The sequence below is a fragment of the Niveispirillum sp. BGYR6 genome (assembly GCF_027568365.1).
Taxonomy (GTDB): Bacteria; Pseudomonadota; Alphaproteobacteria; order Azospirillales; family Azospirillaceae; genus Niveispirillum.
In genome coordinates this window covers 54861-152554 of the sequence record NZ_JANLNL010000014.1, presented here as the reverse complement: position 1 = coordinate 152554, position 97694 = coordinate 54861, and the positions used below count along the sequence as shown (strand labels likewise).

The following is a 97694-nucleotide window of genomic DNA, read 5'->3' as shown; positions in this document are numbered from 1 at the left end:
TTTTTTTCACCGTCCTGAACTTTTTTCTCCGCAGCGCCGAAGCGCTACAAAAAGCACAGAACCAATCCGGTCAACGGACCATCAAGCAAAACGCCCACCAGAACCAAGTCCAGCAGACATAATACCCAACAGCACGATAGATCATTCCACTTGTCCGAAGGCCGAAGCCTTCAAAGAACCAGGAGCGATACTGGCCAAAACCACCATCACCCCGCCCCACAACTTGACAAACCGTCCGGCCCGTCGTCGTGGGAGGCGCTGTATAGGCGCACAGCAAAACCGATGCAACAGGTTTTTTTGGCCGGTGGTGATTTTCTCAACCACCCAATATCGGCAGGGTCAATGGTGAATATTGATAACGCGTGCGCTCGCGCGTGAGCGGCTCCCTAAGGCCCCATAATCCCTGCGGCTTCCCCGATCATGGCGAGATTATGAAAGCCAGCATTTTTTTTGCTGTAAACGCGTTCTTTTTGCTCGCATTCAAGGCGTTGGATGGGGATTATCGAGCCCGCACCCAGAAGCCGGAAGCACGGGACCAATGCAGTTACCACAAAAGTGGTGCGCAACGTTCCCGTTGACAGTGATTATCCGGCCACGTGCAGGAGGTTAGCGAGGCACGGCTGCACCGGCTCGTGCGACATGAATTGAACCCGGAACCGGGTGACACCAGGAAGGGGCATAAGGATGGAGGTTCATCCGTGCTGAGGCGTCTGGCAGTCGCGGCCATTGCATTGGTCGCCGTGGGTGGTGGGGGCATCGCCACTTACCTCAACACTTCCTCCGATCCGCATCCTGTTGCCGCCGATACGGCTGGGGCACCGGCGGCACCGCTGGTGGATACGGCCGCATTGAGTATTGATTCAAGCCAGGGTCTGGCCGTTCTGGATGATGGCTGGGGGGATAGTGAGCAGGCTGCCGATCCGGTGGAACGCCGCATGGTCAATCTGGGCCGGGGCGAGACGCTGATGCAGGTGCTGCTGGATGCCGATGTGCCCCAGCCCAATGCCCATGAAGCCATCACCGCCCTGCGGGCCGTTTATGATCCGCGCCGGATGAAGACGGGTCAGCCGATCGAGGTGCTGTTCGACCGGACCGAAGGGGACGGCAAGTTCATCGGTTTCGCCTTCCAGCCGGCTGTTGAACGCTCTGTCGCGGTGAATTTCGACGGGGTTCGGTATCAGGCCGCAGAAACCGCCAAGAAGCTGCAGCGCCGCGCCATCGCGGTGCGCGCCAAGATCGATTCATCGCTGTTCGAGTCCGGCCGCAAGGCCGGTGTGCCGATGAATGTGCTGACCAATCTGATTCGCAATTACTCTTACGATGTCGACTTCCAGCGCGACATCCAGCCCGGCGATGGGTTTGAGGTTCTGTACGAACAGTTGGTGACGGAAGATGGTGACGTGGCCAACGGGGCCGGCGAGATCATCTATGCCGCCCTGACCCTGTCGGGGAAGAAGCGCGCCATCTATCGCTATGAGGATGGCGAAGGAATCGTCGAATATTTCAATGGCAAGGGCGAATCGGTCCGCAAGGCGCTGTTGCGCACCCCGATCGACGGGGCCCGGCTGTCTTCCGGCTTTGGAATGCGCAAGCATCCGGTGCTGGGCTTCACCAAGATGCATAAGGGCATCGATTTCGCTGCCCCGACCGGTACCCCGATCTATGCCGCCGGTGGCGGCACGGTGGAGGAAGTGGGGCCCAAGGGCAGCTATGGCAATTACATCCGCATCCGCCATAACAAGGAAATCGCCACGGCCTATGCCCATATGTCCCGATTCGGCAATGGGATGCGCCGGGGTGCGCGGGTAGCCCAGGGTGAGGTGATCGGTTATGTCGGCACCACCGGCCGTTCCACCGGTGCGCACCTGCATTATGAGCTGGTGAAGAATGGCCAGCAGGTGAACCCGCTGTCGGTGGATATGCCCACCGGCCGCAACCTGGACGGCAAGGAGCTGAACCGCTTCAAGGGTCTGGTCGCCAGCATCGACACCCAGTTCGAGCAGGGGCTGACCCAGCCTGACGGCATCGCCATGGTTTCCGCCCCCGCCTCGGCAGCGGTGAAGCCCAAGGCCAAGGGGTGTGACAAGAAACACGGCTGCTGATTTAGAGCGGTTGCAACGAAAGGCCCTGGCTGGAGCGATCCGGCCAGGGCCTTTTGCTTTTCCGGAGATAAGAGACCGGGGGGAGGGTTGCCCCCTCCCCCATCACAGGATCAATGCAGCACGGGACGGCTGGCCCCCCAGGCGGAGTCTTCCGGCGGCGGCACGGCGCCATGGACCGCCTGACCATTGATGGTCAGCCCATCGGCCACCGCATCAATGGCGATGTTCTCGCCATCCAGAATACTGCCTTCCAGCAGCTTGGTGGCCAGCGGGTTCTGCAATTCCCGCTGGATCACCCGCTTCAGCGGCCGCGCGCCATAGACCGGATCATAGCCCTTGTCGGCCAGCCATTGCAGGGCAGCCGGTGTCAGTTCCAGATGCAGGTCGCGGTCGGCCAGCATCTTCTTCAACCGGCCCAACTGGATATCGACAATGCCGGTCATATTGTGACGCGACAGCCGGTGGAACATCAGCACCTCATCCAGCCGGTTGAGGAATTCCGGCCGGAAGGAGGCGCGCACCACCTCCATCACCTGGGTGCGGGCCTGGTTGCTATCCTCCCCATCGGGCAGGTTGGCCAGGAATTCCGATCCCAGATTGGAGGTCATGATGATCAGCGTATTGCGGAAATCCACGGTGCGGCCCTGGCCGTCGGTCAGGCGGCCATCATCCAGCACCTGCAGCAGCACGTTGAACACGTCCGGATGGGCCTTTTCCACCTCATCGAACAGAACCACCTGATAGGGCCGGCGGCGAACGGCTTCCGTCAGCGCCCCACCCTCGTCATAACCGACATAGCCCGGCGGCGCCCCGATCATGCGGGAAACGGCGTGTTTTTCCATATATTCGGACATGTCGAGCCGGACCATCGCCGTCTCATCATCGAACAGGAATTCCGCCAAAGCCTTGGTCAGTTCCGTCTTGCCCACGCCGGTGGGGCCGAGGAAGAGGAAACTGCCGATGGGGCGGTTGGGATCCTGCAAGCCGGCGCGGGCCCGGCGGACGGCGTTGGAGACGGCGATCACCGCCTCCTCCTGACCGATCACCCGGCTGCGCAGCTTTTCTTCCATCTTCAACAGCTTTTCCCGTTCCCCCGTCAGCATCTTGTCGACGGGGATGCCGGTCCAGCGACTGACCACGGCGGCGATATCCTGGTCGCGCACGGCCTCGTTCAGCATCCGGTGCTGGCTGGCCTCCTGCGCGGTCACCAGTTTCTTTTCCAGTTCCGGAATGATGCCATAGGTGATCTGGCCGGCCTTGGCCCAGTCACCAGCCCGCTGCGCCTGTTCCAGTTCCGCCCGCGCCCGGTCCAGATCCTCCTTCAGCTTCTGGGCAGAGGTGAGCGTTTCCTTCTCCGCCTGCCACTGCGCCGTCAGTTCGCCGGAACGCTGCTCCAGATCGGCCAGTTCCACCTCCAGCTTTTCCAGCCGGTCACGGGAGGCCTGATCGGTTTCGCGCTTCAACGCTTCCCGTTCGATCTTCAACTGGATGATGCGGCGGTCCAGCTCGTCAATGGCCTCCGGCTTGCTGTCCACGATCATGCGCAGGCGCGAGGCCGCCTCATCAATCAGGTCGATGGCCTTGTCGGGCAGGAAACGGTCGGTGATATAGCGGTTGGACAAGGTGGCGGCCGAGACGATGGCGCTGTCGGTGATGCGCACGCCATGGTGCAGCTCATACTTCTCCTTCAGGCCGCGCAGGATGGAGATGGTGTCTTCCACCGTCGGTTCCGGCACGAAAACGGGCTGGAAACGGCGGGCCAGGGCGGCATCCTTCTCAATATATTTACGATATTCATCCAGCGTGGTGGCACCGACGCAATGCAACTCACCCCGCGCCAGGGCGGGCTTCAGCATGTTCGACGCGTCCATCGCGCCATCGGCCTTGCCGGCACCGACCAGCGTGTGCAGCTCATCGATGAAAACGATGATCTCCCCCGCCGCCGCCTGGATTTCCGACAGCACGGCCTTCAACCGTTCCTCAAACTCACCGCGGAACTTGGCGCCGGCCACCAAGCTGCCTAGGTCAAGCGAGAGCAGCTTCTTGGATTTCAGCCCCTCCGGCACATCGCCATTGACGATGCGCAGCGCCAGCCCCTCAACAATGGCGGTCTTGCCGACGCCGGGTTCACCGATCAGCACGGGATTGTTCTTGGTGCGCCGGGCCAGCACCTGGATGGTGCGGCGGATTTCCTCATCCCGGCCGATCACCGGGTCCAGCTTGCCATCACGGGCGGCCTGGGTCAGGTCACGGGCATATTTCTTCAGCGCGTCATAGCCCTGTTCGGCGGACGCGGTATCGGCCGTGCGACCCTTGCGCAGGGCGTTGATGGCCTCGTTCAGCTTCTGCGGCGGGGCGCCGGCATCGGCCAGGATCTTGGCCGACGGCGTGCCCGTGGTCAGGGCGAGCGCCAGCAACACCCGCTCAGCGGTGACGAAACTGTCGCCGGCCTTCTTCGCCGCCTCATTGGCGGTTTCGAACACGCGCGCCAATTCGCGGGTCAGATAGACCTGGGCGCCACCGCCACCCTCCACCTTGGGCAGCTTGCGCAACTCCGCTTCCACGGCGGACAGCGCCTTGGCCGGGTCGCCGCCGCTATTGCGGATCAGGTTGGCGGCCAGCCCTTCACTGTCATCCAGCAGCACCTTCAACAGATGCTCCGGTGTCAGTTGCTGGTTACCGTCGCGCAGCGCCATATTCTGGGCTGCCTGGATGAAGCCCTGGGCGCGTTCAGTATAATTCTTGAAGTCCATGATAGGCACTCATGCTCCCCATTGCTGCCGCATCGTCCCCGCTGGGCCCGATGCTGGCGATGATCCACGTCAATGTGCGATCCGGGAGGGATCGCCTTGAATGTGGGCAGATCGGGTGGCCACCGCAAGACCCACCCGACGCCAGGGCGCGCAGAAATGCATGGTTTTTCACTTTCGGTAAAGAAGGTACGGCTTTTGCAGTGCTTTGCGGGATGGCCGGACCAGGATAGGCTTGGGATGGACGGCCAGGGCCACGGCAAAAGAGGGCGGACCCATGGGTTTCAGCGCAACATTGGGCCAGACGCTTTATCGTTTTGATGATCTGGGCAGCCTGCTGGCCCGCGCCAGCCCGGCCCGGTCGGGCGACCGGCTGGCGGGGGTGGCCGCTGGCAGCGATGCGGAACGGGTGGCCGCCCGGCTGGCGCTGGCCGACCTGCCGCTGCGCACCTTCCTCACCACCGATCTGGTGCCCTATGAGGCGGATGAGGTGACACGGCTGATCATGGACAGCCATGATGGCGCCGCCTTCGCGCCTGTCGCCCATATGACGGTGGGGCAGTTCCGCGACTGGCTGTTATCCGATGCGGCGGATGGGGCTGCACTGGCCGCACTCGCCCCCGGCCTGACGCCGGAGATGGTGGCCGCCACCTCCAAACTGATGCGCAATCAGGATCTGATCGCGGTGGCGCGCAAATGCCGGGTGGTCACGCGCTTTCGCACCAGCATCGGCCTGCCGGGTCGGCTGTCAGTGCGTTTGCAGCCCAACCACCCGACCGACGATCCCGCCGCCATTGCCGCGTCCATATTGGATGGGTTGATGTATGGCTGCGGCGATGCGGTGATCGGCATCAACCCCGCCACCGACAGCGTGGGCCGCACCACCGACCTGCTGTCGATGATCGACGATCTGCGCCGTCGCTGGGATGTGCCGCTGCAATCCTGCGTGCTGGCGCATGTGACGACGCTGATCCAGGTGATGGAACGCGGCGGCCCCGCCGATCTGGTGTTTCAATCCATCGCCGGGTCGGAGGCGGCGAACCGTTCCTTCGGCGTCAATCTGGCCATCCTGAAGGAAGCGCATGAGGCGGCCCTGGCCCTGAAGCGCGGCACCATCGGCGATAACGTCATGTATTTCGAAACCGGCCAGGGCAGCGCGCTTTCCGCCGAGGCGCATCACGGGCTGGACCAGCAGACGATGGAGGTGCGGGCCTATGCGGTGGCCCGCGCCTTCCGCCCGCTGCTGGTCAATACGGTGGTGGGCTTCATCGGGCCGGAATATCTGTATGACGGCAAACAGATCATCCGCGCCGGGCTGGAGGATCATTGTACGGCCAAGCTGCTGGGCCTGCCGATGGGGGTGGATGTCTGTTACACCAACCATGCCGAGGCCGATCAGGATGATATGGACAACCTGCTGACCCTGCTGGGGGTGGCCGGCTGTTCCTTTGTCATGGGCGTGCCGGGGGCGGATGACATCATGCTGTCTTACCAGAGCACCTCTTTCCATGATGCGCTCTATGTCCGCTCTACCCTGGGCCTGAAGCCGGCACCGGAATTTGAGGCGTGGCTGGCGACAATGGGCGTGATGGACAGCCGGGGCCGGATGCGCCCGGCGCTGGAAGGAACCGGGGCCGGGCGGCTGCTGGCCAGCAGCACGCCTAAGACGGGGGAAGCAGCATGAGCAACGGCACCTTCGACAGCGCCTTCGACCCCTGGGCCAATCTGCGCCGCTTCACCCCCGCCCGCATCGCGCTGGGGCGCACCGGCGATGGGCTGCCCACCGACAGGCTGCTGGAATTCCAGGCCGCCCATGCGCTGGCCCGCGATGCCGTGCATCAACCCTTTGATGCCGAGGGGCTGGCCGACCAGCTGTGCAGTCTGGCCAATGTGATTGTGCGCAGCCAGGCGCGCGACCGCGCCACCTATCTCCAGCGGCCCGATTTGGGGCGGAAATTGGATGAGGTGGACAAGGCGTCCTTACGCGCGATGAACTGCCCCTCCAAGGGCAGCCATGATGGCTATGATGCGGTAATCGTGCTGGCCGATGGCCTGTCCGCCCGCGCCCTGCATGATCATGGCGCCGCCCTGCTGCGGCTGGTGATGGAGCGGCTGGCGGGCTGGAATCTGGCGCCCATTGTCATTGCCCGACAGGCCCGCGTGGCGCTGGGGGATGATGTGGCCGCCTCCCTGAACGCCCGAATGGTGCTGATGCTGATCGGGGAGCGGCCGGGGCTGACGGCGGCCGACAGTATCGGCGCCTATCTGACCTTTCAGCCCAAACCGGGGGTGACGCGCGATGCGGAACGCAACTGCGTCTCCAACATCCGGCCCGACGGGCTGCCGCTGCCGGTTGGCGCCGACACGATCGGCTTTCTGATGAATGAGGCGCGGCGGCTGAAACTGACCGGCATCGGCTTGAAGGAGAATCGGCCGCCGGAACTGACACATGGTTGAGACTAGATTCAATAGATGTGACGCGAGAAGCCCTCTCTGGAGTCGCCAAACCCCTGTTAATCTTGAATCAAGCCTCAACCCGGCGGGGCACCCTTGACGGCGGCGGCACGGACGCGGTGGCTGGATTCCGCCCCTTTCGGCAACCGGCGTTCCAAGGCCCAGATCAGGGGCGGGGCCAGGAAATTGACGGCGAGCGCCAGCAACGCCACCTGATCCATATGCAGCAGGCGCCCATCCGGGGCGGTCTGCAACAGGGCCGACGCGATCAGCGCCGCCGCCCCGCCGGCCACCTGTGTGACTGATTGCACCAGGGCCATGAAACCGGCCCGGTCGGCCGGGGCCGGCACCTTGGAAACAGCCGTGCTCTGCGCCACCATCCGCGCCGTGTTGAACAGCATGAAGGCAGGCACCAGCAGCAGCAGCGGCAAGGACAGCAAAGACCAGTCATAATAAATCAGGAAGATCAGCCCGCCCAGCGCCAGCGCCGTCACCAGCATGATGGGGGCGGAACCTTTGCGATCCACCAGCGCGCCGGTGGCGCGCATCCCGAAGAAGCTGACCACCCCGCCCACCATATAGAGCAGGCCCAGATGTTCGCGCGGGAAGCCCAGATTATACTGGGCAAAGATCGCCAGATTGGTGATCAGCATGAAGCCCGGCACGATGGAAACAAGGGCCAGCGCAAAGGCCAGCCAAGGCAGCGTGCCGGTACCGATGCGCAGCAGGCGCAGCGGCGCATCGGCCAGCCGCATTGGCGCCCCCGTCAAGTGGGACCGCTGTGGCGGCATGATGAACAGCACAGCGGTGATGATCGCCAGCCCCATCCCCGCCACCACCAGGAAGGGCACCCGCCAGCCGAACAGATGCGACAGTTCCAGTGCTGCCGGGATGCCCAGCACGCTGGAGATGGAAAGCGCCCCCATCACCATACCCACGGCCTTGCCGCGCCGTTCCGGCGGCACATTATCGGCGACGATGGCCACCGACAGGGCACCGGCCGGCCCGCCAAACAGCCCCGCCAGGGCGCGGGCCGCCAGCAATGACCAGAGATCGACGGAAAAGGCCGCTGCCAGATTGCAGAGCAGCAACCCCACCATGGCAATGCCGATGGCCGGCCGCCGGTCGAACCGGTCCAGCACCATGGCCGCCAGCAGACCGGAAAGGGCCGAGGCCCCGGTATAGGCGGCCAGCACCCAGCCGACCCGCGCCGGATCGATCCCCAGGGCGGGCGCGAAATCCGGCCCCAGCGGCATCACCACCATGAAGGAAATGACGCTGACGAATTGCACCGCCGTCATCAGCCCGGCGATGCGCCTTTCATGCGCTAGCAGTTTCAGGGGGAAGCTCCCGTGTCCGACAGGGTGGTTGATTAGCCCGCACCCGATTTTTCCGGTCCTTGTATAAGTAGTTTATGCGCGCGTCCATCCCACAGCGACCTTTGTGCCAGACTTTCAATCATGCACCCGTTTATCCGCCCAATGAAGCAGCGAAACGCTCAATTACTGGGCAATGGGATAGACTTGGCGATCTCCATAGCCAGCCTGCACCTCATTTCCCGTACTGGCCCGGATATTGCTGCACTGCAATCCATTGCGCCGCCGCCAGGGGGCCCAGTTCACCGGGAATAGGGGCGGCAGCGGAACATGCAAAGGGCCTGGGCAGACGGATCGGTCAGCCCAAGCCCGCCGGTCATCACATAATGGACAGGGGTTAGCATGGGCAGCGCAACGGGGTTGAAAAAGGAACTGGGGGCACTGCATCTCTGGGGGATTGCGGTGGGTCTGGTGATTTCCGGCGAATATTTCGGCTGGAATTACGGGTGGAAGGAGGCCGGCACCATCGGCTTCCTCTGGGCGACATTGCTGGTCACGCTGATGTACGCCACCTTCATCTTCTCCTTCACCGAATTGACGACGGCCATCCCGCAGGCGGGTGGGCCGTTCGCCTATAGCCGGCGGGCCTTCGGGCCGTTCGGCGGGCTGGTGGCGGGCTATGCCACGCTGGTGGAATTCGTCTTCGCCCCACCGGCCATTGCCGCGGCCCTGGGGGCCTATGTACATTTCATGTTCCCCGACATTTCGGTACTGGCGGTGGGGATCGCCGCCTATGTGGTCTTTGTCGGGCTGAATATCGTCGGCGTGAAACAGGCGGCCCTGTTCGAACTGATCGTCACCGTGCTGGCGGTGGTGGAACTGATGGTCTTCATGGGCGTGGTGGCACCGGGATTCAGTGTCAGCAACTTTGTCGCCAATAATGAGGAATTCGGCATTGCCGGCATCCTGGCCGCCATCCCCTTCGCCATCTGGTTCTATCTGGCCATCGAAGGGGTGGCCATGGCGGCGGAAGAGGCCAAGGAGCCGAAGAAGAGCATCCCCATCGCTTATATTACCGGCATCCTGACCCTGGTGGTGCTGGCCATCGGCGTGATGGTGCTGACGGGTGGTGTGGGCGACTGGCGCAATTTCTCCGGCGTGGATTACCCGCTGCCGGAAGCCATGGCCACCGTGGTGGGCAAGGATAGCGGCTGGACCCATATGCTGGTCTCCATCGGCCTGTTCGGCATCATTGCCAGCTTTCACGGCATCATCCTGGGCTATTCACGGCAGATTTTCGCCCTGGCGCGGGCGGGCTATCTGCCCCCGGTGCTGGCCACCATCCATCCCAAGTTCGGCACGCCGCATTGGGCGCTGGTGGCCGGGGCCGTGGTCGGTGTCATCGCCCTGATCTCCGGCAAAACGGCGGAGCTGATCACCCTGGCGGCCTTCGGGGCGCTGGTGCTCTACATCATTTCCATGGCCGCCTTGTTCAAGCTGCGCGCCACGGAACCGGCGATGGAACGGCCGTTCAAGGCGCCGCTCTATCCCGTTTTCCCGGCCATCGCCCTGGTGCTGTCGGTGTTTTTCCTGGTGGTGATGACCTGGTTCAACCCCGGCACGGCCCTGATCTTCGCCATCATGTTCGCGCCCGCCTATGGCTATTTCCTGCTGACGGCCAAGAACCGGGCGGAGCTGGACATCGCCATTCCGCCCGGCCTGGATGTGGCCCCGGCGGAAGGGCTGCTGGCGCGCGGGGATACGGATATCTGAGAAAGCCCTCCATTGCGCGCCATTCTGCTGCCGGCCTTGGGGTTACGATCCCCAGGGCCGGCCAGGGTGGGGCCCAGATCGGAACCGGGCAGGCGGGATAGCGGTTGAGGGAATGAGGACGGTTACAGATATGTGCCTGCCAGCGTCACCAACTCGCCGCCCAGGCCCAGCTTGAAGCGGGCCACCCCCTTCATGCCATCGCTGTTCAGCCCGCCCGTATCCAGCCAGCGCACCCCATCGGCCGCCAGCCGTCCCATGGCCTCGCGCAGCAGCAAGTGCTGGGCACAGGCGGCACGCCCCTCCTCCGTCCCCGCCCCCAGATAATAGGTGGCGGCATGGCCATGGCGGATGAACAGGGCACCGGCCAGAATGCCGGAATCCCGCTTGGCCACACAGGCCAGCACATCGCGCGGCCGCACCTGCGCCGCCACCAGGGCTGCGGCCTGCCGCGCCGATGGGGCCATCAGCCCGCGCTGGCGGCGATGGGCATCATGGTGGCGGATGATCCAGTCCAGATCGGCCCCGCCATGGCTGATGGCGATGGAGAGTTTCTCCCCCCGCGCCTTCTTCAGGCTTTTGCGGAAGCTGCCGCCCAGGCCGGAGTCGATATCGCTGATCCCCAGATCCACCCAACTGGTGCTGTAGCCGGTGACCACCCGGCCCATGCCCGCCGCCCGGCACAGCGCATCGGCCGCCGGCCCCGCCGGCAATTCTGGGGTGAACAGGGGAATATGCCCGGTCAGCGGGCGATAACGACGGCGCAACAGCGCCAGCGCCCGGCCCAGCGCCGCCGGGTCACCCTCGTACAATGGTAGCGGCCCCCGCAGCAGGTGACAAAGCCGCAGCGGCCCCAGCCTTTGTTCGATCACCTGGGCCAGCGCCACCGGCTCCCCCTTCCGCCGCAGCAGGAAACGGCGCGGCACCCGCCCGAAGGTTGCCATCGACGCCCCGAAGGCGAAGCTCTGTTCCAGCGGCGGGCGGGATGTGCGGGCCAGCAGGGCGGACCATTCCCGCTCCCCCGTCCCCTCTTCCAACACAAAATCCGCCTGATCTTCCGGGTCTGTCACGGGGGCTGTCGACCTGCCATTGCTGGGAGAGGACTTCAGGCTTATCCTGTGCCGCCATGACAGACAAGCCATCATCGGACAGCGACCTGCCCCCCCTGCCGCGCCGCCGGTTGACGGCGCGGGGCTGGGCCTATCTGCTGGGCTTTATCGCCCTGCCCTTCCTGGCGCTCTGCCTGGGGCTGGATTATGTGCTGTACCTTTCCGCACGCGCCGGGTTCGGGCCTTGCCTGTCGCTGTTCTGCCTGGTGCTGGAATAGGCGGGTTCCCCCTCCCGCTTGGACAGAAAGCGCATCAGGGCCAGCGCGTCCGGCGGCGGCTGGCGTTCCAGGCGGCGATAATCCCGGCAATCCAGCGTGCGGGACATCAGATCCTGCTCCACCATCTCCCGCCGCAACAGCGCCGGATCGCCGAAATGATGTTCAGCACGCAGCAAATCACTGATCTGCCGCTCGGTGAAGCTCTGCCGTGCCGGGATGCGGGACCACAGCACCCACAGCACCACCTGCTGTTCATTGAATTTGGGCGGCCAGCGGACCAGCAGCCCCTTTGCATCGAAATGCCGGGCGATGCGGCGAACACGGGCATAATCCACCTCCACCACCGGGGCCGGCGGTGCGGGGTTCTCCAGCTTTTCATGCGCCGCCATCTGGGCGCGGAAATGCTGGAAATTGCGATAGCCCGCCCCGCGCGCCAGCATGTTCAGCAGGCTGACATGGCCAAAGGGGCCGGGCTGATCGGACAATTGTTGTTTGAGTGAGCGGGCCAGGGTGGAGATATCCGCCACCTGGAACGGAACAGCGTTCTTCGACATGACAACATCCTCAACAGATATCACCCGTGCCGCATGATTTCCGCCCAAGGGGGCTGAAAGCCGGTGGTCGCCACCTTGCCGACGCGCGTACACGGGCGATCCATCAGGATCGGTGTCGGGAGTCGTGGAGGAGGAATCGGTTGAAACACGCCGATGGCAGGTTTAGCGCCCCTGTTAGCAACAGGGTTGGCGACGCCTGGGTGAACTGCTGACCTGAGTTGACTGTATCAAGCAGCAGCGGGGAGGACAAGGGAGAGATACAGAGGCTTGAAACCGTAATCCGGTTACGCCGGATTATGACTCGATGGAGGGAACATCTCATGCAGATTGGCGATAGAACTGCTCAGCAGCGGGTCCGGCGCTACCGCCTCGCCCAGCGGCAGGAACGCGGGATGGCACGGGTTGAAGTGCAGGTGCCGGCTGGTGCGCGTGCCGATATACAGGCCATTGGACGGCGCTATCGTGAGGCGCGAAACCGGCTGACCGCCACCGCCCCACACCTGGATTTCGCCCTGGCCACCATCAATGCGCCCCGCCCCAAGCCCATTGATGGCGAAACCTTGCTGCAATGCCTGCTGGGACCGTCGGTGACGGCGGAATGGCGTCCCCACATCGAAGCCTTTTTCGATGAACTTTCGGTGGAGACCATTCACGATCTTGTTCTGGCCCGACTGTTCGATTTCGAGGAACTATACCGGGCTGCCCGCACCTGGAGAGTCACGGATGGAAAAGCCGTTCCCTGGATCAGAGAAATGGCAGATCTCTCATTGGCAGTGGCGGTAGACGTTAGAAAAGAGACCCCAGTAAAATGAACATGCGTTCACTCACACTTGAAGAGAAGACGCTGATAATGAGCTTCGCTTACAGGCTCAAAGAAGGTGAGCGGCAGCAGTTGCTTGCGGATTTGGAGCAGGCCACAGCAGCCCCGATGACCCATGACGGGGCTATAATCATGTTTGAAATCGCCGGCTACCAACGCCCACCGTACCGTGGACAGCACCCGTTTGGCGTCGAAGGCAAAATGTTTGACAGGGACGGTGCAGATTTGACCGTATTACTCCATGCCGACGAAAATGGGCGATTGCTCGAATTAGAATTCATACGCTGGAATGAAGGCGATCTTCTTGGCCCAAAATGGGAAACACTCACATTGTATTAATTCGACACCAACAACGAGGCCCCCTTACCCGATCCGTACCCCATGATCGCGCGCATAGGCCCGCAGCCGCGCGCGGACGGAGCGGTCGGGCAGGTTGTAGAGCGATTCCATATAGCCCTGCAAAGCCCCCACCTGCAGCGACCGCACCATGGCCTTTACATCGAAGAATGAAGGGGCCGACATGGACAGGCGGCGCAGACCGACGCCCAGCAGCGCCATGGCATCCAGCGGGCGGCTGGCCATTTCGCCGCACAGCGACAGCGACACATTGGCCGCATGGCACTTCACCACCAACATGCGCAGCACCCGCAGCAGGGCCGGCGATAGCAGGTCATAGCGGTTATTCATCATCGGGTTGCCCCGGTCCGACGCATAGAGATACTGCAACAGGTCGTTGGAACCGATGGACATGAAATCGATCAGCGGCAGCAGCGCATCCAGTTGGAACAGCAGGGCCGGCACCTCCATCATCACGCCCACTTTCAGCAGGCTGGGGGCCGGTTCGCCATTGTCCGTCAGGCGGCGGATTTCCATATCCAGCATGTGGCGGGCCTGCACGAATTCGGCCACCTGCGCCACCATGGGGAACATCACCCGCAATTCCCGCCCGCCCGCCGCGCGCAGCATGGCGCGCAACTGCTTGCGCAGCATCGACGGCCGGTCCAGCCCGATACGGATGGCGCGCCAGCCCAAGGCCGGGTTTTCTTCTCCCAGCTCCGGGAAATAGGGCAGCGTCTTGTCGCCGCCGACATCCAGGGTGCGGAAGACGACCGGCTTGCCCTTCGCCTCATCCATTACCCGGCTGTAGGTTTCCTGCTGGGTGAGAACGTCGGGATATGAGGGGCGGACCATGAAGGGAATTTCGGTGCGGTAGAGCCCCACCCCTTCCGCCCCCGTCGCTTCCAGATGCGGCAGATCGATCAGCAGCCCGCAATTCAGCATCAGCTGCACCGGCACCCCATCCTTGGTGACCGACGGCACATCGCGCAGGCGGACGGATTCGGCAGCGCGCTGCTTGCGCACGGCCAGGCTGGTCAGGAAGGCTTCCTGGATATCATCGGCCGGGCGGACGAAGACCTGCCCATGGTCGCCATCGACGATCAGGAAATCCAGCGGTTCCACCCGGCGCAGCACATCGGCCGCCTGTCCCACCACCGGGATATCCAGGGCGCGGGCGACGATGGCGACATGGGAATAGGCGGACCCTTCCTCCATCACCAGCCCGCGCAGACGGGTGCGGTCATAATCCAGCAATTCCGCCGGGCCCAGATTGCGGGCCACCAGGATGAACTCATCGGGCAAGGTGCCGCCAACGGCATCCACCGGCTTGCCGGCCAGATGCTGCAACAGCCGGTTGGTGATGTCGTTCAGGTCCAGCAGCCGGTCGCGGATATAGGGGTCGGCCACCTGGGCCATGCGGGCAGAATTGTCATTCTGCACCCGCTGCACGGCCGCTTCCGCCGTCAGGCCCGACCGGATGGCCTCCCGGATGCGGTTCAGCCAGCCGCGATCGGCGGCCACCATGCGGTAGGTCTGCATGATTTCCGCATGTTCGCTGTCCGATTCGCCGACGGCGATCAGCATCTGGTCGATGGCGGAATGCATGTTTTCCACCGCCCCCTTTAGCCGAACCAGTTCGGCCTCCGGGTCATCGGCCACCATCTGGCGGATGGTCAGTTGCGGGCGGTGCAGCACCGCCAGCCCCATGGCCACGCCGCGATTCAGGCTGATCCCTTCCAGGCGGGACGGCAGCAGCACCAGATCATTGGCCAGCGATAATTCGCGGCTGTCCACCAGCTCGCCACCGGCCACCAGTTCGGCCACGATCATGGCGATGGTCTGCAGCGTCTCCACATCCTGTTCGTCGTAATCGCGCCGGTCCTTGTGCTGGATAGCCAGCACGCCGCGCACCCGACCGCCGCGCAGGATGGGCACGGCCAGGAAGCCGTTAAACGGGTCTTCGCCGGTTTCCGGGCGATAGGCAAAATTCGGGTGGCTCTGCGCATTGGCCAGCGCCACGGGCCGGGCATGGGCGGCGACATCGCCGATCAGGCCTTCACCCACCCGCATCCGCGTCTGATGCACGGCATCGGGGTTCAGACCGATGGTGGCGAACAGTTCCAGCACCTCGCCAGCGCGCATGATGTAGCAGGAGCAGACATCGGCGGCCATTTCATGGGCGATGGTCTTGACGATCTTGTCCAGCCGGTCCTGGGCGGAGCCGCTGCCGGCCATGATATCGCGCAACCGGGCCAGCAGCCGGCGGGCACCGGCACCGGGGTTGTGGCCCAGCACCTGAGCACCCGACGATATCGTCATCTCAACCATCTTCCTCAGACCCACCCTGCGGGGCGGCGGCGTCACCGCCGCCTGATGGATGGATAGCAGGTTGGAACAGATTCGTCAGGCTTCTTAAGGGGGTTCCGTAACCGTTACCCCAGCAGCAGATAGCCATTACCCTCCACCAATCCGGTGGTGCTGTTGACCTGTCCCACCGCCACCCCGGTCAGGGTCACGCTGGCATCAATCCGGCCATCGCCGGTCAGGTCGATATGCCAGGTGGCCCCTTCGAAACCGGCGGTGCCGGTGCGAACCGTCTCCACCACCCGGCTGACACCGGCCCGCCAGCCCCAGATGGTCACATTCTCCCCAGCGGTGAAATCGGTGACGGTGCTCCACACGGTCGTGCCGTTGGCACCATTCACACCGCGGCCATCAACGAAAAACTTGTCGGACCCGGCACCGCCGGTCAGAAAATTGGACCCGCGCCCGCCATCAATAACATCGTCACCCAAACCGGAATCCACCGCATCATTGCCTTCCAGGGCGTTGATCAAGTCATTGCCAGTGGTGCCTTTGATGACATCGTTGCCGGTTGATCCAGCGAAGCTCCATTGCAGACCAAAACTGCCATCGGTTGGATAGGGGGTGGCAACCTTGTTATTGACCATCATCTGGCGGGATGAATCGAAGCTATTGGGGTCCAGCGAGTTGGCGGCGGCGCGGTAATGTTGCTCAATCTCCTTGCGCAGCTGCACGGCGACATCCACCCCCAGGATTTCGCCCTGCACATTGCCGACAAAGCCCGGATGATTGAAGACCTGTTGTTTAAACTGTTCGAACGTCAACCATTCATAGCCGGTGGATGCACTGCCGACCCGCCAATTCTCAATGACATTTTCCGGACGTTGCCAATCCAGAAATGCAACCGCCTGACCCGTGGTGAGATCAAGGATCAACAGGTGACGGCCATCCACGATGGCCCCCCCGTCGGCATAATAAAGGAACCCGTCATCCATCCAGCGATCCCCCGGATCGCCGCCATTTTCCAGCACCAGCACGGTTTCCACATGTCCGCGCACCAGACTGTATGTGTCAGAGCCGCGGCCACCGATCAAAACCGTGCCCATCAAATAATTGCCGGCTTCCAACGTATCGGCCCCATCCCCGCCCAACAGGCGTTGGGTCTTTGAGGTCGCACGTAACGTGTCGTTGCCCGAAGTGCCGTAGATATCCATGCTGCCTCGTCGTTGTATCCCATGATTTTAAGCACGAGTTTACAACAAGACACAGCTTACGACACCTCAATTAACGAGAATTAATTCCAGGATACATTCCGGTTTATCGGGAAAATCGCCCCCTCACCCCCGCCGCGCCAGCGCCGTCTCCGCCTGTTCCACCAGCTCGGCCAGAATCTCCGCCACCGGCTGTTCCTTCGTCACCATGCCGACGGATTGGCCCGCCATCAGGGAACCGTTTTCCACATCGCCTTCAATCACCGCGCGGCGCAGGGCACCGGCCCAGTAATGTTCGATCTCCAGCTGGGCTTCCTTCTGGTCCAGCTCCCCGGCGTCAAAGCGGGCGATCACTTCCCGCTGCTTTTCCATGAAGCGCTTGGTGCCTTCATTTTGCAGCGCGCGCACAGGAATGACGGGGAAACGGGCATCCAGCGCCACCGAGGCCAGGGCGTCGCGCGCGCTGCCCCGGATGAAAGCCTGCTTGAACTTGGGATGCGCCCGGCATTCGCTGGCGCAGACGAAACGGGTGCCCAGCTGCACCCCGGCGGCCCCCATTTCCAGATAAGAGACAATGGCGTCACCGCGCCCGATGCCGCCGGCCACGAAGACCGGCACATCGCTGATTTCCGGCAAAATCTCCTGCGCCAGCACAGAGGTGGAGACGGGGCCGATATGGCCGCCAGCCTCCGACCCTTCGATAACGATGGCATCGGCGCCGCTGCGGATCAGCTTCTTGGCGATCACCAGGGCGGGGGCGAAGCACATCACCCGCGCCCCACCATCGCGCGCCGCCTTGATGGCGGTGGCGGGCGGCAGGCCGCCGGCCAGCACAATATGGCCCACCTTCTCTTCCAGGCAGACCTGAATCAGCTGGTCCAGCTGCGGATGCAGGGTGATCAGGTTGACGCCGAAGGGCTTGGTGGTCAGCGCCTGGGTGGCCTGGATTTCCGCCCGCAGCAGATCGGGCGGCATGGAACCCGATGCGATGACGCCAAAGCCGCCGGCATTGGAAATGGCGGCCACCAGATTGCGGTCGGACACCCAGGTCATGGCCCCGCCCATGATGGCCAGTTCCGTGCCCAGATAGTCGCGGCCGCGTACCCAAAGTTGATCCAGCCGTTCCCGTGCCGCCGTGACGCCCATAACCATTGGTCCTTCCACAAAACAATACCGCCAATTCCCGATGTTTAGCGGGAACTGGCGGCGGTAACTAGCAAGCGATGGCGACTATTGCCATCGTCCAAAGGTAAAGCAGCCGCCCCCTCCGGTCATAGCCGGCGGGGGCGGCTGAAAAACTCAGGCCTTGTCCAGCCCATAGGCGGTGTGCAGGGAGCGCAGCGCCAGTTCGGTATATTCCTCAGCGATCAGCACGGAGACCTTGATCTCGCTGGTGCTGATGACCTGGATATTGATGCCGCGATCGGCCAGGGCCTTGAACATACGCTGGGCAACACCGGCATGGGAACGCATCCCGACGCCAATCACCGACACTTTCACCACATTGGCGTCGGAATTCAGACGGCGGTACTTCAACTGGTCCTTGGACTTTTCCAGCACCTGCACGGCGCGATCCAGATCGGCCTTGCCCACGGTGAAGGTCATGTCGGTGGTACGGCCATCTTCCGACACGTTCTGCACGATCATGTCGACATTGATGGCGGCATCCGTCAGCGGGCCGAAGATCGCGGCGGCGACGCCGGGTTGGTCTTCCACGCCCACCAGGGTGATCTTTGCTTCGTCCCGGCTATAGGCGATGCCGCTGACCAGTTCCTGTTCCACGATTTCATCCTCGTCCACGACCAGGGTGCCGGGAAGATCAGAGCCCGGCGCCTGTTCAAAGGTTGACAATACCTGCACCCGAACATGGTGCTTCATGGCCATTTCGACCGAGCGGGTCTGCAGAACCTTGGCGCCCAGCGACGCCATTTCCAGCATTTCTTCATACGTGACGCGGTGCAGCTTGCGCGCCGTCTTCACGATGCGCGGATCGGTCGTATAGACGCCATCCACGTCGGTATAAATGTCGCAGCGATCCGCCTTCAAGGCAGCGGCCAGCGCCACGGCGGAGGTGTCGGAACCGCCACGGCCCAGCGTGGCAATGCGCCCCGCTTCCGTCACGCCCTGGAAACCGGCGACGACGCCGACCACGCCGTTGGACATGGCTGCCGACAGCGGCGTGGTATCGATGCGTTCGATGCGGGCCTTGCCATGCACCTCATCGGCAATCAGCGGGATCTGCCAGCCCTGCCACGAGCGGGCGGGGATGCCGATTTCCTGCAGGGCAATCGCCAGCAGGCCCGATGTCACCTGTTCGCCCGAGGCGACCACGGCATCATATTCCGCCTGATCGTGCACCTTGGCGATCTGGCGGCAATAATCCACCAGTTGATTGGTCACACCGGACATGGCGGAGACGACCACCGCCACCTCATGGCCGGCATCGACCTCCTGTTTGACCTTCTTGGCGACATTCTTGATGCGTTCGATATCGCCAACCGAAGTGCCACCGAATTTCAGGACAAGCCGCGCCATAACGCCATTCCATAGGGGATAGGGTCGAATAGGGTCGCCCATGACGGTCGCCATCGGCTATATCCGACAGGCAAGCCGCTAGGGGCGGCTATCCATACTCTGGCAGAAAATTGCGCGCAAGCGACCAGTTACCGCAACAAAGGCAAGGCAGGCATGGCGCCGCCCCTTGCCATCGAGCCAACGGACCCTTGTTGTGACCGCACCGAAGAAATCCCTTGTCACCCTGACCGAATGGGCCACGGGCAAGCAATTCAGCCCCGGCACCCGCGTGCCGGTGATCATTCTGGAACTGCTGTTGTTTGCCGGGGTTGCCATCGGCGTGATGCTGGGCAGCCGCGCCCTGATCCCCGATATTGCCGAGCGGCCGGTGCTGCAGGGCACCATCAACCTGATCACCATCTTCATCTGGTCCCTGCTCTATGCCAAGGCCCAGCGCCGCACCAAGCCGGGGGAATGACGATTGAAGGGGATGCGGGCGTGCGCTAAGTCATCCCCCATCACCCCCGCCCTTGCCAGGGAGCCAGCCCATGAACGCCGCCACCGCCCGCACCACCATCGATCAAGGGGAGATCGAGCGGTTCAGCCGTATCGCCGCCGAATGGTGGGATCCGGCCGGCAAGTTCAAGCCGCTGCACAAGTTCAACCCTGTCCGGCTGGCCTATATCCGTGATGCCATCTGTGCCGCGCATGGGCGCGACCCCAAGGCCGCCCGCCCGCTGGACGGCATCCGCATAGTTGATGTCGGCTGCGGCGGCGGGCTGCTGTCCGAACCGCTGGCCCGGCTGGGGGCCAGCGTCACCGGGGTGGATGCGGCGGAAAAGAATGTGAAGACGGCCGCCGCCCACGCCGCCGAGACTGGCGTTACGGTGGATTACCGCGCCACCACGGCCGAAGCCCTGGTGGAGGCCGGGGAGCAGTTCGACGTGGTGCTGGCCATGGAGATTGTGGAGCATGTCGCCGATGTCGACCTGTTTCTGGAGGCGGTGGGCAAGCTGGTCAAACCCGGCGGTCTGGTCTTCATGGCCACGCTGAACCGCACAGCCAAGGGCTGGCTGCTGGGCGTGGTGGCGGCGGAATATGTGCTGGGCTGGCTGCCGCGTGGCACGCATGATTGGAAGAAGTTCCTGCGCCCATCGGAACTGGTGGGCGGCCTGCGCCGCGCCGGCGTGGCCGTGCGTGATATCAGCGGTGTCGCCTATAACCCGATCAGCGATAAATTCAGCCTCTCGCCCAAGGACCTGGAGGTGAATTACCTGCTCTGGGGTGTGCGGGAATAGGCAGGCACGACCCGGCAGGAACTGCCGCCTGACGGGAACTGCCGGGACAGACCCCACGACAGTTCATTGAAATAACACGATTTTTTCTTGGCAAGCCGCTTGCTTCGTCTCTCCCGGATCATCGACCCGGAGAGACAAGATGGATGGCGGCACGCAGTTCCGGTTCAGCCCGGCCAGCGACAATGCGGTGGAAGCAGAGGGCAGCTTTGCCCAGCTCTATCGTCAGGCCCATGGCAAGGCGGGTCTGTCCCGGCTGCCGGTGGCGGCGCTGCTGGATTGGCTGACCGGGCGCGGCGGGGACGCCAGCGGCATCGATCCTCTGATCACCAACGGCCAGCCCGTCACCAGCGACAATCTGGACCGGGTGAAGGGCAATGTCTTCCTGGCCTTCCTGTTCCATGATCTGCGGAGCAAGCTGGACGCCCACATGCAGGCGGCCAAGCGCGCCGGTACTGGCCCCTTTGCCCCCCTGCCGCCGGGCCTGACCCAGGCGCAGAAGTTGAACCGGCTGCGGGCGCAAAGCTGCGTCAGCCTGAACCAGGTGCTGGATGTCTGGGCGGCCGAACTGGGCAACCGCCCCGCCACGGGCTGCCCCTTTGCCCGCATGGCCCGCTTCGCCAAGGGCTTCTTCAAGGGTTCCGCGCTGTATGCGCGCGCCGACCATGACATGGTCAGCATCTCCAAGACCGGCAGCAACACCGCCCTGCATATGTGCTTCAGCCTGGTGGAAGGCGCGCTGCATCTGGGGCTGGACCTGCCGGCCAATGAATGGCGCGCCGCCCTGTGGCGCAGCCGCAAGGAATTGAAGACCCTGGCCGCCGGCAGCCTGGGCATGATCGTCACCTTCCTGCACGCCTCCCATCTGGAGCCGGAGGGGGAAAGTGCCGTGAACCCGACCGATGGCGGCGCCTTCCGCCTGGAACAGGGGGCCGACGGGGTGCGGCTGCGGCTGGACAGCCGGCCGATCAAGCCCTTCAGTACCGGCCATGACCAGCTCTATACCGGCTGCCCGGCCTTCCACGTCTCCGGCATGATTGAGATGTATCTGGATTGGGTGCTGGATATCGCAGCCTATCACGGGCTGCACCGCCCCGAATGGCTGGTGCCAGCCGTGGCCGCCCGCAATGCCTATCAGCAGGGGCTGCGAGGATAACATTCATTTGCGTTGATCAGACCCTATCGGCTCTGATCAACGCCCTCAATCGCCGGCGCCAGCATCCGCTGGCTTGGCTACGCCGCACGTGCGGCGCGGCGGCGGTCGCCGCCGTACCCCGTTGCGATGCGTTCACCTCATCGCAACGGGGTATAAGGGAAAAAGCAAAAGGCCGGGACAAAGCCCGGCCTGTTTTGCTGTCAGCGTCTGTGACCCGATCTATTGGAACCAACTGGAGCGGGCGAAGGGATTCGAACCCTCGACCCCAACCTTGGCAAGGTTGTGCTCTACCCCTGAGCTACGCCCGCATCGCCAGTCGTACCCGTCATCACCCGATCACGGGCAACAACAATAAAAAAGGACGCCCAAAAGCGCCCGACCCTATTTTTATCCGCTAACTGGAGCGGGCGAAGGGATTCGAACCCTCGACCCCAACCTTGGCAAGGTTGTGCTCTACCCCTGAGCTACGCCCGCATCGCCAGTTACGGCCGCCGCTTTCGCGGCTATCGGAAGATGGAGCGGGCGAAGGGATTCGAACCCTCGACCCCAACCTTGGCAAGGTTGTGCTCTACCCCTGAGCTACGCCCGCCCATTTTCCGTATCGCCGCCAAGTCGTCCCCGGCGGTGAGCGCGGAATATAGACAGGAGTTTTCGCGATGCAAGCATTTTCTTGCAGCGTTCAGCGATTTTCTGCGCGCACCCTGTCCATCCGGTTCTGCACCCTTGGCGAGGCTTGGGCGCGCACTTTATATAACGGTGAGTTCCAGGCCCGGCACAGCCGTTCCGGGCCGATCCATCATCCTCGTTCATTTTCGGGAAACGTGCCCCATGCTGTCCAACGTGCCGAATAATGCCGGGCCCAAGCCCGCCAGCGCCCTGATCAAGGATGGCAGCGACGCCGAATTCATGGCCGATGTCATCGAAGCCTCGCGCGAGGTGCCGGTCATCGTCGATTTCTGGGCGCCCTGGTGCGGCCCCTGCAAGACGCTGGGCCCCCTGCTGGAAAAGGCCGTCACCGCCGCCAAGGGCGCGGTGAAGATGGTGAAGATCGATACCGACAAGCATCCGGCCGTCGCCGGCCAGCTGCGCGTGCAATCCATCCCCACCGTCTATGCCTTTTTCCAGGGCCGCCCGGTGGACGGGTTCCAGGGCGCCCTGCCGGAAAGCCAGATAAAGCAGTTCGTCGAACGGCTGGCCAAGCTGGGTGGCGGGGATGGCGGGATCGACATTGCCGCCATCCTGGAAGAGGCCAAGGCCCTGCTGGATGCCGGCAATGCCCAGGAAGCCGCCGCCGTCTATAATGAGGTGCTGGGCGAGGAGCCGGAGAATGCCGCCGCCTATGCCGGGCTGATCCGCTGCCTGCTGGCCGTGGAACAGGCCGAGGGCGCGCAGGAGATGCTGGACAATGCGCCGGCCGCCATCGCCAAATCGCCGGAGCTGGCCGCCATCCGCACCCAGCTGGAACTGGCCCGTCAGGCCGCCGAGGCCGGGCCGCTGGGCGACCTGAAGGCCGCCGTTGACCGCGACCCGGCCGACCATCAGGCCCGCTATGATTATGCGCTGGCGCTTTATGCCGCCGGCCGCAACGAGGAAGCGGTGGAAGCCCTGCTGGAGATCGTGCGCCGCGACCGGGAATGGAACGAACGCGCCGCCCGGACCCAGCTGCTGAAACTTTTTGAGGCTTTTGGGCCGACAGATAAGCTGACGGTCATGGCCAGACGCAAATTGTCCTCTATCTTATTTGCATGAGCCGCAATCCCTTCGACCCCACCCCCGAAACGCTGCCCAGCAGCATCCCCGTCTTTCCGTTGACGGGGGTGTTGCTGCTGCCGCGTGGAAAATTACCGCTGAACATCTTCGAGCCGCGCTACCTGAACATGGTGCAGGATGCGCTGGCGGCCGACCGGATGATCGGCATGATCCAGCCCCAGCCGGGCGGGGGCGCCGTGCCGGCGCTCTACCGCACCGGCTGCGCCGGACGCATCACCAGTTTCAGCGAAACCGATGATGGTCGTATCCTGATCACCCTGACCGGGATCAGCCGTTTCCTGATCACGCAAGAAGTGGCGACGATGCGGGGCTATCGCCGCGTCATCCCCGACTGGTCCCCCTTCACCGCCGATCTGGCTGGCGGGCCGGAAACGGCCGCACTGGACCGGGGAAGACTGGACCGCGCCCTGCGCAGCTATTTCCAGCTGCAGGGGATCGATGTGGACTGGAACAGCATCGCCCGCACCGCCGATGAACGGCTGGTCTCCACCCTGGCCATGATCTGCCCCTTCACCCCGCCGGAAAAGCAGGCCCTGCTGGAATCGCCGGGACCGGTGGAACGGGCGGAAATGCTGTTGACGCTGCTGGAAATGGCGGTCCACGATCCCGGCGCCGACAGCGACCATCGACAGCACTGATTCTCCCGCATCTGAAAGCCAATAGCCATGTCCGACAGCACCACCGAAACCACCGCCAGCAAGGTGGACCCGCGCCTGCTGGAAATCCTGGTCTGCCCGCTGACCAAAAGCACCTTGCGCTATGACGCCGCCGCCCAGGAACTGCTCTCCGATCAGGCCGGTCTCGCCTATCCGATCCGCGACGGCATCCCCATCATGCTGGTGGATGAGGCGCGGCGTTACGAGCCGACGGTCGGCTGACCATGGCAGCGGAAGAACATTTCGTCAGCGAAACGGACGGCACCAGCCATTGGCCGGAGGAATTACGGCTGAAGCGGGAGGAGGCCTGCCTGGAAATCCGTTTCGATGACGGAACATTCTTCCGCCTGCCGGCGGAATATCTGCGGGTGGAAAGCCCCTCGGCCGAAGTGCAGGGCCACGGGCCGGGACAGAAGAAGCTGGTGGCCGGCAAGCGCCAGGTCGCCATCACCAGCGTGGTGCCGGTGGGCCATTATGCCGTGCGCCTGGGCTTTGATGACGGGCATGATACCGGCATCTTCACCTGGCGTTATCTGCATGAACTGGGGCGGGAACATGACGTGCGCTGGGCGCGCTATCTGGATGCCCTGGCAGCGGCAGGCCTGAGCCGGGAAAGCCCCAGTCCCCGCCATCATGGTTGCGGCGCCTGAACGGCTGGCCGATTCCGATCCTCTTAAAATCTTTGCCATTTCCCATGACCATCCCCGCCGGGGGATGGTATCTTATACCAACGGTCATCATTCATGACCGTTGGTACGGCGACGACCGCCGCCGCGCGGCACGTGCCGCGTGAAGCCAAGCCAGCGGAGGCTGGCGCCGGCGATTGAGGGGCATGAAATCTTGACCATCGGTCATGATTTCATGCCGATGGTATTAGTCTAATGCATGGGTTGCAAAGAATTTGAATAAAATGCAACCTACGGCAGAGGGGGCGGCACGGCGCCGAAGGCCCGGTTGGTAACGGATCGCGGAAGCGCCATGGCAAACGGCGGGACGATGGGCGAAGATTCCGGGGCACCAGGGCCGGCGGCAGACGGCCCTTCGTCATTGTCGGCGTCGACACATCCGCTGGCCGTCGTTCCGGTTGATTATCGCCCCCTGGTCGGGCATCTGGATCTGCATGGGCTGGCCGAACAGGTGCTGGTGACGGAAAACCAGCTGGCTGACAGCCATGACCCGCTGGAACGGCTGGTGCTGCTGACGACACTGGCCTGGTACCAACGCCAGCGTGATACCGGGGCAGCCATGGCCATGGTGGATGAGGCCATGGGCCTGCTGCACCATGCCAGCTGCGCCCAGGAACGGGAATTGCGGCGCCTGACGGCGCGCCTGCTGCTGACCAAGGCGGAATGCCGGCTGCTGCTGGGCGATCTGGCGGGGGCAGAAGCGATGCTGGCCGGCGCCCAGGAAAGCTTTCGGGAGAGTGGCGATCCGCTGGGGGAAGGCGATGCCTGCATGGTGGAGGCGTTGCTGGCCTTCGACCAGGGCCAGTCCCGCCGCCGCATCAGCGCGCACCGGCGCGCCCATACGCATTACCAGCATAGCCCCGACACGATACGTCAGCGCATCGCCCGCATCTGGATGGCCAGGGACGCCCTGTCGGAGGATGCGGAGGCGGCGGCCGCCCAATGGCTGGCGGAACTGCCGGTGGCGCCGGGACTGGAACATCCGGGCCTGGACGCGGTGGTCGCCTATTGCCATGGCGGGCTGGAATTTGCCCGCGGCAATTTCCTGACCGCCCAGCGCCACTATCAGCGCGGCTGTGATCTGGCTTTGCTGGCGGGGCGGATTCGGCTGGCGGTGCTGCTGGCTGCCAATGCCGCCGGCGCCTTCTCCAACCTCAATGATTATGTGGCGGAGTTTGTCTGGCGGGAACGGGCGCATCAGCTGGCGCGCGGCACCGGCTGGCCGGCGGCCATGGGCCAATGCCTGCGCGGGCTGGGGGACACGCTGCGCCGTCTGGGACAGACCGGCCGGGCCCGCCAGCTGCTGACCGAAGCGCTGGAATGGCTGACCCCGCTGGGCCGGTCGCGCAACCATGCCATCTGCTGCCAGCATCTGGGCGATCTGGATATGGAGGTGGGGGAACCGGCGACGGCATTGGGCTGGTTTGAAAGCATGGCGGAGATTGCCGCCGAGCTGGAACAGGCAGACCTGCGGACCGAGGCAGCGGCAGGGCAGGCCCGCGCCCTTTCCGCCATGGGCCGGCGGGATGAGGCCGCTGCCGCCATGGCTGATGCCATGGCCCTGCTGACGGAAAGCCCCAGCCGCTGGCGGGAGATCGACCTGCTGATGGCGCAGGCGGACCTGCATCGCCGTTTCCCCGATCTGCCGTCCCCCGTGCCGGACCTTCCACCCCATCGCACCCCTGTCATCCATCTGCTGTGCCGCGCGCTGGCGCTGGCCGAATCGATCCAGGGCTATACGGTGCCGGCCAACCTGTTGTCGGCCCTGGCGGCGGCCTATGAGGCGACGGGCGATCTGGGACGGGCGCTCGCCTTTGAACGCCAGGCCTGCCAGGCGCGCAGCTTGCTGCGCAGCCGGGAGGTGAGCGACCGGCTGCTGGCCATGCAGGCCGGGTTTGAGACGGAGCGGCTGAAGGCGGAAGGTGAATATCACCGCCATCTGGCCGCGGCGGAGGCAGCGCGCGCCGCCGCCCTGCATGAGGCAACCCAGACGCTGGAACTGCTGGGCCGGATCGGCCAGCAGATCACCGCCAATCTGGATGCCGATGCGGTGTTTCACGCCCTGCACCGCCATGCCGGCACCCTGCTGGCCTTCGATTCCTTCGCGCTTTATCTGATGGATGACGGGGGCGATCATCTGGAACTGCGCTATGGGCTGGAACAGGGCCGCCCGCTGCCCACCATCTGGCGCAGCCTGTCCGATCCCGTCTCCGTCGTGGCCCGCTGCGCGCGGGACCGGCAGGAACTGCTGATCCAGCGCGGCGCCCATGAGATTGAGGCACCCTCCCATATTCCCGGCACCCGCTTCATGCGCACCCTGCTGCTGGCCCCGCTGCTGGCGGGCAGCCGGCTGATGGGGGTGATGACGGTACAATCGACGCAGGAAAACGCCTATGGGGAGCGGGAGCGGCTGATCTTCCGCAGCCTGTCCGCCTATGGCGCCATCGCGCTCTCCAATGCCGCCGCCTATGCCAGGGTGGACAGCACCCTGTCGGAACTGCGCCTGACGCAGAACCGGCTGGTGCAGCAGGAAAAGCACGCCTCCCTGGGCCAGCTGGTGGCCGGGGTGGCGCATGAGATCAACACGCCCCTGGGCGTCGCCTTCACCCTGGCCACCCATCTGGAGGAGGAACGCGATCAGGTCGCCAGCGCCTTCCAGGCCGGAGCGCTGACCCGGCTTTCCATGAACCAGTTCCTGGAAAAGCTGCAGGAAGGCTTGCGCATCATGACTGGCAACCTGCAACGGGCGGCCGAACTGGTGCGCAGTTTCAAGCAGGTCTCCGCCGATCGCAGCAGCGAGGCGACGCGCACCCTGGATCTGGCCGCCTATCTGGCCGATGTGGTGCGCAGCCTGGACCCGATGCTGCGGGAAAGCCGGGTGAAGGTGGCCATTGATGCCCAGCCGGGGCTGGTGCTGACCACCATGCCGGGGCTGCTGTCGCAGGTGGTGACCAATCTGGTGCAGAATGCCGTGGTGCATGGTTTTGCTGGCGTGGAAGCGCCACAGATTCTGATCGCTGCCGGGCGGGCCGGCGGTGACCGACTGGCCATCGCCATCACCGACAATGGCATCGGGATGCCGGGGGAAGTGCAGGCCAAGGCCTTCGATCCCTTCTTCACCACTAAGCGGGATAGTGGCGGCACCGGGCTCGGCCTGCATATCGTGCATAATCTGGTCACCGGGGCGCTGGGGGGAGACATCGATCTGGCCAGCATCCCCGGCCACGGCACCCGCTTCCTGATCCATCTGCCCGTCAAAGCGCCGCAGCCGGCGGGGGAAATGCCCTGATCGCATGTCGGCCCACCGGGGCGGGCGCAGCCCTTGCCCTGGTGGGCCCTCCCGTGCCAAGGACTGGCGGAAATTCTCCTTGAATCATCCAGTCAGGTCATCATGCGTGGTTATTTCGCCCTGGGCGCGGAGGGCATCAGCAAATCCGGCAATGTCGGCACCATCATGCGCACGGCCCATGCCTTTGGCGCCAGCTTCGTCTTCACCGTCAATGGCGTGGTGGATGTGGAGGAGCTGCGGCGCACCGACACATCCGGCGGGGTGGACCATGTGCCCTATTATGGCTGGGGTTCGCTTGACGAGATGGCGCTGCCGGCCGGCTGCCAGCTGGTGGGCTGTGAGTTGACCGATGATGCGGCCGAACTGCCCAGCTTCCGCCACCCGCTGCGGGCCGCCTATGTGTTCGGGCCGGAGCGGGGCAACCTCTCCCCTGCCATGCTGGCCCGCTGTGACCATGTGGTGAAGATCCCCACCAAATTCTGCGTCAATGTCGCCGTGGCCGCCGCCATCGTCACCTATGACCGCATGATCTCCCTGGGCCGTTTCGCCGAGCGGCCGGTGCGCGTGGGCGGCCCGCGCGATGCCAAGCCCGACCATGTGCATGGCAAGGTACGGGTGCGCAACAAGGAAAGCCTGCGGATGCGCCCCCTGCTGGGGGGCTGGCACGAGTGACACCAATCTCCCTCAGGTGCCGGGCGCTGCCTCCGGCAGCTTGGCTTACGCGGGCACGAGCCCGCGGGCCGGCGGTCGCCGGCCTCCAAGGGGCATGTCCCATGCCCCTTGGTGTAATTGATTGCGGCGGGATTTAGAGCCTGATGCGTTTAATCGTAAACGCATCAGGCTCTAAGCTCTTGTTCAGCGAGCAGATTCACGCTGCAAAGCGATTCCGCTTTTCCGCGATCTGCTCTAGGACGTCGGGCGTGAAAGAAGGAGGGGGATGGCAATTCCCCGCCGCCGCCCCCATCTCTGATCAAGGGATGCCGCAGAAGGAAAGGACCAGGATATGGGAAAGCTTCCGTTCCAGCCGGCCGGGCTCCGGTTCGCGGCCCTGGCCCTGTCCGGGTTGCTGCTGGGCATCGCCCTGCCGGTTCTGGCAGCCGACGAACCGCCGCCACCGCCACCCGGCACACCCGCCGAACAGGTGGATGAAGTGATTGTCACGGCCCCCCGCAATGGGGAACCCGGGTTCCAGGAATCCGACGATTACCATCGGCAGGAATATGCCCGGCTGCACGCCAAGTTCGGTAAACCACCGAAAGCGGAGCCACGTGGCGACGCGGTGCTGTCACGCGCCGACATGGCCTCCAGCCCCAACAACCGGGAATTTGCGAGCAACCAGCAGCTCGTCCGCAATGCGCCGAAACTGCGCGACACATTGGGGAATAATTAAAATCGGCCCCTATGTTGGGGTATAAAAAAGGCCTGAAGAGTGGAAACGCCACCCTTCAGGCCTTTTTCATGAAAGCACTGGATCAGCGCTCGATCTGCAGATAGCTGACCGGCAGCAGATCCCAGGGGAAATAAATCCAGGTATCCTGGCTGACCTCGGTGATGAACGTATCCACCAGCGGGCGGCCGGCCGGCTTGGCATAGAGGGTGGCGAAGTGCGCATGGGGCAGCAGCTTGCGCACATAGGCCGCCGTCTTGCCGGTATCGACCAGATCGTCGATCAGCATCCAGTCCTTGCCGCCATCGGTCACGGCGTCCGGGGCCTTCAGCACCTGGATATCGCCCTGGGTCTTGTCGTCATAGCTTTTGACCGAGATGGTCTCCACCACGCGGATATTCAGTTCGCGGGCGATGATGGCCGCCGGCACCAGACCGCCACGGGTGATGGCGATGATGCCCTTCCACGGGCGTTGCTCCGACAGGCGCCAGGCCAGAGCCTTGGCGTTGCGGTGCAACTCTTCCCAGGTGACGGGAAAATTCTTCTGCGGATCGCTGATCTTGTTGCTCAAGGGGGTCTTCTCCTGCGGATTTGCCTGACTGATAGCTGATGCCGGGGCGGTCGGCAACGCGCGCTGAACAAAATCGCGTGTGCCATGCAATTTTCCTATTGCCTTCCCCGGAAGCATCCATTACAAGCGGCGACCTCACCGGACGACGCCTCAACGGGGCGGCGGCGGTGAAGAAAATGGAAGTACAGCGCGCCCGTAGCTCAGCTGGATAGAGCACCAGACTACGAATCTGGGGGTCAGAGGTTCGAATCCTTTCGGGCGCGCCATTTCCGGTTTTCTTCATCAGAAGGTGATGTTTTGGCGTTGCGCCCGTAGCTCAGCTGGATAGAGCACCAGACTACGAATCTGGGGGTCAGAGGTTCGAATCCTTTCGGGCGCGCCATTTTCTCCTTCGCAAAATATACACGTTTCAGAACCTGCTGCGGCTTGATCCGCTTGCGGGTTTTTTGTGTTTGCGTTCTGCAGGTACTGTTTCGTTCCATCGCGGATGTCCCGTCTGGCTGATGGCTGCCCGGGTCGTGCAGCCCGGATCAGCCATCGCAGCGCCCCCCCCTTACGGCGTCGCTGAATTCCCCAGCACCACATCAAAGAAATCCAGTGTCGCCTGCAGGGCCTTCAGATGGGTGTCGCGGGTGGCTTCCGGGGTGGCGGACATCCAGCCATGGTTGGCGCCGGGATATTCCACCAGCCGGGCCGTCACCCCAGCGGCACGCAGCTTTTCCAGCATCACCCGGGCCTGGATCACCGGCACGGCGGCATCCACCTGCCCGTGCAGCAGCAGCATCGGCGGGTCTTGCGCGTCGACATAATTGATCGGGCCGACCGCCTTGATCTGTTCGGTGCAGCTGGCAGCATCCTTGCAGCCCAGGAAATCATAGATCGGTTTGAAATCCTCGGGCGGGCGGGGCCGGTCGGTGACGGTGAAATCATAGATGCCGTACCAGGGCACGGAAGCCTGCACGCAATCACCCTTTTCCAGCGGCACCGACCGGTCACAATCCACCGCCGCCATCGCCGCCAGATGCCCGCCCGCCGAATCGCCGAACACGCCGACGCGGGCGGGGTCAATGCCGTAATCGGCTGCATGGGTGCGCAGCCAGCGGATGGCGCTGTCGACATCCTGCGCCTGGGCCGGATAGGTCGCTTCCGCCTTCAGCCGGTAATTCACCGCCGCCACGGCATAGCCGCGCGCCGCCATATCGGCCAGCACCGCCGGAAAATCGGCAAAGGCCGCCAGCTGACGCGACGTGCCCATGGCCCAGCCGCCGCCATGGATATAGACCAGCAACGGCCGCTTGCTGGCCCCTGCCTTCATGTAGATATCCAGCGTCAGCGGGCGATAACCGGGCAGCACAGCATAGGTGAGGTCCGGTATCGCCACCACCCCACCGGGATAGGAGACGCGCACCTTGGGCAGCGTGTCGGCCATGCCCCAGCCAGCACTCACCGCCGCCGTGACGGGCGGACCGGCCAGGGCAGCATTGGGCAGGGCCAGACCAAGCGCGAGAGCCAGGGGCAGAAAATATTTCCGCATGGGGCAGACCTTTAACGGAGGGTTGGGGGAACGAAAAGGCGGCCGGTCAGGCGAGCGGGCTTTGCACCGGTTCGCAACATCATTCCCCAACCAACCCGTTGTGCCCTGCCGGTGCCGCCACCATGCCCGTCAGGTGGACGATATGCCCCTGTGACCTGACCCGATGGCCGGTTGGTTTTGGCCCCCCTTTGGTTTACCCTCTGGCGGGTTTTCTTCGGGATGCCATCCCTCTACTACCGGGGCACTGTATGTTCGCCATTATCGGTCTGGTCGGCGTGTTCTTCTGCGTCTTTGGCGGCTACGTCATCTTCGGCGGCAAGATGGGCATCATCATTGAGGCCATGCCGAAGGAGGTGATGATCATCGGTGGCTCCGGCGTTTCCTCCTTCCTGATCACCAACAATGCCCATACGGTCAAAGCCTCGGGCAAGGATATCAAGAAGATCTTCGGCGGATCGCGTTTTCATAAGAAAGAATATATCGAGCTTCTTTCCCTGCTCTATCAAATCCTGAAGACGATGAAGAGCAAGGGTGTGCTGGCCATTGAACAGCATATCGAAAAGCCGATGGAGAGTAATATCTTCAACGCCTATCCCGCCGTGATGAAGAGTGAGACGACCGTTAAATTCATTGCCGATTACCTGCGCATGTTTTCCATCGGGGTGGATAACCCCATCGAAATGGAAACCTTGATGGAGCAGGAAATCGACAAGATGAAGCATGAGGATCAGCATTCCTCCCACGCCATCCAGGGTCTGGCCGACGCGCTGCCGGCGCTGGGTATCGTGGCCGCCGTGCTGGGCATCATCAAGACCATGGGCTCGATCACCGAGCCGCCGGAAGTGCTGGGCAAGCTGATCGGCGGCGCGCTGGTCGGCACCTTCATGGGCATCTTCCTGGCCTATTGTCTGGCCGCCCCCATCGCCGGCCGGCTGAAGGGTATCGCCGACGAGGAAAGCCAGTTCTACGGCGTCATCAAAACCGCCATCGTCGCCCATCTGGGCGGTTACGCCCCCCAGGTTTCCATTGAGGCGGCGCGCAAGAAAGTACCCACCGAATATATGCCGGACTTCAACGAGCTTGAGGAAATCCTCTCGCAGATCACCTGAGGCTGATATCAGCCTGCCATTGCGGCAGGAGAAATAGAACAAGCGTTTAAATTTACTCTGGAAAAAGCGCCCCCACGGCCCCACTCTATCCTGCAGCAAAGCCAAGAATAACGGCACTGGGAGGATAGCGTATGTTGCAGGGTTTGATGATGGACCGGCCGCTGCTGACGACCGGTCTGCTGCGCCATGCGGCGCAGAATTATGGCGACCAGATCATCACCGCCCGTTTCGCCACGGAGGCACCGCACAGCTATTGCTGGCGTGATGCCTGGGTCCGCACGCAGAAACTGGCAAATGCGCTGACATCCCTGGGCGTGGCGGCCGGGGACCGGGTGGGCACCCTGGCCTGGAACGATCACCGGCATCTGGAGCTGTATTACGCCCTGCCCGGCATCGCCGCCATCTGCCACACCATCAACCCGCGCCTGTTCCCCGACCAGATCGTCTATATCATCAACCATGCCGAGGATCGCTGGCTGTTCATCGATCCGATGTTCCTGCCGCTGCTGGAACAGCTCTGGCCCCGCCTGACGGGGGTGGAGGGGGTGGTGTTGCTGGCCCCGGCCGCCGCCATGCCGGCCAGCAGCCCGATCCCCCGCCTGCTCTGTTATGAAACGCTGCTGGCAGACCAGCCGGACAGTTTTGACTGGCCGGAATTCGATGAGAATACGGCCTGCGGACTTTGCTACACCTCCGGCACCACCGGTAACCCCAAGGGCGTGCTCTACAGCCATCGCTCATCGGTGCTGCACGCTTTCGGCGTCGTTGCCGGCCTGGGCGTGCGGGCACGTGACAATGTGCTGGTGGTGGTGCCGCTCTTCCATGCCAATGCCTGGGGCTATCCCTATGCCGCCGCCATCATCGGGGCCAAGCTGGTGCTGCCCGGCCCCCGGCTGGATGGCAAAAGCATCTATGAATTGATGGAGACGGAGAAGGTCACCGTCTCCTCCGGTGTGCCCACCGTCTGGCTGGGGCTGCTGGCGCATCTGCGCAACAGCGGTGCCCGCTTCAGCAGCCTGAAGGCGGTGACGGTGGGCGGATCGGCCATGCCGCGCGCCATGCTGGAGGAGTTTGAAAGCCACGGCATCGACTGTTTCCAGGGCTGGGGCATGACCGAACTGTCACCCGTTGGCAGCATCGGCACCCTGTCCCCGGCCGAGGCGACCCTGCCGCTGGAACAGCAGCATGATGCCAAGATGCGGGCGGGCCGCCCGATCTATGGCGTGGAAATGCGCATCATCGGGCCGGATGGCACCGACCAGCCGCGCGACGGCAGCGCTTACGGGGAACTGGTGGTGCGCGGCCCCTGGATCACCAAGGCCTATTACAAGGATGAGAAGGCCAATAACGGCGCCTTCACCCCCGATGGCTGGTTCCGCACCGGCGATGTGGCGGTGATCGGCCCGGACGGGGCGATGAGCATCGTTGACCGGGCCAAGGATGTCATCAAATCCGGTGGCGAATGGATCAGTTCCATCGATCTGGAAAATGCCGCCATGGGCCATCCGGCGGTGCAGGAAGCCGCCGTGGTTGGGGTGCCGCACCCGAAATGGGTGGAACGCCCCCTGCTGGTGGTGGTGCGCAAGCCGGGGCAGAGCGTGGAACGCGCCGAGCTGATGCGTTTCCTGGAAGGGGAAGTTGCCAAATGGTGGCTGCCCGACGACATTGTTTTTGTCGAGTCGTTGCCGCATACCGCCACCGGCAAATTGCTGAAAACCGATCTGCGCCAGCGCTTCCGCGACCATCCGTTGCCCGCTGTCGGCTGATCCCGCCCCCCGACACCGACGGGAAAGGGTTTCCCCGACCTGTGAAGCAGTTCACAGGTCGGGACGGGACGGACGCGCTATGCGTGTAGCCTGATATGGTCCTTCCCTATTCGGTGTCAGATGCTGGACGCGCTTGACGAAGATCTCGCGGCCTTGCTGGCCGCCCGGTTTGAACGGTTGTCGGTGCAGATCGCCCTGCCCAGCGACCGGCCCGCGCTGCGCCGCATCATCCACGCCGACGCGGAGGAGATGCTGGCCAGCACGCCGCCGGCCGCGCGCGGCATGATGATCACGGTCCAGGTCGAAGGAAGGCTGAATCTTTACCGGCGCGGCCACCCGGAAGCGGTCACCCTGCTGCTGTTCAATAAGGGGGAGCCGGTGGGCCTGGTGGTGCTGGACCGCCATGCCAGGGGGCGGATGACCCTGCTGGAACTGGTGATCCTGCCGGCGCGACGCGGCCAGGGGCTGGGGGCGGAGGCGCTGCGCGCCATCTGTGCCCTGGCCGATATGGCGGGGGACAGCATCAGCACCGCCATCTTCTATGATAACCCCGCCACCGGCATGTTGCAGCGTGCCGGTTTCATGGCGGAGCGGGAGGATGGTCTGGATCTGGTCATGGTGCGGCGCCCCCAGCGGTAAACGGCCGCAAACCAGCCGAAAAAATCGCCCAACCAGTGCGGGACCGGCCTTCATTTCCCGCACAGCTGCCTTCGGGATGGCTGCCCTACCTGAATTGCGGATTGACGTTGCGCCGCCAAAAGGCCAATTAGCGCGTCATGCAGAAAAAGACGTAAACCGCCCCCGTTCCCAGGCTGGAGCCGGGGGGTGCCATGGCCGCCCTACCCCGTGATCGCCGGGTGGGAACAGATCGGCCGTTCGGCCCATATCCCCAATGGCCACCGGCCGCGCGGGCATCGGCGCTAATTTCGGCATGACGCGCAATTTGTGCCACGGCCCGGCCGTGGCATCGCCGTCCCGTCTTCCCTGTCCACCCCAAGGGGGTATGGCAGCCGAAGACCCGGACGGCCCAACTGAAGGAGACGAGACCTTGACCGATCAACTGCTTGCCGGAAAGAACATTGCCATCCTCGTGGCCAACGGCTTCGAAGAGCTGGAAATGACCGAGCCGCAGCGCGCCCTGCTGAAGGCTGGCGCCAAGCCGAAGATCATCTCCCCCGAACAGGGCCTGGTGAATGGCTGGCATGGTTCCGCCTGGGGCCATTATTTCCCGACCGACCGTCATGTCGGTGACGTGCTGGCCGCCGATTTCGACCTGCTGGTCCTGCCGGGCGGTGACCGTTCGGTGGCCAAGCTGGCCAGCAACCCGCACACCCGCCGCATCATCGGCAGCTTCATGGATGCCGGCAAGGGCGTCGCCGCCTTTGGCCGTGGCGTGGAGCTGCTGGCCGTGGCCGACCGCGTGAAGACCCGCGTTGTCACCGGCCCGGAAAGCGTGAAGCCCGCCCTGGAAGCCGCTGGCGCCACCTGGTCGGAAGACGCCATCGTCGTTGACCGTTTCCTGGTCACCGCCCAGTCCAACGAGGAAATGGGCGAGATCATCGAGACGATGATCCGCACCTTCGTTGCTGCTGGTGAACAGCGCAAGCAGGCTGCCTGATCGGTCTGGTCACCATCGCCCGTCCTGAACGGGCGATGGCTGCTTCAAAGGCGTCCGGCTCCGGCCCGGACGCCTTTTTTATGCGCAGCCGCGGCGCGACATGCCATGGAATGGCGTTATGATGCTGTTTACCCAGCACCGGAAACGCCGCATGACCCAGCCGCCCAGCCCCCGCCGCATCGCCCCTGCCATCGCTTTGCTGAACCGGCTGCGCGGCCGCCGGGGGCTGGACCAGCCGGGGCGGAAGCCGATTCCCGATGAACGGCACCAGACCCTGCCGGACGGCCATCTGCCCCTGCATATCGCGTCCTGGAACATCCATTCCAGTGTCGGCATCGATGCCCGTTTCGCCCCCGACCGCATCGCCCAGGTGATCCGGGGGCTGGGGGTGGATGCCATCGGCCTGCAGGAGGTGGGCTGGCACCATCGCGGGGAAATGGGGCTGGACCAGTTCGCCTATCTGGCCGAACAGACGGGGATGCGGGCACTGGCAGCCCCCACCAAGCACCATCGCAGCGCCCATTATGGCAATGCCCTGCTGACCCGGCTGCCGGTCAAGGGGGTGGAGCCGATCGACCTGTCGCAGCCGATGCGGGAACCCCGCGGCGCCCTGGCCGCAAGGCTGGAACTGGCGCCGGGGGTGGAGGTGCGGGTGATGGTGGCGCATTTCGGGCTGGACCCTTGGGAGCGCAATGCCCAGGTGGGCCGCATCCTGGCCTATCTGGATCGGGTGCCGCCGCTGCCCACCTTGTTCATGGGCGATCTGAATGAATGGCTGCCGTCCGCCCGCTGTCTGCGCCGGCTTTCCGCCCGCCTGCCGGATTGCGCCGCCCCGCGCAGCTTTCACGCCAAGTTGCCGACGCTGCGATTGGATCGTATCTTTGTTTCATCCGATCTGCGTCTGGCCGGGTACGGTGTCGTCCGCACTCGCCAGACGCGGCTGGCATCCGACCATCTGCCGGTGCGCGCCCTGATCGGCGTGCCGGCGGCACAGGCAACAGCAAAGGGGCATCATGGCCTGGAATCCAGCACAATATGAGCTTTTCCGGGCGGCCCGCGAACGGCCGGGCCTGGACCTGCTGGCCGCCATCCCGCCGCTGGAACCTGACCAGATTGTCGATCTGGGCTGCGGCACCGGTTATCTGACCCGGCTGCTGGGGCAGAATTATCCCCGCGCCCGTGTCACCGGCGTGGATAATGACCGGGCCATGCTGGCCAAGGCGGCGGCCGAACCGTCGGGTATCATCTGGGAACTGGGCGATGCCGCGCAATGGCGGCCGGGCCGGCCGGTTGACCTGATCTTTTCCAACGCCGCCCTGCACTGGCTGCCCGATCATCACGCCCTGTTCCCGCAACTGGCCCGCGCCCTGGCGGCCGATGGCGTGCTGGCGGTGCAGATGCCGCGCAATTTCAACGCCCCCTCACACCGGATTTTGCAGGAACTGGCGGCCGACGGCCCCTGGGCAGCGGCGTTGAAAGGGGCGCTGCACCATGAAGCGGTGCAGGCGGCCGATGCCTATTACCGGCTGCTGCGCCCGCATTGCCGGCAGATTGATATTTGGGAGACGGAATATCTGCACATTCTGCCGGGCACAGACCCGGTGCTGGAATGGGTGAAGGGCACCACCTTGCTGCCGGTAATGGCGCGGCTGGATGAGGATATGGCCGCCACCTTCCGCGACCTCTATGCCGAAAGGCTAAGGGCTGCCTATCCGACAGAGAGGGATGGCAATACCTTGTTCCCGTTCCGCCGACTTTTTATCGTGGCGGGGAAGTGAGGGGCAACAGCACCGCTGCTGAACAATAACGGGAAGGGGATGGCGAATGGCTCTCAACGTGTTCGAAGTGGCGCTGTACGCCATGATCCTTTCCGGCGGGCAGGCCCCGCTGACCTGTGAACGGCACGCGGCCGCCACCCCGGTGGTGAAATGCAGCAATGGTGCCGTGGCAACGGAGGATGAGGAAGGGCGCATCCGCTATATGGACGGCACCACCGTCTATAAGGGCCAGAACGGTGCGCTTTCCTTTTCCAACGGCATCAGTTCGCACTGGGGCAGTGCCGGCTGGGTGCAGTTCACCAACAATGTTTCTGTCCGCCGCACCGGCAACAATAATTTCAAAAGCAATGGCGGCCTGACCTGCCGCCCGCTGTCCGATGACCGTGCAACCTGCGACAAGGCGGGGTGATGGGACACACAACGCCCGGCGCGAAACTTTACAAATCCTGAAGCGCCATTGTGATATCCGACCGATAGCGGGAGATTGCAGCCATCCGCTGGCGGCATTTGACTTCCCCTTGGGTTCCGGGCGATCTGGGCCAACTTTGGCTGTGCCCGGCGTTTTGCACCCATGTCCCGTAAATCCTGGCTGATCCTTCCCCTTTGCCTGCCCCTGGTGGTGGGGCTGGCCGCTCTGGCACGTGCGCCGGCCGATCCCGATCTGGTGGTGCGCTATCTGCGCATTGGCGTGGTGGAAACCGGCGAGCGGGGCTTTGACATGGGCGCCTCCCTGGCCGCCATGCTGTCACGCCCGCCCGGAATGCCGGCCTGCGCCGATGATCGGGCCTGCGGCGTGCCCGGCATGGTGGCGCTGGCCCAGGCCCAGGCGCGCAGTGCCGATATCGTCGCCGACGTGGCAATGGGTCGCTTGGAAACCGGGCTGGTGCCGGCCGACCGTGTCTATGCCGCCCGCTGCCAGTCTGCCAACCCCGACAACATCACCATTCTGGGGGAAATGTATGACGAGGCGCTGCATGTGCTGGTGCGCGCCGATGCCGGGGCCGACAGCATTGCCGGGCTGAAGGGCAAGCGGGTGGCCATCGGCCCCGCCGGCAGCCCCGCCCGGCTGCTGGCCGACCGCACCCTGTCCGCCCACGGGCTGCGCCGTCAGGATATCCGTGCCGTGGAACTGGCGGGGGAAGAGGCGCTGGCAGCGCTGGCCGGCGGTCAAGTGGATGCGCTGTTCCGCATCGCCCCCGTCCCCGATGCCGCCCTGGCCGACCTGACCGCCCACGGTGACGCTCCGCAACTGCGCCTGTTGCCGGTGGCGGGGGAGGCGGCGGGCCGCCTGTCCGGCCTGCATCCGTTCGGTTCCGTCGGCCGCATCGGTGATGGGGTCTATCCCGGCATCCAGGGCGTGGATACATTGATGCAGCCGGTGGTCTGGATCGCCGGCCCGGCGGTGGACAAGGATCTGGCCCGCGCCCTGGGCCGCGCGCTGACCAGCACCCCCAACCGTGCCGCCCTGCAGAAGGGTGGCCGGGATGTGCCGTTGCTGCGGCCGGTGGCGCTGCGCATGTCGGCGCCGCTGCATCCGGGGCTGGACGGGTTCTACCGCGTGGACCCCATCACCATGGCCTGTCCGCGCGGTGGCCCGCGCTAGGGGGCCTGCCCGCACGGGTGGCCCGCGCTGAACTTGAAAAGGGTTAGGCATTGAGCGTTTTTCTGCCGCAGGAGATCATCCGCACCAAGCGTGATGGCGGTGCCTTGACAGCGGCCGAAATCGCCGCCTTCGTCACCGGCATCGCCGATGGCAGCGTGTCGGAGGGGCAGGCCGCCGCTTTCGCCATGGCCGTCTATCTGCGCGGCATGGAATTGCCCGAACGCATCGCCCTGCTGCGCGCCATGACGGCATCGGGAACCGTGCTGGACTGGCGGCCCGATGCCCTGCCCGGCCCGGTGCTGGACAAACATTCCACCGGCGGTGTCGGCGACAAGGTCAGCCTGATCCTGGCCCCCATCATCGCCGCCTGCGGTGGCTTTGTGCCGATGATTTCCGGGCGCGGGCTGGGCCATACCGGTGGCACGCTGGACAAGATGGACGCCATCCCCGGCTATGTCGGCCAGCCTGACACGCCCTTGCTGCGCCGGGTGGTGGCGTCGGTCGGCTGTGCCATTGTCGGCGCCACGGCGGACATCGCCCCGGCGGACCGGCGGCTTTATGCCATCCGCGATGTCACGGCGACGGTGGAAAGCATCGATCTGATCACCGCCTCCATCCTGTCCAAGAAGCTGGCCGCCGGCCTGCAGGGGCTGGTGCTGGATGTGAAATTCGGCTCCGGCGCCTTCATGCCCGAATATCCCCGCGCCGAAGGCCTAGCCCAGGCCCTGGTGCAGGCCGCCAGGGGGGCGGGCCTGCCCACCGTGGCGCTGCTGACCGATATGGATCAGGTGCTGGGCGACAGCGCCGGCAATGCGGTGGAGGTGCGGGAATGCCTGACCCTGCTGACCGGCGGGGCCCGCGATGAACGGCTGTGGCAGGTGACGCGGGCGCAGGCCGCCGAACTGCTGTTGCTGGGCGGGCTGGTCGCCGATCTGGCCGATGCCGAAACCAAGGTTACCCAAGCACTGGACAGCGGGGCCGCCGCGGAGCGTTTCGCCCGCATGGTGGCGGCTCTGGGTGGCCCGGCCGACCTGCTGGAACGGCCCGATGCCTATCTGGCCCAGGCCCCGGTGACCCTGCCGGTCTGGCCCTTGGAAGATGGTTTCCTGGCGGCCCAGGATGTGCGCGCCATCGGGCTGGCCCTGGTGGGGCTGGGTGGCGGGCGGGTGCGACCCAGCGATGGTATTGATGCGGCCGTCGGCCTGACCAACATGGCCCCGTTGGGGTCTGTTGTGGGGCGGCAGGCAGGTCGCCCGCTCGCCCTGATCCACGCGCGCAGCGCCGATGCAGCGGCGGAGGCCGCCAGCGCCATTGCCAAAGCCTGCCGGATTTCCCATACCATCGTCACCAACCGGGCACCGGTCGCCGGCCGCATCGGCTGAGCACCGAAAAGCCCCGCAGAACATTCCAGGGAAATGACCGCCACCATGATCAAGATCGTCCGCGCCAAGTTCCACGGTATCCGCGTCACCGGCGCCGATCTGAACTATCACGGCTCCATCACGCTGGACCCGGAACAATGCGCGCTGGCCGGCATCTATCCGCTGGAATTCGTGGAGATCTGGAACAAGAGCAGCGGCGCCCGCATCTCCACATATGTGATTTTCGGGGAGCCGGGCTCCAAGGCCTGTGTGCTGAACGGTGCGGCTGCCCGCACCTGCCAGAAGGGGGACGAGGTGATCATCGCTGCTTCTGCCAGCATCACCCCGGACCAGCTTTACAGCATCAAGCCCAAGGTGCTGACCTTCCATGCCGATAACAGCGTGGACCGGGTGCTGGAATATGATGTGTTCAAGGGCCCGGAGCGCGATTTCGATTTCCGCACCCTGGACATCACCGATGGCCGCGACGCGGCGGTGGAACTCCAGGTGCCGATCAAGAATTGACGGGGGTTGGGGGCGCTCTGAAACGATCCGGCTTTTCCCGCGACTGAGCGTTTATCGGCATCAGATTGAGGCATCCCCCACCGTCACCCCGGCGCAGGCCGGGGTCCAGAATCAAGGGCACCATGCTCTACGAAACTGGACCCCGGCCTGCGCCGGGGTGACGGGAGTGAGCCCCATTCCGGCTCTATTTAAACCAGACACCCCTCACCGCATAATCCCGCTCTCAATAATCCCATCGATGACGAACTGACAGGCCAGTGCCGTCAGCAGGATGCCCAGCACCCGGTTGATCACATTGATCCCGGTCACACCCAGCAGCTTGGACACCTCGCCCGCGAACAGCAGGCAGACCAGGGTAGACAGCAGCACCAGCGCCAGCACCCCCAGCACCGCCACCTGCATCAGCGGGTCACCCTGGGCGCGGCCCATCAGCAGCACGGTGGAGGTCATGGCCCCCGGCCCGGCGATCAGCGGAATGGCCAGCGGGAAGACCGAGATATCGGCGCGGTGCCGCGCCTCCTGCTTTTCATCTTCCGTGGCGGTGCGCAGGCCACTTTCGCGGGCGAACACCATTTCAATGGCCACCAGCAACAGCAGAATACCGCCAGCAATGCGGAAGGCCGCCGTGCTGATGCCCAGCGATTTCAGCAACAGGTCGCCGACAAAGGCGAAACCGAACAGCAGGATGGTGCCGATGGTCACGCCCTTGATGGCCGTGCGGCGGCGCAGCCGGGCATCCATGCCCGCCGACAGGCCGGCAAACATCGGCCCCAACCCGATCGGATCGATGGTGACAAAGAAGGCGATAAAGGTGGAAAGCAGGAAGTCGGACGACATTTTCAGGGGCACCAAGGCTTAAAACGCTGCTGTAACGCCAAGCCCCCCACCCTGTCCACCCACCGGACAAGCAGCCGTCCCATGCCCCGGCACCACCGCCATATCAGGCAGCAATCTATCGCATGACAAGTTATCCACAGCAAATTCATCAATGGATGAATTGTTGGCACTGTGTCAGATTGACAGGGTGCGGACCTGAGCATATCCCCATCCATGGCAGGTGGGTGGTAGAATGCCCGCGCAGCCGCAACCCGATGAATTGACCGGGCCAACGATAGGGAGGCCGACAGGAGATCCGATGAGCAAGAAGGTCTATCCTGATGCCGTCGCCGCCTTGGCGGGCGTATTGCGCGACGACATGACCATCATGGCCGGGGGCTTCGGCCTGTGCGGCATTCCCGAAAACCTGATCGCCGCCATCAAACTGTCGAGCGTGAAGGGCTTGACGGTGATTTCCAACAATGCCGGCGTCGATGGCTTCGGCCTGGGCCAGTTGCTGGAAACCAAGCAGGTGCGCAAAATGGTCTCCTCCTATGTGGGGGAGAACAAGCTGTTCGCGCAGCAATATCTGTCGGGTGAGCTGGAGCTGGAATTCAATCCGCAGGGCACGCTGGCCGAACGCATCCGCGCCGGCGGGGCTGGCATCCCCGCCTTCTTCACCAAGACGGGTGTGGGCACCCTGGTGGCGGAAGGCAAGGAACTGCGCCAGTTTGATGGCGAAACCTATGTGATGGAAAGCTGGCTGCGCGCCGATCTGGCCATCGTGAAGGCCTGGAAGGGCGACACGGAAGGCAACCTGATCTATCGGAAAACGGCGCGCAACTTCAACCCGATGATGGCCATGGCCGGCAAGATCACCGTGGCGGAGGTGGAGCAACTGGTCAATGTCGGCACCATCGACCCGGACCATGTGCATACGCCGGGCATTTTCGTGCAGCGCATCATCGAGGGCAGCCACGAGAAGCGCATCGAACAGCGCACAACGCGCAAGCGCGATTAACCCGATGCCCGCCCTGGCGGGCGTCGGGTAGGCCGGCGACTGCCGGCCCGCGCCACGTGGCGCGCAAGCCAAGGGCGCGGATGCGCCCGCCCGGCGCCTGAGGGAACAAGGACCAAGGAGACAGTAAGATGGCTTGGACCCGCGATGAAATGGCCGCCCGCGCTGCGAAGGAACTGCGCGACGGTTTTTATGTCAATCTGGGCATCGGTATCCCGACCCTGGTGGCGAACTATATCCCGGCCGGGATGCATGTCACCCTGCAGTCGGAAAATGGCATGTTGGGCATGGGCCCCTTCCCGTTTGAGGGGGAAGAGGATGCCGACCTGATCAATGCCGGCAAGCAGACCATCACCGAGCTGCCCTATAGCAGCTATTTCAGCAGCGCCGACAGCTTCGCCATGATCCGTGGCGGCCATATCGACCTGTCGGTGCTGGGTGCCATGCAGGTGGCCGCCAATGGCGATCTGGCTAACTGGATGATCCCCGGCAAGATGGTCAAGGGCATGGGCGGCGCCATGGATCTGGTGGCCGGCGTGAAGAAGGTGGTGGTGGTGATGGAACATTGCGCCGTCGACAAAAAGACGGGCGCCTTGGAACCCAAGCTGCTGAAAGCCTGCAACCTGCCGCTGACCGGTACCCGCGTGGTTGATCTGGTGGTGACCGACCTGGGCGTGTTCAGCATCGACAAGCATGGCCATGGCAAGCCGACCCTGATCGAACTGGCCCCCGGCGTGACGCTGGAGGAAATCAAGAGCAAGACGGAAGCCGAATTCGACGTGGCGGAAAGCCTGTTCGCGGCCTGACGGCAACAACCCCCGGCGCCGGATCGTCCCCGCCGGGGGTCACTTTCCCTGTCTCTTTGGCGTTACACCACAGCCCTGCACATGAACAGGGTGGCCCCCCGCCGATAGCTGTGTTAAGCAGCCGACTTCGTCAAAGGGCAGAATCCATCACCCCGATGCACTTCCTTGAATTTGAAAAGCCGATCGCGGAACTGGAATCCAAGATCGAGGAACTGCGCCATCTGGCCGATGGCGGCGACCTGAACATCGCCGACGAGGTCAAGAAGCTGCAGGACAAGGTGGACAAGCTGCTGCGCTCCACCTACGCCAAGCTGACCCCGGCGCAGAAGGTGCAGGTGGCCCGCCACCCGAACCGGCCGCATTGCCTGGATTACATCAACGCGCTGATCAGCGATTTCACGCCCCTGGCCGGTGACCGGCTGTTCGGCGAAGATCGCGCCATTGTCGGCGGGCTGGGCCGTTTCCGGGGCCGTTCCGTGGTCGTGATCGGCCAGGAAAAGGGCAACGACACCGAAAGCCGCGTGCGGCACAATTTCGGCATGGCCAAGCCCGAAGGCTATCGCAAGGCCCAGCGCCTGATGCAGATGGCCGACCGCTTCCATCTGCCGGTGATCTCCCTGGTTGATACGGCCGGTGCCTTCCCCGGCGTTTCGGCGGAGGAGCGTGGCCAGGCGGAAGCCATCGCCAAATCGATTGAAACCTGTCTGCGCCTGAAGGTGCCGATGGTGTCCACCATCATTGGTGAGGGCGGGTCCGGCGGGGCCATCGCCATTGCCGCCGCCGACCGCGTGCTGATGCTGGAACATTCGATCTATTCGGTGATCTCGCCCGAGGGCTGTGCCGGTATCCTGTGGCGGTCCGCCGCCAATGCCGCCGATGCCGCCCAGGCCCTGCGCCTGACCGCGCAGGATCTGAAGGATCTGGCCGTCATTGACCGTGTGGTGCAGGAACCCATCGGCGGTGCCCATCGCCGCCGGGAAGAAACCATTCACGCGCTGGGCAATGCCATTGAAGACGCGTTGGAAGGGCTGCGCGGGGTGGACGGCGGCACGTTGCGCCATAACCGCCGCCAGAAATTCCTGGATATGGGTCAGAAGGGCCTGAGCTGATCCGGTAACGGGCCGGCTGTGGACTCAAGCGGCCGATTCGGTTATAGTTGGAAGCAGGTGGAACGGTATTGCGAGTACCGTTCCACCCACTCCTAGGCCCGACCCACGCTGATGACGACGTGCAACACACGCCGCCGCCAGACGGGGATCCGGAGCACCAGGAGCCACGACATTTTACCCATGTCGTCACCTCCGAGTACGGCGGACCGGCCTATTCCGGTCCGCCGTTTTCATTTCTGCATGACATAAAAGAGAAAGCCAACTGGGTTTCCCGTTGAAGGGGGGTGCTGGCTGGAACGGGCTGGCTGTGGACTCAAACAGCCGATTCGGCTATTGTCCGAGGCAGGCGGGACGGTACTTGTATATCGTCCCGCCCGCTCTTAGGTCCGACCCGCGCTGATGAAGACGTGCAACACACGCCGCCGCCAGACGGGGATACGGAGCACCAGGAACCATGGCATTTTCGTCATATTTTTATCCTTTATTTGGATGAGTACAGCTAGCGGTCCATTCCGGTCCGCCGTTTTCATTTGTGCCCAAGAGCGTTAGACACTTCTATCGAGAACGAATTATTGACAACTCACTAACTGTGATGGCCCTACCCCGGAAAGCGCAGGCTGACGCGCAGGCCGGGCTGCTCCATGCCGGGGCGGTGATCGTCCAGCAGCAGGTCGGCATCATGCAGCCGGGCGACAGCCGCCACCAGTGACAGGCCCAGCCCATGGCCTGGCGTGCCGCGATGCGCCTCCAGCCGGACAAAGCGTTCCAGCACCTTGTCCCGCTGGTCGGCGGGGATGCCGGGGCCGTCATCAGCCACGCTCAACAGCGGTCGCCCGCTGGCCAGATCATGGCCGGCCGCCACCTGCACATGCCCGCCGGGGCTGGCGTACTTCACGGCATTTTCCACCAGATTGCTGGCCAGTTGGGCCAGCAATTGCCGGCTGCCGCTGACACTGACCGGATCGGCATTGGCCAGTTCCAGGGTCAGGCCCTTTTCCTCCGCCAGCGGCTCGTACAGTTCCGCCACTTCCGCCACCAGGGCGGACAGGTCCACCGGCTCGAAATCCGCCCGCGCCCGGCCGGTTTCCGCCGCCGCGATGGTCAGGATGGCGTTGAACACGCCCAGCAGCCGGTCGATCTCGCCAATCGCCTGCTCCAGCGTGGCCGCCTGGGCATCCGGCAGGTCGGGTTCCAGTTGCGCCAGTTCCAGCCGGGCGCGCAGGCGGGACAAGGGGGTGCGCAGATCATGCGCCACATTGTCGGTCACCTGCCGCATCCCCAGCATCAGCCGCGCAATCTCATCCAACATGCGGTTCAGCTTGGTGACCAGCCGGTCGATCTCATCGCCTGATCCGGTCACCTCCAGCCGGTCGGCGAAGGAACCGGCGGTGATGCGGTCGATGGTGCGGTTGATCTTCTCCACCCGCTCCGCCACCCGCCGGCTCATATAGACCGCACCAATGACGCCGATGACCAGCGCCAGCGAGACGGCCCAGATCATGCCCAGCAGAATCTGGCCGCGCAGCAGGTAACGGTCGGTCATGTCATGCCCGACCAGCAGCCAGCCCAGATCATGCACCGGCAGGATGATGGCAACGGCAGAGCGTTTGCGCCCCGGCTCCCCCCGATTCTTGATGTCGAATTCGATCCAGCCGGCGGCCGTATTGGGCAACGGCCAATTGGCCAGATTGCCGGCGATGATCTCCCCCGTCGGGCTGGCGACGGCATAGATCATGTCGGTGCGGTGGTCCCCTGCCCGCTCCGAAATCAGCCGCAGCAGGCCGATCCGCCCGCGATCATTCATCGCGTTGGACAGTTCCTGCACTTCCCGCAGCACGGTTTCTTCCGTGTGGCGGTTGATGAAGCCGGCCGTGAACCAATAGACCACGGCCAGCACCACCACCACCGACAGGATGAACAGCCCCATATGGAAGGCTGCCAGCCGGAAGGTGGTGGTGCGCAGAAAGCTAAACCGGCTCACGCAGCGAATATCCCGCACCACGGACGGTATGGATCAGCGGCACTTCATGATCCTTGTCGATCTTCTGGCGCAGCCGGGCGATATGCACATCGATCACATTGGTCTGCGGGTCAAAATGATAATCCCAGACATTTTCCAGCAGCATGGTGCGTGTGACCACATTGCCGGCATTGCGCAACAGATATTCCAGCAACTGGAATTCGCGCGGCAGCAGGTCCACCGGCTTGCCAGCGCGCTTCACCGTGCGGGCCAGCAAATCCATCTCCAGATCGGCGATCTGCAATTTGGTGACGGGGCCGCCGCTGCCGGTTCCCTTGGTGCGGCGCTGCATCACCTCCAGCCTGGCCAGCAGTTCGGCAAAGGCGAAGGGCTTGGTCAGGTAATCATCGGCCCCGGCTCGCAGACCCTTGACCCGGTCATCGACGGAGCCCAGCGCCGACAGCACCAGGGCCGGGGTGTCATTACCGGTGGCGCGCAGCACCTCCAGCAGCGACAGCCCGTCGCGGCCGGGCAGCATCCGGTCCACCACCAGCGCGTCATAGGGTTCTGAGGCGGCCAGGAACAGCCCGTCGCGGCCATTATCGGCATGATCGACCACATGCCCGGCCTCTTTCAGGCCCTTGGTCAGGTAATCGGCGGTAGCGCGGTCGTCTTCGATGACAAGGATCTTCATGATCGGACCAGTCTAGCCTCTCTGTCGTATGACGCCAACGTGATCTACTCACGGGCCAGATTCCCTGGCATACGGCGGCGACCGCCGCCGCGCGGCACGTGCCGCGTGAGCCAAGCCGCCGGAGGCGGCGCCCGGCGCCTGAGGGAACTTATATAAAGAAAAGGGCCGGGCGGTTGGGGAACCGCCCGGCCGCCAGGCAGGGGTAATGGGAATAGAGAGACAGGGATGGGCCGCCGGAAACGTTCGGGGTGGGGTGTGTTTCCGGCGGCGCCAGGATCGGGGGGCGAGGGGAAGTGGGGGACTGTGGGGTTGCCCGCCGATCCATGAGACCAACCTAACCCCGGCCCCGTGACAGCCCCCTTTCACGAACATGAACAAAGTTTCATCCAATCGGGCCTTGAAAACGGGCAGAACAAAACCCGGGGCAGCCACTGCCCGGATGACAGAATTTTCATCGGCCTGACAGATCGGCGTTGGCCACCTTCTGTCAGGATGCGTTCATCGAAATAGCCACCGCCGCCGGCCAGCGCCGGCCCTGATGGTGGCGTAACAAGAATGGAGCAGACAGATGACCGTCCGTAAGACCGGGGCTCTTCGGCGCAATATGGGCGCCGCCCTGTTGGCCGGCACCGCCCTGCTGGGCGGCTTTGTGCCAGCCTTCGCCCCCCAGGCCTTCGCAGCCCCGTCGGAAGTGATGGAAAAGGGCGGTGTCGCCGATCTGGTGGAGCGTGTGTCGCCCGCCGTCGTCACCATCACCGCCGCCAAGAACGCCCCCGACCGTCCGGTGATGCGCGACATGCCGCCGGGCTTTGAAGAATTCCTGCGCCGCTTCGGCGTGCCAGGATTGCCCGATGGCCAGGGCGGCGGCAATGGCGGCGGCGGCCGCGCCCCGCAGGCCCGCGCCTTGGGTTCCGGCTTTGTCTTTGACGCGTCAGGCTATGTCGCCACCAACCGCCATGTCATCGCCGATGCCGATGAGGTGACCGTCACCTTCCAGGATGGCACCGAACGCGCCGCCGAGATTGTTGGCGAGGATGAGCGTACCGATCTGGCCGTGCTGAAGGTGAAGGCCGACAAGCCGCTGGCTGCCCTGAAATTTGCCGACAGCGACAAGGTGCGCGTGGGCGATGTGGCGATTGCCGTCGGCAACCCGTTCGGCCTGGGCGGCACGGTAACCGCCGGCATCGTTTCGGCCCGCAGCCGCGCCATCGGCTCCGGCCCTTATGATGATTACCTGCAGCTGGATGCCTCCATCAACCGGGGCAATAGCGGCGGGCCGACCTTCAACATGGCCGGCGATATCATCGGCATCAACACGGCCATCTTCTCCCCCAATGGCGGTTCGGTCGGGATCGGCTTTGCCATCCCGTCCAACATGGCCAAGCCGGTGCTGGAGACACTGAAACAGAACGGCAAGATTGATCGGGGCTGGCTGGGCGTCAGCCTGCAGCCCATGACCAAGGAACTGGCCGACAGCCTGGGCCTGCCCAAGCCCGAAGGCGCCCTGATCGCCGGTGTGGAAGCGAAGAGCCCGGCGGAAAAGGGCGGGCTGAAGGCTGGTGACGTGGTGCTGTCCGCCGATGGCAAGCCGATGAAGGATACCCGCGATCTGGCCCGCCATGTCGGCATGGTCAATCCCGGTGCCAAGGTGGATCTGAGCGTCTGGCGCGATGGCAAGGCGCGTGATCTGAAGATCACCGTTGCCCAGGCCCCCGCCAGCCCCGACCAGCGCATCGCCCGTGGCGGTGCCGCCAAGGAGGAAGGCACAGAGGTGGCCGGCCTGAAACTGTCCAGCCTGAACGACCAGTGGCGGGAACGCCTGCAACTGGACGGGGATGTCAACGGCGTGGTGGTGCTGGATGTGCCGGGCGATGTGGAAGGGTTGCGGGCCGGCGACGTGATCCAGTCGGTGAACAACACGCCCGTTGCCAAGCCGGCCGATGTGTCGGCACAGGTGAGTGCCGCTGCCAAGGCCGGCCGCAAGAACGCCCTGATCCAGGTCCGCCGGGGCGATGCCAGCGCCTTCCTGACCATCCCGGTCAAGCCGGTCTGATCATTCGTTTCCTTCTGAAATGGAACGCCGTCGCCGGCCAAGCCGGCGGCGGCGTTTGCCTGTGTAATGCAACACAGCGTCAAGAAGACGGCACGGCTATAATACCGATATGAATCAGCCCCAAGGTGCAATGATGAATGGCGAAATCCGGCAACTGGCGGAACAGCTTCTGGAAAACGGTGAATCGGGACTATCCGAGAAGGAGCGGCGGGTGCTGGCCCGCATCGCCCATCGCCGCGCCATCAGCCGTAATGCCCGGGGGGAGTTCGAAGCCACGATGCCACTGGGCGACCGGATGGCCGATCAGGTGGCCCGGGTCGGCGGTTCCTGGGCCTTTGTTATCGGCTTCGGCATCTTCATGCTGGCCTGGATAGCGCTGAACGCGGCTTGGCTGGGTTTCGACTGGGATCCCTATCCCTATATCCTGCTGAATCTGATGCTATCCACCCTGGCGGCCCTGCAGGCCCCCATCATCATGATGTCGCAGAACCGCCAGGCCGCCAAGGACCGGGCGCAAGCCAATATGGATTACGAGATCAACCTGAAGGCCGAGCTGGAAATCATGGCCCTGCATGAAAAGCTGGACCGGATGCGCACCGATCAGGTGGAGCAGATGTTAAGCCAGCAGCAGGAGGAAATCGCCCTGCTGCGGGCGGCGGTGGAACGGTTGCATCTGGGGTGAGGGGGGGCCACGCCCCCCATTATACTTAACCCTGTGCCATCACCTTGCGGATCAGGGCCTTGGCTTCCTCGCTGTCCCAATGGGCACCGCCGGCCAGTCGACCGACCTCATTGCCCTTGGCATCCACCAGGATGGTCAGCGGCAGCCCTTCCTTCACGGGGAAGGCCTTCATGCTGGTCATTTTCTGGTCCAGATAGACCGGCAGATGCTGGATGCCTGCCTTCTCAAAGAAGGGCTTCACCACATTGATGCCGGCCCGGTCCACGGAAATGGCCACCACCTGGAACCGGTCGCCGCCCAATTCGCCCTGCAATTTATCCAGCGACGGCATTTCCTTGATGCAGGGGGCGCACCATGTCGCCCAGAGATTGACCAGCAACACCTTGCCCTTGAACCCGTCCCAGGCGATGGGCTGGCCATTGGCATCATTGACCGTCAGCGCCGGCAAAGCGGGCCGGTCGGGGCTGGGCACGAAGGGCCGGGATTCCCCCTGAAAGGCCGGCAGCGGGCCGGCGGATGTGGAATTTTCCGCCGCCAGGGCAGAGCCCCCCGCTAAGAGAATTGCTGTACCCGCAGCCACGATTGTTGCGATGCGTCGGAAAATCGCCATTCTGCCCTCTTGAAACCGTTGTGCGGGGGGCCGAACCATTTGGCCGCCCCGCGTGACAGAGTTCGTGTCATCGTCCCCCGACGTCAACCCCGGAAGCGACCGATCCCGATGTCTGACCAGAGCAAAGCCGCCCCGACCGCCGCCAATGCAGCCGATGCCAATGCGCTGTGGGGTGGGCGATTCGCCAGCGGCCCCGCCGCCATCATGCAGCAGATCAACGCCTCCATCGGCTTTGATCAGAAGCTGTGGGCGCAGGATATTGCCGGGTCCAAGGCCCATGCCACCATGCTGGCCTCTCGCGGGATCATCAGCGGCGCCGACCGTGATGCCATCCTGGCCGGGCTGGATCAGGTGGCCAAGGAAATCGCCGATGGCCAGTTCACCTTCACGGTGGAGAATGAGGATATCCACATGAATGTGGAATCCCGCCTGAAGGAGATTATCGGGGAACCGGCGGGCCGGCTGCACACGGCGCGTTCGCGTAATGATCAGGTGGCGACCGACTTCAAGCTGTGGGTGCGCGATGCGCTGGACCGGCTGGATGGCGACCTGAAGGCCTTGCAGGCGGCCCTGATCGACCGGGCGGAAGAATATTTCGACACGATCATGCCGGGCTTCACCCATTTGCAGACGGCCCAGCCGGTGACCTTCGGCCACCATCTGCTGGCCTATGTGGAAATGCTGGGCCGCGACCGTTCCCGCGCCCGCGATGCCCGCGCCCGTTTGAACGAATGTCCGTTGGGCAGTGCCGCCCTGGCCGGCACGCCCTATCCGATTGACCGCGACATGACGGCCGGCCTGCTGGGCTTCAACGGCCCCACCGCCAATTCGCTGGATGCCGTGTCCGACCGCGATTTCGCGCTGGAATATCTGGCGGTGGCCTCCATCGCCGGCACGCACCTGTCGCGGCTGGCGGAAGAGATTGTCATCTGGTGCACGACGCAGTTCCGCTTCATCCGCCTGTCCGATGCGTTCACCACCGGCAGCTCCATCATGCCGCAGAAGCGTAACCCGGATGCGGCCGAACTGGTGCGTGCCAAGGTGGGCCGCGTCATCGGTGCCTTGAACGGGCTGCTGATCGTGATGAAGGGGCTGCCGCTGGCCTATTCCAAGGATATGCAGGAAGACAAGGAACCGGTCTTCATGGCCGATGAGACCTTGGCCCTGTGTCTGGCCGCCACCACCGGCATGATCCGCGACATGGTGGCTGATCCGGCTTCCATGCGCCGCGCGGTGGAGGCGGGCTTCCCCACCGCCACCGATCTGGCCGACTGGCTGGTGCGCAGCCTGGGCATTCCCTTCCGCGACGCCCACCACATTACCGGCCGCATCGTGAAGCTGGCGGAACAGGCCGGCTGCGGCTTGGCCGATCTGCCGCTTGACCAGATGCAGGCGGTGCATCCCGGCATCAATGAAGGCGTCTACGCCGTGCTGACCCTGGAAGCCTCCGTCAATAGCCGCACCAGCTTTGGCGGCACCGCGCCGGAGCGGGTGAAGGCCGCCGTGGCGATGGCGAAGGCGCGGTTTTTGTGAGGGTTTGCTCCATAGGCGTTCGGGACAAGGGTTGAGTAATTAACCACCGTCACCCCGGCGAAGGCCGGGGTCCAGACTCAAAGGGCGCTGTGCTCTACGAACTGGACCCCGGCCTTCGCCGGGGTGACGGTGATGATGAAGTCAGCCGGCCTGATCGCTATCTCTCTTACGCCCCCAACCAGGAACCCGCCCATGCGCACCACCCTTATCCTCATCGCCCTGCTGGCGCTGGCCGGTTGCGGCATGAAACCCAACTTCCCCAAGGCGCCGCCGGGCAGCCCGCCGCCGCGCACCTATCCCGATCCGGCCACCGATCCCAAGCCGGCCAAAAGCCCGACCAACCCGTCCCAAGCCGACTGAGGTACTGCCGCAATGACCTGTTTCCCCACCCCCGGCTTCCATTATGTCGACGGCACCCTTCATGCCGAGGGCGTGGCGCTTTCCCGCATCGCGGCGGAGATCGGCACGCCCACCTATGTCTATACGACCGAAGGGTTGAAAGCGGCGTGGCGCGCCTATGCCGATGCCTTTGCCGGCCGGGATGTGGATATCTGCTACGCGCTGAAAGCCAATTCCAATCTGGCCGTCGTGCGCACCCTGGCCCAGTTGGGGGCGGGCGGTGATGTGGTGTCGTCGGGCGAAATGCACCGGGCACTGGCCGCCGGCATCCCGGCGGACAAGATCGTCTTTTCCGGCGTCGGCAAGACGCGGGAGGAACTGGCGGAGGCGCTGCGCGCCGGCATCCACCAGATCAATGTGGAAAGCCTGCCCGAACTGGACATGCTGTCCTCCGTGGCGGTGGAGCTGGGGGTTGAGGCCCCCATCGCCATCCGCATCAACCCGGATGTGGATGCCGAAACCCATGGCAAGATCGCCACGGGCCGCAAGGAAGACAAGTTCGGCATCGATTACGGCCATGCCTCTGCCGCCTATGCCAAGGCCATGGCCCTGCCGGGGCTGAACCCGGTGGGCATTGCCGTGCATATCGGTTCCCAATTGCTGAAGACGACGCCGTTCCGGCAGGCCTTTGGCAAGCTGGCCGGGCTGGTGCGGGAGCTGCAGGCCCAGGGCGTGCCGCTGTCCCGCATTGATCTGGGCGGCGGCCTCGGCGTGCCCTACAAGCCCGAGGATGCCAGCCCGGATTACCCGGCCTATGCCCAGGCCATCACCGATACGGTGGGCGATCTGGGCTGCCGAGTGACGCTGGAGCCGGGCCGGTCGCTGGTGGCCGCAGCCGGTCTGCTGCTGGTCCGCACCATCCATGTCAAGGAAGGGCTGCATCGCCGCTTCCTGGTGGTGGATGGCGCCATGAACGACCTGATCCGCCCCGCCATGTATGAGGCATGGCACAGTGTGGTGCCGGTGGCCCAGCCCGCCGCCGATGCCGCCCTGGACCCGGTGGATATTGTCGGCCCGATCTGCGAGACGGGCGACACCTTTGCCCGCCAGCGGCCGATGCCGCCGGTGGCACCGGACGATCTGCTGGCCTTTTTGACGGCCGGTGCCTATGGCGCCGCCATGTCTTCGACATATAATTCCCGTCCATTGGTGGCAGAGGTGCTGGTATCCGGGGCGGAATATGCGGTCGTTCGCCGCCGCCCCAGCTTCCAGGAAAGCCTGTCGCTGGAAAAAATGCCGGAATGGCTCTCGCCGCGCGGCTGAAAAGCGCGGTAGGTTGTTTCGGTACGTAATAAGGGGCTGTCGGTGCCAAACCGGCAGCCCATGACAGCCGGATCGAAATGGACCGTCGCCCCGAAGAGAAAAAGGCCGCCAGCATCACGCGCACGCCCGCAAAGGCCCCGCGCGATCCGGCGGCCCGCCGCCTGCGTCTGGCCCGGCTGGTGCTGGATGCGGAGGCTTTGTGGCGCGGCCTCTGGCGGCCTTTGACGGCGGGCGGCCTGTTCCTGGCGCTGGCCTGGATGGGCCTGTTCATCGCCATGCCGGCCTGGCTGCACGCAATGATGCTGCTGGGCACGCTGGGCGGCATCGGCTGGCTGGGCTGGCGTGACCTGCGCGGGTTCCGCCCCGCGACGGTGGAGGAAGCGCGCCGCCGGCTGGAGCAGGACAGCGCCCTGCCGCACCGGCCCCTGACCCAGTTGAATGACGGCATTGCCGGCGGGGCCGGCGACCCGCTGGCCCATGCCCTGTGGCGGGCCGCACAGGAACGCGCCCGCAAACAGGCGGCCCATACAAAGCTGGGCGCCCCCCGCCCGGTGGTGACGGCGCGCGACCCCTGGGGCCTGCGCGCCATCCCCGTGCTGTTGCTGGCCGTGGGTGCCACGCTGGGCTGGGGGGAACTGGGCAGCCGCTTCACATCCGCCCTGTTGCCCAGTGTCGGCCTGTCGCAGATCGGCGTGCCCACCACGCTGGATGCCTGGGTGAAACCGCCCGATTATACCGGCCAGCCGCCGATCTTTCTGACCCGCCAGAAACCGGCCGATGGCGGGGAGCCGGGGCCGGTGGCGCTGCCGCAGGGCAGCACCTTCACCGCCCGGCTGACCGGCGGCTATGGCACGCCCAAGCTGAAGGTCAATGGGGAGGAAGTGCCGTTCCAGCCGGTGGCCGGTGGTGGCTGGCAGGTGGAACAGGCCGTCCGGGAGGGCGAGCGCATTGCCATCCGGCAGGCCGGGCGGGAGGTGGCGGGCTGGGATATCCAGGTGGTGCCCGATACGGGCCCCGGCATCGCCTTCCGCACCCCGCCCTCGGTAACGGAACGTCAGGCCGTGCGGCTGGATTATACGGCCGCCGATGATTACGGCATCACCAGCGTCACCGCCACGGCGACGCTGGACAGCGACGATATCGCCCCCACCATCGATCGCACCCCCATCGACATCACCCTGCCCGTGCCGGCCCGCAACAAACGGGAAGTCTCCGGCGTGGCGTATGAGGATTTGACCGGCCATCCCTGGGCCGGGCTGCCGGTACAGATTCGCCTGCGCGCCCAGGATGGCGCTGGGCAGACGGGGCAGAGCAGTGAGCGCAAGCTGGTGCTGCCGGAACGGGTGTTCAACCACCCGGTGGCCCGCGCCATCATCGACCAGCGCAAGGCGCTGATCCAGGCCGGCGACGCCGCCCGCCCCATGGCGGCGCGGGAGTTGAACGAGATTTCTGCCCGCCCCGGTGCCTATAATGGCGACCCGGTCGCCTTCATGGGGCTGCGCGCCGCCATTGCCCGGCTGATGCTGAACCAGTCGCCCGGCGCGCTGCCCAGCACCGTGGCCCTGCTGTGGGATGTGGCGCTGCGGATTGAAGATGGCGGCGTGGCGCTCAGCGAACGCGACCTGCGCAGCGCCCAGCAGGAATTGATGGAGGCACTGGACCGCAACGCCTCTGACGCAGAGGTGGAACAGGCCATGCAGCGCCTGGAACAGGCGATGCAGCAATTCATGGATGCGCTGGAACGCCAGGCGCTGGAACAGGCCCGCAACGGCCAGCCCCCGCCGCAAGCCCAGGCCCCCACCGATCCCAACACCCAGGTGATGAGCCGGGAGGATGTGGAACGGATGGTGCAGCAGATGCGCGACATGGCGCGGGCCGGCGGCCGGGAGGCGGCGCGGGAAATGCTGTCGCAATTGCAGCAGATGATGGAAAATCTGCAAAACGGCGCCCCGCCCCCGCCGCCGCAGACGGCGGAAGATGCCGCCCGCCAGCAGGCCATGCAGCAATTGTCGCAGAAGCTGCAGGATGTGCAGCGCCAGCAGCGCGAATTGCTGGATGAGACATTCCGGCAGGCACAGGAAGCCGCCCCGCCGGAACAGAATATGCAGATGCCGGGCTTCGGCCTGCCCAACCGCCAGGGCCGCCGCCCCAGCCCGCAGCAGGGGGAACAGGGCCAGCCCGGTGGCCAGCCACCCGGCCAGGGCGCGCAGGGCCAGGGCCAGGGAGCCGGCGATGCCGCCGCCCGGCAGCAGGCCCTGCGCCAGCAACTGGGCGAGGTGATGCGCCAGTTGGGGGAGATGGGCAACGGCCAGATACCCCAATCGCTGGGCGATGCCGAACGCGCGATGCGGGAGGCGCAGCAGGCCCTGGGCCAGGGCAATGCCGCCCAGGCCATCCCGTCACAAAACCAGGCCCTGCAGCAATTGCAGGAAACCCTGCAAGCCATGCAGCAGCAGATGGCCAACCAGCAGGGCCAATCCGGCGGCCAGCGCACCCAGACCGGCCGCCAGCAAGGCCGCGACCCGCTGGGCCGCCCCCTGCCCGGCAATGGCAATATGGGCGGCGAAGACGTGAAAATCCCCACCCAGGGCGATGTACAGCGCGCCCGCGAAATCCTGGAAGAACTGCGTCGGCGGGCGGGGGAACAGAACCGGCCGAAGCAGGAGCGGGATTATATTGACCGGTTGCTGAACCGGTTTAATGGGGGGTGAGTAAGAGTGCCTGATTGACCGAACACCTCAGGTGTGGAGGTCGCGGCTCTGGAGCACTTAAACTGCGATCAGGTGTAGCAGGAATTGTGGCTGAGTCGGGGTCGGATGCGGAGAGGTGGATTATAAGAGAGATTTGAGAATAGTGGCCACCCCCAACTTCGGTTGTCGATACGGTTTCCAGCAACATCCAGTTGCTCACGTTTTTGACCAGAATGGTCGCTCATATCAAGCATGAGCGCGGCTGATTTTTTCAATTTTTTTCATTTGAATTTATATATTTACCTGATCTATGCTTGCTTAATGGATGATACTTTCACCTGGGAGCGAGGACCGTTCGAGAAATGCCCGCGCTGCCTAGGGCAGACGTTTGGCTTACTTGGTGCTGGGCGTGATTTGATAACGCTTCGCTGTACAAAATGCCGATACAGCTACAATGAAGTGCTGCCAAAAGTCGATAAAGCGTGCATATATCTCGATCAATTCATGTTCAGTACCATCTTTAAGATCAAAGCTGGCGGTCAAGCTCCACCCGGTCATCGGGATTTCTATGAAGAGTTGATCCCACTCCTGCGCCGCGTCGTCCTACTGCAGCAGGCAATTTTGCCGCACTCGGACCTTCACTCCAACGAGACGATCGTCTTTCACGATCCACGCGGCTTGCGCGATGCGTATGAGGATATCGGAGGTGACGCCTCGTTGCATAACAGTGATGAAATCGAAATGCATCAGGTGCTCGCGTTCGCCCGAGCGTTCCGCGACGGCGGCGAACCCTTGCTTACGTTTACTCCCGACGCAATCCTGCACGGATCACGCAATGGCTGGTTGCCGGACATGCGTGTCAGCGTGAACACAGATTATTCGCAATTCGCGGATGGCATCCGTCGCAGCCGTGACGAGGGATTCGCCGCGTTGAAGGAGCTAGTCGCGGCCTGGACCAAAGAGAAACCACCTTTTCGTGAGATTCTTCGTCGTGAATCGCAATTTGGTCAGCATCGGCGCATGGCGCTCCTAAGTGTCATTCAGCGTATGGTAAATATCGGCACGGACGGTGACAGTATAGGCATGATTAATGCCACGCTGGCACCGGTCTGGAGGGAATTTCGTATGTTGTACAAATTTCTGGGCCAGGGCGCGTCTGAAGATGTAGCGATGTTGCGTGTCAGCACATTCTGGGATTGGCCGCGCCTACACGAGATGCCGTTCAATCGCATCTTCGCCTATTTATTCGCAGCATTCGGCAGACGAGTAACGATGGGGCAGCGAAAATTCACACGCGGGTTAATGACCGATTTCCGGGCTATCGCTGCATATGCACCTTATGTAGATGCAATGTTCGTCGATCGCGAGTGCGCGCTGCTGCTTGGTGAGGGCGAATTGCACCGCGACCTGCACTATCGCGCCCGCATCTACAGTTACGCAAATAAGGAGGAGTTTCTCGCCTATCTGCGCGAGCTCGAAGCCCGGGCGACAGGGGAAGTTCGAGGGTATGCCGGACGGATTTATGGCATCACGAGCCCACCCTAACCAACAATCATGTCAGAAAAATCGTGGTGCGCCCGGCAGGACTCGAACCTGCTGCCTCCAGTTTAGGAAACCGGCGCTCTATCCTGATGAGCTACGGACGCAAACCACGGGGGACGATATAGCGTCATTCGGCGGGGGACGAAAGGGTGAAACTGTCAAAAAATCACCCTTCCCTGCCGCAGCGGCGGCCCCGGCGTCACATCAGGCCGGCGCTTTTGAAACTGACATAGCGGCCGCCCTTGCCGATGATCACGTGGTCATGCACCACCACGCCCAGGGCCGTGGCGGCGGCCATGATCTGTTTGGTCATCTCAATATCCGCCCGGCTGGGCGTGGGGTCGCCGCTGGGGTGGTTGTGAACCAGGATGACCGCAGAGGCGCTGAGTTCCAGCGCCCGGCGCACCACCTCTCGCGGATAGACCGGCGTATGGTCCACCGTGCCGCGCTGTTGTACCTCGTCGGCGATCAGGGTGTTCTTGCGGTCCAGGAACAGCAGGCGGAACTGTTCCACCGGTTCATGCGCCATGGCCCCGGCGCAGTAATCCAGCAGCTTCTGCCAGGATGACAGGATGGGCTGGCCGATCACCTGTTGGCGCGCCATGCGCAACCCGATGGCCCCCACCACCCGCAAGGCGGCGATGATGCCATCGGAAAAGCCGAAGCGGGCCTTCAACTGTTCCGGGCTGGCCTGGGTGACGGCCCACAGGCTGCCGAACGCCGTCAGCAATTCCTTGGCCAGCGGCTTCACATCGCGGCGGGGAATGGCCTGGAACAGCAGCAGTTCCAGCAATTCATAATCCTGCAGCGCATCCGGCCCGGCAGACAGGAACCGTTCCCGCAGCCGGTCACGGTGGCCGTGATAATGCGGCTTTTCCGCCTCTGCCCCGGTATCGGCGGCGGGTGCTGCGGCCGGGTCCGGCGGGGGGGATTTGGCAGCGGCGGCGGATTTGGCGGGTTTCGCCTTGCGGCGGGCGGGGGCATCGCCGCCGCCGGCCAACATGCGGGCCAGCAGATCATCATCCGCTTCCACCGACGCGGCCATCGCCTCGCCCAGCGCACCCTGTTTGCCCGTCATGCGCAAAACCCCAGCTTGCCCGCCCCGCTGCATACTTGATTACAAGTGTCGGCGGGGACGGGCAAGGGGTCAGGTGTAAAAACTGCGCTGGTTACCCGGCGGAGGTGTAGGGCGGCTTGGTATAGCCGGCGGGGGACAGGGTGAAAATTTCAAACCCGTCCTTGGTGACGCCGATGGAATGTTCGAACTGGGCCGACAGGCTCTTGTCCCGCGTCACGGCGGTCCAGCCGTCCGACAGCACCTTCACGGCATAGCCGCCGGCATTGATCATCGGTTCGATGGTGAAGAACATGCCTTCTTCCAGCACCGCCCCCCGGCCCTTCTGGCCGTAATGCAGCACCGACGGCGCATCATGGAAGACGCGGCCCAGGCCATGGCCGCAGAAATCCCGCACCACGGAATAGCGGAAGCTTTCGGCATAGGACTGGATGGCAAAGCCGATATCGCCCAACGTGGCCCCCGGCTTCACCACGGAAATGCCGCGCATCATGGCATCATAGGTGACATCAACCAGCCGGCGCGCCTTCAGTGCCACATCGCCCACCAGATACATACGGCTGGTATCGCCGAACCAGCCATCAACGATGACGGTGACGTCGATATTGGTGATATCGCCGCTGACCAGCCGCTTGGGCCCTGGAATGCCGTGGCAGACGACATGGTTGATGGAGATGCAGGAGGCCTTGGTATAGCCCTTGTAGCCGACGGTGGCGGACGTGCCGCCATTGTCGATCACGTATTGCAGGATACGGTCGTCCAGCTCCTCCGTCACCGCACCGGGCACGACGAAGGGGGTGATATAATCCAGCGTCGCCGCCGCCAGACGGCCGGCGCGGCGCATCCCTTCGAAATCCTCCGGCTTGTGGATCTTGATGGGGCGCCGCTCTTCATAATCGTCGGCCATATCGCTGTCGGTCATCACGTCTGCTTGCTCTCTGCTATACCGAGGCCGGCTTTGCCCAGCCGGCCATCTTCCTTCTGCTGCGACCTTACACGCGCCGCGCCACCGCGTCCAACCCCCGCCAGGGCGGGAGGCGCCATGCGGCCAAGCGCAGGGCCGGGCAGCAGCCAGGGCAGGGCCATTTTCGATGAAACCGGCCGGCACCTGCGCTATGGTTCCGGCCATCATGACCGACGACCTGATCCTGCCGCCCCCGCCCGCCCCGCCGGAACCCTGCCGCATCTGCGGCAAGCCGGAAGACCTTTGCCTGTGCGCCGAGCTGGAGCCGGAGAAGACCCGGCTGCAACTGCTGATCCTGCAGCACCCGCAGGAACAGGATGTGGAGCTGGGTACGGCCCGTCTGCTGTCCGGGCAGATTGAAGGCTCGGTGGTGAAGGTCGGCCTGTCCTGGCCCTCCCTGTCCAAGGTGCTGGGCCGGCAGGTGGATCCCAAGCGCTGGGGCGTGCTGCATATGGGCAGCAAGGAAGAGGTGGCCAAAGTACCGCGCGGCGGCGTTGCCGTGTTCGGCCGCAAGGATGTGTCGCCGGAAAGCGACCTGATCCTGGCCGATCTGGAAGGCATTGTGCTGATCGACGGCACCTGGAGCCAGGCCAAGACCCTATGGTGGCGCAATGCCTGGCTGCTGAAGCTGCGGCGCATCGTCATCCATCCGGATTTCCGCTCCGCCTACGGCACCGTGCGCAAGGAACCGCGCCGCGAAAGCGTCTCCACCCTGGAGGCCGGTGCCTTCGTGCTGGGCAAGCTGGAAGGCGATCCCGGTTTGCAGGAACGGCTGCTGGAACCGTTTGAGGAATTGTTGAAGCGCTGGCGCAACCGCCGCCGCCGTCCCGGTGCCAAGCCCGCCCCGGTGGCTGAGGGCTGAGCGAGCCCTCAGAACGGCCCAAACGCCTGATAGAACAGGCCGACGCCCAGGAAGATCGCCAGCCAGAGGGCGATCTTCCATAATAATCCTTCACGCGGGAAGCTGCGTCCATTCCTGAACAGCAGGAAGGCCAGTACCATCAGGGAGGAGACAAGGGCGAGAATCTGGTTTTCAGTCATGCCATCGATGTGGGGTGCCCCCTGCCCCACATCAAGACGGGTAGCCCCCGTTCCTTGTCATTCCACGGCATAAGAGTTGCATAGAACCGGATATCCTCCCCGTCAGAACGGGGGTCCGGGACAAGGCCTTTATGGGGGAAGCCGCCGGATCAGCTGAATTCTCCCCCTTCCCTGCCAGGGTGTGGCCGGCAAAGCCTGCCCCCTGGTGATGGGCAAAATTTGCCCGGCAGCAGCAGGAAATGACCATGGATATCCGGTCCTTGCTCGCCAGCCGCACGCGCTGGCAACCCGCAACGGAAACCGCCGCCATCAAGGCCAGCCAGGGGGTGGCGGATACCGACGCCAGCACGGGTACCAGCAGCACCAGCAGCGTGAGCGGTGACAGCACCAAGACGGGCCAGAAGGGGGGCCTGACCGGCACCGGTGGCAGCACGCTGGGGCCCTTGACGGCCCTGGCCATGCCCTCCGCCGACAGTGTGGCCGCCGATAAAAAGCAGCTGGGGGATGAGTTGAGCATGACGCTGGCCATTGCTGGCATCAAGACCACGCCGCCCATTGAATTTTCGACCGACCCGAGCGGCAATGTCACCGTCCCTGACAGCGACCCGCGCGCCGGCGACATCCGCAAGGCGCTGGATAACCAGCCGGAGCTGAAACAGCGGCTGAACAAGCTGGTTTCCGACGCCCAGCTGATGGAACATGGCTATGCCGTGCAGGGCTGGTACAAGCAAGTAAATGCTGGCACCTCGGGCGAACAGGCCAACAAGAACCTGCTCGCCGCCGCCGCCAAGATCGATGGCGCCAAGGGTTTCACACTTGGCGATGAGGGCTTGAGTCTGGATGTGGAGGGCATGGGGGCCAAGCTGATGCAGGCCGACGCTGCCCCGCCATCGGATGATGAGAAGATGTGGCGCGAAACCCTGCGCCTGACCAACCGCAAACGCGACAGTGGCGTCACCGCCGCCGCCAAAGAGGAAAATCAGACGGAACAGGCAGAGGCCAAGGAACAGACGCGCCGGAAAGGCAAGGCCCTGGGCAAGCCGGATGGCGACATGGCGACGCAGAATAAGGAAGAGATTCAGCAGGCCGTCGATGCCATCTTCCGCAAGACCGAACTGGGCCTGGCCGCCATCGGCCCCGCCAAGACCAGCGGGGCTGAAACCGCCGCCCTCAGCTGAGCCGTTCCCGCAACGGCGGCTGGGGATTCTCATCCAGCAGCAATTGCAGGAAGGCCAGGTCCAGCCAACGGCCAAACTTGGCCCCCACCTGCGGCATCAGCCCCACCTGGCTGAAGCCCAATTCCAGGTGCAAGCGGATGGAGGCGGCATTGCCCGCCTCGATCCCCGCCACCATCACATGTTTGCCCAACGCCCGGGCCCGCCCGATCAGGGCCAGCATCAGGGTCCGGCCGATGCCGCCCCGCCGCCGGTCACCGCGCACATAGACGGAATGTTCCACCGTGTGGCGGTAACCGTCAAAGGCCCGCCAATCCCCGAAGGAAGCATAGCCCAGCACGGTGCCATCCGTGTCATCCACCGCCACCAGCACCGGATAGCCCAGCCGCTGCCGGTCTGCCATCCAGGCCACACGGTTGGCCGCATCCACCAATGTTTCATTCCAGATGGCGGTGGTATGGGCCACGGCATCATTATAGATGGCGGCAATCGCCCCGGCATCCGCCGGGTTGGCATCACGGATCAACATGGCATTCGGGCTCCCCGGTTGCTGGCCGATGCCCCATCTACCCCGGCGGGGCGATGGAAGCGACGGGAAAACGAGGGTTGCGCCACATTCCCGCATCACACGCCCTTGCCATCCCCCCACCCGTTCGGCTACGGTCCCCCGCCATGGATGCCCGCTTGGCGGAATGGTAGACGCCAGAGACTTAAAATCTCTTGTCCTCCGGGGCGTGCCGGTTCGAGTCCGGCAGCGGGCACCAAATTGATTTTATTGGGTAAATCCATTCTCACCCAGATGAGAACAAAAGTGGATTTACCAACTCGCCCGCCTCGCCCCTTGTCTGCTTTGGCTGAACAACCCGGAAGCGGTGGCATTATTCCAAGCCTAAGGATGATGGCGCCGGCGACGGCGCGAAGGTCAACATCATGGGCCCCGTGGCGGTATCACCATGGTCGGGCCCGGTGGGCCGGCAGACAAAACCCAACAGCATTTCAAACGACCTGACCTGCGGGTAATCTCATCCCCAGGATGTTGTTTTATGAGTTTTATGAAATCTAAAATTTTCTCACAAAACATATTGCAGCTTTTAGCTGCTGGTAATATGATTTTTATCGCTAAGGTGGAAAAAATGGCGGTACGCCACTTCCATGACAAGAGCAGAAAATCCAAAAAGGAGCATGTGAGATGAGCAACACCCTGTTGCCCGGACTGGCAAACCTTGGCCAATCGTACGATGTTTTTGATTTATACGCCAACCCACTAAGTTGCGGACTACAACTTTTTGATTGGAAATTGACGGATAACACAAAAAAATTTACATTTGGAGAAAATGAATATTTATATTCAAATAATTTTGTGGTCGTTGAAATCTTAAATCAAGCATATACAAAATTCTCCTCCGGAAGGAGCGTCAGCTCATATTCAACAAATTTCAGCAGTCAAACAGGACTTTCCGGTGATTACGGATTTTTCTCGGCATCCATATCGGTAAATTTTAGCGAATCCAGCCGAAAAAGTACCGACCAATCCTTTGTCTCTGTGATGTGGGTGAATCCCCTGTGGAAAGTGGGGTTCGATCTACAGACGCCCCCCTTGCGACCGGAATTCGAACAGGACTTAAACGGCCTGCCGCCGGCCAAGCTGTTCAACAAATATGGCACCCATTATTTGAAAAACGTCATCGTCGGCGGCAGGGCGGACGCCTATTCCACTGTACTGAGTACAGCATTCCAGAAGAGCACCGATCTTCAAGTCGCGGCTGAGCTGTCGTATAAATCAATCCGCGGCAGCATTACCGCCAAGGAGAAAGACAGTCATCTTACCCAGCTTGACACCTTCGCCTCCAACAGCAGCACCAACTCTTTCTGCGTCGGCGGTACCAGTTCTCTGTGGGGAACGGTCATGAACGGGCCTACGGCATTCCAGGCCTGGGCAGCAACCATCCCGAAAACTCCTGTCTTGTGCGACTTTGACGGCAACAGCCTCGCCCCGATCTGGGAGCTGTGCACGAATGACAGCCGCCGTGCCGCACTCCAGCAATATTTCACCAATAACTTGAAGTTTCGGCTGGAGTACCGGCGGCTGACCAATCTTGAGGGGTGCGGTTCTGACCAGGGCAGCGGCGCTTCCCGCGATGTCAGTTTTTTCCGGCCCTTGGCGGCGGGGCTGGGTGAGTATAGCTGGGTCGGCCAATCCGCACAGAGCAACTATGGTCAACTGGAAGCGGGAAGTGCTGTCATCATCGTCAGACCGTCGCACCCACAGGCGGTGGCACCGCCGGTGGGGTGGGAGCCGGTCTGGAACGACAAGGGATCCGGGGCGGATCGAGACTACTCGCTTTGGCGCCCCATTGCACCGGTGGGGTATGTCGCCCTGGGCCATCTGGCCCGTTTCGGAGTCGCGGACTATAATCCACCCTCCCCCGAGGAAACGGAGGGGTTCGTCTGCGTGCATGAATCCTTGGTGGTCGATGCCACCTCGGGTTCCCTGGCCTGGAATGACCAGGGCAGCGGGTCGAAGGCGGATGGGGCGATCTGGGATATCGTCCCCGCCAACAAAGGCGATGGGGTTACGGCTGGAACCTTCTTCGCCTGCCAAGGCTATGGCGCCCCACAGACCCCGTTGCTGAACGTCTATTGTCTGTCACGGATGCGTACCAACAATGTCCTTACCTGATCCCACCTGTATCAGGGGGCGGTACCGTCCCCTGGCTTTGCAAAGGAACCACGGCGTGATGCCCCCAATCCCGGTTCGTTTCCTCGCCGGGATTGGGGGCTATTCAAACCGCCCGACATCGAACAGGAAGGGCGTTCCTGCTTCGGCGTCCAGGTTACGCCAGCGGGCGACAAGACCATCGCCGCCTAGCTGTTGCAGCCAGCGCGAATAGGTGCCTTCCAGCACATGGGCCAGCCAGGATGGCATCTCGGCCGGCTGGTCGGGCAGCATCGGCACCGGATAGGCACCATGGGTGATGTGCAGCACATTGCCCGCATCGGTGAATTCCACCCAACCCCAGCCGATTTCCCGCCACAGCACTGATGCCGCCATCTGCACCTCTGACAGGCTGGTGCAGGGCGGCAGCGGCGTGACATCGGCCAGCCGCGTGCCCACCGTGCGGTAAAAGCGCGTCTGCGCCTCTGGCAAGTCCAGCAACAGGGCCACATCCTGGGTCAGTACCGCCAGCAGGGTCCGCCATTGCGGCACACAGGAATGGCTGACGAAGTGTTCCAACGTGCGAACGGTCCCCTCATCCAGCGACGGGGCGGTCGGGCGCTTGTTGAACAGCATCTTCTCAAACATTCCCTGCATCCTCATGTGACCATGGCCGTCAATCCCCGATGGAGGCGCGCAGCCCGACCAGCCCCGCCCCCTCCGTCCAATCGGCGGCCCGGCGCAGCTTCACCGTACCCGTCAGGGCAATGCCCGTGGCCAGACGATATTCCAGCGATCCCTCCAGATTATAGCCGATGCCCGTACTGGACTGGCCGGCATAGCCGGTGGCGAAGGCCGGATCGGTTTTAACCCGGTCCGGCACCAGGGCCAACAGGGCTTTCTGCCGGTTGCTGTCGGTCGGGAACAGTTCCACCCCGTCTTCGCGGAAATAGCGCATCCCGATCCCGGCCCCCAGCCGGTATTTCAGATCGCCTTCCTGCCCGCGATATTCCACCGGGAAGGTGACGGCATAGAATTCCTGCGGACTGAAATAGCCGCCATGGCCAAAGCTGAAATGGCGCAGATTGCGGTCATAGGCCATGCTGGTCAGGTTGGCGCCCAGCGTCAGCTCTGAAGTGGGTGTGCGCATCAGGCGCAGGAAGCCGCCCAGGCTGGCCTCCAGCTTGTCATTGTCGGCGACATTGATGCCCTTCAGACTGGCATAGTTGATATCGGCATAAAAGCCGATCAACCCGGTATCATAGACGGCGCCGATGCTGCCGCCCGTGCTGTCGATGGCGCCCCAGCGTTCCCCTGTCAGCGGGTCGCGCGCGCCACCATAGGAGAGCAGGCTGTCGGTCACCGGACGGCGTTCGGCCTTCAGCCGCAGTTGCAGCGCATCGGTCAGATGCGGCTGCCAGCTGATCCCGCCTTCCAGCCGGGTCTTTTCCAGCCCCAGCGGGGTGGAACCGATATCCAACTGGAAGCTGCCGCGCTGATAAGCCAGATTGAAGGCGACACCCTGATCCTGCTGGTCGGCCGGTTTCAGGGCATTGTCAACATCCCGGAACATTCCGCTGCCGAAAAGACGCCAGGCTTCCGCCCCGTTGCCAAAGCCACCAGCATCCAGCCGCACGGCGGTTGCCTTGGCGGTCAGGCGGTCACCACCGAACAGCGGCAGGGAGGCGCCGGCCGTGGCCGTCATCTCCATCAAGCGGCTGCTGCCGCCGCTGCCGGACCGGGTGCGCAAGCCCCCTTCGGCGAAAAGCTGTGGGGCCAGGGCGGTACGGGTGGCGTCGCGCTCTGCTTCGATGGCCACCAGCAAGCCATCCTCCGGCACGGCGGCCGCCACGGATTCCGCCTTGTTACGGAACGGGTTGTTGGGTGCGCTCTGTGGTGTCGCCCCCGTATCGGTCAAGGTTGCCAGCCGTCCATTACGGGCCCGGTTCAAACTGGCCAGCGCCGCACGGTCATTGCCATCGGCGCGCAGCAACTGGGCCTGACGCAGCATCAAGGCGGCATCATCCGGCGCGCGGCGCAGGGCGGCGGTGACGATGGCCTGGGCGCGGGCCGGCTTGCCCGCAGCCAGCGCCGCGTCGGCGGCGGCCTGGGCGGCATCCACATTATCCGGTTCCCGACGCAGCAGCCCTTCATACAGGGCCAGCGCATCGCCCGGCCGATCGGCACTCTGATACAGCCGGGCCAGGGCCTGGGTCAGCACCGGATCGCTGGGCCGGTCGCGGAACAGCGGGGCCAGCGCATCAAAGGCATCGGCATAGTTGCGCTGCTGGCGCGCCTCGTCGGCGCTGTCCACCGCCATGGCCGTGCGCAGGGCCTCCACCGCCTCCCGCTCGGTGGCGGACAGGTCGGCCCGCATCTCCAGCTGGCGCAGGATGGCGGCAGCATCCGGCCGCTGTTTCGCCTTCAACAGCAGCAGCGCATATTGCACCTGGGCCGCCGGGGAGACCTGGGGCCGCAGCAATTCCGGCCGCAGCAGCGCCAGCCCTTCCGGCATAGCACCGGCATCAGCCAGGGCAGCCGCCAGGGCACCGCGCGTTTCCGGCCCCGTGGCCTGGGCGCGCAGGGCCAGCAGCCGGTCACGGGCCATTGGGCCAAAGCGCTTGGCCTCAGCAATCGCCGCTTCCATCTGGGATCGCTGGCGCAGGTCGCGCAATTCGGGCGTCATTTCACGGGCTGGAATCCGGTCCAGCAGCGGCCCGACGGCAGCCCAGTTGCGCCGCTCGCTCTCAAACAGCGCAACCGCGTGCAGGGCGGCGGCATCAGCGGGCCCGCTTTCCGGCAAGGCCAGCGCCATCAGGTTTTCCGCCATGGCCGCCTCATTCTGGCGCAGCAGCAGGCGGGCATAATCCAGCCGCAGCCAAGCGTCACCCGGCGTGATGGCCAGCGCCTCGGCATAAAGGCTGCGCGCCCCGGCCGCATCACCAGCCGCCGCCTTGGCCATGGCATCGGCGCGGATGATGCCGGCCCGCATCCGTGGATAGCTGGGCAGGCGGGCGGCAACGGCGGGCGACAGGCTGGCCAGCAGGTCGCGCGCCTCCCCGTCCCGCCCTTGCCGCAGCAGGCTGCCGCTCAGCCCGTTCAGCGCATCGGCATTATTGGGATCAGCGGCCAGCACGGTGCGCCAGGCCCGTTCGGCCGCCGATCCGTCGCCGCGCCGTTCCTCAATATCCGCCAGCAGCAGCCAGGCGGCGCGCCCATCAGCACCCCCCTTTGCCGTCAGCGGGCGCACCTTGGCCGCCGCTTCATCCAGCCGGCCGGCATCGCGCTGGCTGCGCGCCTGGGCCATGGCTTGCCAGAATCCGGCGCTGTCCAGCGCCGCGCGCCATTTGGCTGCTGCGGTCGGTTCGGCCTTGGCGGCAGCTTCCAGCAGGTCACGTGCCTCCGCAAAGCGTTCCTGGCGCAGACGCACCAGCCCCAGCCCGGCGCGCGCCTCCGCATCCTTGGCATCCTCGCTCAGCGCGGCGTTGAACTGGCGGTCGGCCGTCGCCAAATCGCCTTTCTCCAGCGCGGCATAGCCGGCGGCGCGCGACCGCCCGGCCACCGAACCCGGTCGCGTCGCCAGGGCCAGCCGGTCGGCCACCGGCTTGTCACCCGGTACCATGGCCAGATAGGCATCATAAAGCGGGCGGTCGCGTTCCTGCGCCTCCAGCCAGATCAGTGCTTCCCGCCAGGCCCCCTTGGCATCGGGCGACAGCGGCCCGTTCTGGGCCAGGGCGGCCAGCCGGGCGATCCCGTCGCGGCGACTGGCCTCGCGGTAGGTCAGCACCTTGGCATAGGCCAGCTTTTCCGGCTGCCCCGCCTTGGGCGCATCGGCCAGACGGGCCAGCCCGTCACGCGCCTGATCCCAGCCGGCCGGGGTGCCGGCCAGGGTCTGGTAATATTCCAGCGCCAGCCCGGCCGGCACCTCCGGCCCGCCAAAGCTTTCCTTGTACTTGGCCACGGCCCCGGCAGCATCGCCGGTGCGGGCCAGCCGCCGCGCCTCCGTCAACAGGGTCTGGCGGTTGCTGGCCAGATTGACGGCCTGGCTGGCGGCCCGCTGCGTCTCCCCACCCGCCGGCTGCTGGCGGGCCAGTTCACCCAGCAACGCGTCGGCACGGGCACGGTTACCCTGGTCAGCCTCCAGCTCTGCCAGCCGGGCCAGCGCCTGCACATTGCCCGGATCGGTGGTCAGGATGGTGTTCAACGCCTCCCGCGCCAGATCGGGCCGGTCGCGGCGCGACCAATATTCGGCCTTCTGCAGCAACAGGCCGATGGCATCATCGGCAGCCAGTACCGGCAGCGGCGCCCCGATCAGCAGCAACGAGAGCAACAGGCCGACAAATAGCTTCTTCATGACTGCTTCTCCCGGGCGGCGAACGCTGCCAGCCGTTGCCGTGCCCGGCGTCGCAACAGCGCCGAAGCGGTCACTGTGAACAGCCCCACCCCCAGCAGACTGGTCAGCAACGCCAGCGGCCAGTGACGCGAGGCGAACCAGAGCGCCTTGGTCCAGGGATCCAGCTGGCCAACCCAATAGCGGGGGCCGAGCTGGAAGCTGCGCAGTTCCCCGCCATTCAGGATCACCAGATCGCCCTGCACCTTTTCCGCCTGGGTGGGCTGGCGCAGCGCCCCCACCAGACGCGGCAGCAGCGCCGGTGACGTGCCGGTGACAGCCACCACCGTGCGCCCCGCCGTCACGGGTGACTGGAAGGACATCAGGATGCCCAGATCACCCGTCTGATCCACCAGCGCGCGTTCGGCCTCCTGCCGCGTGCCGTTGCCGGCCGCGACCGGATCGTCGTTCAGGGCGCTGCTGATCCGTTCCAGCGGGCTGATGGTGTTCAAGGCCACGGCCCCGCCCTGGGGACGCGCCGGCGCCCGGTCGGCCCAGCGCTGCAACAGCGGCTGGCGGGCGAAATCGCCGATCAGCACCAGATCGCGGTCCCGCAGCACAGAATCGCTTACGGTGCCGCGACGGAACTGCACCCGCGTTACCGGATAGCCGGTGGCCGCCCCCGCCAGCCCCAGGAAATCCAGTGCCGCTTCCACATCCGCTGCCTGCGGCTGTTCGGGCAGCAGCAGCAGCGTCTCCCCCAGATCGGCCATGCGGGTATAGGGGAAACCGGCCCCGGCCAGCAGCGACAGGTTGGGCAGGGTGGTGAAATGCGCCACGTTGGAAAGGTCGATCTCCGTATCGGGATCGATGACGGTGCGCAGATTGTCCGGGATGGTCGGCTGGCATTCGCCGCGATTGACCGGATAGAGATTGTAGAACAGCTCCAGCCGGTTACGGCCATAGAACAGGTAGGGCGGCAGCCGCACCGGCCGTTCGCGGCGCTGGTAATCATCCAGCAATTCGGTGCGGAACCAGTCGGTCAGCCGGTCTTCGCGCAGTTTCAGGCTGTCGACATAGACCCCGTTCAGGGAGATATCCAGGCGCGACTGTGCCAGATCCAGCCAATTGCCGCCGGGATAGCGATAGCGCACGGTCAGCGGCACGCCCCGCCCGCGCCAGACGAACAGGTCGGGCGCCATGGCAAAGGAAATCCGCACCGGGCCGGGCCGCAGCCCCTGGCCCTGCAACTGGCTGGGCGTCGCCAGCTCGCTCAGCCGCACGGTGCGGCCGGTGGGAATCCAGCGCGGCGCATCATAGGGTTCACGGGCAGAGGGCACAGGGGCACGCACCGTGGCCCGCTCCCCCGTCAACCCGCCGGCCCCGCCCAGCGCCAGCGCCAGGGCGGCGGCCGTCATTTCCTCCTCCGTGCGGCCCAGCACCAGCAGCAGCCGGTGGTTGGGTGACAGCGGGTTGGGGATGACGGCAATGGTCGGCCCTTCCACCGGGCCGGCATCCAGGCCGGGTGGCAATGTCTGCGGCATGGCGACAATCACGGCATGATCATCGGGCAACTGGTCGCCATAGGCGGGGAAATGGGCCGGGCGGAAATCCGCCGCCGCGCCAAACCAGGACGCCACAATTCCCGCCGCCCGCAACACCGCATCCGAGGGGGTGGCCCCCAGAACGAAGGGCAGGTTCAGGGCCCTTCGATCATGATCATCAAAGAAGGGCCGGGGCAGCAGCGACAGATCGGTGGTCAAGGCCAGCCGCTGCAAGGACAGGCGCAGGGCGGAATTGGCATTGACCATGGCCCAAAGGCTGGAATGCTGGGGATCTTCGCAGCCATTGGTGTAATGGCCGACAAATTCCAGCCCGATGCGGTTTTCCTGGCGCAGCACCATCGGGTCGATGGGGATTTCCACCACCTGCCCTTCCGCCGTCTGGGGGGAGAAGGCGACATTGCCCACCATCTCCCCATTCACCGACACCTGCAGGTGGCTCAAGGGCGACAGCAGGGCCGGGGAATTGCCCAGGCTGAGGCGCAGGGCGGCCGCCGTCACCACCTCATCCCGGCGGATGGTAAAATCCAGCCCGCGCCGGTCCAGCACGCCCCGCAGCGTCAGCGCCCCTTCCGGTGCCATGCTGGACAGGGGCAGCACCTCCTGCCGGCTGTTGGCGGCGGTCAGCGGATCGGCCGCCCCGGCCGCCAGGGCGGCGGGCGGCAGCACCGCCATCAGGGTCAGCAGCCCCAGACCGGCCAGCAGGGCGGCCGAGGCCCGGCCGGCGGGCCGGCGCAGCCAATGCGCGAACAGGTCAATGGCACTGGACAGGATGCGCCGCAGCGACCGCATCGGCCCCGCCTCTTCCACCTGATCCCAATCCAGCCAGGCATCGGCCCGGCCAAAGGTGGCCAGCACCAGCAGACGCAGATGCATTTCATCCAGATCGGCAAAGCGCAGGCGGGTGGCGTTGGTGGCATCGGCCATCACCTGGGCCGGCAACAGCAGCGGACGCCCGCGCAGGTTCAGCTCCACCTTGATCTCCGTGCCGGCAGGGGCCGGTGGCTGTTTCATCGGCAGGCAGAGATTGGCCCCGCCCATGGAAATATCATTGGCCACCCCCTGCACCTGCCGGCCATCGGGCAGATGCAGGGTCAGCGGCAGACGCAGACCAATGCGCACATGCCGGCGGGCCTGGCGCTTTTCCAGGCCGGTGGCCGCCGCTGCCCCCAGGATCATGATATTGAACCAGGCCCAGAACATGTTGATCAGCAGCACGCCCAGTTCGCCCTCCGCCAGCCCGTCGGTGGCGGCGCGGAAAATGCCCCAGCCATAGCCGGCCAGCAGCAGCAGGATGGTGACGATCTGGGGCAGCACGGAGCGGCGGTCGAAAAAGCCGAAACCCAGCAGCCCGCCCTTATCCGTGACGTTGAACCGCCCCTTCTTGGGATTGATCAGGGTCACCAGCGTCGGGATCAGCAGATGGAAGGCCAGGATCGTCTCATAGACCTCGCCCCAGAACAGGCTGCGATAGCGGCCCTGAAGCCGGTGGTTGGTGGCCACCGCCATCAACAGATGCGGGCCGGCATAGCCCACCACCATCACCGCCGAGGCCACCATGACATTGATGTTCAGCACCAGATAGGCCAGCGGCGCCGTCAGCACCACGATGCGCGGCAGGGGGAAGAAGAAATGCAGCATCGCGTTCAGGTAACAGAGGCGCTGCCCCCAGCCGAGGCCCCGGCCGAACAGCGGGTTGTCTGTGCGGAAAATCTGGTTCATGCCGCGCGCCCAGCGCGCCCGCTGGCCCAGATGCGCCGACAGGGTTTCCGTGGCCAGGCCGGCGGCCAGCGGCAGCCGCAGATAGGCACTGGTCCAGCCATGGCGGTGCAGGCGCAGGGCAGTGTGCGCATCCTCCGTCACCGTCTCCACGGCGAAGCCGCCAATATCCACCAGCGCCTCACGCCGCAGCACGGCGCAGGAACCACAGAAAAACGCGCTGTCCCACAGGTCATTGCCATCCTGCACCAGCCCATAGAACAGCAGCCCTTCATTGGCCAGCCGGCGGCCGGGCTTCAGGTTTCGCTGCACCGGATCGGGCGAATAGAAATGGTGGGGCGTCTGTACCAGGGCCAGCCTCTGTTCGTTCAGGAAGCCGCCCATGGTCATCTGCAAGAAGGCCCGGTTGGGCACATGATCGCAGTCGAAAATGGCAATGAAGGGCGCGTCGGTCTGGGCCAGCGCATGGTTGAGATTACCGGCCTTGGCATGGCGATTGTCCGGCCGCGCGATGTAGTTGACGCCACAGCGGGCGGCGAATTCGCGGAATTCCGGCCGGTCGCCATCATCCAGCAGATGCACATGCAGCCGGTCGCGCGGCCAGTCCATATCCAATGCGGCCCAGACCGTGTTGCGCACGATCTCCAGGCTTTCATTATAGGTGGGGATCATCACATCGACATGCGGCCAGGCGGCCAGATCGGCCGGCAGCGGCACCGGCTTGCGCCCCAGCGGCCAGGCGCTTTGTACATAGCCAAGCAGCATCACCACCCAGGCATAAATCTCCGCCAGCAGCAGCCCGAGACCCAGCAGGGTCTGGGTGCCATCCGCCATGCCCATGGTTTCGGTGATGCGCCACCACAGGTATCGGGAGCTGAGCAGGGCAGAGACCGCCATCATCAGCAGGCTCCAGCGCCGGCCGGCCCGGCGCGACAGCAGCAGCAGCAAAGCCACCGCCCCGAAAGAAACCACCATCTGCGCTGGCAACGGCATCGGCACGGCAATCAGCGGGATGGACAGCAGCAAACCCAGCAGCAGCAGCACCCGCAACAATGCCGGCCGGTCGGCCCAGCGTTCGAACAGAAGCGTCATTGCTTTCATGGCACAGGCACCGCCAGGGCAAAATACAGGCTGCCGGCCAGAAACCCCAGGGCCGGTGCAATCTGGGAAGGGATGGGATCAAGCCGATGCCAGGACAGGCCGCCAGCCGGCAGCCCGGTCCCGGCCCAGAAACCTAACGCAGTCGGGCAAACAGGGCCGGCAGCTTCTGATCCGCACCCTCTCCCCCGCCGGTGGCCAGGCGGTGGAACAGGGCATCAATGGGCCGGTCGGCCAGTCGGTCAGCCACTCGGTCAGTCGGTCGGTCCGCGCGGGACGGCTGGGCGCTGCGCCGTGACGTCTCCGTCCGCGCGGCCCCGGGGATGACCGGCCGGATGAATACGGGCCGTTGGGGTGCCGCCACGGGCGGCGGTTCGGGTGCTGGCGGTGCGGTTGCCGGTGTTTCCACCGGTGCCGCCATCGTCTTCAGCTTCTCCTCCAGCTGCAGATCGAAGGCGGAAGCGAAATCCCGATATTCAAATCCGTCAACTTCAGATTGTTCCAGAAGTCGGGCAATATCAGAGCCGGTTCGTCCCATCACCATCCTCCTTCCGTTGTCTGCGTTTACGGTATATTAACAACACGGCACACCAATTCAGGCGTAAATGCGTTATTAATTGATCTATTTCATTTGTTTATACTGAATAAAATCGCACTGTTTTCCATGACGAAGTTGGGAATGAGTGTCATGCGACCGGCGAATGGTATGTTTATGGTTAATTATTCCTTAAAATTCCTTGGCACCCTAGGTAAACTTAACTCGTTTACCCGGACAACAGCGCCAAACGTCATATTTCACCGTTAATTGAAATCATTGTAGTTATTTTCATAGTTTCTGGCAATTAAGTTTTAAAAATAGACCAATCTGTTAATGAATTCATTTGAATGCATTAAATATCTGGAAATTGGATTGATTTTCCAAACAGGACGCAAAACAAGATATATAAAATGTCAATAAAAAGCTTTAGGAAACCCCACCCCCTTATCCAAGGCACAAATATCAACGCGATATATCGAGGGGTCGCTGACCTTTCCGTCATATCATCGACCGGATCGGCATGTTTATAGTCCATCCTGTATCCACCCGCGTTTGGAAACGTCACGGTCATGATCGTCTCCCCTTCCCGCCGTCAGATGCTGACCATGCTTGCCATCCTTGCCCCGGCTGCGCTCACCCCCGGCGGCCCCGGCTGGGCACAACCGGCAGGCGAAGGTGCAAGCGGTGATTTTCCGGCCGCCTGGGCTGTCTATCGTCGCCGCTTCGTGCGCCTGGAAGGGCGGGTGGTGGATAGCGGCAATGGCGGTGTCAGCCATACGGAGGGCCAGGGCTGGGGGATGCTGTTCGCCGAAGCCGCCGGCGACCGGGAAAGTTTCGACAGCCTGTGGAACTGGACGCAGAACAATCTGCGCCGACCAGAAGATGGCTTGTTCAGCTGGCGCTGGCAGCCCGATGCCACCCCGCCCGTGCCTGATCGCAACAATGCCAGCGACGGTGACCTGCTGATCGCCTGGGCGCTGCTGCGTGCCGGTCGCCGCTGGCAGAACAGCGCCTATCAGCAGGCAGCGCTGGAGCTTTCAGCCGCCATTCAGGAGACATCCCTGCTGCGCGATGGCAAGAAGGCGGTGCGCGCCCTGCTGCCGGCCCGGCAAGGGTTCCAGCGCGATGGCGGCACCATCGTCAATCTTTCCTATTTCGTCTTTCCGGCTTTCCGGGAGCTGGCGGCGGCAGAAAAGCAGGCCGGGCGGGCAGAGCGGGCGGCGCTGTGGCAGGCGACCATCCTGGCCGGCCTGTCCCTGCTGCGTCGCGCCCGTTTCGGCACCTATCAATTACCGCCCGACTGGCTGTTTCTGGGGGATGATGGGGAACTGTTTCCGGCCCCGGACTTCCCGCCCCGCTTCGGGTACGAGGCGGTGCGCATCCCGCTCTATCTGGCCTGGGCCGGGCTGCTGGGGGGGGAACTGGCCACCCCCTACCGCACCCTATGGGCCCAGTCGATCCCCGGTTGGGTCAACCTGCACAGCGACGCGCAATCCGATTATCAGGAACATAATGGCTTTCGCGCCGTGGCAGCGCTGGTGCTGCCGGCCGACCATCTGCCGCTGCAAGCACCCGCCGACGGGGTGCCGACGGCAGAGGATAATTACTATTCCGCCAGCCTGCTGCTGCTGGCCGCCCTGGCCCGGCGGGAACAGGGCAAGCCGTAAGCTGGTCAGAGAGCGAGGTCAGACGCCCCAATGGCGGACGCGCCCCGTATCCACATGCACGAAGCTGGACTTGCTGTAGATGCCCACACCGCCCAGCTTCAGATCAACCGCTGCCTGACGGATACGGGCCAACTGGCGGCTGGGCAGATCGATATCGATCGCCTTGCCTTCCATATGCAGGCTCTTGGTCGCCACACCCTCGGTCTTGGCTGCCAGCATGGCGTTGGTCTTGGGGCAGCGATAGCCGGAGATGACCTGGAACGGTTCTTCCGTGCGCAGGCGCTGGCGCAACTGGAACAGCAGGTCCAGCAGCTTGGGGTCCATGCGGCCCTTTTCGCCGGTGCGCCAATCGCGCAGCATCTCATTCACGTCCGCCAGGGCCGTGGGCAGGTAACGCCCGTCAGCGAAATAGGTGACGCGCAGCTTCTCCCTGGTATGGGGAGAGACAAAGGAGACGACGCGCCGGGTGGCGCCCAGCGGGGCGGCGGCGGCGCGGTCGGTGATGATGGTCGGCAGCGCAATGGCGGCACCCGCCGCCATCACAAAGCCACCAAGGGAGCGCAGAAAGCCCCGACGGGAAGCCTCCGGCAAGGGGGAAGAGGTATCACATGAAAGAGACGAATCGCGTCCGACAAGATTATTGACGCCCAGGTCGGTCGTGTTCGGCCGTTCTACCATGCCCCTCGCCCTTTCCCGATCTCTCTGGCCCCCTGCAACCGTGGCGCTGGGGACACTCCCTTGTCACAAACAAAGCGTTTACCCCGCGCCAATCGCGGGGCACGAATGCAGTGATGGCAGATCGAGGCGGGGGAGGCAAGCAACAAATTGCCCCAGGGATTAATCCGTCTGAAACCGGGAACAAAACGTAAAAGCAAGCACAATCAAGGGGTAACGCTACCCATTCCGCTGACGGCGGGTGCCGGGTTCAGACCGGGTGCCGGCGTGGCGGGCGGTGGCGGGGCGGAAGCAGGCGCCGTGCGGGCCTCTGCCTCCACTGCATCCAGCTTCACCCGGCTGGCCCGCATGGCGGCGGCCAGCTTGCGGTCGCGGCCATAGATGTCAGAGCGGAAATCCACCGTGCCATCATCCTCCACAAAGGCGGTGACATAGGTGATGTGGATGGGAATCGGCTGTTTCAGCCGCACGATGGTGCGTTCCCCGGTCTGCAGGGCCGCATCCAGCTTGGCCCGGTCCCAACTGGTGGTGTTGGTCAGGCGCAGGATGGTTTCCGCCACATCGAACGGGTTTTCCACCCGGATGCAGCCATGGCTGAAGCTGCGATTCGCCCGGTTGAACAGGCCCTTGGACGGCGTGTCGTGCAGATAGATGTCGAACTCGTTGGGGAACATCATCTTGATGCGACCCAGGCTGTTCTTGTCGCCCGGCTTCTGCCGCACGCGATAGGGCAGGCCCTTCATATGGGCCCAGTCCAGGGTGGCGGGATCAACCGCGACGGCCCCTTCCGTGCCATTGGCCAGCAATTCGTAATCATGCTTGGCCAGATATGACGGGTCTTTCTTCGCCTTGGGGAAAATCTCATCCCGCACGATCTTGGACGGCACATGCCAATAGGGATTGACCTCCAGATAGCTCATATTGCGGGAAAAGACGGGGGTGCGGGTGCTGGTGGTGCCCACCACCACCCGGGCCGAATGCACCACCTTGTCATGTTCAAAGATGGACAGGCCGAAGGCGGCCAGATTGACCAGGATGTAATTCGGCCCCAGATCGCGCGGCATCCAGCGCCAGCGCTCCAGATTCATCATGATCTGGGCGGCGCGCTGATCGGCCGGCACATTCAGGGTCAGCACCGTCTGCTTGCCCATCACGCCATCGGGTTCCAGCCCGTGGCGGCGCTGGAACAGTTTCAGCGCCTGTACCGTCACCTCGTCGAACAAGGCCGGGTCTTCCGGCACCGGGGCATTGGCCGCCAGCTCCCCGGTGACGCGCAGCCGGTCGCGCAGGGCCGGCAGGCGTTCGGCATCGCTTTCCCCCGGTTTCAGGGAAACCTCCACCATCGGCACCGGTTTCCAGCCGCCGGCGGCGGCCAGGGCGCGATATTGGGCGAGTGCTGTGCGCAGGCGGGCATATTCCGGGCGGGAGGGGGCCAGCGGCAACAGCACGCCCGCCGGATCGGTATTGTCGGCCAGCTTCGTCAGCAGCAACTGGCCGTCAATCTCCCGCTTATCCATATAGAGTTCGGTATCCACCTCGCTCGGCTCCAGCCGGCCGGTGGCCAGATCGCGGCCGAAATCCAGGGCGCCGTGCGACAGCAGCACTTCCAGTTCGGCCTGGGCATCGGGGCTGTCGCCCCGTTCCATCAGGGTCTGGATGCGGGCAACGCCATAATGGCGCGAATCCAGCCCATCGGCATCGGCCCCCTGCAACAGGGCCAGCAAGGCGGAGGCGCGCGGCGTGGGATGGCCATCCACCACCCAGAGGGGGGCCAGCTTGCGCCCTTCATAGAAGCGGCCCAGGATTTGTAAATCCTGGCCGTCACGGTCAGTCTTGGGCGTGCCGACACCACCCACCAGCCGCTGCTGCAGGGCCTGGCCAAAATTCCGCGCCGGGGCAGCAGCCGCATCGGCCAGCGGTGCCAGCAACAGCAGACCTGCGATCAGGCCCGCCCGCATATTGGTGGAAGAAACCAGCACCGCCCCCGCTCCCGTTTGATTGCACATACCCTTATCAACGAAGCTATGCCGCAAAAGGGCAGCGCCGTCGCCCGTTTAAAAGATCAGGACAACATGGCGTTTTGGTGATGGGGGGCCAGATATGCGGGGGCCGCAGGGGATTTGCAGCCGCATCATTTTCATTGCTGAGTATCAGTCTGAAAGATTTTTATTCATTCTCAATACCTTACCGCATCCTCACCGTCACCCCGGCGAAGGCCGGGGTCCAGGGGCCACAGGCGTTTCGCTCTACGATACTGGACCCCGGCCGCAGCATGGGTGACGGTGATACAGAAAGTCCAAACATGTAAAGCATTGAAATAATATAAAATTTTCCGTACAGGCCATTAGTCTACGACCATGATTTCAAACTGAGATATATAATAATAAAAAACCAAAAAACATATAATGAACCCGAGAAAAAACGACAAAACATGCGTCAATATGGATTTTATACTCACACCCTCCTTACGAACAGAGAGAAATGCATTGGCGCTTTATTTTTTATCGAAAGAAGCACCCTGTCTTTTCCACACTCGCCAATGGCGTTCCTTCGTTTCATAGAGCCCGTCCGGAAAGTTTCACATTATCTCAACATCTGACACGTCTTATCTTTAAACGCTACCGTCACCCCGGCGAAGGCCGGGGTCCAGAATCACAGGCGCTTTGCTCTACGAACTGGACCCCGGCCTTCGCCGGGGTGACGGGATTAAAACATTAAAATGTTGATAAAGAAGGAAAATTTTTCAGACGGACTCATGGATGTAATGAAATGAAAATGGCTTTTATATGATGGATAGGGCCACATAGGAGAGGTCCGCAGGGGATTTGCTTCCCCCTGCGGCTACTCAGCGGATCAGAACCGATAGGTGGCGCTGACCGTGTAGTTACGCGGCTTGCCGTAACGATACTGCGAATAGAAACCGGTCTGGCTGTAATAGGTCTTGTCGAACAGATTCTCCACATTGAGCTGAAGCTGCACATCCTCGGTCACGGCATAGCGGGCCATCAGATCGACCAGCACATAGCCATCCTGCTGGAACCGGTACGCCAGACCGGTCACCGGGTTGGTGCCATCGAAATAGACCTTGCTGCGATAATTGACGCCGCCGCCGATGGTCAGCGCCTCCAGCGCGCCTGGCAGCCGGTAGGTGGTGAACAGCTTGAACAGCTTGCGCGGCTGGTTGGTGATGACCGCCGCCCCTTGGGCATTTTCGGCGATGAACTGGCTGTAGCCGACGCTGATATTCCAGCCCTCCAGGGGCTGGCCGGAAGCCTCCAGCTCAAACCCGCGACTGACGGTGCCTTTGGCGGCCCTGTAGGTCTGCTGCGGCAGGCCGCCACCCGGCGGCACCAGCATGATATCGGGCTCGGCCAGATTATCCTGTTCGATGCGGAACAAGGCCACGGAGGTCTGCAGCGCCTCATCCAGGAAGGCGCTTTTCAGGCCGATCTCATAGGATTGGCCCTGCAACGGGTCCAACTGGGCCAGGGTGCGGTCCCGTTCCGGCTGCGGCCGGAAAATTTCCGTGAAGCTGGCATAGACCCGGTGCTGCGGCGTCAGATCATAGAGGGCGCCAGCATAGGGGATGAAAACATTCTTATCGCCATAATCGCTCTGCACCAGATAGCTGACGCCCTTCTTCTTCCAGGTGGACAGGCGGCCGCCACCGATCAGCTTCAGATCATCGCTGATATTCAGGCGCAGCGCCCCGTAATAGCCGGTCTGCTCCGTCTGTTCCTTTACATCCAGGTTGGCGGTATTGCTGAAACCGGGGTCGGGATAGGTCGCCCCGTTCCAATGTTCGAAATCCTTGCCCGGCGGGAAGCTCAGCGCCGCGAAACTATAGGTATGGCGCTTCTGCTGGCTATGCAGCGCGCCCAGCACCAGTTCATGGTCGCGGCCAAACAGGGGCACCTGCCCCTTGAGCTGGGCGTCATAGCTGTTCTGGATGCTCTGCCCGTCATCCTTGTAGGGATAGCTGAACTGGATATCGCCCGTCGCCTTGTCGACCAGACCGGAGAGATAGAGCAGCTTGCTCTTCTCCGCATTGCGCATCCGGTTGTAATTGGCGACCAGGCTCCAGCGGTCACTGAATTCATGCTTCAGGGAGACGAACAGATTCTCGTTCGTCGTGTCCCAATAGCTCCAGCTTGCTGAGGCGCTTTTGGAGCGTGGCCAGTCGGTCAGCGTGCCATCGGCATAGAAGGTGGGCAAAGCGCCCCAGGAGGGAGCGTTTGGCTCCCCTTTCTGGCGGCTGAACCCCACGCGCAGCAGGGTGTCTTCGGTCACATCCACATCGGCCGTGCCATAAAGGGCGAGCTTGCGATTCTCATAGAGATCGACATTGCTCTCCCCTTCCTCGTAGCGGACAACGCCGCGCACCCGCACGCGGCCATTATCGGTGACGGCACCGCCAATATCGCCCGACAGGTTCCAGCTGTTCCAACTGCCATAGCCGGCGGCGGCATAGCCCGTCCAATCCTTGCTGTCGGCATGTTTGCGCACCAGATTGACGGAGGCCGAGGGCTCCCCGGCCCCGGTCAGCAGGCCGGTGGCGCCGCGCACAATCTCCACCCGTTCATAAAGGGAGACGTCGGCCATGGTCTCCCCGGCCCCGCCGCCCAGCGTCCAGGCCAGCGGCACCCCATCGACCTGATAATTCCGGATCTCAAACCCACGGGCGTAGAATTCATTGCGGACATCATCGGTTTCCAGCGCCGAGACGCCGGCCGCCCGGTCGATCACATCGGCGATGCTGACCAGATTCTGGTCCAGGATGCGCTGTGCGGTGATGATGCTGACCGATTGCGGCGTTTCCCGCACGGTCAGCCCCAGGCCGGTGGCCGTGTCGATCTTGTCGGGCATGGTGTAGGTGCCGATGACAACAATCTCTTCCACCTTGTCGCCGTCGCGGGCCTGCTCCGCCCCCGCAACATTGCCATAGGCGGCAAGCGCACCCCCCAGCAGCAACGCGATCTTCCACTTCATCTCCAGCCCCCACAGCGTTCAACATGCCATGGCTGCTGCTGATAATTTAACTAATAATTATTATCAATAGCCTCATGAGAAAGGGCAGAACTGCATTGCCTTGCGCCGCGCAAACGCGCCGCCCCGTTCTGGCAGGGCGGCGCGGAGAGAACCGAACCGTTACCGCGTCGGGCGCGGGGTGGGGCCGGAATAATCATAGAAGCCGCGCCCGACCTTGCGGCCCAGCCAGCCAGCCTCAACATATTTCACCAGCAGCGGGCAAGGGCGGTACTTGCTGTCCGCCAGCCCCTCATACAGCACCTGCATGATGGACAGGCAGGTATCCAGACCGATGAAATCCGCCAGTTCCAGCGGGCCCATCGGGTGGTTGGCGCCAAGCTTCAGGGCGGTGTCGATGGCCTCCACCGAGCCGACGCCCTCATAGAGCGTGTAGACGGCTTCGTTGATCATCGGCAGCAGGATGCGGTTGACGATGAAGGCGGGGAAATCCTCGGCAATGGCCGCTGTCTTGCCCAGCTTCAGCGTCAGCGCCTTGATGGCCTGAAACGTATCATCATCGGTGGCGATGCCGCGGATCAGCTCCACCAGCTGCATCACCGGCACGGGGTTCATGAAATGCATCCCCATGAACTTGCCGGGCCGGTCGGTGGAAGCCGCCAGCCGGGTGATGGAGATGGAAGAGGTGTTGGTGGCGATGATGGCCGACGGCTTCAGGTTCGGCACCAGCATCTTCAGGATCTGGCGCTTCACATCCTCGCTCTCCGTCGCCGCTTCGATCACCAGATCGCAATCGGCGAAGATGGCGTGGCTGGTGCCGGTTTCGATCCGGGCCAGGGCGGCGTCCTTATCCTCGGCCGACAGCTTGCCCTTGGCGACCTGCCGGTCCAGATTCTTGCCGATGCCTGCCACAGCCTTGGCCAGTTGGTCGGCGGAGATATCGGATATCTTTACCGTCAGGCCTGCCACGGCGCAGACCTGCGCAATGCCGCTGCCCATCTGACCCGCACCGATAACGCCAACTTTCTCGATCATCACCTAATCCCCCGCGCCGGGTTGGAAACCTATGCGGCTATTCTGCCACGGATGGGGGCGAATTGGCCCCGCGACAAATGTCCAATATGGAAGTGCGCCGCTGCACCTTGCCCCTTAGGGGCCGGGTGCAGCGGCCACAGCGCTTTACTTTGCCAGAGCGGCGGTCAGTTCGGGGACGATCTTGAACAGATCGCCAACGATGCCGTAATCGGCCACCTGGAACATCGGCGCCTCTTCATCCTTGTTGATGGCGACGATGACCTTGCTGTCCTTCATGCCGGCCAGATGCTGGATGGCGCCGGAGATACCGACGGCGATGTACAGTTCCGGCGCCACGATCTTGCCGGTCTGGCCGACCTGATAATCGTTGGGCACGAAACCGGCATCCACCGCCGCGCGCGATGCGCCCACGGCCGCGCCCAGCTTGTCGGCCAGCGCGTCCAGCAGCGGGAAATTCTCGCCCGACTGCATCCCGCGACCGCCCGAGACAATCACCCGCGCTGCCGTCAGTTCCGGCCGTTCGGACTTGGTCAGCTCGGCGCCGACAAAGCTGGACAGGCCAGCATCGCCCGTGGCGGCCAGGGCCTCCACCGTACCGGCACCGCCCGTTTCCGCCGCGGCCTCAAACGCCGTGCCGCGCACGGTGATCACCTTGATGGCGTCGGCCGACTTCACCGTGGCAATGGCATTGCCGGCATAGATCGGGCGTTCGAACGTGTCGGGCGACACCACGCCGCTGATCTCGCTGATCTGCTGCACATCCAGCAAAGCCGCCACGCGCGGGGCCAGATTCTTGCCGAAGGTGGTGGCCGGGAACAGCACATGGCCATAGCCACCGGCCTTCACGGCGGCCACCACCAGCGGGGCGAAGTTCTCGGCCAGCGGGTTGGCATATTCGGCACTGTCGGCGACCAGCGCCTTGGCCACGCCGGCGGCCTTGGCGGCCGCCGTACCGGCATCGGCCACGCCCTGGCCAGCCACCAGCACATGGGTTTCCCCGCCAATCTTCGCCGCCGCCCCCAGGGCGGTCAGCGTCGGCTTCTTCACAGCGCCGCTCGTGGGTTCGGCGATTACCAGAATGCTCATGATGGGTGTCTCCTCAATCGGGGGAGCGGCTTTGTCGGGGAAGGGAAGGAAGGCACTGTTCATGGCAGCCGACCGGGGAAGGGTTGCCGTTATCACCACCATCGTCTTACCCCTCAACCGTCATTCCCGCGAAGGCGGGAATCCATAACCCGCTCTGTTGCTTGGATTCCCGCCTTCGCGGGAATGACGGTTGAGAAAGTACTGAAATGACAGTGCAAGGGGAAACCGACCGTCAGCGCCTTTGAACCGAGCCCTTATCAAACAGGCCCACAAAGCCGTCAGGCGTTACAGCAGCTCAGATCACACGCGCTTCATCGCGCAGCTTGGCAACCAGCTCGTCCACGCTGGCGACCTTGATGCCGCCCTTGCGCTTGGGCGGTTCGGTCACTTTCAGCGTGGTCAGGCGCGGGGTGATATCCACGCCCAGCGCGTCCGGCGCCAGCACCTCGATCGGCTTCTTCTTCGCCTTCATGATGTTGGGCAGCGAGGCATAGCGCGGCTCGTTCAGGCGCAGGTCGGTGGTCACCACCGCCGGCAGCTTCAGTTCCACCGTTTCCAGACCGCCATCAATCTCGCGCGTCACCGCAACCTTGCCATCGGCCGGCGCCACCTTGGAGGCAAACGTCCCCTGGCCCCAACCCAGCAGCGCCGCCAGCGCCTGACCGGTCTGGTTGGCGTCATCGTCAATGGCCTGCTTGCCCAGGATCACCAGATCGGGCGCTTCCTTGGCCACCACCGCCTTCAGCAGCTTGGCGACGGCCAGCGGCTGCACCTCCGCGTCGGTCTGCACCAGAATGCCCCGGTCGCCACCCATGGCCAGACCGGTGCGGATCGTCTCCTGCGCGCCCGCCGGGCCGATGGAGACAACCACAATCTCTGTCGCCTTGCCAGCTTCCTTCAGGCGCACCGCCTCTTCAACCGCGATCTCGTCGAACGGGTTCATCGACATCTTCACATTCGCAAGCTCGACACCGCTCTCGTCGGGCTTCACGCGGACCTTCACGTTGTAATCAACAACGCGCTTTACGGCGACCAGGAGTTTCATTCGGCGATCCCCTTGCTTCATGTCTGACCGGGAAGGACAGGCATCCCGGCCGCGTATCAGGCATTCAGCCTTATGTTCGGGGGCATAAGATTGGGCATTCGTCGCCTGCCGTCCAGCCCGCATAAACGGGCGGGAAGATAGGATTGCTGCGGCGCACCTGTCAATAGAATGCGCCAGAAACCACCAGATTGAAACTTTATATCCAATCCAGCCGCAAGCACCCCGCCGATACCGGCAACCCTGCCACCTTACGCCCCACCATCATGCTGCATCGCAACATTTCTGATGTTGCATTACGTTTACGTAATAGGAAGATATTAGCCAAATTCGTTTCAGATGCAAGGGTGCAATGCATGGCACACGGGATTGCCGGTGCGGGATCATTCACCGCGCGTCAGCCCCGGCACCCACAGAACATCGGCCGCCCCCTTATCATTCAGGTAGCGACCCAGCACGAACAGATGGTCGGACAGACGGTTGATATATTTCAGGGCTGGGGCGCCCACCGCCTCATGCAAGGCCAGCTCGGTCATCTCCCGCTCAGCCCGGCGCACGATGGTGCGGCCCAGATGCAGGAAGGCGGCAGCCGGGCTACCGCCGGGCAGGATGAAGCTGTTCAGCGGGGAGAGCTCTTCATTCATGCGGTCAATCTCCGCCTCCAGCCGGTCGACCTGCCGGTCGATGATCCGCAGCGGCGGATAGGGCGGATTTTCCTGTTCCGGGGTGCAGAGATCGGCCCCCAGATCGAACAGATCATTCTGGATACGGCCCAGCATGGCATCGGCATCGACCAGCACCGGATCATCGGGCCGGCCACCGGTATGCAGCCGGGCCAGCCCCAGGGCGGCATTGGCCTCATCCACCGTGCCATAAGCGGCAACACGCAGATCATGCTTGGGCACGCGGCTGCCATCGCCCAGGGAGGTCTGGCCCTTGTCCCCGCCACGGGTATAGATGCGCGTCAGCCTGACCATGGAAACCCCGCCTCAATGAACTGGTAATGAACTGCTGCCGCAGGAGATAGAGGGCGGGGCGGCCCCAATCAAGACGCGATGAAGACCAGCGCGAACAGAACCAGCGCCAGCACCTGCAGGCGCACGCGCCACCACATCAGGCGGTTGCCATATTTGGCGTTGAAATCGCCGCCCCGCGCCATGCCAAACAGGCCGACGATCAGAACGGCCAGGGTGGCAATCATGGCCAGGACCATGAGGAAGATCAGTATCGCGCTCATGCGATCTGATATAGCGCGGTGAGAGGCCGGCGCACAGGCCCAAAATCCGAAAAAGCGATGGCTGCGGCGCCGGGCCACCTCTGCTATCAAGGCGCACCCTCGCCCGCCTGGAACGCCCCCATGTCGCACAGCAAGCCCGCCCGTCAGGCCGGCATCCCCTTCATTTTGGTCACCATCTTCCTGGATGTGCTGACCTTTGGTCTGGTCATTCCCGTGGTGCCGTCGCTGGTCCGGCATTTCAGTGCCGATGATGCCCATGCCGCCTGGTGGATGGGGATGATGGTGGCCAGCTTTTCCATCATGCAGTTCGCCTTCGCGCCGGTGCTGGGGGCTTTGTCCGACCGGTTCGGGCGGCGGCCGGTCATCCTGGCCTCTGTCGCCGGGGCCGCCATCGACCAGCTGTTCATGGCCTTCGCCCCTGGCCTGGGCTGGCTGCTTGGGGCGCGGCTGGTGGCCGGGCTGACGGCAGCCAACATCACGGCCGCCAATGCCTATATTGCCGATATCTCCACGGCGGAGAATCGGGCCAAAAATTTCGGGCTGGTCGGGGCCGCCTTCGGACTGGGCTTCATTGCCGGGCCGGCGCTGGGCGGGCTGCTGGGGGAAATCCATCTGCGCCTGCCCTTCATGGTCGCCGCCGGGCTGGCGGGGGTGAATTTCCTCTATGGCCTGTTCGTGCTGCCCGAATCGCTGGCCCCCGCCAACCGCCGGCCCTTCAGCTGGCGCCGGGCCAACCCGGTGGGCAGCCTGACAGCGCTGGCCAAACACCCGGCCGTGCTGGGGCTGGCAGCATCGCGCACCTGTTCGGTGCTGGCCATGGGCGTGCTGCAAACCATCTGGGTGCTTTACACCACCAAGCTGTTCAAATGGGGGGAGCTGGAAAACGGCCTGTCGCTGGCCGCCTTGGGCCTGGCCACGGCCGTGGTGCAGGGCGCTTTGATCAGCCGCATCGTCCGCCGGCTGGGGGAAACCCGCACGGCCCTGCTGGGCCTGACCATCGAGGCATTGGCCTATCTGGGCTATGGCATGGCGGGCAGCGGCGCCCTGTTCGTCGGGGCCATCCTTATCCATGCCCTGGCCGGCATCAGTTCCCCCGCCATCCAGAGCGTGGTGACACGCTCGGTCGGGGCCAATGAACAAGGGTCGGTGCAGGGTGCCTTTGCCAGCGTGCAGAGCCTGACCTTCATCTTCGCCCCCCTGATCGGGGCGGAGCTGTTCGGCCTGTTCACGGCGGGCGAAAGCGCCCACAGCCTGAAAGCTGGCATTCCCTTCCTCTTCGGGGCAGGTTGCCTGCTGTTGGCTGGCCTGATTGCCATCTGGGCCTTGCGGCGGGCCGCCCCCTCCCCCATCATCGCCAGCACCGGCGAAACAGCCTGAGAAAAGCCAGAACCATGCCCAGCGGCTTCCTGCGCCATATCCAACGCTGCAACAGCCACGATATGGCAGGCTTTCGCCCCTTTCGGGTGGAAAATCATCTGGTTGGGTGGATACGCCCGGCATTTCGTGACCGGTTACTGGCCTTCCCCGATGTTTTTCAGCCAGAGGGGGAAGGGGTAAGCTTGTCCCCCGCGCTGGACCAGCCGGACCAGCGCACGGAGGCTGTCGGTTCGGTGCTGGAACATCTGGTGGCAGATGGCGTCATCCCCCGCCTGCGCCGGGAAATGTATGGGGTGCAGACGGCATGGGGGGCGGCCCCCTTGCTGGCCATGGATCGCGCCGCCATCCCGTTTTTCGGCGTCACTGCCTATGGCGTTCATGTTAACGGCTTTGTCCGCCGGGCCGATGGCATTCACCTCTGGGTCGGCAAGCGGGCCATGGATCGCGGCGTGGCCCCCGGCCAATATGATAATCTGGTCGCCGGCGGCCAGCCGCTGGGCCTGAGCTTGCAGGAAAATCTGCTGAAGGAAGCACGAGAGGAAGCCGACCTGCCGCCAGACCTGGCCCTGCAGGCCCGGCCGGTGGGGGCCATTACCTATGTCATGGAACAGAAAAAGGGCCTGAAGCCGGACGTCCTGTTCATCTATGACCTGGAACTGCCCGCCGATTTCATCCCCCGCAATACGGATGGGGAGGTGGAACGGTTCGAACTCTGGCCGCTGGAGAAGGTGGCCGCCGGCATCGCCCAGACGAATGACTGGAAATTCAACGTTAATCTGGTGGTGATCGACTTCCTGATCCGCCATGGCTGGCTGGGGCCGGACCATCCGGAATATCTGGATTTATGCCGGGGTTTGCGGCGGTAAAACCAAGTTGTGATGAGTTCTGGTCATCGCAACTTGGTTACGGCGGCGACTGCCGCCGCGCGGCCCGTGCCGCGTAGCCAAGGGCGCGGAGGCGCCTGCCGGCGATTGAGGGCCATGATAAGAACCGATCGGTTCTTATCATGGCAACAGGGCACAGACCCGTGACCGGTCACGCCTGAGAAGTTAGAACCTTGATCCAGGCCCGGCTGCCGGCTTCCACCAGATCCAGCACCTCCCCGAAATGCCGGCCCTCGCCATAATAGGGGTCGGGCACGTCGCGGTTGGTCAGGGGGGCGGGGGCTTCGGCCATGAACAGGGCCAACCGCGCCCTCGATCCCGGCGGCTGCTTGCGCCGCATGATCTCCAGATGCCCGCGATCCATCGCCAGCAGCAGATCGAACCGGTCATAATCGGCCGGCACCAGCACGCGCGCCCGCAGGTCTGACAGGTCATAGCCACGCCGGGCTGCGGCGGCGATGGAACGGTGATCCGGGCTTTCCCCGACATGATAGGCATGGGTGCCGGCGCTGTCGACCGACAGCCGGTCGGACAGACCTTCCCTGTCCACCAGATGGCGGAACACGCCCTCCGCGGTGGGGGAGCGGCAGATATTACCCGTACAGACAAACAGGATATTGATCATTTTCGTGACCGGTTACGTTATTTCGTCGGGATTTCGTGCGTTTCAGCAGGGTTCAGCATAGCATCGATCCGATCCAGCGCGCCGGCCCCGGCCCCGCTGCTGCTGGCCTCCAGCCCGCGATAAAGCGTGACCAGTTCGCGCCCCCAATCGGTCAGGGCCGTACCGCCGCCGCCGCTGCCCCCGGTTTGCCCGGCGACGGCGGGCTGGGTGAAGGCGCGGTTGATCTCATCCAGCAACAGCCAGGCCCGGCGATAGGACATGCCCAGCGCCCGCCCGGCGGCAGAGATGGAACCATGTTCGTCAATCGCTTCCAGCAGCCGCACCTTGCCGGGGCCCAGCCGGTGACCATTGGCGAAATCCAGACGCAGGGTAAGGCGGATCGGCATGGGGAACCGGCGGTGACGGGGCAAAGAAAAGGGGGCGGCCGAACGCCGCCCCCTTCACATAGCACAGGATAGGCAAAGGGTCAGTGGCCCGCCGCCCCTTCCTTGCGCCGGCGGCGCTTGGAGGCTGCCAGATTGAGCATTTCCACCGCCACCGAGAAGGCAATGGCGAAGTAAAGATAGCCCTTGGGAATGTGGAAATGCAGCCCGTCGGCGATCAGCGCCACCCCGACCAGGATCAGGAAGCTGAGGGCCAGCATCTTCACCGTCGGGTGATTCTGCACGAAACGGCTGGTGGGGCCGGCGGCGAACAGCATGACGGCAACGGCGATGACCACGGCGGTGATCATCACCGGCAACTGGCTGGCCATGCCGACGGCGGTAATCACGCTGTCCAGGGAGAAGACGATATCCAGCACCATGATCTGCATGATCACGCCGCTGAAGGTGGCCGCCGCCCGCGCCGGCCCGCCATCTTCGGCATGGCCTTCCATCGTGTGGTGGATTTCCGCCGTGCCCTTATAGAGCAGGAACAGACCGCCGAAGAGCAGGATCAGGTCACGGACCGAAATCCCCATATCGAAGACGGTAAAGATCGGGTCGGTCAGCTTGACGATCCAGGCGATGGAGGCCAGCAGCGCCAACCGGCTGATCAGCGCCAACGCCAGACCGAACTGGCGCGCCTTGGCCCGCTGATGTTCAGGCAGCCGGTTGGCCATGATGGAGATGAAAATAATATTGTCGATGCCAAGTACGATCTCCAACGCGGTCAGCGTCAACAGGCTGGCCCAGGCGTTGGGGTCGGACAACCATTCGAACATGATGAATCCTGCCAAGGGAGGGAGGGGATTAAGCGGTTGGTTTCGCGGGAGCTTAACATAATGCGCAATTTTGTCGCGGGGTCCGTTGTGCAACGCCGAAAGCGCCGTTTCGGCAACCATATCGTTGCGCAAGGCTACGGTTGCGCTTAGCGTTTCCGGCAACCGCCCCGACCGAGAGGCCATGATGCAGCATTCCGTTTCCCGCCGTTCCTTCCTGGCAAGCAGCGCCCTGACCCTGGCAATGGCCGGCACCATCCCCCCCGTTTTTGCCGCCGATGGCAAGGTGCTGCGCCGGGGCACCGGCCCCGCCCCCGATACGCTGGACCCCGGCAAGGCGGAACTGCATAATTCCTCCCTCGTCATCTACGATCTTTATGAAGGGCTGTTGACACCCGGCCCCGACGGGGAGCCCAAGGCGGGGGCGGCGGAACGCTGGGAGGTCTCACCCGATGGCAAGACCTATATTTTCCATCTGCGCGCCAATGGCAAATGGTCCGATGGCAGTGCCGTGACGGCGGGCGATTTCGTCTATGCCTGGCGTCGGCTGGCCGACCCGAAAACCGCCTCCCCCTATGGCTATTTCGTCTGGGTGCTGGAAAACGGGGCCGATGTGTCCGCCGGGCGCAAGCCGCTGGAGGCGCTGGGCGTCACCGCGCTGGATGACCGCACCTTGAAGGTCAGCCTGAAGGAGCCGGCCGCCTATTTCCTGGGGCAATTGTCGCACCAATCCCTGTCGCCGGTGAAGCCGGGCGCGGAAGGGGCCAAGCCCGTTTCCAACGGTGCCTATCAACTGGCGGAAATGATCCCGCAGACCCATTACAAGCTGGTGCGCAACCCGCATTATTATGATGCGGCCGCCGTGAAGATCGACACCGTCTATCATTTCGTGACCGAGAATCTGGATACGGAGCTGAAACGCTTCCGTGCTGGCGAACTGGACACGACCTATAACCTGCCGGTCACGCAGGTGAACTGGGCGCGCACGGAGGGCAAGGCGGCCTATACGCCGACGCCGACCTATTCCACCTTCTATCTGGCCTTCAATCTGACGCGTGAGCCGTGGAAGTCGAACCCCAAGCTGCGCGCCGCCCTGTCGCTGGCCATTGACCGGGAAGTGATCACCGAAAAGGTGATGAATGGCGATCTGCTGCCCGCCTACAGCTTCACGCCCAGCGGCAAGGTGGCGGGATATGAACCGCCCCAGCCGGATTGGCGCGCCAAAACCCAGGCCGACCGCAATGCTCTGGCCAAGAAGCTGTTTGCGGAAGCCGGCTACGGCCCCGGCGGCAAGGTGCTGCCGGAGATTGAGATCCTGCATTCCACCAGTGAGAATTCCAAGCGCATCATGGTGGCCGTCTCCGCCATGTGGAAGCAGGTGCTGGGTGTGCAGACCAACCTGAACAACCAGGAATTCCGCGTGGTGGCCAGCATCGGCAACCAGAAGAGCTATAAGGATATCATCTATTATGGCTGGGTCGGCGATTTCCCCGACCCGATCAACTTCCTGAAACTGCTGCGCAGCGATGTGGAACAGCAGAATCTGGCGGCCTATAAGAACCCGGCCTTCGACCAGAAGCTGGATGAGGCCAATGCCAGCCTGGACCCGGCCCGCCGCGCCGCCTTGCTGGGCGAGGCGGAGCGGATGTATCAGGCGGACTTCCCGGTCGCCCCCATCATGCATAATAACCGCCGCCGGCTGGTCTCGCCCAAGGTGAAGGGCTGGCGGCCGACCCCGCTGGACCAGAACCCATCGCGCTGGCTGGATATCGGGTGAGTAACTGTCTGGAAACTTTCAATTTACTTCAATGCCTTACGCAGCTTGCCTTTCTCTATCACCGTCACCCCGGCGAAGGCCGGGGTCCAGAATCACAGGTGCCTCGCTCACCGAAACTGGACCCCGGCCTTCGCGGGGTGACGGTGAGGATGCAGTAAGATCTTGATAGCGAATAGAAGCCTTCCAGACAGACACCACCCCCCAACCCCGGCCGGCAAGGCCGGGGAACCATCCCAAAATGACAGCGGCAGTTGTCCCGTCCCCCCAGAAAAACCCTGTCTTTGAGTGATCCATGCCCATGAAACGGACAATTCTTGCCGCTGTCGGTCTGGCCGGCATCCTGCTGACGCAGCCGGCCACCGCAGAGATGATCTATCGCCGTGGCACCGCCGCCGCCCCCGACACGCTGGACCCCACCAAGTCGGAGATTCAGCCCGCCGCCTTCATCATCTATGATCTGTTTGAAGGGCTGTTCACTCTGGATGCCAAGGGCCAACGCCGCAACGCTGTGGCCGCCAGCTATGAGCTGAGCCCCGATGGCAAAATCTATACGTTCAAGCTGCGCGCCGATGCCAAATGGTCCGACGGCAGCCCGGTGACGGCGGCGGATTTCGTCTATGCCTGGCGCCGGCTGGCCAACCCGAAGACGGCGTCGCCCTATGGCTACTTCGTCTGGCCCATGGTGAATGGACAGGAGATCACGAGCGGTAAGAAGCCGCCGGAAAGCCTGGGCGTGGAAGCGTTGGATGATCACACCCTCAAGGTCACCCTGACCAAGCCCACCGGCTATTTCCTGGCCTCGCTGCAGCATGTGGCCCTGTTCCCGCTGCATCGGGCCAGCCTGGAAAAGTACGGGGAGAGTTTCACGGCCCCCGGCCATCTGGTCAGCAATGGCGCCTATATGCTGGCCGAGAATGTGCCGCAGAGCCATATCAAGGAAGTAAAAAATCCCTATTACTACGATGCGGCCAAGGTGAAGATCGACACCGTCTTCTCCTACCCCATCGATAATCAGGAAACGGAATTCAAGAAATTCCGCGCCGGTGAACTGGACAGCACATCCACCCTGCCCAATGCCCAGATCAAATGGGCGCAGGAAAACCTGAAAGATGCCTATATCGCCGGCCCGACCTATTCCACCTATTACCTGTCGTTCAACCTGACGCACGAGCCGTGGAAATCAAACCCCAAGCTGCGCGCCGCCCTGGCGCTGGCCATCGACCGGGAGGTGATTGCCGAAAAGGTGATCGGTGGCGGGGAATTGCCGGCCTGGAGCTTCACGCCCCCCGGCAATGTCGGCGGGTATGAGCCGCCGCGCCTGCCCTGGACCAAGCAGACCCAGGCCGAACGCGACGCCATGGCCAGGAAGCTGCTGGCTGAAGCCGGTTACGGCCCCGGCGGCAAGCCGCTGCCGGAAGTGGAGGTGCTGCATTACACCAGCGACAATGCCCGCAAGGTGAATGTCGCCGTGGCCGCCATGTGGAAGCAGAAGCTGGGCGTGCAGACCAACCTGAACAACCAGGAATTCCGCGTCGTCGCCAATATCGGCAATGAGAAAGCCTATAAGGACGTGCTCTATTACGCCTGGATCGGTGACTATCCGGACGCCAATTCCTTCCTGCAATTGTTCCGCAGCGATGTGGAGCAGCAGAACCTGCCCGGTTACAAGAGTGCCGATTACGACCGGTTGCTGGACGAGGCGAATATCCAGACCGACCCGGCCAAGCGCGCCGAACTGCTGGCCAAGGCGGAAACGCTGGCCCTGGAAAGCAACAGCATCATCACCCTGCACCATAATACCCGCCGCCGGCTGGTCAGCCCCAAGCTGAAAGGCTGGGTGCCCAACCCGACGGACTTTAACCTGTCGCAATATCTGGAACTGACGCCGTAAGGGCGGGGAAAGGTTGACCATTGGGTCAAGGGTTTCGGGATTGTCTCCTTACCCTTGACCCGTTCTGGCCCCATCAGCCTCCACCTTCTACCACCGTCACCCCGGCGCAGGCCGGGGTCCAGTTTCGGTGAGCAAAGCGCCCTTGGCCCCTGGACCCCGGCCTGCGCCGGGGTGACAGTGGTGAAATGAGTCAACCCCGATACTTGGCGCAAAAAACAGCGGCGCCAGTGGAAACCCCACCCCCAACTCCACGTGAAACATTGAACCAAGCCTCAAACCCCCGTCGCCCCCAGCGCCCGGCCCAGCCGTTCCAGCGCCTCGCGCAGTTCCGGGTCTTCCACGCCGGCCGTGCTGTCATGCAGCTTGGCTTCGGCCACCGGGGAAAGCCGGCGGACCGGGGCGATGGTATAGCTTTTGGTCTTGAGAACCGGGGCGCCATGCACCAGTTTCAACCGCGCCACCGCCCGCCAGCCCATGAAGGCGTTGATCTTCTCGATGATCAACGGCTCCTCATGCTGAACCAGCAGGGCGGCGGGGCCGGTGACGCGCAGATGCAGGGTGGCATTGTCCCGCTGTGCCGCCGGGAATGCCAGTTTCAGCGGTGACGTCTGGTCCGCCAGACGGGAACCGACGATGCTGGGCCAATCGGTCAGCAGCGCGCCAAAGGCAAGCCCGTTCTTGCCAAGCGCCTTGCCGGCCACATCTTTCAAGGTGCGGCCCAGCCGCACCGGTGCGTTGCGGTAGGTTTCATTCATGGTTATCGCTTCCAAGCCCAAGGCCTCCATCAAAGCAAAGCCAGCCGCCCTTGACCAGGGGCAAGGTGGGGATGGTGCCCTGCCGCCGCTGCTGCTGGCTTGGTATGACCGGCACCGCCGCGTACTGCCCTGGCGCTTTCTGGCCGGCGAAGTGGCGGACCCGTACCGGGTCTGGCTGTCGGAAATCATGCTGCAACAGACGACGGTGGCCACGGTCGGCCCCTATTTTCAGGATTTCCTGACCCGCTGGCCGCGCGTCACCGATCTGGCCGCCGCCGATCTGGATGATGTGCTGCGCGCCTGGGCCGGGCTTGGCTATTATGCCCGCGCCCGCAACCTGCATAAATGCGCCCAGGTGGTGGCGACGGAGCATGGCGGGCACTTCCCGATGGAGGAGGAGGCGCTGTTGGCCCTGCCGGGCATCGGCGCCTATACCGCCGCCGCCATCCGCGCCATCGCCTTTGACCAGCCGGCCACCGCCATGGATGGCAATGTGGAACGGGTGATGGCACGGCTGTTCGCCGTTACCGATCCGCTGCCGGGATCAAAGCCGATTCTGAAGGCCCATGCCGCTTCCCTGGTGCCCGCCCGGCGACCCGGTGATTATACCCAGGCCCTGTTCGATCTGGGCGCCACCATCTGCACCCCGCGCAAGCCGCGCTGTATCCTCTGCCCCTGGGCGGAACCGTGCCAGGCCCGCGCCCTGGGCATTGCCGATGAACTGCCGGCCAAACAGGCCAAGACCGCCAAACCGGTGCGCCGGGCCGTGGCCTTTGTCCTGAGCGATGCGCAAGGCCATATCGCCCTGCGCCGGCGGGAGGAACGCGGGCTGTTGGGCGGCATGATGGAGGTGCCATCGACCCCGTGGGAGGCCGCCCCCATGCCGGGAAATGCCCAGGCCCTGCCCCATGCCCCGTTGGCGGGGGTGGCATGGCAGCCACTGCCCGGTCTGGTGCGTCATACTTTTACCCATTTCGAGTTCGAGATTGCCGTCATGGCCGGCCGCATCAAGACCAGCCCGCCCGCAACGGATTTGCGCTGGGTCGCGCCCGATGCGCTGGGGGAAGAGGCATTACCGACCGTGATGCGGAAAATTCTGCGCCACGCCCTGGCCAAGGGCGGCGCCTGACCCCAGGGGAAGCCATCTTGGCCCCGACAAGACGTGCGTTTCTGACCTCCCTGGCCCTTGCCCCGGCGGCCCTGTCGCTGGCAGTCCCAGCCCGCGCCCAGGATCGCAGCCTGGGAAGGGTGGATGTGGCGCTGATGCTGGCGGTCGATGCCTCGGCCAGCATCGATCCGCGCCTGCTGGATTTCCAGTTGCGCGGCCATGCCACCGCCTTTCGTGACCCGGCCGTGGCCGGTGCCGTGGGTGATGGGCGCAACCGTGCCATCGGGGTGATGCTGGCCCAGTTCGCCGGGCCGGAATCGCTGACCACCCTGGTGCCCTGGCGTCGCCTGCACAGCCCCCAGGATTGCAGCGATTTCGCCGCCGCCATCGATGCCGTGCCCGGTGTGGCCATGGGCGGCTCCACAGCGCTGGGCGATGCGGTGGTGCAGGCCGTGGCCCTGCTGGACAAGGCACCGTTTGAAACCGAAAAGCGCACGCTGGATATCGTTTCCAACGGTTTCAGCAATGCCGGCATCGATCCGCGCTCGGCCCGTGGCTATGCGGCGGCGGCCAATGTCGGCGTCAATGCGCTGGCCATTCTCAACGAATATGACTGGCTGGAGGATTATTATACCGATCAGCTCATTACCGGTCACGGTGCATTTGTGCGCAGCGCCGATACACTGGACTCCTTCGCCGCCTCTTTCCTGGGCAAGCTGGTGACGGAGATTGCCTGATTACCCCTTGGCATCCCCCAGCAACCCGCGCAGCCGGTAAAGTTCCTCCAGCGCCTGACGCGGCGTCAGCTCGTCCGGGTTCACAGCGCGCAGGGCCTCTTCCACCGCTGACGGTTCGGCCGCAGTGATCACCGGGGCCGGCGCGGGGCGCATGTTGAGGGCGGCGAACAATGGCAGATCGTCGGCCAGCCGGGCGGCGGCACTGGCCTGATCCCCCTTCTCCAGGATTTTCAGCACCTGTTCGGCCCGCTGGATCACCGCCGGGGGCAGGCCGGCCAGCCGGGCGACATGGATGCCATAGGAACGGTCGGCGGCACCGGCCGCCACCTCATGCAGGAACACCACCTCGCCCCGCCATTCCTTGATCCGCATCGTGTGGCAGGAAAGCTCGGCCAGCTTGGCGGCCAGCGCCGTCAATTCGTGATAATGGGTGGCGAACAGGCCCCGGCAGCGCGCCACCTCATGCAGATGTTCCACACAGGCCCAGGCAATGGAAAGCCCGTCAAAGGTGGCTGTGCCGCGCCCGATCTCATCCAAAATCACCAGCGACCGGCGGGTCGCCTGGTTCAGGATGGTGGCCGTCTCCACCATCTCCACCATAAAGGTGGAACGGCCGCGCGCCAGATCGTCCGCCGCCCCCACACGGCTGAACAGCTTGTCCACCACGCCGATATGCGCGCTGGCCGCGGGCACATAGGCCCCCATCTGCGCCA

83 protein-coding genes and 7 tRNA genes (1 of these 90 only partly in view) are annotated in these 97694 nt (G+C 63.9%); 51 read left to right on the top strand and 39 right to left on the bottom strand.

The features are described 5' to 3' along the window. Positions 1 to 698: 698 nt before the first annotated feature. The gene (locus PCJ49_RS22690; protein ID WP_269912961.1) at positions 699 to 2102 is read left to right on the top strand and encodes a M23 family metallopeptidase; all 1404 of its coding nucleotides are present in this window, start codon (positions 699 to 701) and stop codon (positions 2100 to 2102) included. Between the two features lie 110 nt (positions 2103 to 2212). Here PCJ49_RS22690 and clpB read toward each other — a convergent pair whose 3' ends face one another. Further along, positions 2213 to 4855: an ATP-dependent chaperone ClpB gene (gene clpB / locus PCJ49_RS22685; RefSeq protein ID WP_269912960.1), complete on the bottom strand. Its 2643-nt coding sequence runs from the start codon at positions 4853 to 4855 to the stop codon at positions 2213 to 2215. Positions 4856 to 5129: 274 nt separating this feature from the next. Between clpB and PCJ49_RS22680 the strand changes: the two genes are divergently transcribed. Beyond that, on the top strand, positions 5130 to 6536 hold the full coding sequence (locus PCJ49_RS22680) for an ethanolamine ammonia-lyase subunit EutB (RefSeq protein ID WP_269912959.1): 1407 nt from the start codon (positions 5130 to 5132) through the stop codon (positions 6534 to 6536). After that, positions 6533 to 7309 (top strand): ethanolamine ammonia-lyase subunit EutC, encoded by a 777-nt coding sequence (gene eutC, locus PCJ49_RS22675; protein ID WP_269912958.1) that lies wholly within the window; start codon positions 6533 to 6535, stop codon positions 7307 to 7309. The genes PCJ49_RS22680 and eutC overlap by 4 nt, the downstream gene beginning before the upstream one ends. Positions 7310 to 7383: 74 nt before the next feature. On the opposite strand, the gene PCJ49_RS22670 is transcribed toward eutC, so the two are convergent. After that, the gene (locus PCJ49_RS22670; RefSeq protein ID WP_269912957.1) at positions 7384 to 8607 is read right to left on the bottom strand and encodes an MFS transporter; all 1224 of its coding nucleotides are present in this window, start codon (positions 8605 to 8607) and stop codon (positions 7384 to 7386) included. A 417-nt stretch (positions 8608 to 9024) separates the two neighbouring features. Here PCJ49_RS22670 and eat point away from each other — a divergent pair, with 417 nt between their 5' ends. After that, a complete protein-coding gene (gene eat, locus PCJ49_RS22665; protein ID WP_269912956.1) occupies positions 9025 to 10395 on the top strand; it encodes an ethanolamine permease in 1371 nt (456 codons plus the stop codon). A gap of 122 nt (positions 10396 to 10517) precedes the next feature. Here eat and PCJ49_RS24805 read toward each other — a convergent pair whose 3' ends face one another. Beyond that, positions 10518 to 11462 carry a GNAT family N-acetyltransferase gene (locus PCJ49_RS24805; RefSeq protein WP_269912955.1) on the bottom strand — a complete coding sequence of 315 codons (945 nt, stop codon included), beginning with the start codon at positions 11460 to 11462 and terminating at the stop codon, positions 10518 to 10520. Between the two features lie 56 nt (positions 11463 to 11518). On the opposite strand from PCJ49_RS24805, the gene PCJ49_RS22655 reads away from it, so the two are divergent. Continuing rightward, positions 11519 to 11719 carry a hypothetical protein gene (locus tag PCJ49_RS22655; protein ID WP_269912954.1) on the top strand — a complete coding sequence of 67 codons (201 nt, stop codon included), beginning with the start codon at positions 11519 to 11521 and terminating at the stop codon, positions 11717 to 11719. Here PCJ49_RS22655 and PCJ49_RS22650 read toward each other — a convergent pair. Continuing rightward, positions 11647 to 12273, bottom strand: a complete 627-nt coding sequence (locus PCJ49_RS22650; protein ID WP_269912953.1) for a DUF2087 domain-containing protein — start codon at positions 12271 to 12273, stop codon at positions 11647 to 11649. The genes PCJ49_RS22655 and PCJ49_RS22650 overlap by 73 nt on opposite strands. A 320-nt stretch (positions 12274 to 12593) precedes the next feature. Between PCJ49_RS22650 and PCJ49_RS22645 the strand changes: the two genes are divergently transcribed. Together PCJ49_RS22645 and PCJ49_RS22640 are read left to right on the top strand one after the other, a co-directional pair. Continuing rightward, positions 12594 to 13085 carry a hypothetical protein gene (locus tag PCJ49_RS22645; RefSeq protein WP_269912952.1) on the top strand — a complete coding sequence of 164 codons (492 nt, stop codon included), beginning with the start codon at positions 12594 to 12596 and terminating at the stop codon, positions 13083 to 13085. Beyond that, positions 13082 to 13432, top strand: a complete 351-nt coding sequence (locus tag PCJ49_RS22640; protein ID WP_269912951.1) for a hypothetical protein — start codon at positions 13082 to 13084, stop codon at positions 13430 to 13432. The genes PCJ49_RS22645 and PCJ49_RS22640 overlap by 4 nt, the downstream gene beginning before the upstream one ends. Positions 13433 to 13456: 24 nt before the next feature. Here PCJ49_RS22640 and ptsP read toward each other — a convergent pair whose 3' ends face one another. From ptsP to PCJ49_RS22620, 4 genes are all read right to left on the bottom strand, one after another. Next, a complete protein-coding gene (gene ptsP, locus PCJ49_RS22635) occupies positions 13457 to 15751 on the bottom strand; it encodes a phosphoenolpyruvate--protein phosphotransferase (protein ID WP_269912950.1) in 2295 nt (764 codons plus the stop codon). Positions 15752 to 15864: 113 nt separating this feature from the next. After that, positions 15865 to 16950 carry a calcium-binding protein gene (locus PCJ49_RS22630; protein WP_269912949.1) on the bottom strand — a complete coding sequence of 362 codons (1086 nt, stop codon included), beginning with the start codon at positions 16948 to 16950 and terminating at the stop codon, positions 15865 to 15867. Positions 16951 to 17073: 123 nt separating this feature from the next. Then, positions 17074 to 18099 (bottom strand): nitronate monooxygenase, encoded by a 1026-nt coding sequence (locus PCJ49_RS22625; protein ID WP_269912948.1) that lies wholly within the window; start codon positions 18097 to 18099, stop codon positions 17074 to 17076. Between the two features lie 147 nt (positions 18100 to 18246). Then, a complete protein-coding gene (locus tag PCJ49_RS22620; RefSeq protein ID WP_089288646.1) occupies positions 18247 to 19482 on the bottom strand; it encodes an aspartate kinase in 1236 nt (411 codons plus the stop codon). A 193-nt stretch (positions 19483 to 19675) separates the two neighbouring features. Here PCJ49_RS22620 and PCJ49_RS22615 point away from each other — a divergent pair, with 193 nt between their 5' ends. The 3 genes from PCJ49_RS22615 (at position 19676) to PCJ49_RS22605 (ending at position 21912) form a co-directional block, all read left to right on the top strand. After that, positions 19676 to 19939, top strand: coding sequence for a hypothetical protein (locus PCJ49_RS22615; protein ID WP_269912947.1), 264 nt, complete (start codon positions 19676 to 19678; stop codon positions 19937 to 19939). 70 nt (positions 19940 to 20009) lie between these two features. After that, positions 20010 to 20759, top strand: a complete 750-nt coding sequence (ubiG, locus tag PCJ49_RS22610; RefSeq protein ID WP_269912946.1) for a bifunctional 2-polyprenyl-6-hydroxyphenol methylase/3-demethylubiquinol 3-O-methyltransferase UbiG — start codon at positions 20010 to 20012, stop codon at positions 20757 to 20759. A 139-nt stretch (positions 20760 to 20898) separates the two neighbouring features. Beyond that, entirely contained in the window at positions 20899 to 21912 is a 1014-nt protein-coding gene (locus PCJ49_RS22605) for a hypothetical protein (protein ID WP_269912945.1), read from the top strand. Between the two features lie 233 nt (positions 21913 to 22145). Here PCJ49_RS22605 and PCJ49_RS22600 read toward each other — a convergent pair. The 3 genes from PCJ49_RS22600 to PCJ49_RS22590 form a co-directional block, all read right to left on the bottom strand. Beyond that, positions 22146 to 22220 (bottom strand) — tRNA-Gly (locus tag PCJ49_RS22600). 91 nt (positions 22221 to 22311) lie between these two features. Beyond that, positions 22312 to 22386 (bottom strand) — tRNA-Gly (locus PCJ49_RS22595). 40 nt (positions 22387 to 22426) lie between these two features. Then, positions 22427 to 22501: transfer RNA gene (locus PCJ49_RS22590), tRNA-Gly, on the bottom strand. A 239-nt stretch (positions 22502 to 22740) separates the two neighbouring features. Here PCJ49_RS22590 and PCJ49_RS22585 point away from each other — a divergent pair. The 7 genes from PCJ49_RS22585 to PCJ49_RS22555 all read left to right on the top strand — a co-directional run bounded on the left by PCJ49_RS22585 (position 22741) and on the right by PCJ49_RS22555 (position 29703). Then, positions 22741 to 23661 carry a co-chaperone YbbN gene (locus tag PCJ49_RS22585; protein ID WP_089288650.1) on the top strand — a complete coding sequence of 307 codons (921 nt, stop codon included), beginning with the start codon at positions 22741 to 22743 and terminating at the stop codon, positions 23659 to 23661. After that, entirely contained in the window at positions 23658 to 24320 is a 663-nt protein-coding gene (locus PCJ49_RS22580; protein WP_089288651.1) for an LON peptidase substrate-binding domain-containing protein, read from the top strand. The genes PCJ49_RS22585 and PCJ49_RS22580 overlap by 4 nt, the downstream gene beginning before the upstream one ends. Before the next feature lie 27 nt (positions 24321 to 24347). Beyond that, on the top strand, positions 24348 to 24560 hold the full coding sequence (locus tag PCJ49_RS22575) for a Trm112 family protein (RefSeq protein WP_269912944.1): 213 nt from the start codon (positions 24348 to 24350) through the stop codon (positions 24558 to 24560). Between the two features lie 2 nt (positions 24561 to 24562). After that, positions 24563 to 24988: a DUF971 domain-containing protein gene (locus PCJ49_RS22570; RefSeq protein ID WP_269912943.1), complete on the top strand. Its 426-nt coding sequence runs from the start codon at positions 24563 to 24565 to the stop codon at positions 24986 to 24988. A gap of 397 nt (positions 24989 to 25385) precedes the next feature. Then, the gene (locus tag PCJ49_RS22565; protein ID WP_269912942.1) at positions 25386 to 28313 is read left to right on the top strand and encodes a GAF domain-containing sensor histidine kinase; all 2928 of its coding nucleotides are present in this window, start codon (positions 25386 to 25388) and stop codon (positions 28311 to 28313) included. 102 nt (positions 28314 to 28415) lie between these two features. Next, positions 28416 to 28985, top strand: coding sequence for a TrmH family RNA methyltransferase (locus tag PCJ49_RS22560; protein ID WP_089288655.1), 570 nt, complete (start codon positions 28416 to 28418; stop codon positions 28983 to 28985). A gap of 331 nt (positions 28986 to 29316) precedes the next feature. Beyond that, positions 29317 to 29703, top strand: a complete 387-nt coding sequence (locus PCJ49_RS22555) for a hypothetical protein (protein WP_269912941.1) — start codon at positions 29317 to 29319, stop codon at positions 29701 to 29703. Positions 29704 to 29785: 82 nt separating this feature from the next. On the opposite strand, the gene gpt is transcribed toward PCJ49_RS22555, so the two are convergent. Then, positions 29786 to 30271, bottom strand: a complete 486-nt coding sequence (gpt, locus tag PCJ49_RS22550) for a xanthine phosphoribosyltransferase (protein ID WP_269912940.1) — start codon at positions 30269 to 30271, stop codon at positions 29786 to 29788. Between the two features lie 189 nt (positions 30272 to 30460). Between gpt and PCJ49_RS22545 the strand changes: the two genes are divergently transcribed. Both PCJ49_RS22545 and PCJ49_RS22540 read left to right on the top strand, forming a co-directional pair. Beyond that, positions 30461 to 30537, top strand: a tRNA-Arg gene (locus PCJ49_RS22545). Between the two features lie 39 nt (positions 30538 to 30576). Beyond that, positions 30577 to 30653 (top strand) — tRNA-Arg (locus PCJ49_RS22540). 171 nt (positions 30654 to 30824) lie between these two features. Here PCJ49_RS22540 and PCJ49_RS22535 read toward each other — a convergent pair. Further along, positions 30825 to 31805: an alpha/beta hydrolase gene (locus PCJ49_RS22535; protein ID WP_269912939.1), complete on the bottom strand. Its 981-nt coding sequence runs from the start codon at positions 31803 to 31805 to the stop codon at positions 30825 to 30827. Between the two features lie 248 nt (positions 31806 to 32053). Between PCJ49_RS22535 and motA the strand changes: the two genes are divergently transcribed. From motA to panD, 10 genes are all read left to right on the top strand, one after another. Then, positions 32054 to 32914: a flagellar motor stator protein MotA gene (motA, locus tag PCJ49_RS22530; RefSeq protein WP_153202722.1), complete on the top strand. Its 861-nt coding sequence runs from the start codon at positions 32054 to 32056 to the stop codon at positions 32912 to 32914. Positions 32915 to 33045: 131 nt separating this feature from the next. Continuing rightward, a complete protein-coding gene (locus PCJ49_RS22525; RefSeq protein WP_269912938.1) occupies positions 33046 to 34680 on the top strand; it encodes a long-chain fatty acid--CoA ligase in 1635 nt (544 codons plus the stop codon). 120 nt (positions 34681 to 34800) lie between these two features. Then, positions 34801 to 35319, top strand: a complete 519-nt coding sequence (locus tag PCJ49_RS22520) for a GNAT family N-acetyltransferase (RefSeq protein WP_269912937.1) — start codon at positions 34801 to 34803, stop codon at positions 35317 to 35319. 409 nt (positions 35320 to 35728) lie between these two features. Next, on the top strand, positions 35729 to 36298 hold the full coding sequence (locus PCJ49_RS22515; protein WP_089290231.1) for a DJ-1/PfpI family protein: 570 nt from the start codon (positions 35729 to 35731) through the stop codon (positions 36296 to 36298). 118 nt (positions 36299 to 36416) lie between these two features. After that, a complete protein-coding gene (locus tag PCJ49_RS22510) occupies positions 36417 to 37337 on the top strand; it encodes an endonuclease/exonuclease/phosphatase family protein (RefSeq protein ID WP_269912936.1) in 921 nt (306 codons plus the stop codon). Further along, the gene (locus PCJ49_RS22505; RefSeq protein ID WP_269912935.1) at positions 37312 to 38076 is read left to right on the top strand and encodes a methyltransferase domain-containing protein; all 765 of its coding nucleotides are present in this window, start codon (positions 37312 to 37314) and stop codon (positions 38074 to 38076) included. The genes PCJ49_RS22510 and PCJ49_RS22505 overlap by 26 nt, the downstream gene beginning before the upstream one ends. A gap of 46 nt (positions 38077 to 38122) precedes the next feature. Then, on the top strand, positions 38123 to 38485 hold the full coding sequence (locus tag PCJ49_RS22500) for a hypothetical protein (RefSeq protein ID WP_269912934.1): 363 nt from the start codon (positions 38123 to 38125) through the stop codon (positions 38483 to 38485). Between the two features lie 162 nt (positions 38486 to 38647). Further along, positions 38648 to 39679, top strand: a complete 1032-nt coding sequence (locus PCJ49_RS22495) for a TAXI family TRAP transporter solute-binding subunit (protein WP_269912933.1) — start codon at positions 38648 to 38650, stop codon at positions 39677 to 39679. A 50-nt stretch (positions 39680 to 39729) separates the two neighbouring features. Further along, complete coding sequence (gene deoA, locus PCJ49_RS22490) at positions 39730 to 41061, top strand: thymidine phosphorylase (protein ID WP_269912932.1); 1332 nt, start codon at positions 39730 to 39732, stop codon at positions 41059 to 41061. Positions 41062 to 41106: 45 nt separating this feature from the next. Further along, on the top strand, positions 41107 to 41565 hold the full coding sequence (gene panD / locus PCJ49_RS22485) for an aspartate 1-decarboxylase (protein ID WP_269912931.1): 459 nt from the start codon (positions 41107 to 41109) through the stop codon (positions 41563 to 41565). A gap of 204 nt (positions 41566 to 41769) precedes the next feature. Here panD and PCJ49_RS22480 read toward each other — a convergent pair whose 3' ends face one another. Beyond that, positions 41770 to 42402 (bottom strand): MarC family protein, encoded by a 633-nt coding sequence (locus tag PCJ49_RS22480; protein ID WP_269912930.1) that lies wholly within the window; start codon positions 42400 to 42402, stop codon positions 41770 to 41772. Positions 42403 to 42700: 298 nt separating this feature from the next. On the opposite strand from PCJ49_RS22480, the gene PCJ49_RS22475 reads away from it, so the two are divergent. The 3 genes from PCJ49_RS22475 to PCJ49_RS22465 all read left to right on the top strand — a co-directional run bounded on the left by PCJ49_RS22475 (position 42701) and on the right by PCJ49_RS22465 (position 45314). Continuing rightward, on the top strand, positions 42701 to 43402 hold the full coding sequence (locus tag PCJ49_RS22475; protein WP_269912929.1) for a CoA transferase subunit A: 702 nt from the start codon (positions 42701 to 42703) through the stop codon (positions 43400 to 43402). Between the two features lie 128 nt (positions 43403 to 43530). Then, positions 43531 to 44205, top strand: a complete 675-nt coding sequence (locus PCJ49_RS22470) for a CoA transferase subunit B (RefSeq protein WP_089290238.1) — start codon at positions 43531 to 43533, stop codon at positions 44203 to 44205. Positions 44206 to 44360: 155 nt separating this feature from the next. Then, entirely contained in the window at positions 44361 to 45314 is a 954-nt protein-coding gene (locus tag PCJ49_RS22465) for an acetyl-CoA carboxylase carboxyltransferase subunit alpha (protein ID WP_089290239.1), read from the top strand. Positions 45315 to 45912: 598 nt separating this feature from the next. On the opposite strand, the gene PCJ49_RS22460 is transcribed toward PCJ49_RS22465, so the two are convergent. Together PCJ49_RS22460 and PCJ49_RS22455 are read right to left on the bottom strand one after the other, a co-directional pair. After that, positions 45913 to 47295 (bottom strand): HAMP domain-containing sensor histidine kinase, encoded by a 1383-nt coding sequence (locus PCJ49_RS22460; RefSeq protein WP_269912928.1) that lies wholly within the window; start codon positions 47293 to 47295, stop codon positions 45913 to 45915. Further along, entirely contained in the window at positions 47282 to 47968 is a 687-nt protein-coding gene (locus PCJ49_RS22455; RefSeq protein ID WP_269912927.1) for a response regulator transcription factor, read from the bottom strand. Before PCJ49_RS22455 ends, PCJ49_RS22460 begins: the two co-directional genes overlap by 14 nt. 568 nt (positions 47969 to 48536) lie before the next feature. On the opposite strand from PCJ49_RS22455, the gene PCJ49_RS22450 reads away from it, so the two are divergent. Together PCJ49_RS22450 and PCJ49_RS22445 are read left to right on the top strand one after the other, a co-directional pair. Continuing rightward, entirely contained in the window at positions 48537 to 50021 is a 1485-nt protein-coding gene (locus PCJ49_RS22450) for a Do family serine endopeptidase (protein WP_269912926.1), read from the top strand. 109 nt (positions 50022 to 50130) lie between these two features. Next, positions 50131 to 50703 (top strand): DUF1003 domain-containing protein, encoded by a 573-nt coding sequence (locus PCJ49_RS22445; RefSeq protein ID WP_269912925.1) that lies wholly within the window; start codon positions 50131 to 50133, stop codon positions 50701 to 50703. 25 nt (positions 50704 to 50728) lie between these two features. Here PCJ49_RS22445 and PCJ49_RS22440 read toward each other — a convergent pair whose 3' ends face one another. Then, positions 50729 to 51313 carry a TlpA disulfide reductase family protein gene (locus tag PCJ49_RS22440; RefSeq protein ID WP_269912924.1) on the bottom strand — a complete coding sequence of 195 codons (585 nt, stop codon included), beginning with the start codon at positions 51311 to 51313 and terminating at the stop codon, positions 50729 to 50731. 108 nt (positions 51314 to 51421) lie between these two features. Here PCJ49_RS22440 and argH point away from each other — a divergent pair, with 108 nt between their 5' ends. The 5 genes from argH to PCJ49_RS22415 all read left to right on the top strand — a co-directional run bounded on the left by argH (position 51422) and on the right by PCJ49_RS22415 (position 58743). Further along, positions 51422 to 52846 (top strand): argininosuccinate lyase, encoded by a 1425-nt coding sequence (gene argH, locus PCJ49_RS22435; protein WP_269912923.1) that lies wholly within the window; start codon positions 51422 to 51424, stop codon positions 52844 to 52846. Between the two features lie 192 nt (positions 52847 to 53038). Continuing rightward, on the top strand, positions 53039 to 53206 hold the full coding sequence (locus PCJ49_RS22430) for a hypothetical protein (protein WP_200819759.1): 168 nt from the start codon (positions 53039 to 53041) through the stop codon (positions 53204 to 53206). 12 nt (positions 53207 to 53218) lie between these two features. Further along, on the top strand, positions 53219 to 54508 hold the full coding sequence (lysA, locus tag PCJ49_RS22425) for a diaminopimelate decarboxylase (protein ID WP_269912922.1): 1290 nt from the start codon (positions 53219 to 53221) through the stop codon (positions 54506 to 54508). Positions 54509 to 54585: 77 nt separating this feature from the next. Beyond that, entirely contained in the window at positions 54586 to 57219 is a 2634-nt protein-coding gene (locus PCJ49_RS22420; RefSeq protein WP_269912921.1) for a TIGR02302 family protein, read from the top strand. 231 nt (positions 57220 to 57450) lie between these two features. After that, positions 57451 to 58743: a hypothetical protein gene (locus tag PCJ49_RS22415; RefSeq protein WP_269912920.1), complete on the top strand. Its 1293-nt coding sequence runs from the start codon at positions 57451 to 57453 to the stop codon at positions 58741 to 58743. A gap of 24 nt (positions 58744 to 58767) precedes the next feature. On the opposite strand, the gene PCJ49_RS22410 is transcribed toward PCJ49_RS22415, so the two are convergent. The 3 genes from PCJ49_RS22410 to map all read right to left on the bottom strand — a co-directional run bounded on the left by PCJ49_RS22410 (position 58768) and on the right by map (position 60737). Further along, positions 58768 to 58844: transfer RNA gene (locus tag PCJ49_RS22410), tRNA-Arg, on the bottom strand. Between the two features lie 95 nt (positions 58845 to 58939). Further along, positions 58940 to 59818: a DNA repair protein RadC gene (radC, locus tag PCJ49_RS22405; protein ID WP_269912919.1), complete on the bottom strand. Its 879-nt coding sequence runs from the start codon at positions 59816 to 59818 to the stop codon at positions 58940 to 58942. A 91-nt stretch (positions 59819 to 59909) separates the two neighbouring features. After that, entirely contained in the window at positions 59910 to 60737 is an 828-nt protein-coding gene (gene map, locus PCJ49_RS22400) for a type I methionyl aminopeptidase (RefSeq protein WP_269912918.1), read from the bottom strand. Positions 60738 to 60945: 208 nt separating this feature from the next. On the opposite strand from map, the gene PCJ49_RS22395 reads away from it, so the two are divergent. Then, on the top strand, positions 60946 to 61641 hold the full coding sequence (locus tag PCJ49_RS22395) for a tRNA-uridine aminocarboxypropyltransferase (RefSeq protein ID WP_269912917.1): 696 nt from the start codon (positions 60946 to 60948) through the stop codon (positions 61639 to 61641). Between the two features lie 8 nt (positions 61642 to 61649). Here the strand turns inward: PCJ49_RS22395 and PCJ49_RS22390 are convergent, their stop codons facing one another. Then, positions 61650 to 61820 (bottom strand): hypothetical protein, encoded by a 171-nt coding sequence (locus PCJ49_RS22390; RefSeq protein ID WP_269912916.1) that lies wholly within the window; start codon positions 61818 to 61820, stop codon positions 61650 to 61652. Between the two features lie 245 nt (positions 61821 to 62065). On the opposite strand from PCJ49_RS22390, the gene PCJ49_RS22385 reads away from it, so the two are divergent. Further along, positions 62066 to 62998 (top strand): hypothetical protein, encoded by a 933-nt coding sequence (locus tag PCJ49_RS22385; RefSeq protein WP_269912915.1) that lies wholly within the window; start codon positions 62066 to 62068, stop codon positions 62996 to 62998. Here PCJ49_RS22385 and PCJ49_RS22380 read toward each other — a convergent pair. Continuing rightward, positions 62991 to 63524, bottom strand: coding sequence for a GNAT family N-acetyltransferase (locus PCJ49_RS22380; RefSeq protein WP_269912914.1), 534 nt, complete (start codon positions 63522 to 63524; stop codon positions 62991 to 62993). The genes PCJ49_RS22385 and PCJ49_RS22380 overlap by 8 nt on opposite strands. A gap of 149 nt (positions 63525 to 63673) precedes the next feature. Between PCJ49_RS22380 and PCJ49_RS22375 the strand changes: the two genes are divergently transcribed. From PCJ49_RS22375 to PCJ49_RS22365, 3 genes are all read left to right on the top strand, one after another. Next, positions 63674 to 63759: transfer RNA gene (locus PCJ49_RS22375), tRNA-Leu, on the top strand. A gap of 279 nt (positions 63760 to 64038) precedes the next feature. Further along, positions 64039 to 64188 (top strand): hypothetical protein, encoded by a 150-nt coding sequence (locus PCJ49_RS22370; RefSeq protein WP_269912913.1) that lies wholly within the window; start codon positions 64039 to 64041, stop codon positions 64186 to 64188. Next, entirely contained in the window at positions 64185 to 65675 is a 1491-nt protein-coding gene (locus PCJ49_RS22365; RefSeq protein ID WP_269912912.1) for an MAC/perforin domain-containing protein, read from the top strand. Before PCJ49_RS22370 ends, PCJ49_RS22365 begins: the two co-directional genes overlap by 4 nt. Before the next feature lie 99 nt (positions 65676 to 65774). Here PCJ49_RS22365 and bcsD read toward each other — a convergent pair whose 3' ends face one another. The 4 genes from bcsD to PCJ49_RS22345 form a co-directional block, all read right to left on the bottom strand. Continuing rightward, positions 65775 to 66299 carry a cellulose biosynthesis protein BcsD gene (bcsD, locus tag PCJ49_RS22360; RefSeq protein WP_269912911.1) on the bottom strand — a complete coding sequence of 175 codons (525 nt, stop codon included), beginning with the start codon at positions 66297 to 66299 and terminating at the stop codon, positions 65775 to 65777. A 28-nt stretch (positions 66300 to 66327) separates the two neighbouring features. Continuing rightward, entirely contained in the window at positions 66328 to 70005 is a 3678-nt protein-coding gene (locus PCJ49_RS22355) for a cellulose biosynthesis protein BcsC (protein WP_269912910.1), read from the bottom strand. Beyond that, a complete protein-coding gene (gene bcsA, locus PCJ49_RS22350; RefSeq protein WP_269912909.1) occupies positions 70002 to 74354 on the bottom strand; it encodes a UDP-forming cellulose synthase catalytic subunit in 4353 nt (1450 codons plus the stop codon). Before bcsA ends, PCJ49_RS22355 begins: the two co-directional genes overlap by 4 nt. A 142-nt stretch (positions 74355 to 74496) precedes the next feature. After that, a complete protein-coding gene (locus PCJ49_RS22345) occupies positions 74497 to 74898 on the bottom strand; it encodes a hypothetical protein (RefSeq protein ID WP_269912908.1) in 402 nt (133 codons plus the stop codon). 569 nt (positions 74899 to 75467) lie between these two features. Here PCJ49_RS22345 and PCJ49_RS22340 point away from each other — a divergent pair. Then, a complete protein-coding gene (locus tag PCJ49_RS22340; RefSeq protein WP_269912907.1) occupies positions 75468 to 76565 on the top strand; it encodes a glycosyl hydrolase family 8 in 1098 nt (365 codons plus the stop codon). A gap of 18 nt (positions 76566 to 76583) precedes the next feature. Here the strand turns inward: PCJ49_RS22340 and PCJ49_RS22335 are convergent, their stop codons facing one another. The 8 genes from PCJ49_RS22335 to PCJ49_RS22300 form a co-directional block, all read right to left on the bottom strand. Continuing rightward, the gene (locus PCJ49_RS22335) at positions 76584 to 77243 is read right to left on the bottom strand and encodes a DUF882 domain-containing protein (RefSeq protein WP_269912906.1); all 660 of its coding nucleotides are present in this window, start codon (positions 77241 to 77243) and stop codon (positions 76584 to 76586) included. 203 nt (positions 77244 to 77446) lie between these two features. After that, positions 77447 to 79219 carry a L,D-transpeptidase family protein gene (locus PCJ49_RS22330; protein WP_269912905.1) on the bottom strand — a complete coding sequence of 591 codons (1773 nt, stop codon included), beginning with the start codon at positions 79217 to 79219 and terminating at the stop codon, positions 77447 to 77449. A gap of 874 nt (positions 79220 to 80093) precedes the next feature. Continuing rightward, positions 80094 to 82229, bottom strand: a complete 2136-nt coding sequence (locus PCJ49_RS22325) for a TonB-dependent siderophore receptor (protein ID WP_269912904.1) — start codon at positions 82227 to 82229, stop codon at positions 80094 to 80096. Positions 82230 to 82388: 159 nt separating this feature from the next. Beyond that, the gene (locus tag PCJ49_RS22320) at positions 82389 to 83261 is read right to left on the bottom strand and encodes a 3-hydroxybutyryl-CoA dehydrogenase (protein ID WP_089285960.1); all 873 of its coding nucleotides are present in this window, start codon (positions 83259 to 83261) and stop codon (positions 82389 to 82391) included. A gap of 144 nt (positions 83262 to 83405) precedes the next feature. Continuing rightward, complete coding sequence (locus tag PCJ49_RS22315; RefSeq protein ID WP_269912903.1) at positions 83406 to 84347, bottom strand: FAD-binding protein; 942 nt, start codon at positions 84345 to 84347, stop codon at positions 83406 to 83408. Positions 84348 to 84642: 295 nt separating this feature from the next. Next, on the bottom strand, positions 84643 to 85392 hold the full coding sequence (locus PCJ49_RS22310) for an electron transfer flavoprotein subunit beta/FixA family protein (protein WP_089285958.1): 750 nt from the start codon (positions 85390 to 85392) through the stop codon (positions 84643 to 84645). Positions 85393 to 85772: 380 nt separating this feature from the next. Further along, positions 85773 to 86366: a cob(I)yrinic acid a,c-diamide adenosyltransferase gene (locus tag PCJ49_RS22305; protein WP_269912902.1), complete on the bottom strand. Its 594-nt coding sequence runs from the start codon at positions 86364 to 86366 to the stop codon at positions 85773 to 85775. A gap of 68 nt (positions 86367 to 86434) precedes the next feature. Further along, positions 86435 to 86626 (bottom strand): twin transmembrane helix small protein, encoded by a 192-nt coding sequence (locus PCJ49_RS22300; RefSeq protein ID WP_089285956.1) that lies wholly within the window; start codon positions 86624 to 86626, stop codon positions 86435 to 86437. Positions 86627 to 86746: 120 nt separating this feature from the next. On the opposite strand from PCJ49_RS22300, the gene PCJ49_RS22295 reads away from it, so the two are divergent. Together PCJ49_RS22295 and PCJ49_RS22290 are read left to right on the top strand one after the other, a co-directional pair. Further along, positions 86747 to 88003: a TCR/Tet family MFS transporter gene (locus tag PCJ49_RS22295; RefSeq protein ID WP_269912901.1), complete on the top strand. Its 1257-nt coding sequence runs from the start codon at positions 86747 to 86749 to the stop codon at positions 88001 to 88003. Between the two features lie 14 nt (positions 88004 to 88017). Further along, positions 88018 to 88869, top strand: a complete 852-nt coding sequence (locus PCJ49_RS22290) for a DUF4743 domain-containing protein (protein ID WP_269912900.1) — start codon at positions 88018 to 88020, stop codon at positions 88867 to 88869. Positions 88870 to 89038: 169 nt separating this feature from the next. Here PCJ49_RS22290 and PCJ49_RS22285 read toward each other — a convergent pair whose 3' ends face one another. From PCJ49_RS22285 to PCJ49_RS22275, 3 genes are all read right to left on the bottom strand, one after another. Next, positions 89039 to 89512 (bottom strand): low molecular weight protein-tyrosine-phosphatase, encoded by a 474-nt coding sequence (locus PCJ49_RS22285; protein WP_269912899.1) that lies wholly within the window; start codon positions 89510 to 89512, stop codon positions 89039 to 89041. 17 nt (positions 89513 to 89529) lie between these two features. Next, entirely contained in the window at positions 89530 to 89898 is a 369-nt protein-coding gene (locus PCJ49_RS22280) for a LysR family transcriptional regulator (RefSeq protein WP_269912898.1), read from the bottom strand. 80 nt (positions 89899 to 89978) lie between these two features. Further along, positions 89979 to 90716, bottom strand: coding sequence for a TerC family protein (locus tag PCJ49_RS22275; protein WP_269912897.1), 738 nt, complete (start codon positions 90714 to 90716; stop codon positions 89979 to 89981). 181 nt (positions 90717 to 90897) lie between these two features. Here PCJ49_RS22275 and PCJ49_RS22270 point away from each other — a divergent pair, with 181 nt between their 5' ends. Together PCJ49_RS22270 and PCJ49_RS22265 are read left to right on the top strand one after the other, a co-directional pair. Further along, positions 90898 to 92490 (top strand): peptide ABC transporter substrate-binding protein, encoded by a 1593-nt coding sequence (locus tag PCJ49_RS22270; protein WP_269912896.1) that lies wholly within the window; start codon positions 90898 to 90900, stop codon positions 92488 to 92490. A gap of 298 nt (positions 92491 to 92788) precedes the next feature. Then, positions 92789 to 94381 (top strand): peptide ABC transporter substrate-binding protein, encoded by a 1593-nt coding sequence (locus PCJ49_RS22265; RefSeq protein ID WP_269912895.1) that lies wholly within the window; start codon positions 92789 to 92791, stop codon positions 94379 to 94381. A 272-nt stretch (positions 94382 to 94653) separates the two neighbouring features. On the opposite strand, the gene PCJ49_RS22260 is transcribed toward PCJ49_RS22265, so the two are convergent. Then, positions 94654 to 95136 carry a DciA family protein gene (locus PCJ49_RS22260; RefSeq protein WP_269912894.1) on the bottom strand — a complete coding sequence of 161 codons (483 nt, stop codon included), beginning with the start codon at positions 95134 to 95136 and terminating at the stop codon, positions 94654 to 94656. On the opposite strand from PCJ49_RS22260, the gene mutY reads away from it, so the two are divergent. Continuing rightward, entirely contained in the window at positions 95135 to 96265 is a 1131-nt protein-coding gene (gene mutY, locus PCJ49_RS22255) for an A/G-specific adenine glycosylase (RefSeq protein ID WP_269912893.1), read from the top strand. The genes PCJ49_RS22260 and mutY overlap by 2 nt on opposite strands. Positions 96266 to 96282: 17 nt before the next feature. Beyond that, on the top strand, positions 96283 to 96981 hold the full coding sequence (locus PCJ49_RS22250; RefSeq protein WP_269912892.1) for a DUF1194 domain-containing protein: 699 nt from the start codon (positions 96283 to 96285) through the stop codon (positions 96979 to 96981). On the opposite strand, the gene mutS is transcribed toward PCJ49_RS22250, so the two are convergent. Further along, positions 96982 to 97694, bottom strand: the 3' portion of a protein-coding gene (gene mutS, locus PCJ49_RS22245; protein ID WP_269912965.1) for a DNA mismatch repair protein MutS. The gene runs 1948 nt beyond the window's last position; 713 of the gene's 2661 nt are visible here — the last part of the coding sequence; the start codon falls outside the window, past its right edge; its stop codon occupies positions 96982 to 96984.

Bases quoted from the DNA above. Each gene is read 5' to 3' on its own strand.
- PCJ49_RS22415 (WP_269912920.1), top strand. From the start codon at position 57,451: ATGAGCGCGGCTGATTTTTTCAATTTTTTTCATTTGAATTTATATATT.
- PCJ49_RS22510 (WP_269912936.1), top strand. From the start codon at position 36,417: ATGATGCTGTTTACCCAGCACCGGAAACGCCGCATGACCCAGCCGCCC.
- PCJ49_RS22325 (WP_269912904.1), bottom strand. From the start codon at position 82,229: ATGAAGTGGAAGATCGCGTTGCTGCTGGGGGGTGCGCTTGCCGCCTAT.
- PCJ49_RS22310 (WP_089285958.1), bottom strand. From the start codon at position 85,392: ATGAAACTCCTGGTCGCCGTAAAGCGCGTTGTTGATTACAACGTGAAG.
- PCJ49_RS22505 (WP_269912935.1), top strand. From the start codon at position 37,312: ATGGCCTGGAATCCAGCACAATATGAGCTTTTCCGGGCGGCCCGCGAA.
- PCJ49_RS22315 (WP_269912903.1), bottom strand. From the start codon at position 84,347: ATGAGCATTCTGGTAATCGCCGAACCCACGAGCGGCGCTGTGAAGAAG.
- PCJ49_RS22335 (WP_269912906.1), bottom strand. From the start codon at position 77,243: ATGGTAGAACGGCCGAACACGACCGACCTGGGCGTCAATAATCTTGTC.
- PCJ49_RS22275 (WP_269912897.1), bottom strand. From the start codon at position 90,716: ATGTTCGAATGGTTGTCCGACCCCAACGCCTGGGCCAGCCTGTTGACG.
- PCJ49_RS22370 (WP_269912913.1), top strand. From the start codon at position 64,039: ATGAGTTTTATGAAATCTAAAATTTTCTCACAAAACATATTGCAGCTT.
- PCJ49_RS22395 (WP_269912917.1), top strand. From the start codon at position 60,946: ATGACCGACGACCTGATCCTGCCGCCCCCGCCCGCCCCGCCGGAACCC.
- PCJ49_RS22430 (WP_200819759.1), top strand. From the start codon at position 53,039: ATGCGCACCACCCTTATCCTCATCGCCCTGCTGGCGCTGGCCGGTTGC.
- map (WP_269912918.1), bottom strand. From the start codon at position 60,737: ATGACCGACAGCGATATGGCCGACGATTATGAAGAGCGGCGCCCCATC.
- PCJ49_RS22295 (WP_269912901.1), top strand. From the start codon at position 86,747: ATGTCGCACAGCAAGCCCGCCCGTCAGGCCGGCATCCCCTTCATTTTG.
- PCJ49_RS22445 (WP_269912925.1), top strand. From the start codon at position 50,131: ATGAATCAGCCCCAAGGTGCAATGATGAATGGCGAAATCCGGCAACTG.
- radC (WP_269912919.1), bottom strand. From the start codon at position 59,818: ATGACGGGCAAACAGGGTGCGCTGGGCGAGGCGATGGCCGCGTCGGTG.
- PCJ49_RS22380 (WP_269912914.1), bottom strand. From the start codon at position 63,524: ATGTTGATCCGTGATGCCAACCCGGCGGATGCCGGGGCGATTGCCGCC.
- PCJ49_RS22555 (WP_269912941.1), top strand. From the start codon at position 29,317: ATGGGAAAGCTTCCGTTCCAGCCGGCCGGGCTCCGGTTCGCGGCCCTG.
- PCJ49_RS22580 (WP_089288651.1), top strand. From the start codon at position 23,658: ATGAGCCGCAATCCCTTCGACCCCACCCCCGAAACGCTGCCCAGCAGC.
- PCJ49_RS22270 (WP_269912896.1), top strand. From the start codon at position 90,898: ATGATGCAGCATTCCGTTTCCCGCCGTTCCTTCCTGGCAAGCAGCGCC.
- PCJ49_RS22500 (WP_269912934.1), top strand. From the start codon at position 38,123: ATGGCTCTCAACGTGTTCGAAGTGGCGCTGTACGCCATGATCCTTTCC.
- PCJ49_RS22390 (WP_269912916.1), bottom strand. From the start codon at position 61,820: ATGACTGAAAACCAGATTCTCGCCCTTGTCTCCTCCCTGATGGTACTG.
- PCJ49_RS22475 (WP_269912929.1), top strand. From the start codon at position 42,701: ATGAGCAAGAAGGTCTATCCTGATGCCGTCGCCGCCTTGGCGGGCGTA.
- ubiG (WP_269912946.1), top strand. From the start codon at position 20,010: ATGAACGCCGCCACCGCCCGCACCACCATCGATCAAGGGGAGATCGAG.
- motA (WP_153202722.1), top strand. From the start codon at position 32,054: ATGTTCGCCATTATCGGTCTGGTCGGCGTGTTCTTCTGCGTCTTTGGC.
- PCJ49_RS22585 (WP_089288650.1), top strand. From the start codon at position 22,741: ATGCTGTCCAACGTGCCGAATAATGCCGGGCCCAAGCCCGCCAGCGCC.
- PCJ49_RS22645 (WP_269912952.1), top strand. From the start codon at position 12,594: ATGCAGATTGGCGATAGAACTGCTCAGCAGCGGGTCCGGCGCTACCGC.
- PCJ49_RS22625 (WP_269912948.1), bottom strand. From the start codon at position 18,099: ATGGTTATGGGCGTCACGGCGGCACGGGAACGGCTGGATCAACTTTGG.
- PCJ49_RS22280 (WP_269912898.1), bottom strand. From the start codon at position 89,898: ATGCCGATCCGCCTTACCCTGCGTCTGGATTTCGCCAATGGTCACCGG.
- panD (WP_269912931.1), top strand. From the start codon at position 41,107: ATGATCAAGATCGTCCGCGCCAAGTTCCACGGTATCCGCGTCACCGGC.
- bcsD (WP_269912911.1), bottom strand. From the start codon at position 66,299: ATGTTTGAGAAGATGCTGTTCAACAAGCGCCCGACCGCCCCGTCGCTG.
- PCJ49_RS22680 (WP_269912959.1), top strand. From the start codon at position 5,130: ATGGGTTTCAGCGCAACATTGGGCCAGACGCTTTATCGTTTTGATGAT.
- PCJ49_RS22570 (WP_269912943.1), top strand. From the start codon at position 24,563: ATGGCAGCGGAAGAACATTTCGTCAGCGAAACGGACGGCACCAGCCAT.
- PCJ49_RS22455 (WP_269912927.1), bottom strand. From the start codon at position 47,968: ATGAAGATCCTTGTCATCGAAGACGACCGCGCTACCGCCGATTACCTG.
- argH (WP_269912923.1), top strand. From the start codon at position 51,422: ATGTCTGACCAGAGCAAAGCCGCCCCGACCGCCGCCAATGCAGCCGAT.
- PCJ49_RS22365 (WP_269912912.1), top strand. From the start codon at position 64,185: ATGAGCAACACCCTGTTGCCCGGACTGGCAAACCTTGGCCAATCGTAC.
- PCJ49_RS22465 (WP_089290239.1), top strand. From the start codon at position 44,361: ATGCACTTCCTTGAATTTGAAAAGCCGATCGCGGAACTGGAATCCAAG.
- PCJ49_RS22560 (WP_089288655.1), top strand. From the start codon at position 28,416: ATGCGTGGTTATTTCGCCCTGGGCGCGGAGGGCATCAGCAAATCCGGC.
- PCJ49_RS22640 (WP_269912951.1), top strand. From the start codon at position 13,082: ATGAACATGCGTTCACTCACACTTGAAGAGAAGACGCTGATAATGAGC.
- clpB (WP_269912960.1), bottom strand. From the start codon at position 4,855: ATGGACTTCAAGAATTATACTGAACGCGCCCAGGGCTTCATCCAGGCA.
- PCJ49_RS22520 (WP_269912937.1), top strand. From the start codon at position 34,801: ATGCTGGACGCGCTTGACGAAGATCTCGCGGCCTTGCTGGCCGCCCGG.
- PCJ49_RS22575 (WP_269912944.1), top strand. From the start codon at position 24,348: ATGTCCGACAGCACCACCGAAACCACCGCCAGCAAGGTGGACCCGCGC.
- PCJ49_RS22355 (WP_269912910.1), bottom strand. From the start codon at position 70,005: ATGAAGAAGCTATTTGTCGGCCTGTTGCTCTCGTTGCTGCTGATCGGG.
- PCJ49_RS22300 (WP_089285956.1), bottom strand. From the start codon at position 86,626: ATGAGCGCGATACTGATCTTCCTCATGGTCCTGGCCATGATTGCCACC.
- PCJ49_RS22265 (WP_269912895.1), top strand. From the start codon at position 92,789: ATGAAACGGACAATTCTTGCCGCTGTCGGTCTGGCCGGCATCCTGCTG.
- PCJ49_RS22285 (WP_269912899.1), bottom strand. From the start codon at position 89,512: ATGATCAATATCCTGTTTGTCTGTACGGGTAATATCTGCCGCTCCCCC.
- PCJ49_RS22290 (WP_269912900.1), top strand. From the start codon at position 88,018: ATGCCCAGCGGCTTCCTGCGCCATATCCAACGCTGCAACAGCCACGAT.
- PCJ49_RS22525 (WP_269912938.1), top strand. From the start codon at position 33,046: ATGTTGCAGGGTTTGATGATGGACCGGCCGCTGCTGACGACCGGTCTG.
- eat (WP_269912956.1), top strand. From the start codon at position 9,025: ATGGGCAGCGCAACGGGGTTGAAAAAGGAACTGGGGGCACTGCATCTC.
- PCJ49_RS22440 (WP_269912924.1), bottom strand. From the start codon at position 51,313: ATGGCGATTTTCCGACGCATCGCAACAATCGTGGCTGCGGGTACAGCA.
- PCJ49_RS22470 (WP_089290238.1), top strand. From the start codon at position 43,531: ATGGCTTGGACCCGCGATGAAATGGCCGCCCGCGCTGCGAAGGAACTG.
- PCJ49_RS22605 (WP_269912945.1), top strand. From the start codon at position 20,899: ATGGATGGCGGCACGCAGTTCCGGTTCAGCCCGGCCAGCGACAATGCG.
- PCJ49_RS22655 (WP_269912954.1), top strand. From the start codon at position 11,519: ATGACAGACAAGCCATCATCGGACAGCGACCTGCCCCCCCTGCCGCGC.
- eutC (WP_269912958.1), top strand. From the start codon at position 6,533: ATGAGCAACGGCACCTTCGACAGCGCCTTCGACCCCTGGGCCAATCTG.
- PCJ49_RS22420 (WP_269912921.1), top strand. From the start codon at position 54,586: ATGGACCGTCGCCCCGAAGAGAAAAAGGCCGCCAGCATCACGCGCACG.
- PCJ49_RS22480 (WP_269912930.1), bottom strand. From the start codon at position 42,402: ATGTCGTCCGACTTCCTGCTTTCCACCTTTATCGCCTTCTTTGTCACC.
- PCJ49_RS22260 (WP_269912894.1), bottom strand. From the start codon at position 95,136: ATGAATGAAACCTACCGCAACGCACCGGTGCGGCTGGGCCGCACCTTG.
- PCJ49_RS22320 (WP_089285960.1), bottom strand. From the start codon at position 83,261: ATGATCGAGAAAGTTGGCGTTATCGGTGCGGGTCAGATGGGCAGCGGC.
- PCJ49_RS22630 (WP_269912949.1), bottom strand. From the start codon at position 16,950: ATGGATATCTACGGCACTTCGGGCAACGACACGTTACGTGCGACCTCA.
- PCJ49_RS22535 (WP_269912939.1), bottom strand. From the start codon at position 31,805: ATGCGGAAATATTTTCTGCCCCTGGCTCTCGCGCTTGGTCTGGCCCTG.
- bcsA (WP_269912909.1), bottom strand. From the start codon at position 74,354: ATGACGCTTCTGTTCGAACGCTGGGCCGACCGGCCGGCATTGTTGCGG.
- ptsP (WP_269912950.1), bottom strand. From the start codon at position 15,751: ATGACGATATCGTCGGGTGCTCAGGTGCTGGGCCACAACCCCGGTGCC.
- PCJ49_RS22670 (WP_269912957.1), bottom strand. From the start codon at position 8,607: ATGACGGCGGTGCAATTCGTCAGCGTCATTTCCTTCATGGTGGTGATG.
- PCJ49_RS22305 (WP_269912902.1), bottom strand. From the start codon at position 86,366: ATGGTCAGGCTGACGCGCATCTATACCCGTGGCGGGGACAAGGGCCAG.
- PCJ49_RS22450 (WP_269912926.1), top strand. From the start codon at position 48,537: ATGACCGTCCGTAAGACCGGGGCTCTTCGGCGCAATATGGGCGCCGCC.
- PCJ49_RS22650 (WP_269912953.1), bottom strand. From the start codon at position 12,273: ATGTCGAAGAACGCTGTTCCGTTCCAGGTGGCGGATATCTCCACCCTG.
- PCJ49_RS22495 (WP_269912933.1), top strand. From the start codon at position 38,648: ATGTCCCGTAAATCCTGGCTGATCCTTCCCCTTTGCCTGCCCCTGGTG.
- mutY (WP_269912893.1), top strand. From the start codon at position 95,135: ATGGTTATCGCTTCCAAGCCCAAGGCCTCCATCAAAGCAAAGCCAGCC.
- PCJ49_RS22385 (WP_269912915.1), top strand. From the start codon at position 62,066: ATGGATATCCGGTCCTTGCTCGCCAGCCGCACGCGCTGGCAACCCGCA.
- lysA (WP_269912922.1), top strand. From the start codon at position 53,219: ATGACCTGTTTCCCCACCCCCGGCTTCCATTATGTCGACGGCACCCTT.
- PCJ49_RS22620 (WP_089288646.1), bottom strand. From the start codon at position 19,482: ATGGCGCGGCTTGTCCTGAAATTCGGTGGCACTTCGGTTGGCGATATC.
- PCJ49_RS22340 (WP_269912907.1), top strand. From the start codon at position 75,468: ATGATCGTCTCCCCTTCCCGCCGTCAGATGCTGACCATGCTTGCCATC.
- PCJ49_RS22345 (WP_269912908.1), bottom strand. From the start codon at position 74,898: ATGGGACGAACCGGCTCTGATATTGCCCGACTTCTGGAACAATCTGAA.